Below are 115,343 nucleotides of genomic sequence, written 5' to 3' on the forward strand. Positions count from 1 at the left end.
TGCCCCTTCCCAGGGGGTGTTGGCGGTGCCGGCCCCGGCTCGGGTGTCGTGCTCGCGCATCCACGTTATGCAGACCTGCCGCCCGCGAACTGTCCAGCATTGCGCCGGACCGGACGGTGGCCGGACCTCTGATCAGCGTCTCCGACGAACACCCCCGGACCCGGTGACACCACCCCCCAGGTCATGCCATCGACAGGGGGACACAGCCATGCCGGGCCCAGAGGCCAGCGGCCCCATTGCGGAACCGCAGAAAACATAACGGGGGGCGAGAAGCAAGGCAGCTGAGGACGCGCTGGCCGCGGACCGCCGTGGGCAGGCGACAAGGCCCGCCCACGGGACCGATCGCCGCGCACCTCCCACACCACGCGGCCCGATCCGCCCAGACTGCTCCCGGACCGCGGTGGACCCGCTCAGCCCAGCGGGATCAAGGCCACCACCTGGTAGCCGCGGTCGGTGCGGGTCGCGGTCAGACTGCCCCCGATGGTCTGCACCCGCTCGGTCATGCTCGCCGTGCCCGAACCCGCAGACACCGGCGCCCGCGAGGGCTGCCCGGCGGGCAGGCAATTGTGCACCGCGATCCGCAGGAGGGTCCCGTCAGTGGTGATGGACACGTCGACGAGCTGGCCACGCGCGTGCTTGGTCGCGTTCGTCAGGCACTCCTGGACCACCCGGTAGACGGCTGACTGCCGCATCGGTGACAGCCGCACAGCGTCCGGATCCACGGCGAGTCGTACCGGGGAGCCTGCGCGTCGGCTCTCCTCGGCCAGCGCCGAAAGACCGTCGACGCCGGGGGTGGCAGCCCGGTCACCCCGGTGCACGAGGATGTCGTTGAGCACCAGGTGCGCCCGCCGGGCCGTGTCCGAGAGCTCCTCGAAGTCCTTCTGGTATGCCGACTCCCGCGAGCGGAGCGCCAACACCTCGGCGCGGACGGTCAGCAGGGTCAGCTCCCGGCCGACGAAGTCGTGCACGTCACGGGCCACCGAAAGACGCTCCTGGTGGACCGCCTGGAGCACCGCGGTCTCGGCGCGGCGCGCGTCGATCTCCCGCACGAGGTCCTGGCGGTTGGCGGCGATACCGACCGCACAGGCGAGCACGCCGATGGGGACCACCAGCCCGAGGAAGGCACTGAGGGTGTCTCCCCGGTGGACCGGCCAGCCCGGTGTGTAGAACATGGCGAGTGCGAAGGCGAAGTAGCCGAGAGTGCAGATCAGGCCATCCCGTCGCCCCCGGTAGCGGGCCACCGAGTACAGCGCGAACTGGATGAGCGTCAGCTCGTGCAGCCATCCGATGAAGACGATCGCGGTCAGGTAGGACAGCCAGGGAGCACGGCGCCGCACCAACAGCGTGGCCGCGCCGAGGGCCAGCATCAAAGTGGCTTGGATGCCGGTGAGGGAGTTGTCCGCAGCCGTCAGACCCGGTAGGTCGAGCATCATCAGGGCGAAGCAGCTCAGGCTGGTGAGCACGTCCAGGGCACGCGGGGAGGAGGCCCGGCCGACGGTGTGTCGGCGGCCGTGGGCAACCAGCGAGCGAATCGCCGAGCTAAGACGCGTATCGGGCATACCGTCCATCATGCGTGCTCGGTGCCGCGGACGGGCTCAACCGGTCGTAGCCGGGTCACAAGGCTGCCGAGTCGCCCTCGGCGCCTTGTGAGCCCTGCGGGTCCAACAAGGCGAAACGCCCGGCCGGAAGACCCGACCGGGCGTTTCACCCGAGTTTCTCGCCGCCAGGCCCGGCCGTCCCCGCTCCGTGAGGAGCACCGGTGCCATGGGCGTTTTCGACCCCACGACACCCGGGCCCACCACCGGCGTCGGCCCGGAGCGTGACTCGAACCGGGCGGCACGGCTCAGCCTTGCGGCAGGGCGTCCAGCTGGCTCTGGAGCCGGAGGATGTCCGTCTCCGCCTTGGCCAGACGGGCCCGGATCTTCTCCACCACCTGGTCGGGGGCCTTGGCGAGGAAGGCCTCGTTGCCGAGTTTGCCCTCGGCCTGCTGCTTCTCCTTCTCGGCTGCCCCGAGGTCCTTGGCCAGCCGCTTGCGCTCAGCCGGGACATCGATGGTTCCCGACAGGTCGAGAGCCACGGTCGCCCCGCCCACCGGGAGGCTGGCGGTGGCACTGAAGCCCTCGCCCTCCGGTTGCAGCCTCAGCAGTTGACGGATCGCCCCCTCGTGCGCGGCCAGCGCGGTGCCCGACAGGTCGAGCCGGGCGGGAACCTTCTGGCCAGGCTGGAGCCCCTGGTCCGCTCGGAAGCGACGGACCTCGGTGACCACCTGCTGGAGGTTGGCGATCTCCGCCTCGGCCGCGGCATCCCGGAAGCCGCTGTCCTTGGGCCAATCGGCGATGACCACCGACTCGCGCCCGGTGAGGGTGGTCCACAGCGTCTCGGTGACGAACGGCACCACCGGGTGCAGCAGGCGCAGCATCACGTCGAGCACCTCGCCGAGGACCCGGCCGGAGATCCGGGCGCCCTCCCCACCGGCGAAGAAGACCGTCTTGGAGAGTTCGACGTACCAGTCGAAGACCTCGTCCCAAGCGAAGTGGTAGAGGGAGTCCGAGAGCTTCGAGAACTGGAAGTCCTCGTAGAAGGCGTCGACTTCGGCGACGGTCGTGTTCAGACGGGAGAGGATCCACCGGTCGGTCGCCGACAGTTCCTCGGTCGGGGGAAGTTCACCCTCGACGGTGGCACCGTTCATCAGGGCGAACCGGGTGGCGTTCCAGATCTTGTTGGCGAAGTTCCGGGAGGCCTGCACCCAGTCCTCACCGATCGGAACGTCCACGCCGGGGTTCGCCCCGCGGGCGAGCGTGAAGCGGACCGCGTCGGAGCCGTAGGAATCCATCCAGTCCAGCGGATTGACCGCGTTGCCGAAGGACTTGGACATCTTCTTGCCGAACTGGTCGCGAACCATTCCGTGCAGGGCGATGGTGTGGAACGGCGGCGTGCCGTCCATCGCGTACAGGCCGAACATCATCATCCGGGCGACCCAGAAGAAGAGGATGTCGTAGCCGGTGACCAGAACCGAGTTCGGATAGAACTTCGCGAGGCTCTCGGTCTGCTCCGGCCAACCCAGCGTGGAGAAGGGCCACAGGCCGGAGGAGAACCAGGTGTCCAGGACGTCGGTGTCCTGGTGCCAGCCCTCGCCCGTCGGCGGCTGCTCGTCCGGTCCGACGCAGACCACCTCGCCGTTCGGTCCGTACCAGACCGGGATGCGGTGGCCCCACCACAGCTGACGCGAGATGCACCAGTCATGGAGGTTGTCGACCCAGTCGAAGTACCGCTTCTCCATCTCCTGCGGGTGGATCTTGACCCGGCCGTCTCGGACCGCGTCACCGGCGGCCTGAGCCAGCGGACCGACCTTGACCCACCACTGCATGGAAAGTCGCGGCTCGATGGTGGTCTTGCAGCGCGAGCAGTGCCCCACCGAGTGGGTGTACGGGCGCTTCTCGGCGACGATGCGACCTTCGGCGCGCAGTGCCGCCACGATGGCGCTCCGCGCTTCCAGGCGGTCCAGGCCCTGGAAGGGGCCGTGCACGGTGATGATCGCGTGCTCGTCCATGACGGCGAGGTTGGGAAGGCCGTGGCGCTGGCCGATCTCGAAGTCGTTCGGATCGTGCGCCGGAGTCACCTTCACCGCGCCGGTGCCGAACTCAGGGTCGACGTGCGCGTCGGCGACCACCGGAATGCGACGCCCCGTCAGCGGCAGCTCGATCTCGGTGCCGACCAGGTGCCGGTAGCGCTCGTCCTCGGGATGCACGGCGACCGCCGTGTCGCCGAGCATCGTCTCGGCTCGCGTGGTGGCGACCACGATCGAGGCCTCGCCTTCGCCGTACCGGATCGAGACGAGCTCTCCGTCGTCGTCCTGGTACTCGACCTCAATGTCGGAGATGGCCGTCAGACAGCGCGGGCACCAGTTGATGATGCGTTCGGCGCGGTAGATCAGCTCGTCCTCGTACAGCTTCTTGAAGATGGTCTGGACCGCCTGGGACAGGCCCTCGTCCATGGTGAAACGTTCACGGGACCAGTCCACGCCGTCCCCGAGGCGCTTCATCTGTCCCGAGATCTGACCGCCGGACTCGGCCTTCCACTGCCAGACCCGCTCGACGAACGCCTCCCGCCCGAGGTCGTGGCGGGACTTGCCCTCCTTGGCGAGCTCCCGCTCGACCACGTTCTGGGTGGCGATGCCGGCGTGGTCCATGCCGGGCTGCCACAGCGTCTCGAAGCCCTGCATCCGCTTGCGGCGGGTCAGGGCGTCGATCAGGGTGTGCTCGAAGGCGTGGCCCAGGTGCAGGCTTCCCGTGACGTTCGGCGGGGGGATGACCACGGTGAACGGAGGCTTCTCGCTCTTGGCGTCGGCCTCGAAGTAACCGCGCTCTACCCAGCGCTCGTACAGCTTCCCCTCTACCTCGGCCGGCGCGTACTGGGTCGGCAGTTCGGAGTTGGGGCTGCTGGTCTGCTGCTGAGTGTTATCGGTCACGGGCACAGTTTAGAGGGGGCACGGTGCTGCACCGAAACCGAAAAGCCCGCCGGCCCACCGGAGGGGACGGGGCGGACAGGCCGAAGGGGCACCCCCGGCACGGGGTGCCCCTCGAACGAACCGATGTGGGACGGGAGTCGCTATGCGGACTTCTCGTGGCGCTCGCCCTTGCCCACGATGCGCGGCACCAGGGTCGGGTTGACGTTGGAGCGGACCACATCGGCGGTGATGACCACCCGGGCCACGTCCTTGCGGGACGGGACCTCGTACATCACCGACATCAGGACCTCCTCCATGATGGCGCGCAGTCCACGGGCGCCGGTCTGGCGGAGGATCGCCTGGTCGGCGATGGCTTCCAGCGCCTCGCGCTCGAAGTCCAGCTCCACACCGTCGAGTTCAAACAGACGCTGGTACTGCTTCACCAGCGCGTTACGCGGCTCGACAAGGATCTGGAGCAGGGCCTCACGGTCCAGGTTGTGCACCGAGGTGATCACCGGGAGGCGACCGATGAACTCGGGGATCATCCCGAACTTCACCAGGTCCTCCGGCATGACCTCCTGGAACTGGTCGGTGGCCTCGATCTCACGCTTGGAGCGGATCGTCGCACCGAAGCCGATACCCTTGGCGCCGGCCCGCGACTCGATGATCTTCTCCAGCCCCGCGAACGCGCCGCCCACGATGAACAGCACGTTCGTCGTGTCGATCTGGATGAACTCCTGGTGCGGGTGCTTACGGCCACCCTGCGGCGGTACCGAGGCGGTGGTCCCCTCAAGGATCTTGAGGAGGGCCTGTTGGACTCCCTCGCCCGACACATCACGCGTGATCGACGGGTTCTCGCTCTTGCGCGCGACCTTGTCGATCTCGTCGATGTAGATGATGCCCGTCTCGGCCTTCTTGACGTCGTAGTCGGCCGCCTGGATGAGCTTGAGGAGGATGTTCTCGACGTCCTCGCCGACGTAGCCGGCCTCCGTCAACGCCGTCGCATCGGCGATGGCGAACGGCACGTTCAGCATCCGGGCCAGGGTCTGAGCGAGCAGCGTCTTGCCGGAGCCGGTCGGGCCGAGCAACAGGATGTTGGACTTGGCGAGTTCGATCGCGTCGTCCCGGCCCTGAGCGCCGCCGTTCTCGCCGGCCTGGACCCGCTTGTAGTGGTTGTACACCGCGACGGACAGCGCCTTCTTCGCGGGCTCCTGCCCGACGACGTACCCCTCAAGGAACTCGTAGATCTCGCGCGGCTTGGGCAGTTCCTCCCACCGCACCTCCGAGGTCTCGGCGAGCTCCTCCTCGATGATCTCGTTGCAGAGATCGATGCACTCGTCGCAGATGTAGACACCGGGTCCTGCGATGAGCTTCTTCACCTGCTTCTGGCTCTTCCCGCAGAACGAGCACTTGAGCAGGTCGCCGCCGTCACCGATGCGTGCCACGAGGTGCTTCCCCTTCGCCTGGGAGCAGCTTGGTTCAGCGGCTCCTGGTGCCTCATATCCGACGGTACCTTGCTTGGACCCCTATCCGGGCCCCCCTTGGCGTGGTTCACACACACATGACGCTGATGTGACCCACGCCAAGGGACGCAAGGATCAGGAAATGCTCGACTTGCGGGTCGAGACGATCTGGTCGATCAGGCCGTAGGCCAAAGCGTCCTCTGCGGTGAGGATCTTGTCGCGCTCGATGTCCTCGCTGATCTTCTCGATCGGCGTGGTGGAGTGCTTGGCCAGCATCTCCTCCAGCTGGTCCCGCATGCGCAGGATCTCGTTGGCCGCGATCTCCAGGTCCGAGAGCTGCTCCCGGCCGGTCTGGGAGGACGGCTGGTGGATCAGCACGCGGGCGTGCGGCAGGGCCATCCGCTTACCGGGGGTGCCGGCGGCCAACAGGACGGCGGCAGCGGAGGCGGCCTGGCCCATGCAGACGGTCTGGATGTCGGGCTTGACGAACTGCATGGTGTCGTAGATCGCCGTCAGCGCGGTGAACGAGCCACCGGGGCTGTTGATGTAGATGGAGATGTCGCGGTCCGGGTCCATCGACTCAAGGCACAGCAGCTGTGCCATCACGTCGTTGGCGGAGGCGTCGTCGATCTGCACGCCGAGGAAGATCACGCGCTCCTCGAAGAGCTTCGCGTACGGGTCGTACTCGCGCACGCCCTGCGAAGTGCGCTCGACGAAGCGCGGAACGACATAGCGGTTGTCCACCTGCGGGCCCGTGTAGAGGCCGCTCGCGGAAAGGTTGTTCTGCGTGTGCTGCATGGGGGTGTTCACCATCCTGGTGGCGTTCTGCGGACTGTCAGCGTCAGTGGGGCGGGGCGTGGGGCGCAGATCAGGCGCCGGTGCCGCCGCCGCCCGGAACGCCGGACGCAGCGGAGATGATCTCGTCGATGAGGCCGTAGTCCTTGGCCTCTTCCGCCGTGAACCAACGGTCACGGTCTCCGTCGCGGATGATCGCCTCCACCGTCTGACCGGAGTGGTGAGCGGTGATCTCGGCCATCCGCTGCTTGGTGCGCAGCAGGTACTGGGCCTGGATCTTGATGTCCGAGGCGGTGCCGCCGATGCCGGCGGAGCCCTGGTGCATCAGGATGTCGGTGTTCGGCAGGGCGAAGCGCTTGCCCGAGGCGCCGCCGGTGAGCAGGAACTGGCCCATGGATGCGGCCATTCCCATGCCGATGGTGACGACGTCGTTCGGGATGTACTGCATGGTGTCGTAGATGGCCATGCCGGCCGTCACCGAACCACCGGGGCTGTTGATGTAGAGGTAGATGTCCTTGTCCGGGTCTGCGGCCAGGAGAAGGAGCTGCGCCGTGATCTTGTTGGCGATCTCGTCGTCGACCTGCTGGCCGAGGAAGACGATGCGCTCGCCGAGCAGCCGGTTGTACACATGGTCGCCGAGGCCACCACCGATGGACGGCTCACCCGCGGCGTAAGGCATCAGATTCGTCACGTATCCACCTGCTCGTCTCCGACGGCGCCGAAGGCCGTCTCAGCGTCTTGTCCTGGGGGCGCGGACCGGCCGCAGCGTGGGGTCGTACCATCCCGCTTCCGGATACGTCCGTGCCCTCGTATTCATGGACCCTAACGCGCAGGTCGGACAACGCCATCCCGCTTCCGGAACTGTTCGCTGGGAGCGCAAGGTACCCAAGGGGTCACGGGCGGCTGTCAAGCCCCCGCGCGACTGCGACGAAGGGCCCGGACGCGAGTTGCGTCCGAGCCCTTCACCCGTGTTCAGCGCGAGGCGCAGAGCCCTACTTGGCCTCGGCCTGGTCCTCGTCCGCGACGACCGCCTCGACGGTCTGGGCCGCGTCCTCGTCCTCGTCCTCGTCGGACAGGTCCACCACGACACCGTTGGTGTCGGTCACCTTGGCCGCCTCGACGACCACCGCGAGGGCCTTGCCGCGGGCGACCTCGCCGACGAGCATCGGCACCTGGCCGCCCTCGACGACGGCCTGGGCGAACTGGTCGGGGGACATGCCGGAGGAGGAGGCACGCCGCATGAGGTGCTCGGTGAGCTCCTCCTGGTTGACGTTCAGCTTCTCCGTGTTGACGAGCTCGTCGAGCACGAACTGGGTCTTGATGCCCTTGACCGCCTGCTCCTTGGTCTCGGCGTCGAACTCCTCGACCGTCTTGCCCTGGAGCTCCAGGTACTTCTCCAGCGTCATGCCCATCTGGCCGAGCTGGTGGTGCTCCAGGTTGTGCTTGCGGGTGTTGACCTCGTCCTCAAGCAGCTTCTCGGGGATCGGGACCTCGACCAGCTCCAGGAGCTTCTCCAGCACGCGCTCCTGGGCCTGGGTGGCCTGGTCGTACTGCTTAGTGTTCTCGAGGCGCTTGCGGCTGTCGGCCTTGAGCTCGTCCAGCGTGTCGAACTCGCTCGCCATCTGCGCGAACTCGTCGTCCAGCTCCGGCAGCTCACGAGCGGCGACCTGGGTGACCTTGACGGTGACCTCGGCGTCCTTGCCCTCGGCCGAGCCACCCTTCAGCTGCGAGGTGAAGGTGGCCTCGCCGCCGGCCTCCAGGCCCTTGACGGCCTCGTCGATGCCGTCGAGGAGCTCGCCGGAACCGATGGTGTACGAAACACCCTCGGCGACACCGTCGGGCAGGACCTCTCCGTCGACCTTGGCCTCGAGGTCGATCGTCACGACGTCACCGTCGGTGGCGGCGCGCTCGACCGGGTTGGTGGAGGCGAAGCGGTCGCGGAGCTGCTCCACGGACTTCTCGATGTCCTCGTCGGTGACCTCGATCGGGTCCACCTCGACCTCGATGCCGGAGTAGTCCGGGATCTCGATCGTCGGGCGAATGTCGACCTCGGCGGTGAAGGCCAGCAGCTCGCCGTCCTTCAGCTCGGTGATGTCGACCTCGGGCTGACCCAGCGGGTTGACCTCGGCTTCGTTGACCGCCTCGGTGTAGAACTTCGGGAGGGCGTCGTTCACGGCCTCCTCCAGCACCGCACCGCGGCCGAACCGCTGGTCGATGACGCGGGCCGGGATCTTGCCCTTACGGAAGCCCTTCACCGTGACCTGCTGGTTGATCTTCTTGTACGCCGCGTCGAGGCTGTCCTTGAGCTCCTCGAAGGGCACCTCGACAGTGAGCCGAACCCGAGTCGGGTTCAGGGTCTCCACGGCGCTCTTCACGGTTCGGTCTCCTTGGTGGCTGACTTCTTGGGGTTCTGCTGACACCGCCTGTCCGGCGGGTCCAGCGGATCGGGCCCGGTACATCAGACACACGGGCACGCAGCTTGCATAGTAACCGCAAGCACGAGGCCACCCACAACGCGATCATGTGGAACGGCTGCGTCGGGAACGAAGCAGAACCGTGGTCGGGACAAAGCGATCACGCATGGTCGAACAAGATGGTCGGGGTGGCCGGATTCGAACCGACGACCTTCCGCTCCCAAAGCGGACGCGCTACCAAGCTGCGCCACACCCCGTCAGTGCGAGACGTAGGGTACATGCCCGCGGGGGAATCCGTGCCGGTTGTCCACGACGGCCGGAAGGGGTGTGCAGTCCACCCCAGGAACCCGCTAGGATGCTGCTCGTGCCGCGGTACCCGTGACCTGCGGTGCATCGTGCGGGCGTAGCTCAATGGTAGAGCCCCAGTCTTCCAAACTGGCTACGCGGGTTCGATTCCCGTCGCCCGCTCTGTTCTGAGTTCGGCCCCGTGCCAGCGAGATCTTCGCTGGCACGGGGCCGAAGTCGTTTCTGGAAGAGCCCGGCATCCTCCGCCCCGGGGCCGTCCCACGGATCGGCCGGTTCGTGGGTGCTGCCCGACGACCGTGGCACACGCCCACGCAAGGCTCCGGCCGCCGCGATCGCGGTGCACGGCCCCCGCGCACCAGCCACGCCGGGCCGGCGGCCCAGGTCAGAGTTTGATGTCGCTGATCATGGTGGCTATGGACTGGAGGAAGCTGTTCACTTCCTCGGCCATGGTGCTGGACGCCAGGAAGAAGCCGAAGAGGATCGCCACCACGGCGGGACCGGTCTTGAGGTTGCCGCCGCGGATCAACACCACCAGGATCACCGCCAACAGCACCACCACAGACAGTGAAATGGCCATACTGATCACACCCTCGGTCGTTCCCCTGGCCCGGCCTGGGGCGTACGGCCACGCACACCCCCACAGGGAACATCGTGCCACCAACGAGCCCCTGCTATCCGCCCCGTCACCAATCATCACTGACTGATTCCGGCCAACTCGCGCATTAGCTTGACCTATTGTCGCCCTCCAAGCCCAGGAGGGCCTTCATCCGGGCGTACTTGGCGGCCAGCCGTCGTTCGGTCCCTGCATCCAACAACGCCAGGCGCTCGGGATCCGCGTTGTGCGCGAGGTCAGCCTCCTTGACCAGCAGCGCGCCGGGGGTGCCCAAGATGCGCGCCGCGTACTCCTCCATCGGCTCACCCGGGAGTTTGGTCAAGGCCAACACCATGGCCTTGACCTCCGGGGCGAGTTCGGCGCCGGCCAGCCATCGACGGCTCAGTACCCCGTCCTCGACGGAGTCGTGCAACCAGGCCGCCGCGATCTGCGCATCGCTGCCGCCGCGACTGCGTACCCCGTCGGCGACCGCCCGCAGATGCACGACGTACGGCTGCCCGGACTTGTCCTGTTGCTGCGCGTGGGCAGCGCAGGCGAGCGCCTCTACCGCCGCCAAGCCCAACGATGCCAAGATTCCTCCTCCCGGCTCCCGGGCGGTCCGCCAAAGAGCGCTCAGGGCCCGGTCCTTCGAGCAGCTGCCCGCAGGGCGTCCGCCGCCCGTCGTACGTCGGCCGGCGTGGTGCGCCAGTTGGAGAAAGCCGCCCGCAGAGCGGGTGTGCCCTCGTACACCGTAGGGGTGAAGAAGGCGGCCGACGCAGCCGAGTCCCGGATGGCGGCCAGGCGTTCGGGCGTCGGATGGTGGGAGAGCGTGAAGCAGACGACGTTCAGCCGTACCGGTGCGAGGAGGCGGAAGGCAGGGTCGGAGTCGAGCTGATCGGCGAGGTCACGGGCACCGGCGATGCAGCGCTCGACGATCTCACGATGGCCGGCCCGCCCGTAGGCGGCCAGGGTGAGCCAGGCCGGCAGTGCCCGCAGCCGCCGGGAGTTCTCCGGTGTGAGGTGCACGAGGTCGGGGGCGGCGGCGAGCGGGCCGAGGTAGGCGGCCGAGTTGCGGAACACCCGGGCCTGGAGGTCGGGTCGGCGGGTGAACTGCACGGCGCTGTCATAGGGCACGTTGAGCCACTTGTGCAGGTCGACGCAGACCGAGTCGGCGAGATCGAGCCCACGCGTCAGGTGGGAGTGCGCGGGGGAAAGAGCAGCGAAGGCACCGAAGGCCGCGTCGACGTGCAGCCAGAACTCGTACCGGTCGCGGAGGGCGGCGACGGCCCGCAGGTCGTCGAAGTCGACGGTGTTCACGGTGCCGGCGTTGGCGACCACCACGCACGGGCCGTCCGCGCGGCGCAGGGCGGCTTCCAGAGCGTGCGGGTCCACGGCCTCCCGGCCCGGGAGCGTGGCAACCTCGACCAGGGCCGAGCGGCCGAGCCCGAGGACTGACAGGGCCTTGCCCACAGAAGAGTGCGGAGCCCCGGAGAGGACCAGGACCGAACCCAGGGCCGCGACCCCGTCCTCGGCGGGGCAGACGCCCTGGCGTTCGCCGAGCCATTCACGGGCGATGGCGAGCCCCACCGTGTTCGACATGGTGGCGCCGCTGACCAGAGTGCCGTGGTGGTCCGCCCCGAGCCCGAACAGTTCGCGCAGCCAGCCGACGGTCTCGCGCTCCAGGTCCTGCCCGCCCGGGTCCAGAGCGGAGTTGGAGTTCTGGTCGTAGGCGGCGGTGAGCCAGTCACCCGCCAGTCCGGCGGGGGTGGCCCCGCCGGTGACGAAGCCGAAGTAGCGCGGACCGGGGCCGGCACCCAACCGGGCCTCCCAGCGGTCGGTGAAGGCGGCCAGCGCGTCCTTCAACCCGAAGCCACGCTCGGGTAGCGGCGGCGCCAGGTGGCGCTGCGTGGGCGTGGGCGGGACGACCGGGCGGTCGTCCAGGCCGGACAGAAAGCGAAGGGCGTGCTCGCGGGCGCCGTCCAGGAGTTCGGGAAGACGGGCCAGATCGGCTTCTAGCTGCGGGTCCATGGCCGGAACGCTAGTGCGGGGAAGACTTGTCGGGCCCGGTCCAATCGGGGGCGGGTGGCCCACCTCACGCCGGTGAAGGGCTCAGGAGGAGCGGCGGATCAACAGCAGGGCCCGATCGTCGTTGACGTCCTTGGCCACCTTCTCGATCAGGTGCCAGGCCGCGCCCTCGAAGCCGGTGGCGATGTGGCGCTCCGCCTCGCCGGTGAGGCGGTCCACCCCTTCGCTGATGTCCCGGTCGGCGGTCTCCACGAGCCCGTCCGTGTAGAGCATCAGGACGTCGCCCGGCCCCAGCGAGCCCTTGACCGCGTCGAACTCCGCGCCGTCGTACACGCCCAGGAGCGGGCCGTGACCGACCTTCTCCTCCCAGCGGCCTGCTCCGGCGGACAGCTGAAGGGCGGGCAGGTGGCCGGCGGAGAACAACTCGTAGTCGCCGCTGTCCAGGTCCAGGACCAGGTGGATGGAGGTGGCGAAGCCCTCTTCCCAGTCCTGCCGGAGCAGATAGCCGTTGGCGGCGGGGAGGAACTCGTGGGGTGGCAGCGAGCCGAGCAGTCCGCCGAAGGCCCCGGAGAGCAGCAGGGCCCGCGAGCCCGCGTCCATGCCCTTGCCGGAGACGTCCGTGAGTACCACTTCGAGGGTCCGCCCGGCATGCGTACGGGCGGCCACCACGAAGTCACCGGAGAAGGACTGGCCACCCGCCGGCCGTAGCGCCATCTCCCGGTGCCATCCGCGCGGCAGGGTGGGAAGCTTGCTCTGCACCCTGATGCGTTCGCGCAGGTCGAAGAGCATGGTGCCGCCCCGGCGCCAGGGCACCCCCACCCGGCTGCGGAACTGCGCGATGAGCAGGCCGAAGAATCCGCAGGCGGCCACCACCAGCACGGTTCCTGGAGTGACCCTGGCGGGGCCCTCGGTGTACGGGCCAAGGACGAGGGATTCGACGATCAGGGCGATCGCGGAGGCCGCGTAGAGGCCGAGGAGGCTGGCGGGACGCAACAGCAGTCCGCCGGCGACGATCGGCAGCACCAGGGCCGCCGGCGGGATCCAGACCGGCATGGTGAGGGTCCCACAAGTGAGTGCGGGGATGGCGAGGAGGAGACCGGCGAAGGCGATCCAGTCGGACCCGTCACCGCGGAAGTAGTCGACCCCGGATTTGCGCAGCGCTGTGCGGGCCCGGTGCACAGCCCTGCGCACCCGGGCCGTGAACATCGCTGCTCCTGCACCGGCCATTGATTCGCGACCCTATCCATCCTGGCTGTGTGTCCGCAGTGGTACCCCCCGGAGCTGTGGTGCCGCAAGAGCGGAAGGGGGGTGCATCAGGCGGCACGGGGGAGGTCACGACCTGCTGGGGAGGGGCTGGTGGGGACTGCTGCGGAGGCCGATGGGCGCGCCAGCGCCCGGGGGGCGCGCACGACGCCGGGCTTCACCTCTGTTGGCAGACCGGGCACCAGAAGAGGTTTCGGGCGCCCAACTCGGTGGTGCGGACCTCGCTTTCACAGACGAGGCAGGGCAGTGCGGCCCGTCGGTAGACGTAGACCTCTCCGCCGTGGTCGTCCACCCTTGGCGGCCGGCCCATGGCCTCGGGGGTGTGTTCAGGGCGGACGGTGTCGATCCGGTTGTTGCGCACGCCTTCGCGCATCAGCGTCGCGAGGTCCGCCCACATCGCGTCCCATTCGGAGCGGCTGAGGTCCCGGCCGAGGCGGTAGGGGTCGATGCCGTGCCGGAAGAGGACCTCGGCGCGGTAGACGTTGCCGATCCCGGCCACCACCTTCTGGTCCATCAGGAGGGCGGCGATGGTGGTGCGGGATCGGGAGATGCGCCGCCACGCCCGGTCCGGGTCGTCCTCGGCGCGCAGCGGGTCGGGGCCCAGCCGCAGGTGTATGGCCTGCTTCTCGGCTCCGGTGACCAGGGCGCAGGTAGTGGGCCCCCTCAGGTCGGCGTAGTGCTGCGCTCCTACCAGGCGCAGCCGCACGGTGTCCGTGGCGGGCGGGGCGGGGACCGGACCGAAACCGTACTTGCCGAAGAGACCGAGGTGGACGTGGACCCAGTCGTGCCCGAAGCCGAGGAAGAGGTGCTTGCCGTGGGCCTGGGCGGCGTCCATCACCCGGCCGTCGAGCAGCGCCGCGCTCTCACCGAAGCGGCCCTGGGGGCTGCTGACACGGACCGGGTGTCCTGCGAAACACTCGCCGTGGTCCTGGGCGAGGCGGTGGATGGTGTGGCCTTCGGGCACGAAAGCGCCTCTCCTCGGAAGCGAGAACGGCAGTGCCGCCGGGGGCCCGAGGGTCCCGGCGGCACGGGGCGGGTCTTGCCGTGGGTGCCTACTGTCCCTGCGGGTGGTGAGCCGGGATGGGCGGGAGTTCGCCGGTCCGCTCGTAGGCGGAGAGCATCTCGATGCGGCGTGTGTGACGCTCTTCGTTCGAGTAGGGGGTGTTCAAGAAGGCCTCGATGAAGCTGACGGCCTCTTCCTGAGAGTGCATCCGGCCACCGACGGAGATGACGTTGGCGTTGTTGTGCTCGCGGCCGAGCTTGGCCGTCTCCACGCTCCAGGCCAGTACGGCGCGCACCCCCTTGACCTTGTTGGCCGCGATCTGCTCGCCGTTGCCGGACCCACCGATCACGATGCCGAGGCTGTCGGGGTCGGCGGCGGTCTTCTCCGCGGCGCGCAGGCAGAACGGCGGGTAGTCGTCCACCGCGTCGTAGATGTGGGGCCCGCAGTCGACGGGCTCGTGGCCGTTGCTCTTGAGCCAGTCCACCAGGTGGTTCTTGAGCTCATAACCGGCATGGTCGGATCCGAGGTACACGCGCATGACTTCGAGTGTGGCACGGGTGACACCGGTGCGGTCGCAGGGGGTGTCACCCATGTCACGTCGCGCCGCTCGTGGGGCTCAGTCGCGGCGGCCGACGAACTTCCAGGCGGCGGGGAGGGCACCCATGGCCAGTGCCGCCTTGACGGCGTCGCCTATCAGGAAGGGGATCATGCCCGCGGCGATCGCGGCGGACGCGCTCATCCCGGCGGACAACGCCAGGTAGGGCACGCCCACCGCGTACACGATGAGTGAGCCGACCGCCATGGTGCCCGCGGTGCGCAACACCGAGCGGTCTCCACCGCGCCGGGCCAGGGCGCCGACGACCGTGGCGGCCAGCAGCATGCCCAGGACGTACCCGAAGGAGGAACCACCCGCGCCCGAGGCCCCGTTCGCGAACCAGGGCATGCCGGCCATGCCGACCAGTGTGTACAGGGCGAGCGAGAGGAATCCTCGGCCGGCTCCGAGGGCGGTGCCGACCAGGAGGGCTGCGAAGGTCTGTCCGGTGATGGGCACGGCGAGCCCGTCGACCTTGACGGCGATCTGGGCGGCGAGGCCCATCAGGACCGCCCCACCGGTGACGAGTGCGATGTCACGGGTGCGGCTGGCGGGCAGCAGGTCGGCGAGGACCGCGCCGGGGCGCGCGGGCAGGGAGGCAGTGCTCATCGTGGGCTCCGCGGTGGTGAGGGGCTGGTGACACCGTGACGGTAGCCCTGGATGCATGGCCACTACACCGTCACTCCAGCACAAAGGCCTATCTGCCGCGTTAGTTGGAATTCAACAAAGCAGGCGAGAGGAAGTCGACCGCAGCCCAAGGGGACGTGACACGAATCACTAAGGTAATTGCCAGATCGAGGGCGTTTTGCACGTCGTCGACCCCCTCAGTGAGACTGTTGGGATGCCACAAGCACCTTTGTCTAACCTGCCCGAGGAACCGTTGGGCCACGGCCTGAAGCAGCGCCATCTGACCATGCTCGGCCTCGGCGGCGTGATCGGCGCCGGTCTCTTCGTCGGCTCCGGGGCCGGAATCACCATCGCCGGGCCCGGGATCGTCGTCTCGTACCTCCTCGCGGGCGCCCTCGCCATGCTGGTGATGCGGATGCTCGGCGAGATGTCGGCGGCGATGCCCGCCTCTGGCTCCTTCTCCGTGCACGCGGAACGGGCGATGGGGCGCTGGGCGGGTTTCTCGGCGGGGTGGCTCTACTGGTTCCTGCTGGTGGTGGTGCTCGCCGTGGAGGCGACCGGCGCGGCCACCATCGCGAGTGACTGGGTGCCCGCGGTACCGCAGTGGACCTGGGTGCTGATCTTCATGGTGGTCTTCACGCTCAGCAACCTGGCCGCGGTGCGTAACTTCGGGGAGTTCGAGTTCTGGTTCGCCGCACTGAAGGTCTTCGCGATCGTCACCTTCCTCCTCCTGAGCACCCTCGCGATTCTCGGAGTGCTGCCGGACACCGAGCCCGTGGGCCTGGAGAACCTCACCGGCCAGGGCGGCTTCCTTCCCCACGGATGGTCCGCAGTGGTGTCCGGGGTCCTCGCGGTGGTCTTCGCCTTCGGGGGACTGGAGGTGGTCACGATCGCCGCGGCCGAGTCCGAGGACCCGGCCCGCTCGGTGGCCCGCGCGGTGCGCAGCGCCGTGTGGCGCATCCTGTTCTTCTACCTCGGTTCGATGCTGGTCATCGTCGCCCTGCTGCCGTGGGACTCGCTGACGCCGGGCCAGAGCCCCTACGTCGCGGCGCTCGATTCCATCGGCATTCCAGGGGCGGGCCAGATCATGAACGTGGTCGTGTTCGTCGCCCTGCTCTCGGCCCTGAACGCCAACCTCTACGGCTCTTCCCGCATGATCTTCTCGCTGGCCGAGCGCGAGGAGGCGCCCCGCGGCCTGTTGAAGGTCTCCGGTGGCGGGGTACCGCGTCGGGCGGTGCTGGCCTCGGTCGCCTTCGGCTTCGTCTCGGTGGTGCTCAACCTGCTGTGGCCGGACACGGTGTTCCTCTACATGCTCAACGCGGTGGGCGCGGTACTGCTCTTCGTCTGGGCCCTGATCGCCGTGTCTCAGCTGCGGCTGCGCCGAAGGATCGAACGGGAGGCGCCGGAGCGGTTGACCCTGCGGATGTGGGCCTTACCCCTATCTGACATGGGTCGCCCTCGCGGCGATGGCAGCGGTGTTGGTACTGATGCTCACCGACGACGCGGCGCGCCCACAGGTGCTGTGGTCAGCGGGGGCGACCGCGCTGGTGCTGCTGGTGGCCGCCCAGCGGGAACTTCGTGAGCGCAGGACGGCGAACCGCAGCTGAGAGACCGGGTCAAACGGGCGGGGCGCGCTCGTCCGCTGACGACCCCTCATCTCCCCCCTCGGGTCGGGTCCCCGCGTAGCGCGGGGACCCGACCTTTCGCGTGCCCGCATGGCGTGACGCAGGTGGGTCCCGAACGGAACGGGGGAATAGATGCTGCTAGCGTGCAGTTGCGCAAGTGTTGCAATAAGCAGGCACAGTACGCCGAGGGGACCGGACAGAGCATGGCCATCTACACACTTCCCGAGCTTCCGTACGACTACGCGGCGCTGGAGCCGGTGATCAACCCGCAGATCATCGAGCTGCACCACGACAAGCACCACGCCGCCTACGTCAAGGGCGCGAACGACACCCTGGAACAGCTCGCCGAAGCGCGGGACAGGGAGAACTGGGGCGTGCTGAACGGCCTGGAGAAGAACCTGGCCTTCCACCTCTCCGGCCACATCCTGCACAGCATCTACTGGCACAACATGGCCAGCCCGAAGACCGGCGAGGGCGGCGGCGAGCCGACCGCCGCGGACGGCGTCGGGGACCTCGCGGACGCCATCACCGAGTCCTTCGGCTCCTTCGCCGCCTTCCGCAAGCAGCTGACCACGGCATCCGCCGCCACCCAGGGCTCGGGCTGGGGCGTGTTGGCATACGAGCCGGTCAGCGGCCGGCTCATCGTCGAACAGATCTACGACCACCAGGGCAACGTGGGCCAGGGCTCCGTGCCCATCTTGGTCTTCGACGCCTGGGAGCACGCCTTCTACCTCCAGTACAAGAACCAGAAGGTGGACTTCATCGAGGCGATGTGGAACGTCGTCAACTGGCAGGACGTGGCCAAGCGCTACGCGGACGCCAAGAAGAACACCCCGCTGCTGATCCCCGTCAAGGGCTGAACAGCCCCCGGACCGTCCGCCTCGTGATCGTCTTCTCAACCTTCACCGGCGGACGTGTGTAACGAAGGGCCCCCGCGAGGACGTGACTCGCGGGGGCCCTTCGCCGCGTTCCCCGTTCTCGGAGGCGAAAGCGGACACGCCGTCTCAGTCGAAGATCGGGCCCTGGGTGCGGGTGCGCTTGATCTCGTAGAAGCCCGGAATCGACGCCACCATCAGCGTGCCGTCCCAGAGCCGCGCGGCTTCCTCACCCCTGGGGGCCGGTGTCACCACCGGGCCGAAGAAGGCGATCTGCTCTCCCGCCTCCGAGCCCGGTACGGCGATGACGGGAGTGCCGACCTCCTGCCCCACCTTGTCGATGCCCTCCTGGTGGGAGGCACGCAACACCTCGTCGTACTCGTCGGAGTCGGCGAAGCGGAGCAACTCGGCCGGCAGGCCGACCTCGTCGAGGGCAGCGGCGATCGCCTCGCGGGTGGCGCCCTGCCCCTCGTTGTGGAAGCGGGTCCCCAGAGCCGTGTACAGCTTGCCGGTGATCTCCTCACCGTGCTTCTGCTGGGCGGCCACCACGACGCGTACCGGCGCCCACCCCTTGGGGCCGAGCAACTCCCGGTAGCGCTCGGGCAACTCCTCCAGCTTGTTCTCGTTGAGGACCGCGAGGCTCATGACGTGCCAGCGCACCTCGACCTCGCGCACCTTCTCGACCTCCAGCATCCAGCGGGAGGTCATCCAGGCCCACGGGCACAGCGGGTCGAACCAGAAGTCGACGGGGGTCTTACCGCTCACCTGGGTGTCGGACATGTCACTCCTCATGATCGAACACGTGCGGATTTCCTCATTCGCAACCGACCCCTCGCCGCTTGCATTCCCGCACCGGGGGTCCACCGACGGCATGCGAGGATTCGAGCACTGCAAGCGATTGTGTCGGCGAGTGACGCACGAAGGAGTGCTGCCGTGCCCGGTGAGAACCTGACCCGCGACGAGGCCCGACGCAGGGCCGAGCTGCTGTCCGTGGACAGCTACGAGGTGGAACTCGACCTGCGTTCGGCGGTGGAGGAAGGACCCACGGACGGTGACCCGCGCACCTTCCGCTCCCGGACCACCATCCGGTTCCACTCAAGCTCCCCGGGGGCGGAGACCTTCGCCGACCTCATCGCCCCACGCGTCAACTCGGTGGTCTTCAACGGACGCAAGCTGGACCCGGCACAGGTCTTCGACGGGTCAAGGATCGCCCTGGACGAACTGGCGGCGCAGAACGTCCTCGTCGTGGACGCCCAGTGCGCCTACAGCCGTACCGGCGAGGGCATGCACCGCTTCCTGGACCCCGAGGACGGCGAGGTGTACCTCTACACCCAGTACGAGCCCGCCGACGCACGCAGGGTCTTCGCCAACTTCGAACAGCCCGACCTGAAAGCGCCCTACCGTTTCACCGTGACGGCACCCGAAGGCTGGCGGGTGTGGAGCAACGGAGCCCTGGAGTCCCAGTCCGAGGCGGGATGGGTCTTCGCCGAGACCGCCCCCATCTCGACCTACATCACCGCGGTGGTGGCCGGCCCCTACCACTACGTCACGGACACCTACACCAGGACCTTCGAGGACGGCCACACCCTGGAGATCCCGCTGGGCGCGATGTGCCGCAAGGGGCTCGCCAGGCACTTCGACCCGGAGGAGGTCTTCCAGGTCACCAAGGAAGGCTTCGACTTCTTCCACGAGAACTTCGACTACCCGTACCCGTTCGGGAAGTACGACCAGGCCTTCGTACCCGAGTACAACCTGGGCGCCATGGAGAATCCGGGCATGGTCACCTTCCGGGAGGAGTACATCTTCCGCGGGAAGACCACCCAGGCCTCCTACGAGCGCCGGGCCAACACCATCCTCCACGAGATGGCGCACATGTGGTTCGGCGACCTCGTGACCATGGTGTGGTGGGACGACCTGTGGCTGAAGGAGTCCTTCGCCGATTTCATGGGTTCCTTCTCCCTGGCCGAAGCCACCCGGTTCACCAACAGCTGGGTGACCTTCGCCAACAGCCGCAAGGCCTGGGCCTACCGCGCCGACCAGTGGCCCTCCACCCACCCGATCACCGCGGACATCCGCGACCTGGAGGACGCCAAGCTCAACTTCGACGGCATCACCTACGCCAAGGGCGCGGCGGTGCTCAAGCAGTTGGTGGCGTACGTGGGGCGGGACGCCTTCCTGGAGGGCGCCCGCCGCTACTTCAAGCGCAACGCCTACGGCAACACCCGCCTGGCCGACCTGCTGTCCGTCCTCGCCGAAGTCTCCGGACGCGACATGACCGAGTGGTCCCGGGCCTGGCTGGAGACCGCCGGGGTCAATGCCCTGACCCCACAGGTGACCTGCGACTCCGCGGGGCAGGTCATGGAGCTGGCGGTGCTCCAGGAGGCGCCCCCGAACCTCCCCCACCTGCGGCCCCACCGGGTGGCGGTGGGCCTGTACCGCAGCGATGCGGGAAGTCTGGTCCGCTACGCGCGAGCTGAGGTGGACCTCACCGGGCCGCGCACGGTGGTCAGCGAGCTGACCGGTGCCCAACGGCCCGACCTGGTCCTGGTCAACGACGGGGACCTGACGTACTGCAAGGTCCGTTTCGACGAGGCCTCCATGACCACGCTGCGCGGACAACTCGGGGACCTCACCGATCCGCTGGCACGGGCGTTGTGCTGGTCGGCGCTGTGGAACCTGACCCGGGACGGGCTGATGCCGGCGCGGGACTTCATCTCCCTGGTCCTGGCCTTCGCCGGACGCGAGAGCGACGTAGGTGTCCTCCAGATGCTGCACGGGCAGGCACGTACGGCACTGACCGACTACGCGGCGCCCGACTGGCGCGAGCAGGGCGGTCGGCAGCTGGCGGCCGGAGCACTGCACGAGCTGCGGCTGGCCGCTCCGGGCAGTGAGCACCAGCTCTCCTGGGCGCGGTTCTTCGCCGCGAGCGCCACTACCGAGGCGGATCTGCAGTTGCTGCGCGGCCTCCTGGAGGGAAGCGCCCGGATCGACGGGCTGGAGGTGGACCAGGAGCTGCGCTGGGAGTTCCTGGTCTCACTGGCCGCGCACGGTGCGGCGGACGAGGAGGCCCTAGCGGGCGAACTGGCCCGCGACGACACCGCGTCCGGCAAGCGGCAGCAGGTGCGCGCGCTCACCGCGCGTCCTTCGGCATCGGTGAAGGCCCAGGCCTGGGCTCAGGTCGTGGAGTCCGACGCGCTGTCGAACGCACTGGTGGAAGCGACCATCGCGGGGATGAACCAGTCCTCCCAGCGGGAGTTGCTCGCGCCTTACGCGCACAAGTACTTCGACGCGATCGAGCGCCTGTGGTCCGAGCGGTCCATCCAGATCGGCATCTACGTGGTGCGCGGGCTGTTCCCGGCCCTCCAGGACAGTCAGGCGACTTTGGACGCGACGGACTCCTGGTTGACCGCCCATGCGGACGCGGCCCCGGCGCTGCGCAGGCTGGTCCTGGAGGCCCGTGACGACCTGGCGCGGGCGCTGCGGGCGCAGGCCTGCGATACGGCGGCCGGCTGAGAACACCAGGCGAGGGGGGCGGGGCGGCCGGCGCGTCCCGCCCCCTGGGCCGCGCCCGAGTGTGTGCATGCGGGAAGCTGCGGGCGGTGCAGTGTTGTCGGCATTCGAACGCCCGCACTTTAGTGAAGAGTTGTCCCGGTTTGTCGACGGACGTGTAACAGCGGTTAGAGGCAGGTGCCCCGGCGGGAACCTCCGCGTCATGAACAACTCCCCCACCTTCGGTGGCCAGAGCCCCACCTCGGCCGCCTCCCCCCGCACACTGCACCACCTGCGCGACGTCCCGCGCCAAGTCCTCAGCACGAGCCAACTGCGGGCGCACGGCATCTCCGCGGCGCTGACCTCCGAGCGCTGCCGCCCCGGTGGCCCGTGGCAGCAGGTCCTGCCGGGCGTGTTCCTCCTCCACCCCGGTCCGCCCACCAGCGAGGAACGACTGCACGCGGTGCTGCTCTACGCGGGGCGCCCGAGCGACACCCTGGTTCCGCCGCAGCCGAGTTACCGCGATGCCGTCATCAGCGGGCTGGCAGCACTGACCCTGCACGGGTTGGTCTCGGCTCCGCCGCTTCCGTCCCTGGACCGGATCGACGTGCTGGTTCCACACGCCCGCCGAACGCGTTCCACCGGCTGCGCCCATCTGGTACGCACACATGCGATGCCCGTGCCGCAGGACGTCACCGGCCTTCCGGTGGCTCCGGTGGCCCGCGCGTTGGCGGATGCGGTCGGGCAACTGCCGGACGCCGGCACGGTGCGGCGCCTGCTCACCGAGGCGGTGCGCGGCGGCCACTGCGAAGCCGCGGTCGTGGTGCGGGAACTGACCCAGGCCAGGTTGCTCCACCTCCCGCACGTGGTGGACGCGGTGGACTCGCTGCTGGAGGAGGGGCGGGCGATCGCCGAGGACCGCCTCTACGACCTGGTGCGCACCCACGGCCTGCCGGACCCGTTGTGGAACGTGGACCTGCGCTTGCCCGGTGGCCCGCACCTGGGCGGCGTGGACGCCTTCTGGCCCGACCAGGGGGTGGCGGTGGAGTTGGACACCCGGGGAGGTGACCACGGCGCGGGCGCGACCGGACAGGAGCAGTGGTCGGAGGTCGCCCGCAAGCGCGAGCATCTGGAACGTTCGGGTATCACGGTGGTCCACCTCACCCCGCGCAAACTGCGCGAGGCTCCGGAGCAGCAGGTGGCTGTGCTCGGTACGGCACTGGCCGAAGCCGCGGAACGCGATCCGGCCTCCTACCTCGTGGTCCTGCCGAGGTAGCGGGAGCCTGCGGCGGGGTCCCGGAGTGGTCGCTCAGGGGGGCGTTGACGGACTCGGCGGGTGTGAACCCTCAATATGGAAGCGGTACTTCACCTTCCGGATAGGCGCACGCTCTCGTCCCCCTATCACCCGATAAGCGCTCAGTGACGCATCCTGCGCGGTGGCGGATGTATGCCATGACACCCTCCTGCTCCTCGTCAGCCCTCCCCAAAGAGTGGTCATTTGCGCGAGGCTGACCGGTCATCCGGCACCGAAATCCGGACCCGTTCTTTCACATACAGGGATGCAGATGACCACCGAGTCCCCCAGCTCCATATCCGGGGCGAGGCGTGCGGCGCGTATTGCAGCCGCCGCGGGCCTGGTCGCCGCACTTGCGGCGACCGGATCCGTGCCCGCCTTCGCCGTGGCCAGCGCCGACGATCCCGCGGCTTCGGCCGTCAAGTCCGCCGACAAGAAGCTCGGTTCCTCCGATGCCGAGCTGCTCGCCGAGGCCGAGGCCAAAGGTGACAAGACCGTCACCATGATGGTCGCCACCGCTCCCGGTCAGACCAAGCAGGTCGCCGCCCAGCTCAAGGCCGTCAAGGGCGGATCGGTCGGCGAGACCTACGACAAGCTCGGCTACGTCCGCGCCACCCTGCCCACCGGCAAGGCGAAGGCCGCGATCAAGGCCGCGGCGAAGCTGTCCTCGGTGCACGGGATCGACCTGCGCCACGAGATCCAGCTTGACGACCCGAGCCCGGACGCCGACCGCGACGCGAACACCGCCGGCGTGGCCAAGGCCGCCAAGGGCAAGCACGTCAAGGGCCGTACCTACGCGGCGCCGAACAAGAAGACCCCGGCGAAGAACCCGTACAACCCGTCCTTCGAGACCGGGGCGGTGGACTTCGTCAAGAAGCACCGCAAGGCGGACGGCCGCGGCGTGACGATCGGCATCCTGGACTCGGGTGTCGACCTCGGTCACCCGGCCCTGCAGAAGACCACCACCGGCGAGCGCAAGATCGTCGACTGGGTCACCGCGACCGACCCGATCCTGGACGGCGACGCCACCTGGCGCCCGCAGGTCACCGCGGTCTCCGGCGGCTCCTTCACCGTGGGCGGTCGCACCTGGACAGCCCCGGCGGGCTCGTACCAGTGGAGCCGTTTCTCCGAGGCGATCACCGCCAACGGAGACATGGCCGGCGACGTCAACCGTGACGGTGACACCACCGACCAGTTCGGCATGCTGTATGACCCGGCCGCCGGCACCGTCCGGGTCGACACCGACCAGGACGGCAACTTCACCAACAACGAGCCGATGAAGCCGTACAAGGACGGCTACCAGGTCGGCTACTTCGGCACGGACAACCCGGCGACCGAGGTCGCCGAGCGCATCCCGTTCGTGATCGAGATCCGCAAGGACGTCCCGATGGACCCGTACGGCGGGGACTGGGTCGGCAAGAAGGCGGACTTCGTCAACATCGGCATCATCGAGGGTGTCCACGGCACCCACGTGGCCGGCATCACCGCCGCCAACAGCCTCTTCGGCGGCAAGATGAACGGCGCCGCGCCCGGCGCCAAGCTGGTCTCCTCGCGCGCCTGCACCTGGAGCGGCGGCTGCACCAACGTCGCACTGACCGAGGGCATGATCGACCTCGTCGTCAACCGCGGCGTGGACATCGTCAACATGTCCATCGGTGGCCTCCCGGCGCTGAACGACGGCAACAACGCACGCGCCGAGCTCTACGGCCGCCTCATCGACACCTACGGCGTCCAGCTGGTCATCTCGGCCGGCAACGAGGGCCCGGGTCTCAACACCATCGGTGACCCCGGCCTGGCCGACAAGGTCCTCAGCGTCGGTGCCGCCGTGTCCAAGGCGACCTGGGCCGCCAACTACGGCTCGATCGTCTCCAAGCCGTACGCGATGTTCCCCTTCTCCTCCCGCGGCCCGCGCGAGGACGGCGGCTTCACGCCGACCATCACCGCTCCGGGCGCCGCGATCAACACCGCCCAGACCTGGGTGCCGGGCTCCCCGGTGAAGGAAGCCGGCTACTCGCTGCCCGCCGGCTACGCGATGCTCCAGGGCACCTCGATGTCCTCGCCGCAGGCCGCCGGCTCCGCCGCTCTCCTGCTGTCCGCCGCCAAGCGTGAGGGCATCGACCTCACCCCGGCGAACCTGCGCACCGCTCTGACGAGCACCGCGAAGAAGATCTCCGGCTTCTCGGCTCACGAGCAGGGCGCTGGACTCATCGACATCAACGCCGCCTGGAAGTCCATCCAGCGCGGCGCCACCGCCCACACCTTCGACGTCAAGGCGCCGGTCGACACCGCGATCGACCAGTTCCTCAAGGAGCCGGGCTTCGGCACCGGCATCTACGACCGCGAGGGCGGCCTGAAGGTCGGCCAGAAGAAGACGTACAACGTCACCATCACCCGCACCTCGGGCCCTTCGTACGGTGTGCGTCACGACCTGAGCTGGAAGTACAACGACGGCACCTTCAAGGTCATCGGTGGCTACGACTACGTCACCCTGCCGCTGAACAAGCCGGTCACCGTCAAGGTCCAGGCCAAGCCGCGCAAGGGCGGCGTCCACAGCGCCATCCTGCAGCTGGACGACGAGCGCACCGAGGGCATCGACAAGCAGGTCCTGGCGACCGTCGTCGTGGCCGACCAGCTGGTCAAGCCGGGCTTCAAGGTCTCGCACTCCTCTTCGGTGCACCGCAACCTCACCAAGTCCTACTTCGTGAACGTGCCGCAGGGAGCCAAGTCCCTTGAGGTCGCCCTCAGCGGCCTGAAGGCCGGCAGCCAGACCCGCTTCATCTCGATCCACCCGTACGGCGTGGGCGTCGAGGACAGCTCGACGATCTACTGCTACCCGAACTACGAGAGCCCGAAGAACACCTGCCGTCCCGACCTGCGCTCCTACGCGGACCCGCAGCCGGGCGTCTGGGAGATCGAAGTCGAGTCCCGCCGCACCTCGCCGATGCTGAAGAACCCCTTCAAGCTCGACGTCACCGTGCTGGGCGCCGGCTTCGACCCGGCCGTCAAGGTCCTTCCCGAGGCGAAGATCGGCACCCCGGTTCCGGTCCAGTGGACGGTCAAGAACGACTTCGCGTCCATCGCAGGCGGCAAGCTCAAGGGCGGCCCGCTCGGTTCCGCCAAGGTCGCCAAGCCGACCATCGCCAACGGTGAGACGCACACCACCGAGGTCACCATCGGTGCCGGCGTCGAGCGCCTGGACATCGCCATCGGCAACGTCTCCGACGCCGCCGCCGACCTCGACCTCGACGTCTACAAGGACGGTGTCAAGGTCGGCTCCTCCGCCGACGGTGACTCCGAGGAGGCCGTGAGCCTGGTCAACCCGGCCGCGGGCACCTACACCATCGAGGTCTACGGCTACGCGGTGCCGGCCGGCACCACCACGTACGACTACCGCGACGTGTACTTCGCCGCTTCCCTCGGTGAGGTCAAGGTCGACGAGAGCACCGCGGTGAACCTGGCCAACGGCGGCTCCGCCAACGTCTCGGCCAACGTCCTGGTCAACAGCGAGGCCCCCGAGGGCCGCGGCTTCTTCGGCCAGGTCCAGCTGCTCAACGGTCGCGGCACCGCCGCCGGCATCGGCAGCGTCCAGATCGAGAGCGTCACCCCGTAACCTCCGGCGGTGAAGACAAGGGCGGGTGCTCCTCGGAGCGCCCGCCCTTCGTCCTGTTCGGGGCCCGCTCCCGCCCCGGGGGTGTGCGCGGACGCGTTCGGGGCATCCGATAACCGGATCGACGTGTCCGGTGGTGCCCGCGCCAGCGGACCGCGTCCAGTCCGCGCGGGGCGCGCACCTTCCCCGGAGGTGGCGTGGCCGGCACACCGAGGGATGGTGGCGGCGCCGGCCCACCGGCCGCCGCGGTCCGCCCCTCGGACAATGGATTGGACAACCCGCCAGGGGTCGAACGCATGATGGGGCAGGCGGGCAGGGATGCCCAAGGACTACAGAGGAGTCACCGTGAGGGTCGGAATCGTCGGAGCCACCGGACAGGTCGGCGGAGTCATGCGTCAGATCCTCGCCGAGCGCAAGTTCCCGGTCGATGAGCTGCGGCTGTTCGCCTCGGCCCGCTCCGCCGGCTCGGTCCTGGAGTGGGAGGGTCGCCAGATCACCATCGAGGACGCCGCCACCGCCGACTACACCGGCCTGGACATCGTGCTGTTCTCCGCAGGCGGGGCCACCTCGAAGGCGCTCGCCGAGAAGGTCGCCGGCCAGGGCGCCGTGGTGATCGACAACTCCTCGGCCTGGCGCCGCCACCCCGAGGTCCCGCTGGTGGTCTCCGAAGTCAACCCGCAGGCGGTCCGCAACCGCCCCAAGGGGATCATCGCCAACCCGAACTGCACCACGATGGCCGCCATGCCGGTGCTGCGTCCGCTGCACCAGGAGGCCGGTCTGACCTCGATGGTCGCCACCACCTACCAGGCGGTGTCAGGTTCCGGTCTGGCCGGGGTCGAGGAGCTGCGCACCCAGAGCTGCGCCGTCGTCGAGCGGGCCGACCAGCTGGCCTTCGACGGCGCCGCCGTGGAATTCCCGGCACCGGGCGTCTACCAGCGTCCGATCGCCTTCAACGTGGTCCCGCTGGCGGGCAACATCGTCGAGGACGGTTCCTTCGAAACGGACGAGGAGCAAAAGCTCCGCAACGAATCACGCAAGATCCTCGGCATCCCGGAGCTCAAGGTCTCCGGCACCTGTGTGCGCGTACCGGTCTTCTCCGGCCATTCCCTCCAGGTGAACGCCCGCTTCGAGCGGCCGATCAGCGTCGAGCGCGCCTACGAGCTGCTCGCCGACGCCCCCGGTGTCGAACTCTCCGAGATCCCCACCCCGCTCCAGGCGGCCGGCCAGGACGCTTCCTACGTGGGGCGCATCCGGGTGGACGAGACGGTGGAGCACGGCCTCGCGCTCTTCCTCTCCAACGACAACCTCCGCAAGGGCGCGGCGCTCAACGCGGTCCAGATCGCGGAGCTCGTCGCCGAGGAACTCGCCGGCTGAGCACCGACAACCGACAGGGGGCGGCCACGGTGGCCGCCCCCTGCCCTCACGCCGGCTCCGCTCAGCGGCGGCGCACCTCGTACAGGAAGCAGCCGAACTCGGCGGCCCGCACGTGGACCAGGGCCACCGCGGGATCGGCAAAGGCCTGCCCGCAGGCCTCTCTGAGCATCCGCGCCGGGTACCGGAAGGACTCCGGGGTCCCCGGCGACCGGTCCGGTGACAACGCCAGCACCCGACCGCCGAGGATTCGACCCGCCGCGTCATAGCGGCGCAGCACCCGGACCGCCCCCGGCTCGTCGAAGGCGGATCCTTCTCCTTCCGGTCCACCGCAGTCTTCGGCGTGCAGGAAGACCGGGCCGAGTTCGTCATAGGCTCCGGGATCCACCTCGTGGGCCGCCGCCCAGCGGCGCAGCGGGGCATAGGAGACCAGCGCGATCTGTTCCCCGGGCCTGCTGCGGCGCAGGCAGCAGCGCAGCGGTGCGCCCCCTTCCGGGTCTCGGTACGGCAGGCAGGGCCGACCCGCGTCATCGCGGATGCGTAGCTGGTCGAGGGCCTCGGGCGAGATCGGCAGTGCGATGGGAGTGTCCATGCCCCCCACCTTGCGGGCCCCCGCAGCCGAGAACCGGCGGAATTCGGACCTTGTGCTCTTGGCGAAGGCGGCGTTACTCGCAGGCTTCCGAGGGTTGCCACGTGGAAGGATGGCGGAAACCCCGCATCAAAGGAGATGAACGCGTGCCTGGCACGAACCTGACCCGTGAAGAGGCTCAGCAGCGGGCGAAGCTGCTCAGCGTGGACTCGTACGAGATCGACCTCGACCTGAGCGGAGCGCAGGAGGGCGGCACCTACCGTTCCGTCACCACCGTCCGCTTCGAGTCCGCCGAGGACGGGGCCGAGACCTTCATCGACCTGGTCGCGCCGGCGGTCCACGAGGTGGTGCTGAACGGTCACTCCCTGGACGTGGCCGCCGTCTTCCGGGACTCCCGGATCGCGCTGAAGCACCTCGCGGCCGGGCCCAACGAGCTCAAGGTCGTCGCGGACTGCGCGTACACCAACACCGGTGAGGGTCTGCACCGGTTCGTCGATCCGGTCGACGAGCAGGCCTACCTCTACACCCAGTTCGAGGTGCCGGACGCCCGCCGCGTTTTCGCCTCCTTCGAACAGCCCGACCTGAAGGCCACCTTCCAGTTCACCGTGAAGGCGCCGGAGGGCTGGAGCGTCATCTCCAACTCCCCGACCCCGGAACCGGTGCAGCACGTCTGGACCTTCGAACCCACCCCGCGGATCTCCACCTACATCACCGCGCTGATCGTCGGCCCGTACCACTCGGTGCACAGCTCCTACGAGAAGGACGGGCAGTCGGTTCCGCTGGGCATCTACTGCCGGCCCTCACTCGCCGAGTTCCTGGACTCCGAGGCGATCTTCGACGTGACCCGGCAGGGCTTCGACTGGTTCCAGGAGAAGTTCGACTACGACTACCCGTTCGCCAAGTACGACCAGCTCTTCGTCCCCGAGTTCAACGCGGGCGCCATGGAGAACGCGGGCGCGGTCACCATCCGCGACCAGTACGTCTTCCGCTCGAAGGTGACCGACGCCGCGTACGAGGTCCGCGCCGAGACCATCCTGCACGAGCTCGCCCACATGTGGTTCGGCGACCTCGTCACCATGGAGTGGTGGAACGACCTCTGGTTGAACGAGTCCTTCGCCACGTACACCTCGATCGCCTGCCAGGCACACGCCCCGGGCTCGCAGTGGCCGCACGCCTGGACCACCTTCGCCAACTCCATGAAGACCTGGGCCTACCGGCAGGACCAACTGCCCTCCACCCACCCGATCATGGCCGACATCCGTGACCTCGACGACGTCATGGTCAACTTCGACGGCATCACGTACGCCAAGGGCGCCTCGGTGCTCAAGCAACTGGTCGCGTACGTGGGGACCGAGGAGTTCTTCAAGGGCGTCCAGGCCTATTTCAAGGCGCACGCCTTCGGCAACACCCGGCTCTCCGACCTGCTCGGCGCGCTGGAGCAGACCTCCGGCCGCGACCTCAAGACCTGGTCGCAGGCCTGGTTGCAGACCGCCGGGATCAACGTTCTGCGCCCGGAGGTCAAGACCGACCCGGACGGGGTCATCACCTCCTTCGCCGTCCGCCAGGAGGCACCGGCCCTGCCCGCCGGGGCCAAGGGCGAGCCGGTGCTGCGTCCGCACCGCATCGCGATCGGCCTGTACGACCTGACCGGCGGCAAGCTGACGCGGGTGGACCGTATCGAACTCGACGTGGACGGCGCTCTGACCGCGGTCCCCGAGTTGGTCGGTCGCCGCCGCCCGGACGTCTTCCTGCTCAATGACGACGACCTGTCCTACGCGAAGGTCCGACTGGACGAGCAGTCGCTGGCCAAGGTCACCGCCCACCTCGGCGACTTCGAGGCTTCGCTGCCGCGCGCCCTGTGCTGGGCCTCGGCCTGGGACATGACCCGCGACGGCGAGCTCGCCACCCGCGACTACCTGTCCCTGGTGCTCTCGGGGATCGCCAAGGAGACCGACATCGGTGTGGTGCAGTCCCTGCACCGCCAGGTCAAGCTGGCCATCGACCTGTACGCCGACCCCTCCTGGCGGGAGACCGGTCTGGCCACCTGGACCGAGGCCACCCGCACCCACCTGTCGAACGCGGCCCCCGGCAGCGACCACCAGTTGGCCTGGGCCCGGGCGTTCGCCGCCGCGGCCCGCACGGACGAACAGCTGGACTTCCTCGCGGCCCTGCTCGACGGCAGCCGGGCCATCGAGGGGCTGGCCGTGGACACCGAGCTCCGCTGGGCGTTCCTGGAGCGGCTGGCCGCGACCGGACGCGCCGACGAGCAGGCCATCACAGCCGAGCTGGAACGGGACCGGACCGCGGCCGGTGAGCGCCATGCTGCCACCGCCCGAGCGGCCCGACCCACGGCCGAAGCCAAGGCCTGGGCATGGGCCTCCGTCGTCGAGAGCGGCCAGCTCCCGAACGCCGTGCAGGAAGCGGTGATCGGTGGCTTCGTGCAGACCGACCAGCGCGAACTGTTGGCCCCGTACACCGACAAGTTCTTCGCGACGGTCAAGGGCGTGTGGGAATCGCGCAGCCACGAGATCGCCCAGCAGATCGCGGTCGGCCTCTACCCCGCGCTCCAGGTGTCGCGGGCCACGCTGGACGCCACCGACGCGTGGCTGGACTCCGCCGAGCCGACCGCAGCGCTGCGCCGGCTGGTCTCGGAGTCCCGTTCGGGCATCGAGCGTGCTCTGAAGGCCCAGGCTGCGGACGCTGCCGCCGGCGCCTGATCGCCAGATCCGAGGTCGCCCCCGGCGTGCTCCGCACGCCGGGGGCGACCGCGTTCTGCGGCGTTCTGCGGCGTTCTGCGGCGCGCGGATTCAACGACGCAGCGCGTGCTTGCTCGTTGAAGGGGTTCCAGCGTGAGCCGTGACCACTGGCGAAGAGGGGCTGGGGTGCCTCCTTGCACCGGCGAGTTGTCCACTGACCGTGGCGCCGAAGGCGATCACCATCCCCAGCAGCTGCACCGGGGAGAGCGACTCCCCCAGGGCCGCCCAACCTATGACGGTGGCGGTCAGTGGGGACAGTGGTCCGAGCAGTGTCACGGAGGTCGCCGGGAGGCGACCGATGCCGCGGAACCACAGCCAGTACGCCACGGCCGTGTTGACCAGGGCCAGGTAGGCGTAGCCGGACAGCGCCCGGCCGTCGAGCGCCGGCGGCGCGCCCTCGACGAGGGCGGCGACGGGAGCGATCAGCAGCCCTCCCGCAGTCAGCTGCCAACCGGTCACGGCCAGTGGGCCAACGCCCGGGGGGCGGCCCCAGCGTTTGGTCAGCACGGTGCCGGTGGCCATGGCGGCCGAGGAGGTCACTCCGGCGAGGACCCCGAGGAGGTCGAGGGCGGCTCCGGCCTGGAGGACCACCATGGACACGCCGAGGGCGGCGGCGGTGGCCGCCAGGAGGGTGCGCAGCGTGGCGCGCTCCCCGAGCAGGAGCGCGGCGAGCGCGACGACGAAGAGCGGACCGACCGAACCGATCACCGCGGCCACCCCGCCCGGCAACCGGTAGGCCGAGAGGAACAGCAGCGGGAAGAAGGCCCCGATGTTGAGGGCCCCGAGCACGGCGGACTTCCACCACCACACCCCGCGGGGCAGGGTGCGGGACAGAGCGAGCAGTACCAGCCCGGCGGGCAGCGCCCGCATCACCGCTGTGAACAGCGGCCGATCGGGTGGCAGGAACTCGGTGGCCACGACGTAGGTCGAGCCCCAGGAGATCGGGGCGAGGGCGGTGAGCAGGATGAGGACGGCACGGTTCACGGAAGGCACCCCCGCGGTATGCCGGGCGAAGCACCCGGGCCATGGCGCGCCGCTCGAAGGAGCGACATAACTAGCTAAGCGATAAGTAGCTTACCTCTAAGCCACTTGCTTGCAAGGCACTTCCTTGCTGACGACTGACCGGCCTTCGATACTGGGGCCATGGACGCAGACGCCGTGGACGCGATCACCGCGCAGTGGAACACCGAACGACCCGACCTGGACGTCACCCCGATGGGTATCTTCGGGCGCATCTCCCGGATCGCCCGCGAGATGGGCGACCGGATGGACCAGGCCTACGCCCCCTACGGCATCGCCCGCGGCGAATTCGACGTGCTGGCCACCCTGCGCCGCGCGGGCACCCCCTACACCCTGTCCCCGCGACAGCTCTCCGCCACCGCGATGGTCACCACCGGGGGCATGACCGGACGCCTGGACAAACTCGAACGGGCCGGGCTGCTCCGCCGCTCCCCCGACCCCCACGACCGCCGCGGACTCCAGGTGACCCTCACCGAACGCGGCCTCGCCCTCGTTGACGAAGCCGTCCGCGCCGGACTGGAAACGCAGTTCGAGGCGCTCGCCGAGCTGACCGCCGAACAGCGCGCCAACCTCACCGAACTGCTACGAAGTCTGCACACCAGCCTCTGAGGACCACAAAAGCAAACGGGGGCGCCGCCCACCCGTGTCACACGAGGAGGAGGCGCCCCCGTTCGGGCGCATTCAACAGGCGAGCGTCAGCTCTTGGCCTGCTTACGGGACTTGTCGCCGACCATCACCAGCCCGGCGATCAGCAGGAACAGAACGATCGGCGTGAAGACGTACAGACCGAGCGTCTCGCCGACACTCAGGCCAGGGCCCGGGTCGTCACCGTCGTCGCGCGTCACCGCGAGCGCGGGAGACGTCATGAGCAGCATCATCAGCGTCGTACCGGCCGTGACAGCGCCGGCGCGCAGGGCGTTCTTCTTGTCCACGGTGCCAACCTAGCGAACAGCTAAACCCGGCGCGCGTCCGGGGTGGCCGTACGAGGGGCCGGGGCAGCCCGCTCGCCCGCCCGCAGGGCGCTGAACAGCGCGTGCGCCCTGGGCGAGGCCGCCAAATCCTCCAAGGTCACCGGCCGTCCCGCCCGGTCGGACACCGGAAGCCGCCAGTTGGGGTACTCGTGGGAGGTCCCCGGCAGGTTCTGCGGACGCCGGTCTCCCACCGCATCGGGCAGCCACAGACCGATCAGCCTGGCCGGAGTGGCCAGCAGGTAACGGTGGACGGCCAAGACCGCGGCTTCCTCCCCCGCGTGGACTCCATCGAGCAGTCCGAGGCGGGACAGCAGGATCAGCCACTCCCGGGTGTCAGCGGCATCGGCCACCCGTTCCTGCGCCAACGACCTGGTGAGTAGACCGAGACGGTCGCGCAGTTCCAGGTGCTCACCGCTCAGCCGCGCAGCAGTGGGCGGGAGGTCATGAGTGGTGACGGTCGCCAGGCAGTCCGCCCGCCAGCGGGCCGGGGCGAGCGGACGGCCGTCCCCTGCCCAGTCCCGCTCGAACCACAGCACGGAAGTGCCAAGCACACCTCGACGGGCCAGCACCTCGCGCACCCCAGGCTCCACGGTGCCCAGATCCTCGCCGATCACCACCGCCCCGGCCCGGTGCGCTTCGAGGACCAACACGGCGAGCATGGCCTCGTGGTCGTAACTGACGTAGGTGCCCTCGCAGGGCTCACACCCCGCAGGTACCCACCAGAGCCGGAACAGGCCCATCACATGGTCGATGCGCAGAGCGCCGGCGTGCTTGAACAACCCCCGCAGCAGTGCCCGGTAGGGCGCGTATCCGAGGCTCGCCAGTACATCGGGGCGCCACGGCGGCAGCCCCCAGTCCTGCCCACGGGCGTTGAAGGCGTCCGGCGGGGCGCCCACCGACATCCCGACGGCGAAGGCGGCGCGCTGCGCCCAGGCGTCGGCACCCCCGGGGTGGACCCCGACGGCCAGGTCGTGAACGAGCCCGAGCGGCATCCCTGCCTCGCGGGCCACGCGCTGGGCGCCGGACAGTTGGAGGTCGGTGAGGTAAGCAAGCCAGCAGTGGAAATCGACCCGGTCCCACAAGGAGCGACGCGCCTGGGCGGTCTGCGCGGAACACGGGTCTTCGAGCCCGGCGGGCCAGACGCCGCAATCCGCCCCGTACTCCTCGACCAAGGCGCACCAGGTGGCGTGATCCTCCAGAGCCCGCCCCTGCTCGGCCAGGAACTCACAGTAGGAGGCCCGCTCCCCGGGGCCTGCCGGCACCGCCCACAGCACCTCCAGGGCCTCCCTCTTGAGCGCCCACACCGCGTCGCGGTCGATCAGCGCCCCCTCTTCCAACACCGCGCGACGTAGCGCCCGGACCCGTTGGGACAGCTCCTCCAGAGCCGCCCGCTCCGCGGGCCCGGCGTAGGAGTGCCTCGGCACGTCCTCGATCCGCAGGTGCACCGGGTCGGGGAAGCGGCGGGACGAGGGCCGGTAGGGCGAGGGGTCGGTGGGGTCACCGGGAACGGCCGCGTGGAGCGGGTTGACCTGGAGGAATCCGATCCCGTGGGTACGCCCGGACCAGGCGGCGAGTTCGGACAGGTCTCCCAGGTCGCCCATGCCCCAGGAGCGCTGGGACAGCAGCGAGTACAGCTGCACCAGCAGGCCGGTGACCCGGCCGCAGGGCGCCGGCGCGCGCTCGGGAGCGACGATCAGCGTCGCCCCCAGGGTCTCGCCCCCACGGGGGTGAACCGTCACCCGGTGCACGCCCAGCGGGAGCGGGGGCGGCTCCTGCGGGGTGCGCCACTGCGCCTCCTGCCCGCCCCCTTCTGGTGTGAGGCGGACCAGAGTCCCGGGTGGGAGACCGGTGAGTGCGGGCGGCGGCCCGGCCGCGCCCACCCAGTGCACGACGGTAGCGGGCAGGATCCGCGCCGCGGCGGCCTCCTCGGCCGCGGTGAGCGCGGCCTCCACTTCCTCCTCGGTGGTGGCGGCCACACCCAGGGCCGCGAGCACCGTGACGACCGTGGCATCGGGCACCTGCACGCTCACCCCGGCGGAGGGAGCGTAGGAGGTGGCCACACCGTGCCGGGCGGCGAGCCGGGCCAAGCTCATCTACACCCCTGCCGGTTCCGGGCCGGCCGGCGTGTCGTACGCGGCCCCTTCGCTGGTGAGGGCGGCGGCCCGGGCGAGCGGGGGCTCGCTGGTCAAGGGTTGCGCGTCCGGCAGCGGGGGCTCGCTGGTCAAGGGGTCCGCCGCGGTGTGTTGGCGGGGGATCTGAGGCAAAGCGATCAGCGCCCGGCAAGCGGACGAGGTGCGTTTGCCCTTGATTTCGGCGATATGCGCCATTTTGGTCTGTCTCCTTCGTGGGGATGTGGACATTCGCAGGCCTACCCATCCCTCGGCAATGCACCACCTCCGGGGCTGTCCAATGCCCAAACACCGGCATGTCGCATCCGTTGCACAGCCGCGCGACACGCCGCCCAACCCCCGCTGACCGCCGGCATTTCGGGCACATGGGGCGGGCGCATTGACACCCTCACCGCGGGGTGGTGGGCTCGGGGCGATTCGTACGAGCGGGGGGGGCCACTCAAGCGAGGAGGCTCTGTGCAGCTTCGGGGCAGGAAGCGGGCCATGGCGGTCGCGATGGCCGTCATCGGCGGACTCGCCGTCGGTGGTCCGGTCGGCGCGTCCGCAGCCATCGCGGCGGCGGTCACCGCCCCCGTAACCCAGCCGGATCGGCCGGTCGGCCCGCTCCCGACGGTGTGGCCCCGGCCACAGTCGCTGACGGCCACCGGGCACAACGTCCCGCTCGGCGCCGAGGCGACCCTGGTGGTCCCTGCGGGCGCCGACCCGTACGCGGCGGACGCCCTGCGCTCCGCACTGCGCGCCGCCGGAGTGCGCACCCTGCACCAGCGGACGCCGCTGGAGGCCCTCCCGCCGACCGGTACGGTCATCAGAGCCCAGGGCCCCGACGCACTGACCGCACTGACCCAGCTCGGCGCCACCGCCCCCGGTGACCTTCCGGCCGGTGGCTACCGCATCGCGGTGGGCCGGGCCGGCGGTCGGGACACGGTCGCGCTCGTCGGCACGGACCAGGACGGCTTCTTCCACGCGGTGCAGACACTGCGCCAGTTGCTGCCGGGCGGCGGCCGAGCCGGGACCCCGACCGGCGGGACCCTACCGGCAGTGCAGATCCGCGACTGGCCCACCGCGGCCGTGCGCGGCATCACGGAGGGCTTCTACGGGCAGCCGTGGAGCCGGGAACAGCGCTTGGCCCAAATGGACTTCATGGGGCGAACCAAGCAGAACCGCTACCTGTACGCGCCGGGTGACGACGCCTTCCGCCAGGACCGGTGGCGCGAGGACTACCCGGCTTCCCAGGCCCAGGACTTCCGGGCGTTGACCGAGCGGGCCCGCGCCAACCACGTCACGTTCGCCTGGTCGGTGGCGCCTGCCCAGGCCATGTGCCTGGCCTCGGCGAAGGACGTGGCCGCGCTGCTGCACAAGCTCGACACCATGTGGAGCCTTGGGGTGCGCGCCTTCCAGTTGCAGTTCCAGGACGTCAGTTACACCGAGTGGCACTGTGGGGCTGACCAGGACCGGTTCGGCTCCGGGCCCGAGGCTGCGGCCCGGGCGCACTCCGCGGTGGCCAACGAGGTGGCCGCCGAGCTGGCCCGCCGCCACCCGGACGCGGCACCGCTGTCCGTCATGCCCACGGAGTACTACCAGGAAGGCACGACCCCCTATCGCGCCGCCCTGGCCAAGTTCCTCGCACCGAGCATCGAAGTGGCCTGGACGGGCGTGGGAGTCCTGCCCCGCACCATCACGGGCGGCGAACTGGCCCAGGCGCGATCGGTGTTCGGGCACCCGGTGGCCACCATGGACAACTACCCGGTCAACGACTGGGCACAGGACCGGCTCTTCCTCGGCCCCTACACCGGCCGCGACCCAGCGGTCGCGGGCGGCTCCGCCGCGCTGCTGGCCAATGCGATGGAGCAGCCGGCCATCTCTCGCATCCCGTTGTTCACCGCCGCCGACTTCGCCTGGAACCCCCGCGGCTACCAGCCCCGCGCCTCCTGGGAAGCCGCCATCGACGAACTCGCCGGCGGTGACCGCAGGAGCCGTGACGCGCTGGCGGCACTCGCCCGGAACGCCGCCTCCTCCTCACTCGGAGGTAGCGAGTCCGGATATCTGCGGCCACTGATCGCGGAGTTCTGGCAGGCCCGCTCCAGCGGCAACCGCACTGCCCTCGATCGGGCCGCGGACCGGCTACGGGACTCCTTCGCGGTGATGAGCCAGGCCCCGGACCGGCTGACCGGGCCCGCCGAGGGCACCCTGGCGGAGGAGATCGGCCCGTGGAGCGAGCAGTTGGCCCGCTATGGGCGAGCGGGGATTCACGCAGTGGAGTTGCTGCGCGCCCAGGCCCACGGCGACGGCGCGGGCGCCTGGCGGGGGACTCTGGAACTGCGCGCGGTGCGGGCGAAGATCGATGCAGCTCCGGTGACGCTCGGCAAGGGCGTCCTCGATCCGTTCCTGGCCAAGGCGGCCGAGGAGTCCGACGCCTGGACGGGTGCGAGCCGGAGCACCGGGACGGTGTCCAAGGACGCCGCCTCCTTCACGGTGCAGATGGATAGGCCCCGCCCCGTGGAGGCGGTGACCGTGATGACCGGGCCGGGCCCGGACCGCGGTGCCACCGTGGAGGCACACGTGCCGGGCGAGGGCTGGCGGGCGATCGGCCGGGTCTCCCCCAGCGGATGGACCCAGGCCGCCACCAAGGGCCTACGGGCCGATGCCATACGGCTGGCCTGGGCCGGGCAGGCGCCCGAGGTGCACAAGGTGGTGCCCTGGTTCGAGGACGAGCCGGACGCCCGACTGGAACTGGGCGGCGGTGGCCGCACCGACGCCGAGATCGGCGGCGGCCCCCAGCGGGTGGCCGCCGAAATCTCCGCGGTACGTCCGGGCGATGTCCGCGGCACCTTGACAGCGAAGGCCCCCCGGGGCATCGAGGTCAAGGTGCCCGAGCAGACCACGCTGCCGCGCGGCACCAAGTTGGCGGTTCCGGTGGAGGTCACCGTGCCGACCGGTACGCCGGCCGGCACCTACCAGGTGCCGGTGGCCTTCGCCGGCCAGCAGCGGGTGCTGACCGTACGGGCCTTCCCCCGGACGGGCGGCCCGGACCTGGTACCGGGCTCGACGCCCTCCTCCTCGGCGGACGAGACCCCGGACTTCCCTGCCGCGGCAGCGGCCGACGGGGACCCGGAAACCCGCTGGTCCTCTCCTGCCGAGGACGGCGCTTGGTGGCAGACCCAGCTGGCCGCTCCCGTCCGGCTGGGCCGAGTGGTGCTGCACTGGCAGGAAGCCCACGCTTCCGGCTACCGGATCGAGGTCTCTGCCGACGGCCAGACCTGGCGCACCGCAGCACAGGTCGACGACGGCCCCGGGGGCCGCGAGTCGGTGCGGATGGATGCGCCGGACTCCCGCTACCTGCGGGTTTCCTGTGATCGCCGCGCCGATGCCCGCTACGGGTGCTCGCTGTTCGCCGTGGAGGCCTACGCGGTCGAGCCGGAGCGCACCCCGGAGGAGTCCACGGCGCCCGAGGACTGAGGTGACGCGGACCGCCCGCTGCACCCCTGGGGTGGGGTCGATCCGTGCGGGTCGACCCCACCCCCACGGGCACTGCCCCGGCACCGTCAGGCGGAGACCCCGTCGATGCGCGCCATGGCGTCCGCCGCGCCGTAGGGCTGGAGGTAGGGCATCCAGCGCGGGTCGCGGTGCCCGGTGCCGATGATGCGCCAGGCCAGGCCCGCGGGCGGGGCTGGCTGATGGCGCAGTCGCCAACCGAGGTCCACCAGGTGGCGGTCGGCCTTGACGTGGTTGCACCGCCGACAGGCCGCCACGACGTTGTCCCAGGCGTGCTGACCACCGCGACTGCGCGGGACGACGTGGTCGACGCTGGTCGCGACGCCGCCGCAGTACATGCAACGACCGCCGTCCCGGGCGAAGAGCGCACGGCGGGTGAGCGGAACGGGCCCCCGGTAAGGGACCCGCACGAAGCGTCTGAGCCGCACCACGCTGGGCGCGGGGACGGCTCTGGTGGCACTGTGCAAAAAGGCGCCGGATTCCTCTAGGCAGATTGCCTTGTTCTCCAGGACGAGGACGAGCGCGCGGCGGAGCGGTACGACGCCGAGCGGCTCGTACGACGCGTTGAGGACCAGGACGTGCGGCACGGACATGCCTCCTTGTACGCCGGCGGCGCGTGGCTCGCGCCGGGACGATCTGCTCTCAGTCTCTCCTTATGGCTGGTCGTAGCGCCACCACGTACCAGTAACGGGACGAGGGGATTTTCCCCGCCGGGGGTCACCCGGTGCGGTGGAGCGCCTCCTCCGCGTGATCCCCCGGCCCGCCTTTGCTCTCCCTCGAACAACGCGGCAAACGGAGGCTCGATGCCCGGATACTGTTATGGGCCTGGCCACACCGCTCAGTCCGCGCGGGTGGACGGCTCATATGGAGGTCTCCGTCGTGTCCTGGCCCGCCGACCTGCTGGCTCTGGCCGCCACCACTCCCGAAGCCCCGGCCGCCACCCTTCTGGAGGCCCAGCAGACCGCCAGTGACGCGGCCGGGTACGTCGAGGAGAACTGGTCCAACTGGCTCAACGTGGGCCTGAAGATCCTGCTGATCGTCGTGATCGCGGCGGTGCTCCGGTCGGCGGTGCGCCGGGGCATCACCAAGCTCATATGTCGGATGAACCGCGGGGTCGACGCCGTGGAGGGCACGGTGCTCGGCGGGATGCTGGTGAACGCGGAGCGCCGCAGACAGCGCTCCGAAGCGATCGGCTCGGTGCTCCGGTCCGTCGCGTCCTTCCTGATCATGGGCACGGCTGGGTTGATGGTGCTGGGGGCACTCCAGATCAACCTCGGCCCCCTGCTGGCGAGTGCCGGCGTGGCCGGCGTGGCCATCGGCTTCGGCGCCCGCAACCTGGTGACGGACTTCCTCTCCGGGGTGTTCATGATCCTTGAGGACCAGTACGGGGTCGGCGACAAGGTGGATGCCGGTGTCGCCTCCGGCGAGGTCATCGAGGTGGGGTTGCGCGTGACGAAGCTGCGCGGTGACAACGGCGAGATCTGGTACCTGCGCAACGGCGAGGTCAAGCGCATCGGCAACCTCAGCCAGGGATGGGCCACCGCGAGCCTGGACGTGCAGGTCAAGCCGAGTGAGGACCTCCGCCGAATCCGCCAGTTGATGGCGGAGGTCGGGGGGGCGATGTCCAAGGAGGAGCCGTGGAACGAGCGGCTGTGGGGCCCGGTGGAGGTCCTCGGCCTGTCGGAGGTGTTGCTGGCCTCCATGACGGTCCGCATCTCCGCGAAGACGATGCCCGGACAGCACCTGGCCGTCGAACGTGAGCTCCGCTGGCGAATCAAGGAGGCCTTCGACCGGGCGGACATCTCCATCGTCGGCGGCGCTCCGGCAACCGAGGACGCCGACTCCGCGGTGGACGCCTCGGCGGGCGTCGCGCCGCCTTCGGCCCTGGCCAATCCGATCTCCCCGCAGTCCATCGCCGCGTCTGCGATCCCGGCTTCGGCCACCACGAAGCTCGCGAAGTAGCCCCCGCGGGCAGTCCAGCACCACCCTCTTGCGCCCTCGCGGACAGGTTCAGACCTGTTGCGGGGGCGCAAAGCATTGACGGCCCCGGTCCGAGCACCCTAAGTTCCTGAACAGGAGACAGGAAGGTTTCCTAACAGTCATCCTCGGATGCCTCCCGGCACTACACCAAGGAGCAGCGCATGGCCATCACACCGGGCACCCCCCGCGTGCTGCGGGCCATGAACGACCGCGCCGCGCTGGACCTGCTGCTGGAACACGGGCCGCTCTCTCGCACCAGGATCGGAGCCCTCACCGGGCTGTCAAAGCCCACCGCCTCCCAGCTACTCGCCCGCCTCGAAAGCGCCGGTCTCGTCCTCGCAACCGGCACCACGGGCGGGCGCCCCGGCCCCAACGCCCAGCTCTACGCCCTCAACGCCCGCGCCGCCCACGTGGCCGGACTGGACGTCACCCCGGAGCGGATCCTGGCCGCGGTCGCCGATCTCACGGGCCGAACCGTCGGGAGCTACGAACTACCGGCAGACGCCTGCGCCAACGCCGTGGACCGGGTCGGTCGGGCACTGGACGGCGCCGTCAAGGCCGCCGGCCTCACCCGCTCGGACCTGCATCGACTGGTGATCGCGACCCCTGGCGCCTTCGACCCGCACACCGGGCAACTGCGTTACGCCAGCCACCTGCCCGGCTGGCACGGCGAGACCCTGCTGGCGGACCTCGCGGCGGCCCTGCCGATGCCCGTCGAATACGAGAACGACGTGAACCTCGTGGCGATCGCCGAACAACGCCGCGGGGCCGCCCGCGGTCACGAGGACTTCGTGCTGCTGTGGAACGAGGCGGGCATCGGAGCGGCCCTCGTCCTCGGCGGCCGGTTGCACCGCGGCTGGACCGGTGGCGCCGGGGAGGTCGGCTTCCTGCCCGTGCCCGGTACCGCCCTGGTGCGCGAAGTGACCCGCGCCAACTCCGGTGGCTACCAGGAGCTCGCCGGCGTCCAGGCGGTACCCCGCCTGGCCCGCGAACTGGGCATCGAAACAGCCGTACACCCCACGGACCCGCTCGCCGCCGCCACCACCTTGCTGCAACGCGGCGCCACCGCGCCGGAAGGGCCGTACCGCCGCCTGCTGGAGGTCTTCGCCACCGGCGTCGCGGTGGGCCTCGCCTCCATGGTCGCCGTACTCGACCCGGAGATCGTGGTGTTGTCCGGCGCCACCCTGACCGCGGGCGGTGAACCACTTCGAGAACGGGTCGAGGCCGAACTCGCCGAGCTCGCCGCCTCGCGACCCCGACTGGTGATCGGCGAGGTCCGCGAACGACCCGTGCTGCGCGGGGCGTTGGAAAGCGCCCTGGCAGCCACACGTGACGAGGTCTTCGACACCTCCCGGCACTGAGGCGCACCCGCGCCCCCGCACGTTCACCCGCGTGCCCCGGGACCAAGCCGCCTCTCGCCATGCCCAAGCACCAAAGCGCAAGCAGCACCCAAGCACCAAGGAACCGCACCCACACGCCACCCCTCCCCGCCCAAGGAGCCCACCGTGCCGAGGATCCGCAGACTCGCCGCCCCAGCCCTCGCCCTCGCGATATCGGTGCTCGCCAGCGCCTGTACCGGCCAGAGCTCCGGCGGCGCCCAGGACGACGCCAAGCAGGACGTCACCCTCAACTTCTGGCACGGCTGGAGCGCCCCGGGGGAGGTGAAAGCGATCCAGGAGAACGTGTCCCGCTTCACCAGGGCCCACCCGAACATCAAGGTCAACGTCACCGGGAACATGACCGACGACAAGATCAACCAAGCGCTCCGGGCCGGTGGTCCCAAAGCCCCCGACGTGGTGTCCTCCTTCACCACGGACAGCGTGGGCAAGTTCTGCACCTCGGGCGCCTTCGTCGACCTCAACCCCTTCCTGGCGAAGTCGAAGGTGGACAAGGCGAAGGTCTTCCCCGCCACGCTCTTGGACTACACCCAGTTCAACGGCAACCAGTGCACCCTGCCGCTGCTGAGCGACGCCTACGGGCTCTACTACAACAAGGACGCCTTCAAGGCCGCCGGGATCACCCAACCACCGAAGACCTGGACGGAGTTCTCCGAGGTAGCGCAGAAGCTGACCAAAGCCTCGGCCGACTCCTACGAACGACTCGGCTTCATGCCCAACTTCCACGGCTACGAGACCACCCCGATGCACTACCTGTCGCAGTGGGGGCCGGTGGCGTACTTCGACTCCGCCGGGAAGTCGAACATCGCCAAGGACCCTGCCTTCGCCAAGATGTTCACCTTCCAAAAGGACCTGGTGAACAAGCTCGGCGGCCACTCGAAGCTGGAGAGGTATCGCAACACCTTCGGTGACGAGTGGAGCGCCGAACACCCCTTCCACCAGGGCAAGGTAGCCATGCAGCTGGACGGCGAATGGCGGCTGGCGATGGCGCGGGAGGCGGGCGCGAAGTTCGAGATCGGCACCGCCCCGCTCCCGGTGGCCGACGACCAGGTCGACGACTACGGCAAGGGCTACCTCTCCGGAACCATCATGGGCATCGCGGCCACCAGCCAGAAGCAGAACGCTGCTTGGGAGTTGGTGAGGTACATGACCACCGACACCGAGGCGGTGGTCGCCTTCGCCAACGGCATCCACAACGTCCCCTCCACCCTGGCGGCGCTCAGCTCACCGGAGTTGGAGATCGCCGAAGGGTTCCAGACGTTCATCGACATCGCAAAGCACCCGAAGTCGAACACCACACCCGCCCAGCCCGACGGCGGCCAGTACCAGCTGACCCTCCAGGACTTCGGCTACCGGTACGAGAAGGGCTCAGCCGGTGAACTGGCCGGCGGTCTGGCCGAGACCGCCCGTCAGATCGACACGGACCTCGCGAAGGTGAAGTAGCTCTCGATGAGCACGCCCACCTTGCTCGTGCAGCGCCGCCGGGGGGGGGGGGGGGGGGGGGGGGGGGGGGGGGGGGGGGGGGGGGGGGGGGGGGGGGGGGGGGGTGGGGGGGGGGGGGGGGCGGGGGGTCGGCCCGACACCGCCCGTCATATCGACACGCACCGCGCTATGGTTAATTACCTCTCTTTCACCACGCCCCCGGTGGGGGGGGCCGCGCGGGGGGGGGGCGGCGCGCCGCGCCGCCGCCTTCATGTCACCGTGGCTGATCGGCTTCGGCGTCTTCTTCGCCTACCCGCTGCTGTCCACCCTCTACTTCTCCTTCATGGACTACGACGGCTTCCGGACACCGGCCTTCAACGGGTTGGCCAACTGGTCGTACGTCTTCGAGGACTACCCACTCTTCTGGCCGGCCCTGCGCAACACCCTGTGGCTGGTCACCGTCATGGTGAGCTGCCGGGTGGTCTTCGGGCTGGGCATCGGGCTGCTGATCACCAAGATCAAGACCGGGGCCGGGGTCTTCCGCACCTTCTTCTACCTGCCCTACCTCGCCCCTCCGGTGGCAGCCACCCTCGGCTTCGTCTTCCTGCTGAATCCGGGCACCGGTCCGGTCAACTCGCTCCTGGAAACGGCGGGGCTACCCACACCCGGTTGGTTCACGGACGCCACTTGGTCCAAGCCGGCCCTGACCGTGCTCGCACTGTGGGGCATCGGCGACCTGATGGTCATCTTCATGGCCGCCCTGCTCGACGTGCCGAAGGAGCAGTACGAGGCCGCGCAGTTGGACGGGGCGGGGGCCTTGCAACGCTTCCGGTTCGTGACCCTGCCGAACATCTCGCCGATCGTGCTGTTCGCCGTGGTCACCGGAGTGATCCAGGCCATGCAGTACTACACCCAACCGCTGGTGGCAGGGAAGGTGGCTGCCGGAGTGATCGGAGGCTCCGGGCAACAGTTCGAACCCGGCTATCCGGACAGGTCCACGCTGACCCTGCCCCAGCTCGTCTACAACCTCGGTTTCCAGCGGTTCGACTACGGTTCGGCCTGCGTCATCGCCCTGGTGCTCTTCGCCCTCGCCATGGCGTTCACCGCACTCTTGATGCGTCGCCGCGGTGGACTCCTCCAGGCAGGTGACTAAGACCATGGCGCTGACTCTTCCTCGACACCGGCGCACCGCAGCGCTCCACTGGATAGCCGTCCACACGCTGGGCGTGGCGGCGGCCCTGTTCTTCGTCCTCCCCTTCGTCTTCCTCTTCCTGACCTCACTGATGAGCGACCAACAGGCGCTGACCAGCTCGCTGTGGCCACGCACCTGGGAGTGGGGCAACTACGCGCAGGTCTGGAACGCACCCGGATTCGTCACCTGGTGGCGCAACACCTTGCTGTACGCCGGGCTCGGAACGCTGCTGACCGTGCTGTCCTCGATCCCAGTGGCCTATGCACTCGCCAAATTCCGTTTCCGCGGGCGCAACCTGTCGCTGATGCTCGTCATCGCGATGATGATGCTGCCACCGCAGGTGATCGTGATCCCCATGTACCTCTTCTGGGCGAAGCAGTTGGGCCTCTCGGGCACCCTGTGGCCCCTGATCATCCCGCTGGCCTTCGGAGACGCCTTCTCGATCTTCCTCCTCCGCCAGTTCCTGCTGACCATCCCGAACGAGTACCTGGACTCCGCGAAGGTGGACGGGTGCGGGGAACTGCGCACCCTTGTGCGCGTAGTGCTCCCCATGGCCAAGCCCGGCATCGCGGCCGTGGCGCTGTTCCAGTTCTTCGCGCTCTGGAACGACTACTTCGGACCGCAGATCTACGCCTCCGAGAACCCGGCCGCCTGGACGCTCAGCTACGGCCTCGAATCGTTCAAGGGCGCGCACCACACCAACTGGAACCTGACCATGGCCGCCACCGCCCTGGTCATGGCACCCGTGATCCTGGTCTTCTTCTTCGCTCAGAAGGCGTTCGTCGAGGGTGTCACCCTGACCGGGGTGAAGGGCTGAAGCCAGCGCCCACGCCCCACCGTTCGGCCGACTCACAACGGCCCACCCGGGCGGTCAGCCGCCCGCGCACTCCAACCCGTTTGCCCTCCGCCTGCCCGTGCGGAGCACCCCCGGAGGTAACCCGATGAAACTCGCCGTAGTGGGTGGCGGTTCCACCTACACACCCGAGCTGATCGACGGCTTCGCCCGGTTGCGGGACACCCTGCCGATCAGCGAACTCGTCCTCGTGGACCCGGCAGCCAGCCGCCTGGAACTCGTCGGCGGCCTGGCCCGGCGGATCTTCGCCCGCCAAGGGCACCCCGGGACCATCACGACCACCACGGACCTCGACACGGGCGTCGCCGACGCGGACGCCGTACTCCTCCAACTGCGGGTCGGCGGGCAGGCCGCCCGGCAGCAGGACGAGACCTGGCCCCTGGAGTGCGGCTGCATCGGGCAGGAGACCACCGGTGCCGGAGGCCTGGCCAAGGCGCTGCGCACCGTCCCGGTCGTCCTGGACATCGCCGACCGGGTGCGGCGCAGCAACCCCGACGCCTGGATCATCGACTTCACCAACCCCGTGGGGATCGTCACCCGAGCGCTGCTGCAAGCGGGCCACAGAGCAGTCGGCCTGTGCAACGTGGCCATCGGGTTCCAACGCAGGTTCGCGGCACTGCTCGGCGTGACCCCCACCGAGGTCCACCTGGACCACGTGGGCCTCAACCACCTCAGCTGGGAACTGGGAGTACGCATCGGCGGCCCCGACGGTGCGGACGTACTGCCCCGGCTGCTCACCGAACACGCCCCCGCGATCGCTGCGGACCTGCACCTACCGACACGGCTCCTGGAAGAGCTGGGCGTCGTCCCCTCGTACTACCTGCGCTACTTCTACGCCCACGACGAGGTGGTGGGCGAACTGCGCACCAAACCCTCGCGGGCCGCCGAAGTGGCCGCGATGGAAGCCGAACTGCTGGCCCTGTACGGGGATCTTGACCTGGCGGAGAAGCCGGATCTCCTCGCCCGCCGCGGCGGGGCCTTCTACTCGGAGGCGGCCGTGGACCTGGCGGCCGGACTCCTGGGCAACGGCTCCGGCGCCTCCCCGGTACAGGTGGTGAACACCTACAACCGCGGCACGCTGCCCTTCCTCCCCGACGAGGCCGTGATCGAAGTTCCCGCCGAGATCGACGGCTCGGGGGCCAGGCCGCTGCCGGTGCCGCGGCTCGACCCGCTACACGCGGGCTTGATCGCACACGTCACAGCGTACGAGGAACTGGCTTTGGAGGCGGCCCTGCTCGGCGGCCGGGAGCGAGTCTTCAAGGCGCTGCTCGCGCACCCGTTGGTCGGCCAGTACGACCTCGCACAGTCGCTCACCGACCGGTTGGTCGCCCACAACCGGGAGCACCTGCCATGGGCCTGACCGTTCGGGAGAACAGCCCGGTCACGGTCCTGGCCATCGACGCGGGCAACAGCAAGACCGACGTGGCACTGCTCGGTGGCGACGGACAGGTGCTGGGTGCCGCGCGGGCCGGCGGCTTCCAGCCGCCGCGGATCGGAGTGGCAGCCGCAGTGGACCTCCTGGAGAAGGCGGTCCGCGACGCCGCTGCCGACGCCGGCCTGGGCCGCCTGCCCAAGGCCCGACATCTCTCCGCCTGCCTGGCCAACGTCGATCTGCCGGTGGAGGAGCGCCAGTTGACCGAGGCGCTGGAGGAACGCGGCTGGGCGGAAGCGGTCGACGTACGCAATGACACCTTCGCCCTGCTGAGGGCAGGCGTGGAGGAACCCCGCGGGGTGGCCGTGGTCTGCGGAGCCGGTGTGAACTGTTGCGGAATGCAGCCGGACGGACGCACCGCCCGCTTCCCGGCCCTGGGAAAACTCTCCGGTGACTGGGGCGGCGGCGCCGGACTGGCCGAAGAGGCCCTTTGGTACGCGGCCCGGGCCGAGGACGGGCGGGGAGCGGACACCGAACTGGCCCGGGCGCTGCCTGCACACTTCGCACTGGACTCGGTGTACGCGCTGATCGAGGCGTTTCACCTGGGCCGGATCCCCCCTGGACGACGACACGAGCTCACCCCGGTGCTCTTCGCGGTGAGCGCGGCCGGAGACCCGGTGGCCCACTCCCTGGTGGAGCGGATGGCCGACGAGGTGGTGGCGCTGGCCGTGGTCGCGTTGCGTCGACTGGGCCTGCTCACCGTACCGGCACCGGTGGTGCTCGGCGGCAGCGTGCTGGCGGCCGAACACCCGCAACTCAATGGGCGGGTGGAGCGCCTCCTAGCCGAACAGGCACCACTGGCCCAGCCTTCGGTGGTCACCGCCCCACCGGTGCTCGGGGCCGCGCTGCTGGGCCTGGACGCCCTGAACGCGGACCGCGCCGCACACCGCAGGGTGCGCCGCCACTACGGGGGTTGACGCTGCCCGATCGCGGGCAGGCGCGGGAACCGGAAGGAAGCGTCCCGACGTATAGACGGGCGGGGGCGCCGCATCCCACCGGCGGAACCGGAGATCCGGTCATTGATGCTGCCGTCGGCGATCTCTACGGCCATACTGCTGGCCGGGGACCCGTCCCCCGGTGCGGCGGGCCCGCCCACCGTCCGCGACCGAGGGGGAGGTCAGGTGACCAACGCATCGAGCACGCTGAGCAAGCCGGGCAGCGGGGCCGCCGGCGCCGCGGCGCCGCCCGCGGCGGCCGGTCCACCACGGCGGACCGCCTGGGCGGAGGGCGTGGACCGGCTTCGAGCCGCGGCAACTACCGAACCCGGGCGGCTGCGGATCATCGGCGCGGTCGTCGCCGGCCTGCTGTTGACCTTCGGGGTGGTGACCGCCTACCAGGTCACCGACCGGGCGGCAGCCGCCGAGGACGTGGTGGGCCGCAGCCAACCACTCAGCGCCGACGCCGCGGACATCTACCGCTCCCTGGCGGACGCGGACACGGCGTCCGCTAGCGGCTTCCTCATCGGCGGTCAGGAACCGCGAGAAGTCCGCGAACGCTACGAGCAGGACATCGCCATGGCCTCCCGACTGTTGGTGCGGGCCGCTTCGACCGCTGACGGCTCCAGCGAGTCGGGGCAGGCGATAGCCCGGCTCAACGAACAACTGCCCCGCTACACGGGCCTGATCGAGGCGGCCCGTGCCAACAACCGCCAGGGGCTGCCGCTGGGCGGCGCCTACCTGCGGTACGCGAACGAGCAGATGAGCACCCAGTTGCTGCCTGCCGCCCAACGGCTCTACGAGGCGGAGACCCGCCGGCTCTACCAGGACTACGACGGGGCGAAGGCATGGCCGGTGGCCGCACTCGGTGCGGGACTGGTCGCACTGGCCGTGCTGGTGTGGGTCCAGCGGCGGACGTACCGGCACACCCACCGGGTGTTCAACCCCGGGCTGCTGGCCGCCACCGGCGCTGCGACGGTGGTGCTGCTGTGGCTGGCCGTCGGTCACACGGTGGCCCGAGCCGGGCTCGCCGACTCACACGTCCACGGACAACAGTCGCTGAAGGTGCTCAGCGACGCGCGGATCAGTTCCCTCCAGGCACGGGCGAACGAGAACCTCACCCTGGTGGCGCGGGGCGCCGTACTCGCCCAGGACAACAAGTCGGACAAGTACGACTCGAATTACGCCCAGGCGATGGCGGAGTTGAAGCGCGGTCTGACCGAAGCCGCACGGCTCGCCGACGACCGGGCCGGCAGCGAACCGGTCCAACGGGCGGCGGCCGGGGTGCTCCAGTGGACGGAGCGGCATCGGACGGCCAGGGAAACCGACAACCAGGGCGACTACGAAGGCGCCCTGGAGAAGGTCCTGGGCAGCGCGAACAGCACGGGCCAGAGCTTCGACGAGGTGGACGCCTCGATCCACCAGGCACTGGAGCACGAACAAGCTGAATTCACCCGGGCTGCCGACGGCGGTCGACGGGCACTGGACGGGCTGGCCATCGGCGCCGCCGTGCTGGCGGTCCTGGGCGCGGTGGCCGCACTCCTGGGCATCGGGCGCCGGCTTTCGGAGTACAGGTGAGATGCGGATGCTGACGCGAAGCGCGAGTGCGCCCGGGGCGCGCGGCGAGCAGCTGACGGGGAAGCCGCTCGGTTCTGCGCGCCGGTTGCGTGGTTGGGGCGGGGTCACCGCAATGGCCCTCGCCTGCCTCTTGACGATCGCCGCCGTGCTGCTGCCGCTGGCATCGACGGACGGACACCCCGGCGCGGCACAGCAGCACTCTCGGGCCCAGACCAGCCGGGCCAGCATCCCCCAGATCCGGGCCGACAACTGCTCGGATCCGGAGGCGAGCCTTGCGCCGTCCAGCGCTGACGGAGCGACGATCGACCGGATCAAAGCGGCGGGCAAACTCGTGGCGGGCGTGGACCAGAACAGCTTCCGCTGGGGTTACCGCAACCCGACCACCGGACACCTCGAAGGCTTCGACATCGACCTGGTGCGGGCCATCGCCGCCGACATCCTGGGCGACCCGGACGCGGTGATCTACCGGGCGATCCCCACCAGCCAACGGATACCGGCGCTCAAGGAGGGCCGGGTCGACGTGGTCGTTCGGACGATGACAATCAACTGCGAGCGATTGGCGGATGTGGCCTTCTCCACCGCCTACTTCGAAGCCGGTCAACAAGTCCTGGTGCCCGAGGGTTCCTCGGTCAAGGGGTACGACGCCACCCTCAAAGGCAAGCGGATCTGTACGGCGAACGGTTCCACGGCTCAGGCGGCCCTCAGAGCGAAGTCCTTCGGGGCGGACATCTCCGTCACCGTCCCCAACCAGCTCGACTGCCTGGTCCGACTCCAACTCGGCGAAGTCGACGGGATCGTCACGGACAACGCCCTCGCAGCCGGTCAGGCCGCCCAGGACCCCTCAGTGAAACTGGTGGGCGTGCCGTTCACGAAGGAGTTCTACGGTGTGGCCATGAATCGGGGAGCCACCGATCTGGTGCGCCGGGTCAACAAGGTGCTCGACGGCTACCGCCAGGGCGGTTCCGGCAGCCCGTGGATGACGGCCTACCGTAAGTGGCTGGAAGCCGATCTTCCTGGCGTCCTCGGGCCACCGGCACCCAAGTACCGCGAGGGCTGAAACGGTTGTCACCGGGCAGTCCGCGAGGGGCGGAGCCGGCCGGGACGGGTCGACAGAGCGGAGAGGTGATCGATGGGCGGCACGGGACCTTCCACCGGTTCGACCGACGGGCCGGCACGCCCGGTGATGGATCGGGACGAGGTCGACCGTGCGCTGGCCAGGCTGGGGGCGGAGCACGAGGCGATCGAGACCTCCCTCCTGGAGCTCCTGGACCACGCGGGACGCCGGCTGCTCGAAGGCGCCGAACTGACCGGCGTCACCAGGGAGCGCTGGGCGGCCACCGATGCGGACATCGCCGCCCTGTGGTCCTGTTTCGACGCCTACGCGGCTGCTCTGGAGCGAGCCCGGGCAATCCGGTCACGGCGTCGCTGGCCCACCCGGGAGGACCTGGCCGAGCTGACCGAGCAGTTGCGCGGCCCCAGTGTGACCGTAGCCGGCGGGGCGACCGCTGGAGGGTCGCTGCTGGCGGAACAGTTCACCCTTGAGGCGATGGTCTCCCGGATGAACGTCCTCTACGCGCGCTCGCTGGACATGGTGGTCACGGCCGACGCCGTCTGGTCGACGCTGCCCGCCCGGATCGACCTGCTCGCCGCCGAGCTCCGCCGCACCCGGTCACTTGCTCGTTCGGTGGGGGTACGCCCGGGCGAACACCCGGCGGGCGACCGGCTCGATTCGCTCACGGAGGACCTGACCATGCTCCGGGCCCAGGTGATCAGCGATCCGCTGGCCTTCTGGGCTCCCGCCTCCGGTAGTTCCGCTCCGGGCGGCGGCCGGAGCGACACCAGTCGGTACGACCGGGCGGCGCGCGCCCTGGAAGACGTGCGCCGGGAGATCGAGGCGGTGCTTGCGGTACGGCAGGACGCGGAGGCGCGGTTGATCGGCCTGCGGGACGTGCTCTCGCGAGCCGACCGGACGCTGGCAGAGGCCCGCCTGGCACGCGGTGAGGTACTCGCCAAGATCGCTGCCTCCGAGGTGCCCGCGGTCAGTGGGCCGCCGACAGCGCTCCAAGAACGGCTGGCAGCAGCCGCGGAGTACCGTCGCCGCTCCCAGTGGCACCGGCTCTCGCCGCTCTTGGAGTCCCTGGAGGAACAGGCGGAGAACGAGCTGGAGCGGGCCAGAGCCTCGCTCACGGCGGTGACCGCACCACTGGCGGTCCGCGCCGAACTGCGCGGTCGCCTCGATGCGTACAGGGCGAAGGTGGCCCGGCACGGGATGGCGGAGGATCCGGTGTTGATCGAGCGCTATGACATCGCCCGGCGGATGCTGTGGAGCGCGCCCTGCGACCTGCGGGCCGCCGAACAGGCGGTACTGCGCTACCAACAGGCCACCGCTGAGGTACTGGTGCCCCGGCAGTCCGGCCCCGCGGACCGGGAGCCGCCGCACGACGGGGGACGCCCATGAGTCGCAGAACCGCGGGGCGCGACCCAGGATTCCGCCCGGACGGCGCGCCTCGGCCCTGCGCCCCGTCCCGTGGAGGTTTCGTCGTCTGCCACCCCCGGCCGGTGCCGGGGGCTATCAAGGAAGGGCCCCGATGAGCGGGACGAGCGCCTGCGTGAGCCCCGAATGCGGGGGTGCCTACGAGGACGTCGGCGGCGGAGAGCTGTACTGCGACACCTGCGGTCTGGCGCCGGTGTCGGGTGCGGGCGCCGCACTGTCCTCCCCGGCGACCAGCGTCACCGGTAGCCGGGACGGCGCAGGGGCGGACCGGGGCTCCGGGCGGGGTTCGGCAAGCGGCCCGGCTGGGCAGGGGTCGTCGGACGGCGGCTCCGGATCGGCGCGTTCGACCTCGGCCCGTTCCTCGTCCTCGCGTTCCTCGACTTCCCGGCGATCGGTGTCCGGACGCTTGTCACGGTCCTTGTCCGGCGCCGGTGCGTCCCGCTCGGTGTCGGTGCGCAGCTCGGGATCGGCCGCCAGCGCCTCGACCCGCAACCGTCTGGGCGCCGGTCTGGTCACAGTACCCGAGGTGCCGCGCCCGGACCCCTCGGCAGCGGTGCTCACCAACCCCGAAGTGCCGGAACGCAAGCGGTTCTGCTCCCGTTCGGACTGCGGGGCCCCAGTGGGCCGCCTTCGGGGCGGCCGGCCCGGGCGCACCGAGGGCTACTGCACCAAGTGCGGCCATCCCTACTCCTTCGTGCCCAAGTTGCGGGCCGGGGACGTGGTGCACGGCCAGTACAAGGTGGCCGGCTGCCTCGCGCACGGTGGCCTGGGCTGGGTGTACCTCGCGGTGGACCGTGCGGTCTCGGACCGCTGGGTGGTGCTCAAGGGCCTGCTCGACACCGGGGATCAGGACGCGATGGCGGCGGCGATCTCCGAACGGCGGTTCCTCGCGGAGATCGAGCACTCCAACATCGTGCGGATCTACAACTTCGTCGAACATCTCGACCAGCGCACCGGTTCGCTCGACGGGTACATCGTCATGGAGTACGTGGGCGGCAAATCACTCAAGGAGATAGCCAACGCGCGGCGCACCCTGGACGGACGGCGCGATCCGCTGCCGGTGGAACAGGCCTGCGCCTACGGCATCGAGGCCCTGGAAGCCCTCGGTCACCTGCACAGCCGGAGTCTGCTCTACTGCGATTTCAAGGTCGACAATGCGATCCAGCAGCAGGACCAACTGAAGCTGATCGACATGGGCGCGGTGCGACGGATGGACGACGAGGAGTCGGCGATCTACGGCACGGTCGGCTACCAGGCACCGGAAGTGGCCGAAGCCGGCCCGTCGGTGGCATCCGACCTCTACACAGTGGCGCGCACGCTGGCGGTCCTGACCTTCGATTTCCAGGGGTACACCAATGTCTTCGTCAACAGCTTGCCGGACCCCGAGCACATCGAGGTCTTCCGCCGGTACGAGTCCTTCTACCGACTGTTGGTACGGGCAACCGACCCGGACCCGGCACGTCGCTTCGCCTCGGCGCAGGAGATGGCCGAGCAGCTGACGGGGGTGCTGCGGGAGGTGGTGGCCCTGCAGAGCGGCCGGCCACGGCCGCAGCTGTCCAGCCTGTTCGGCCCCGAACTCAAGGTGGCGGACACCCAGCTGTTCGCCGACCCCGTCAAGGACGTGTCCGTGCTGGGCGCCCGGCCGCCGGCCGGTACCGTGCACCAGGGCTCCCCCGCCGAGCCACCGCGCATGGCCACCGCCCTCGGGGCGACGGGCATCGTGGGGCCGCCGGGCGCGCCACCGCTGGGCGCCACCGAAACACACCGCTCGCTCCCGACCGCAGCGCACGGCGCCGCCGTGTCGGGCCCCGGGGCCGGCACCGCGGGCACCGCGCTGCTCGTCCCTGCGGGAGGGGGCGCCCCCGTGCCGGACGGTGGCGCGGCCCATCTCGCCGCGCTCGACGCGGGCTCGGCGGCGCTCACCCTCCCGGCGCCGCTGGTCGACCCGCAGGATCCCAATGCGGGCTTCCTGGCCGGACTCATGGCTTCCGCTCCGGCCGAGCTGGTGGGTGCGCTCCGGGCGGCGCCCACGGACTCGGTCGAGCTGCGACTGCGCGAATTGCGGGCCCATCTGGAGCGGGGTGAGCCCGACCTGGCCCTGGCGGTCCTCCAGGGCCTGGAAGGGAGCCATCTGGACGACTGGCGGGTGGTGTGGGCCCGCGGTGTGCTGGCACTGGTCACCGACGACCGGGAGAGCGCGGCGCTCTCCTTTGACGCGGTTTACGACGCCTTCCCCGGCGAACCCGCGCCGAAGTTGGCGCTCGCGGTGTGCGCGGAGATCCTCGGGCAGCTGGACAACGCGGCCGAGTACTACCAACTGGTGTGGGTGACCGACCCCGGCTTCGTCAGCGCCGCCTTCGGTCTCGCCAGGGTCCAGCTGGCGACGGGGGACCGGGCCGGCGCGGTGAGTACGCTGGAGTCGGTACCGGAGTCCTCCATCCACTACACGGCGGCCCGCATCGCGGCGGTGCGTGCGCGGTTGCGCGGGCGGCCCGCCGGGCAGGCGCTGGGGCTCGAACTGGCTGCCGCGGCCGGACAGGTCGAGGCGCTTGGCGAGTTCGGCCTGGACACGGTGCGGCGTGAGCGGTTGGTGACCGAGGTTCTGGGCTCCGCGCTGGACTGGGTACTCTCCGGTAGCCGGGGTGCGAGCCCCGCAGCGACCATGCTGCTCGGCAGCCAACTTGACGAGCGCGGGCTGCGTTTCGGACTGGAGCGCTCCTACCGCGTACTGGCCAGGCTGGCGCAGCATGGCCAGGAGAGAATCGAACTGGTGGAGCGGGCCAACCGTTTCCGTCCCCGGACGTGGGTGTGAGTGATGGCGCAGAGGCACCAACTGTCGGCCTGCCCCAGCTGCGAGGAGCCGCTGGAGCAGGGCGACAGGTACTGCGGAGTGTGCGGGTACGACCTCTCGGCCGTGCCGCCGCCACCTGAGAACGCCCCCCTCGTGCCGCCGCCCGTACCCGCGGGCCGGCCCGGCGCGGGACCTCAGGTTCCCGCGCCCTCCCAAGGCCTCGGGACCGCCGGGCACCACGGTGGTCCACGCTCGGGCTACGGAATGCCGGACGAGTACCCGCTGGCCCCGCCGGTGGCCCCGCCGGCGGGCGACGGACCGGTGTGCGCTGCCTGCCGGGGTGGCCGGATCGACGCCGAGGGCTACTGCGAACGCTGCGGGCACGCCCAGCCGCCCGAGCGGGACCACTTCGAGCGGCAACTGGCAGGCGTCGCGGCGGTCAGTGACCGCGGACTGCGCCACCACCGCAACGAGGACTGCTTCGCCGTCCGGGAAACCGCTCTGCCGGACAGCTCACCAGCCACGATCGCGGTCGTCTGCGACGGCGTGTCCTCGGCCAGCCGACCCGACGAGGCATCCGAGGCCGCGGCCGAGGTGGCCGGGGAGGCGCTCCGGGTGGTCCTCGGCAACGGCGGTCACCCCCAGCAGGCCATGCACGACGCGATCATGGCTGCGGCGGAAGCCGTCAACCAGCTCGCCTCCGAACAGGGAGGCGAGGTGGAGCAGGACCCGCACCGCCAGCAGAACGCCCCGGCCTGCACCCTGGTCGGTGCCGTGGTCGCCAGCGGTCTGTTGATCATCGGCTGGGTGGGTGACAGCCGAGCCTACTGGGTCCCGGACGACCGCTCGCTCCCCCCGGCACGGCTGACGCAGGACGACTCCTGGGCGGCCCAGATGGTCGCTACCGGCCTGATGAGCGAAGCCGAGGCCTACGCCGACGTACGGGCCCACGCCATCACCGGTTGGCTCGGTGCCGACGCCTACGAGGTGGAGCCGCACACCGTCGCCTTCAAACCGGACCAACCGGGCGTGGTCGTGGTCTGCACCGACGGTTTGTGGAACTACGCGGAGTCGGCCGAGGAGATGGGGCGCCTGCTCCCCCTCGACGCGGCCCGACGGCCCCTGCACAGCGCGCAACTCCTCGTGGGACACGCCCTGGACGGTGGTGGCCACGACAACGTAACAGTGGCCGTTCTCCCGTTCGCGGTACCGCAGCCGGGGGCAGGATCGGCCTGACCGTCCGCCGGGTCCCCACGACCCGCCTCTGTCCGTGTCCGTACACGTCCGCGATCGTCCGCCTGCGCCCGGATCATCTGCGTATGAGCGGGAGTCCGGCGCTCAGCTCCCAGGAGACCGCTCCATGGCCAATTTCGCCAAGCCCAGCGCTCCGCGCTTCTCGGTCGAGGTGTACCAGAACGAATTCCTTCCGGAGGGCGGCCGAGAGGTCAACGCCATCGTGACGGTCACCTCGACCGGGGGTGGGACCGCAGGCGGCCGGGCGGCCATGGCCGCGGCAGTTCGGCCCGCGGAGCAGGAGATCGGCACGGGCCCGACGCGGAGGTCGGCGGCGGTCGTGCTCATGGTCGACTGCTCGGGCTCGATGGACCACCCGCCGGACAAGCTGCGCGGCGCCCGTGCGGCCACCGCCGCCGCCGTCGACGTCCTGCGTGACGGCACCGAGTTCGCAGTGGTGGACGGCACCCACGTGGCCCGCGAGGTCTACCCCGGTGGCGGCCGGCTGGCGATCGCCGACCAGGAGACCAAATCCCTGGCCAAGCAGGCGCTGCTCCGCCTCAGGGCGGGCGGTGGAACGGCGATCGGAAGCTGGCTGCGGCTGGCCGACCGGCTGCTGGACACCGCCGGATCGAGCATCCGGCACGGCATCCTGCTCACCGACGGCCGCAACGAGCACGAGACCCCCCAGGAGCTGAGGGCCGCGCTCGACGCCTGCGCGGGTCGCTTCACCTGCGACGCCCGCGGAGTGGGCACCGACTGGGAGGTCAAGGAGGTCACGGGCATCGCGACCGCGCTGCTCGGCACCGCCGACATCGTGGCCGACCCCTCGGGGTTGGAGGCGGATTTCCGGCAGATGATCGAAGGGGCGATGGACAAGGCCGTGGCGGACGTCGCGCTGCGCCTGTGGACACCGGTCGGAGCGGAGATCACCTTCGTCAAGCAGGTGGCGCCCTCGATGGTCGACCTCACCGGACGGCGCACCCCGGCCGGTGCCCGCGCCGGCGACTATCCGACCGGCTCGTGGGGGGACGAGTCCCGCGACTACCACCTCAGCCTGCGGGTGCCGGCGGCCGAGGTCGGCCAGGAGATGCTCGCCGCCCGGGTCTCTCTGATCCTCCCCGACCCGGTGGGCGGGGCACCGGTCGTACTGTCCCGGGCACTGGTCCGCGCGGTATGGACGAAGGACGTCGCCGCCTCCACCGCCATCCATGCTCAAGTGGCGCATTACACAGGGCAGGCCGAGCTCGCCGCCGCCGTCCAAGACGGCCTCAAGGCCCGCAAAATGGGAGATTTCGACGGTGCCACGGCCAAGCTGGGGCGAGCCGTGCAGTTGGCGAGTGTGTCCGGCAACGAGGACACTGCGAAACTGCTTGCGAAGGTAGTCGACGTGGTCGATGCCCCGACCGGTACTGTGCGGCTGAAGGCAAAGGTTGCGGACGCGGACGAGATGACCCTCGAAACGCGCTCGACCAAGACCGTCCGCGTCAAGAAGACGTGACCGGGGTACGAGCACAAGCCGGCGCCAGCCGGCAGGCACGACTCGCAGGCGACAAGAACACAGCACAACCGAGCAACACCTGAAGTGGGCGGCCCTAGGGCCGGTCAGAGGAAGGGGGAAGGGCCGACATGCCGACATGCCCTAACGGACACCAGTCGGGAGCTGACGACTGGTGCGAGGTCTGCGGCCATCGCATGGCCGGAACGGGCGCGGCGGCGGGCGCCATGCCCGGCCCCACCCCGCCGCCCGCACACGGCTACGGGTTCCCGCCGGCCGGTGGCGACGCCACCCAGGCCGCCGAGCTCTGCCCGCAGTGCCGAACCCCCCGCGAGGCGATGGCGCCCTTCTGCGAAGAGTGCCGCTACAACTTCCTCACGCGCTCGGCCACCGCCTACAACCCCGCGGCGCCCCCCGGTGGCGGACGCGCCCCGATGCCCGGTGCCGGCTACCCCCAGCAGCCGCAGCCCCCACAGGACGGCTACGACTACCAGGGCTCACGCCCCTCACAGCTCAACCGCCCGGCTGAGCCGCTGGCCCAGGAGCAGCCCTACCAGCAACAGCCCGGCCCCGTCGGCTACCCCCAGCAGGGACGGCACCCCGGCCAGCCGCAGGCCCCACAGCACCACGACGCAGGCGCCGGCACCTTCGGCGACGACTGGATGCTCCCGCCGCCCGGCGGCACCCAGGCGCCCCAGCAGCAGGGCCACCCGGGCCAACAGCACCAGGGCTACCAGCAACACCAGCAGCCACAGCACCAGCACCAGCACCAGCAGCCCGGCCAGTACCAGGGCGGCGGACAGGCGGCCGGCGGCGGACCAGGCTCCTGGTACCTCACCATCGCCCCGGACCGCGACTACTTCATGGCGATGATGCAGCGCAGCGGCCCGGAAGCCGCGGGGCTCAACCTCCCCGCGTACTCGCCGGAGAAGCAGCTCCCCCTGTCCGGCAGCCAGATCACCATCGGCCGTCGCCGCAACTCCACCGGCGCCTCCCCCGACATCGACCTGTCGGTGCCGCCGGAGGACCCCGGTGTCTCGCACCAGCACGCCGTACTCGTCCAGCAGCCCGACGGCAGCTGGGCCGTCGTCGACCAGAACTCGACCAACGGCACGACGATCAACGGGGGCGAGGAGTCCCTCCAGCCCTACACGCCCATCCCGCTCCGCGAAGGAGACCGGGTCCACGTGGGCGCCTGGACGACGATCACCATCCGACGCGGCTGAGACACCGCACGGAAACGGTCCGACGGAAAGGCGGGGGAGGACGCCCTAGGGCTCCTCCCCCAACGACCAGGCGTACGGCCCTTCGGGGTCGTCCAGCCACGCCCACTGGCGCCCCTCCCGCACCGTCACCCCGAACCGCTCCCGCGCCGGCCGCCGCTCGCGACGCCACAGCTCCACCGCCTCCCGCGGCCCGAGCCCTCCCGCGCCGGCCGTCAGCGTCAACAGGAAGTGGAAACGCTCGTTTTCGAGCGCCTCGGTCGGCAAGCCACCTCCGCAACGCACACTGAGCGGCGTGTCGTGCAGCCCGCCGCGCAGCGGAACGAAGTACGCCGACGCGTGCAGGAACCGCCCCTCGGCGAAACCCTCCCCCCGCACCTCCAGGGCGACCAGGCCGGTGGAGAGCGGCGCCAGGATGCGGGCGCCGGGACGGCACTGCGCCACCCAGGCGTGGGGTATCCGCTTCAACGTGCACGTGGCGATGATCCGGTCAAAGGGAGCGCGCGCCGGACAGCCACGGGCCCCGTCGCCGGTGATCACGACCGGGTGGTAGCCGAGCAACGCCAGATGGGCCCGCGCGGACTCGGTGATCTCCGGATCGAGGTCCACGGTGCTCACCCGCCGATCACCGACCCGGTGGCACAGCAGCGCCGCGTTGTAGCCGGTGCCCGCACCGATCTCCAGCACCTCGTCCCCGTCCCGTACCTCCAGCGCGTGCAGCATCGTGGCCATCAAGGAGGGCTGGCTGCTGGAGGACAGCAGCTCACCGTCCCGCAGCCGGGTGGCGAGCGGCGCGTCCTCGTAGACCCCGCGCAGCCAGCGGGCCCGCTGCTGCGGATCGGGGTCCTCACCCCACAGCCGCTCGTAGCCCGCCCCCCGCGGTACGTAGTAGTACGGCACGAAAACGTGGCGCGGCACCGCCTCGAAGGCGGCCCGCCACATCGGATCGGGCAACGCGCCGGCAGCGGCGAGCTCCTGCACCTGGGCGGCGTGCGCAGCTTCCTGCGCGTTCAGCGAGGGCATGCTTCCACTGTGCTGCCGGAGCGAGGCGAAGGCGAACCCCGGGAGCTGACGTGGCCCTGCCAGCAGCGCTGGGCTCGCTCGGGACGACGAGGCCCAGTCCCGTCCCGCGGTACCCGGTGGACAGCCCCAGGACCGGGGTCCTCCGTCCGGGCGTCTGAGACGATGGTCGGGTGAATGAGATTCCGCACGGCACCGTCCAGGAGCAGACCTTCTTCGAACAGGTCGGGGGCGAAGGCACCTTCCGCCGGCTCGTCCACCGCTTCTATCAGGGGGTCGCTGAGGACCCGCTGCTGCGGCCGATGTACCCCGAAGAGGACCTCGGTCCCGCCGAGGAACGGCTGGTGCTGTTCCTCATCCAGTACTGGGGAGGGCCGCGCACCTACAGCGACAACCGCGGGCACCCCCGCCTACGGATGCGCCACGCACCGTTCGCGGTGGACCAGGCCGCCCACGACGCCTGGCTCCGCCACATGCGGGACGCGGTCGACGAACTGGGGCTCCCCACTGAACAGGAACAGCAACTGTGGAAGTACCTCACCTACGCCGCCGCCTCCATGGTGAACACCGCCGGCTGAGGAAGTGACCCCCGAGGGGCGCCCCGGGACCCCGGCTCAGAGCGGACGGACCTGAAGCGCACCCAAGGCGCCGCCCGGTCGCCGCGTGGCCACCGAGCCGTACGGGGTGCGCAGCCGCAGCCAGCCGCCTGCCGCCAGGAGCGCCGGGGCCTGCGGTTGCGGCCCGGCGGCGTCCGGTGCGGGCACGGTGGCCCGCACCGGACGCAGAAAGCCCAGCGCCTGGGCGGCGTGCACGGCCCTCAGCGGCAGCTCGGTCCCTCCCAGCGTGCGGGACCAGATCTCCCGGCCGATACGATCGCGCTCCGCGCGGTTGCGCCGCTCTGCCGGCAGCGCCTCGTCCCGGGCCCGGAACTCGGCGACCGCCGCACCGACCGCGCCACGCATGGCGTCCGAACCCGGCAATCCCGGCAGCTCGCGCCAGCCCCCGCGCGGTGGCAGGACCCCGGCCCACGGCGGGCCGGTGACGGCCCCGGGGATCTGGACGGTGCCGGACGTCTCCTCGACCGCCTCCAGCAGTTCACCCGCCGACACCGTGCGGTCCAAGATCGCCGCTTCGGCCAGCCGGGCAGTACGGATCGCCAGCACCTCGAAGGAGGGTGGACGGCCGAAGACGGCCAGCGCACCCCCGCCGGCCTGCAGCCGTACCGCAGCGGCCCGGTCGTAGTGCACCAACCGCCCCAGGAAGGCGGCGAGGTCCGCCGCCTCCCCGGAATCAGCGAGGAGCACCACGGGCGCGGTCACGGTCATGCGCCGCCGGCCCCCTTCGGAGCCGCACGGGGGCCGTCGGGCAGCCCCTCGTCGTCGAGGTACTTCTCCAGGAAGTGCCGTTCCTCGACGCTGATGCGGCGCGGCCGGCCCTGCGCGAGGTTGTAGGGAACGACGACGGTGGAGGCCTTGACGTACACCTTCTCGGGCTCCTCCGCCGTCGCCTCGTCCTTGACCTCGTAGCCGATCGTGAGGGAAGCGGCGCCTATCCGCGTCACCCACGACTCGATGAGCACCGGCTCGTGCCGGTGGACGAGGGGCAGCTTGTAGTCGATCTCGTGACGGGCCACGACGGATCCACCGGTGAAGGACTCGCTGCCCTCCCCCGGCGCAAGCCGGAACATGAAGTCGATCCGGGCCTCCTCCAGGTAGCGGAGGAAGACCACGTTGTTGACGTGCCCGAAGGCATCCATGTCCGACCAACGCAGGGGGCAACGGTAGATATGACGGGCCATGCTCGATCAGCCCCGGGTGAGCTTCTTGTAGGTGGCGCGGTGCGGACGGGTCGCGTCCGGGCCGAGCCGCTCGATCTTGTTCTTCTCATAGGACTCGAAGTTGCCCTCGAACCAGAACCACTTCGACTCGCCCTCGTACGCCAGGATGTGCGTGGCGACTCGGTCCAGGAACCAGCGGTCGTGGGAGACGACCACGGCGGCGCCGGGGAAGTCGAGGAGCGCGTTCTCCAGGGAGGAGAGCGTCTCGACGTCCAGGTCGTTGGTCGGCTCGTCGAGCAGCAGCAAGTTGCCGCCCTGCTTGAGGGTGAGCGCGAGGTTCAGTCGGTTGCGCTCACCGCCGGAGAGGACTCCGGCCGGCTTCTGCTGGTCCGGGCCCTTGAAGCCGAAGGCGCTGACGTACGCGCGGGAGGGCATCTCCACCTGGCCCACGTTGATGTAGTCCAGCTCGTCGGAGACGACGGCCCACAGCGTCTTCTTGGGGTCGATGTTGGCGCGCGACTGGTCCACGTAGCTGATCTTGACGGTGTCGCCGACCTTGATCTCACCGGAGTCCGGCGTCTCCAGGCCCTGGATCATCTTGAACAGCGTGGTCTTGCCGGCGCCGTTCGGGCCGATGACGCCGACGATGCCGTTGCGCGGCAGGGTGAAGGACAGGTCGTCGATCAGGACCTTGTCACCGAAGGCCTTGGAGAGGTTGGAGACCTCGACCACGATCGAGCCCAGGCGCGGACCCGGCGGGATCTGGATCTCCTCGAAGTCCAACTTACGCATCTTGTCGGCCTCGGCAGCCATCTCCTCGTAGCGAGCGAGACGGGCCTTGGACTTGGCCTGACGGCCCTTGGCGTTGGAGCGGACCCACTCCAGCTCCTCCTTGAGGCGCTTCTGGCGCTTCTCGTCCTTCTTGCCCTCGACCTTCAGGCGCTCGGACTTCTTCTGGAGGTACGTGGAGTAGTTGCCCTCGTAGGGGATGGCACGGCCGCGGTCCAGCTCCAAGATCCACTCGGCCACGTTGTCCAGGAAGTACCGGTCGTGGGTGATCGCCACGACGGTGCCCTTGTACTGCGCCAGGTGCTGCTCCAGCCAGTTCACCGACTCGGCGTCGAGGTGGTTGGTGGGCTCGTCCAGGAGCAGCAGGTCGGGGGCTTCGAGCAGCAGACGACACAGGGCCACTCGGCGCTTCTCGCCACCGGACAGGGTGGTGACCGGCCAGTCGGCGGGCGGGCAACCCAGCGCGTCCATGGCCTGTTCCAGCTGGGCGTCGAGGTCCCAGGCGCCTGCATGGTCCAGGTCCTCCTGGAGCTTGCCCATCTCCTCCATGAGCTCGTCGGTGTAGTTGACCGCCATCTCCTCGGCGATCGCGTTGAACCGGTCGAACTTGCCCTTGATCTCCGCCACACCGTCCTGGACGTTCTCCAGGACGGTCTTGGACTCGTCGAGCTTGGGCTCCTGCATGAGGATGCCCACGCTGTAACCGGGCGAGAGGAAGGCGTCGCCGTTGGAGGGCTGCTCGATACCCGCCATGATCTTCAGAACGGTGGACTTACCGGCACCGTTCGGGCCGACCACACCGATCTTCGCGCCGGGCAGGAAGTTCAAGGTGACGTGATCAAGGATCACCTTGTCGCCGTGCGCCTTGCGCGTCTTGCGCATGGTGTAGATGAACTCAGCCAAGAGAAACCGTCCGGCAGATCGATGGGTGGGCAGATACATCCCATACTGCCGTACGTCGCTCCCCGGGGGGAAACCCGTATGGTCAGCACCCCTGATCCGGGGTACCACGGGCAGCGGGCCCCGCGTACCGCCCGACTTCGGGGTACGCGACGCCCCGGGGCGTCGGCCGCGGTGGCCCGGCAAAGGGTTGGAGACGGGCCGCCGGGGTCGCGGTCACGCGCGCTCGCGCGGGCCGCTGGCCGGGGTCGGCGGACGTGGCTGCGGACCTCAGGAAGGGCCCCAGTGGGCGGGTCGGGAGAGTGCGGCGGGTATCCGGGTGTCCGCGTCGCCGTGGGCCGCGTTGAGCTGGGCCTGGGTGAGGAAGACGCTGTCCGTCAGGTCGGCGCCCCGGAGGTCTGCGGCGCGGAGGTCGGCGCCTATGAGGTCAGCCGCCCGCAGATCGGCCCTCCGCAGGTCTGCACCTATGAGGTAAGCCCCTCGGAGGTTGGCTCCGCGCAGGTCCGCCGCCACGAGGCTCCTGCCCATGAGATCGGCTCCACGATGGTTGCGCGGTCGGCCCGGAGCGGTGGCCCGGATCAGTTCGGCGGTTCGGGAGAACAGCGCACCGGCCTCGGCGCGCAGCGCCCCCACGTCGATCGCGGCGAGCTCCTGCGCACTGCCGAGCGTCATCGACTCGATGCGTTCTCGCAGGTCCCGCACCTTCCCGTGCAGGGGCCGGGCCGGGGCGTGCCGGAGGGCATCGGCGAGATACCACAGCAGTTCGTGCAGCTGGTGCATGACGGGGAACGCCCTGAACATGTCGGCGGCGCTGCCCGGGGCGGTACGCCAGTCCTCACCACCGAAGGTGATCTGCGACACCTTCTGCCCCGCGCCGAAGCAGTCGAACGCGGTGCAGCCGCGGTACCCGTCCTCCCGCAGCCGACTGTGGATCCCGCACCGGAAGTCACTGCGCAGGTTGCCGCAGGGCCTGCCGGCCGGCTTGTCGACGGCGAAGTCAGCCGAGGCGGCGAAGGGCAGGGCTACGCAGCACAGCCCGAAACAACTGCCGCAGTCCGCCATGAGGTCCTGGCCGGCTCCGCCGTCCGTCTGGGCCGCTGGCACCGGGGAGAGCTCCGGCATCCGGTGGGCCACCGCCTCGGCCGAGGGCCTCGAAGAAGGACGGGCTATGGCTGACTGGGCACGATCGGACACCGGCTGGCTCCCCTGGACTCGGCGAGCGCCCTCCCTTCGGCGTGCTCGCATGAGGAGCCATTGTCGCCCCCTGCCCGTAGCCCGAACCGATCAGCCGACCGCCTCGTCCTCCGGGTTCGGCCGGGGACGGAGCAGGAAGACCACCGCGCCGCCGAGGACGACCAGGCCGACAGCGACGAACGCGATGACCGGAGTGGCACTGGAGCTACCGGTATCGGCAAGGTTGTCCGGGGCGGGGGAGGGCGAGGCCACGGTCATCGGATGCAGCCCGCCCGTGTTCTGCGCGAGCTCACCCACGGCATCCTCACCGACCCAGGTGACGGTGAGCGTGGCGGTCACGGTGGCCACGGAGGAGCCCGCCAGGATCTGGGGCAGGGCCCCGCTCGTGGCCTCTTCTCCCTCGCTGGTGAACAGTCGCCCGACCGGCACCTGTGCGGCAGCTTGCGCGGTGAGCCTCGCCGTACCGGCCGGTGTCCCCTCGGGGACATGGACGTACAGCTGTGCGCCGCCGCCCGCCTGGGTCAGCTCGCCGCCGCCCTTGCCCACGATCTTGACTCCGCTCTCGACCGCTTCCGGGTCGAGCGAGAGGGTGACCTCCTGGGCACCCGTGTGCAGGAGGAGCGGACCGGTGCTCGCCCCCGCCCGGGCCGGGGCCGGCAGGCCGGTCAGGGTCAGTGAGGGAGGGGGCTCGGGAAGGTACTTCGCCCGGGCTTGGAGGTGGTCCGCCAGTTTTTCCGCTGCCTTGTCGACCGCCTCGACGTCCGCCCCGTCCACCAGCCGCCAGATGGCAACCTGGGTGCCGGCAGCGGCTGCCTCCTCGCTCAACGGTCCGCTGCCCGCTGCGCGAGCCAGCTCACGCAGGTCGTTCACCTGCGGGTAGGAGTGCCGCAGCACCCATGCGGCCCGCCCCAGGGCCTTTCTCGTCGAGCTCGTTGAGCCGCTTGCGCGCGCCCAGGGGGTCTCGGCGTACCGCACCTCCTGTTGAGCAGGCTGCCGTACCCGGATGCCGTAGGTCTGGAGCGATCCGCCGCCTTCGACGTGCATGTCGTACAAGCCCGCCGGTATTCGAAGGTCGCCGTCGGTGCCGTGCAGGACGGCCTGTCCGAACACCTTCATGCCTTCGGCCGTCGCGCTCGCGCCCTCAGCGCTTCGTGCGGCGTCTGCGGCGGCGCCACCGGCCGGCCCCAGGGCTGCGAGCCCGACCACCGAGAGCACCGCACCCGCGCGGGTGGCGGAGAGGCGCAGGGATTGACAAGCGGAACGCGCAACAGGCGCAGAGAACACAGTTTCCCCTCGACGCGAGGTATGTCCGTGAGTACCCGCGCATCCTAGCCCCCGCCCACTCTCGAACGGTCAGCTGGTCAATACCCCCTGAGGCTCTGTCAGTGCGGCCGGGCCCTTCAGTGCCCGGCGAAAGGCCGAGGTGCCCCGCGTCAGGTCATGCCCCACCGCAAGCGCATCGATATCGGCTGAGATCCATCGCTTGCCCTCGCTCTGGACTTCGTCGCGGATGCGCAACCGACCGAGCACGATCAGCGGCTCCCCGATCGACACGGAACCGGCCACATTGGCCGCCAGACCGCGATGGGCCCAGACGGTGTAGAAGCTGGTGGGACCGGTGAGCCAACTGTTTCGGCGTCGATCCCAGCGCCGCTCGGCCACCGCGAAACGGAACCTTGCGACCGGCCCCGTGACGGCCTCCTTGAAGTCCACTCTCGTCGCCACGTGACCCACCAGCGTCAACAGGCTCTGCACCACCAGGACCATCCCCTCTCCCCCTTGGTGGCCGATATTCATCGGCCGGGGATCCGCGTCTCGGATCCCCTCGAAGAGAGTGACTCCAGCAACCGAACTCTGCTGGCGCCTGTGGATTACTGACGGGCTGTGGACGATCCGGCCACCCGAACGTATTGCTCACGTACCTCCTGGTACCTCAACAGCTCTGCTGCCACCGGTTCCAGCACCCTGGCCCGCCCACAGCCAGCCGCAGCCTCCCGCAGGCACCGCTCGGCTTCCTGCCCGTATCTGCGAGCCGGTCCACGCGCCGCGAGGGAGCAGGCCCACTCGACCAACGGGCCGCCCACGATCCCGGCAGCCATCAGCAGCACCGGCGGAAGCAGGTCGGGCGCCAGGACCCCCACGATCTGCCCGACCAGCCACAGGCCGCCGTACACCTGGAGCAGCGTCATGGAGACCTGCGCGAGGACGGCGGCCGGCCACCAGGCGGGCCGCGGCGGCTTCAGCGGCGGCCGATGGTCGGCACCCGCCGTGGCCGCCAGTTCGTCGAGGGCCTCGGGCAACTGCTCGGCTCCGCGTACCGCGGTCTCCCGAACGGCCTGCGCCCACGGTGTCGGTAGCCCGGCGGCGGCTTCGTCCGCGACGGTACGGACCGCCTGTTCCACACGTTGACGAGCGGTCACCTCCGCTTCCTCCGCGGTCGGCGGCGGATCCCCCAGCCGAGTCAGACGCTGAGGTGCGCGTCGTGCCCCGTACCACCGCCACAGCCGCAGCCAGGGCGTACCACAGGCCTTGCCCGCGTGGCGGCGCCAGGCCCGCTCCGCGGACTGGCCCAGGGCCCGGGCACCGACCGCCTCGGCGAGCCTGTCCTCGAACTCGGCACGGGTGGTCTCGCCGATCTCGGGTCGTCCGTCGGCGACGTACAGCGGGCGCAACCGCACGGCCGCCTGGTCCACGTCGGCCGACAACCGTCGGGTGGCAGCGCCCCGCTCCTGGGTGAACTGCCCGAGCAGCTCGCGCAGTTCCCCCACGCCCTCCCCGGTGAGGGCGGAGAGGGCGAGGACGGTCGCGCCCGGCTCGCCGTGTTCACCCAACGCCATACCGTCCTCGTCGAGGAGCCGACGCAGGTCGTCGAGGACGAGGTCGGCGGCGTCCGGTGGAAGCCGGTCGATCTGGTTCAACACGACGAAGGTGACCTCCGCATGCCCGGCCAGGGGGCGCAGATAGCGTTCGTGGATGACGGCATCCGCGTACTTCTCGGGATCGACGACCCAGATCACCGCGTCGACCAGCGCTAGGACGCGGTCGACGTGTTCGCGGTGCGCGACGACGGCCGAGTCGTGGTCGGGCAGGTCGATGAGGACCAACCCGCGCAGCGTGTCGTCGTTGTGCCCGGTCGGCCCCTGCATGGGCCTGCGGCGCAGCCGCCCCGGGATGGCCAGCCGGTCAAGCAGGCCGGCAGCCCCGTCGGTCCAACTGCACGCCACCGGAGCGGCCGTGGTGGGGCGACGCAGGCCGGTCTCGGAGATGTTCACCCCGGCGAGGGAGTTGAACAGGGTGGACTTGCCGCTTCCGGTGGCCCCGGCGATGGCCACGACCGTGTGCTGCGGCGAGAGTCCGCGACGGGCCGCCGCCTCGTCGAGGACGCGCCCGGCCTCCGCGAGGGTCTTTCCGTCCAGCCGGGTGCGGGAGAGGCCGACCAGTTGACGGAGCGCGTCGAGGCGGTGCCGCAGGGCTCGTGCGTCGGCATTGGGCCCTGACTCCGCACATCGCGGGGCGAAGCCACCGAACTCGTCGAGGCCGTCGAGGCCGGTCCCGCCGCCCGACGACCCGCCGTGGTCGCTCGTCGAGCCCCGGGCGCCTCCGGCCACCGCTCGTGCCAGCGCATCGGTCAGGTCGCTTCCGTCCGACCTGCCGACTGCACCACGTCGGCCCCCCGCCCCGAGGTCCGCCAGCTGGCCCAAACGGTCCATATCGCCCATACGATCCGGGGAGGAGGCGCGGTGCGCGCCCGCGGTTCGGTCGGTGTACACGTCAAGGTCCCTATCATTCAACGCGCGATGGCGATCCGCCGCGCCGCGACCGTCGAAGGGGCGACCGGCCCGCCGGGCCCGCGAGCTCTCCTGGTCGGCGGAGCGGCGCGCGATCAGCCCGTCGTCCCAGCGGTCGTCGGTGTGGTCGGAGACCTCGGTCATCGGATCACCTCTCCTTCTGAAGGACGGACAGTGCGGCGATCAGCTCGGACTGCGGCTCCGGGGTCACTTCGAGGGCGTCCAGGGGAGCGACCCTGCGGTCCCGTTCCGCCCGCAACACCCGGTCGAGGTGGGTACTGAGAAGCTCGCCACCGCGGTCTCGCAGCCGCAGAGCGCTCTGTGCGCCGGCGCGTTGAGCAAGTCGTTCACCGGCGGACCGGGCGCGCCGGCCACCGAGCAGGGCAGCCGCGAGGAGCGCCGCAACCACCTCGGCGTCCGGTGCGTTCGGGAGCTCCAGCGCGCGCAGTTCCTCCTCGGCGAGTTCCTCCAGCTCCCGACACCAGCGCCGCACCGACACGGCAATCCGTTCGCCCGATTCACGGTCCGGCTCCCTGGGTCGGACCGCCTGCGAGGCGGGTTCGTCGCGCCAGGCCTCGCCGATGCGCTCGTCGGCCGCCGCCACGGCGCACTGCAAGAGCGCGCCCAGACTGGCCGCCAGTGCGTCCAGGAGCTCCTCGGCGGTGCTGTCGAGGGGGAAGCCCCGCCAGGTGGTGAGGGCGTCGCCCGCGAGTACCGCACCGTCCTGAAGCCGCGACCGGACCCTGCGGCCCTCGTGCCGGTACGCCTCGTCGACAGCGACCGAAAGCCTCACCGAAGCGGCGTGTTGGGCCGCGACCGCGGAAGCCAGCTCCGGCATGCGGGCCCGCAGGGAGTCCAACACGCCGATCGCGGTTCGGCCGACCGCCTGCTGACGGGCGGCGGGGTCCTGCGCGTGGTGCGCCAACCACGCGTACAACGGGGCCACGGCGGTGGCCGGCAGCAGTCCCCCACCACCGGCCGACTCCGGGAGCTCGGGAACCGTGAAACGCGGTACCTCTCCAAGGCCCGCACGGGTGAGGAGGGCGGCGTACTGGTGGGAGACCTCGCCGATGACCTGATGGGGGACCCGGTCCAGTACCGTCACCAGGCTGACCTTGTACTCCTTGGCCGTGCGCAACAGATGCCAGGGGACGGCGTCGGCGTAGCGGGCAGCCGTGGTGACCATGATCCAGACGTCGGCCGCGCACATCAGTTCAGCGGCGAGCAGGCGGCTCTCGACGACCAAGGAGTCGATGTCCGGCGCGTCGAGCAGGGCGAGCCCGTGGGGCAGGCCGGCGGAGGTCTCGATCCGCAGGTCCCGCCCACCGCCGTCGGGGCGGGCACCGCCGTGCGGGCCGGCTCCGGGCCGAGTGCCGGCGGCGGGCAGCAGCGCGGGGCCGTCCTCCACGTCCTCCTCCCGGTGCGGCAACCACACCCGCATCAGGTCGGGCAGGATCCGCATCCCGGCGAACCAGTGATGGTCGTCGGGGTGACACACCAACACCGGGGTACGGGTCGTGGGCCGCAGCACTCCGGCTTCACTGACACGGCGGCCCACGAGCGAGTTGACGAGCGTCGACTTCCCCGCGCCGGTGGAGCCGCCGACGACCGCGAGGATCGGCGCCTCGGGGGCTTTGAGCCTGGGCATCAGGTAGTCGTCGAGCTGCGCCAGCAGTTCGGCTCTGGTCTGACGGGCACGTGGCGCCCCCGGAAGGGGAAGGGGGAGGCGCACGGAAGCGACCCGATCACGCAGAGCGGAGAGGGCGTCGAGCATCTGAGGCCGTACATCCAAGGTCACCACATGCGAAGAATGCCCAATTCTGAACACATTTTGAAGGATATAAGCGTTCTGCGCGCCGACCTGATGACGGCCGGATGATCACATGAACCGCGACCGGGACCCGAATGGCGCCATCCACGCACCCCGCGAACACAAACACCCACAACCACCCCTGGCCGAATACCGACTGACAATTCAGGACAGAAAGGGCTGATGGGGCGCAGGCATAACGACTGCACAACACCCGGGGCGGCGCGCGCCAAAAGCGGTGCGAGAATCGCACCTGCCTGCGATTATCGGGACCGCTTCACCGAACCTCCACAACGTGGCACGCGAGTGAAGCAACCGGGACAAGGTGGCCGGACCTCTATCCTTGACCCGGCGCGAACCGGAGCCCCACTCCACCGGGGCCCAGGCCGCCGCCATGGCCACATACCGGCCCCCGTAGCTCAGTGGATAGAGCAGGTGCCTTCTAAGCACTTGGCCGCAGGTTCGAGTCCTGCCGGGGGCACTCTCACGCCGCCACCTCGGACCCTCCCCCGAGAGGGCTTCTCCGCAGATCAGAGGAAGGCTAGCGTGGTGGGCGTAGCGCCGCCGTAAGCCGCGGACGCCCGCAGGAGTCCGGCGCCTGCCGCGCGCGGCCTGTCGGCGACGGGAACTCTCAGTGCAGAGCCAGCCAGCCGATCCCGGCGACGGCGACCGACCCCGCGGCGGCCAGTGCGAGGACACGGAAGCGCTGGAGCGTCATGGCGACGAGGCCCGCGGTGATGACGATCGCAGAAACCAGCGTCGGCACCCCGCTACAGTGCTCGATCGCCGCAGCCGAGGGCGACCGAGTCCGCGCTGAACTCCTGATGCTGTACTCCGGCACCCGCTACCTCGACATCGCACTCCTCGACGCCGGCGGCGGCATCGCACTCTACGCAGCATCAGGCACCGCCAGCCCCCTGGCCGAGGGCGCGCCGGAGCTGTACCCATCACCCTCGTTCAGTAAATCCGCGTCAGCGTGGCTCTTCACCATCGCCGCTGGGCACATCGCCGCTGGACACGCCACAGTTGTCCTCGCCCAGCAGGGCACAGGCACCGGCACGGTATACGCCCACACCACCTACCCCTGGCGCATGCGCCTCTACAACCTCGGCCCCGAACCAACCTGACCCCTTGACGCCCTCATCGCTTAGGCGGTGGGGGCGTCTTTGTCGCGTCCGGGGCCAGCGCTTTCCCAGCCACCTGCGGACGGCCATGCGGTCGACGCGCCGGGCGCTACCCGAGCGCGGCGCTGAGGCAGGCGCATCGCTGCTATCGGGCTGCGCGGTGGCGGGGTTTGACGGTGTCGAGGAGCACCCAGAGGCGACGTCCGTCAATGGCCGCGTCGGACCCGCAGCTGACCGTCCCTGCGAGCGCAGCGAGTTGGGTGAGGATCTCCTCACCATCCGGTGCGGGGGCGGGGTGGTGGCTGAGCGCGAGGACCAGCAGTTTGCCGTCCTGGTCCGCGAGGTGAATGCTGACGCGTTTCCCACCGTCGTGGCACACCGTGTTGGTGAGGAGGGTGACTGCGGTGGTGAGGACGTCGGCGTGGGGGCGGTCGTAGCCCCAGGCGCGGACGCTGGTCTCGACGTGGCGGGTGGCTTTCTGTGCGGCCCATTGGTTGGCCGGCAGAGTCCAGTTGGCGGCTCGCCGGTTTCGGACGGTCATGCGCACAGGGCGGCGGACGGCGGGGGTTCCCGCCCGGGCGTGCGTGTCGGGGCGGGGTGGTTCGACGGGCCGTTTGGGTGGGGGTGGTGTTCGTGGCGGGTAGGTCGGGGGGAGCTTCGGTCCCGCGTTGGTGGGCTCCATGGTGGCCTCCGGCGTGTGTGGTCGTGCCGGAGCCTACCCTCGGGGGTTGGGCGGCCACCCTGTTTTGGTGTCCCGGGTGGTCGCTACTCTCTGGCATCCAGCGGGCCCGCCCCTGGCGAGGCCAGCCGGGGCACCCGCCCAGGGGCGCCCCACCACCAGCCCCCCACAAACGACAACGCCCCCTCCCCGCTGGGGAGGGGGCAATCTCGCGCACCCGGGTACGGTTCTGGTGTCGAGTCAGAACGGAGCCAGTATGCACGCTCTACCGCACGACCACACCGGCGCACGCATCCGCCGCCTGCGCCTCGAACGCCACCTCACCCAACGCGCGCTCTCTGAACTGTCCCAGGTGCCCTACGGCACCCTCACCAAGGTAGAGCAGGGCGTCACAACCGCCAGCCCCTACGTCATCGGATGCCTTGCCCGAGCCCTCCGCGTAGACATCGCCACCATCACCGGCCAGCCCTACATCACCGAGCTAAGAGCCGACCAACTAGACGTGCTAATAAGGCCCATCCGGGAGGCCCTGGACGTCTACGACCTCGGAGCCGACCCCGACATCACCCCCCGCCCGCAGCCCCTCCTGACCGCGGACGCTGACGCCCTGCTCGTCGCTGTGCGGGCAGGGGAGATCAAACAAACCGCCCAGCAACTCCCCGCCCTCATCACCGAGGTCACCACCGCCGCCCACACCACACCCACCAGCGGCCTGTGGTGCCTCCTAGCCAGCTGCTACCGGTCCGCCTACGACGTCGCCACGAAACTCGGCTACGGCGACCTCGCCGCGATCGCCCTCGCACGCCTGGAGTGGGCATCCGAACGCGCCTCCTCCGCCGCCTGGGCCGGCATGTACCGCTATTTCAGGGCCCTGGCCTACCTCCGTGAGGGCCAATACCGCACCGGGCAACGCCTGACCAACCTCGGGCTGGCGATCGTGGAACAGGCCGAGGCTGGGCGGGAACGTGACGTTGTCACCGGCCAGCTCCACCTCGGAGCTGCGGTCATGGCCGCGCGTTCCCAAAACGGTCACCTCGCTGAGGGCCACCTCGCTGAGGCTGAACGCATCGCGACCGTCACCGGCGAAGCGGCTGGCGTGCATTATCTGGCGTTCGGTCCGACGAACGTGATCGTTCATCGAGTTTCGGTGCTGGCCGAGCTCGACCAGTACGGCCAAGCGGCAGAGAAGGGTCAGCAGGTCCGCATCCCTCAAGGGTGGCCCGCGTCCAGGCGCTCTCATCATCTAGCGGAGGTAGCCAGGGCGCAGATGTGGACGGGCGATCTGCACGGCTCTTTCAGGAATCTGTTGGCCGCGCGTAAGGCTGCTCCGCAGCAGGCCCGCTATCACCAGACCGTCCGCGAGACGTATGCGGGGCTGGAGGCAGCTCGCCGTCAGCTGCCTGACAGTTTCCTGTCGTATGGCTCCTGGCTGGGTGTCTGACGGGCCGTGAGGCTATGGCCCTGACTATCCGAAATCGCGGATAGTCAGGGCCTTCCTGTGCCGCCACCCTGTTCTCATGGCCCACCAACGGCGGCAGGAGTGATGATGTCGAATGGTTCTGAGCGCACCCCCTGGGACCTCAGCCCGGCTGTAGTCGAGCGGGCCCACGCCGGCTACGGCCTGCCACAGTTCTGCACCCTCTGCGATCACCCCATCCGAGGATCTGCCGAACGGCTCGCGCCCGACTCGGCGAGCGGTGCCCGCCCCGACGCGTGGCGACACCCACAGGACCGCCACGGCCATTGCATCACCGATCCGGACGAGGCGACGCAGTGACCACCGGCAGCCTCGGCTCGTTCAGCCACGGGGAACATCGTCTCCTCCGGCAGCGTGTGCGGGACATCGCCTCCGGACAGGAGGGCATCCTGCGGGCCGTGGTCCACGAAGAGCACGGCGGCAGGCCGGTACGCGTCGCCTACGTCCAGGGCGCGAACGCGCTGGAGTGGACGACCGCCGAGGGCAACATCGAGCCGGTCGGGGCGGCGGAGTGAGCGATCGGGGCAGCAGGTGGGCGACACAGGTCCTGTCGATCCTGATCACCACAGGGATACTCGCGGCCATCCTCCTCAGCGTCACCTAGCGCGCGGCAGGCTACGCCCGCGGATTGACCCACGTTCTGGGGGCGGGAATGACCCATCCGGTAGGCCCGGAGCGTCCGTATGGTCTGGCCATGCGCATGTCGTGCAGGTTACCCACCATCTGAGCAGCCCCGAGTTGGCCGGCTGTAGACACTCACAGCCTGACTAGTCGGTCAGTAGCTGTCGGGTCACACAAGGCCGGAATCTGGGCTTCCGTCAGTGGTCAAAATCAGCGAGACTCCTGACGCCAGCCACCCTCAGGCGGCCACACCCGCACGATACGGAGCCGGCATCTCATGGGCACTCCCGCACTGCTCTGTAGTGGCCTGCTCGGTGGTGCGCGACTAGTCGAGCGGCCTGAACACGCGTGATGCCCAGCTGTGTGAGGCACGGGCCTTACTCCACCGTGCTCGCCGTTGCCCACATCGTCTCAGCCCTCGCAGCGGCCGGTCTGGGGGCTAGAGCCGGGGGACGCGATTGGTCCGCTTCGCGCGAGGTCGGCCTCTCCATCCAGATGGTGGAGTCGCGTCCCCCTGCTGCCCCGAGTCCTACACGAGGACTCGGGGCAGCGCCACGGCCAGGGTATGTTCCTTGCCAAAGTAGCCAGCAGAATAGACCAAGTGCCTTTCCCTGACGGGAACTCTCAGTGCAGAGCCAGCCAGCCGATCCCGGCGACGGCGACCGACCCCGCGGCGGCCAGTGCGAGGACACGGAAGCGCTGGAGCGTCATGGCGACGAGGCCCGCGGTGATCAGGACCGCGATCGTGGCGATCGTTCCTCGCATCAGGCCCTGGCTGTATCCCAGTTCGTTCCAGTGATGGGCCAACCAAGCCAACCACGCCAACCTCATGGGTCCCCCTTCGCAATCTTGATCATGGTAGGTCAGTGACTCGATCCGGCCCTAGTGATCGAGCCAGCAGGGTCTTCCCCCGGGCGACCGGGGGACGCCCGGGCCGTCACCGCCAGGACCCCGACCGAACCTGCCGCCCGCGCACCGCCGAAATGCCGTTCCGCCGCCCGGCACCTTGTGCGCCTGGAGGGACGCGGATGTGCGCGTGGGCAGACGGCGCCCCGATCCTCTTACTCTGGATGGGTGATCGACGACGGTGGTACGAAGTCCTTGACCGACGCGCCGGCGGTGCTGACCGGCACCCCTCCCCCGGCGGCGGCGTGGGAGCCGCCCGTCGACGGCGAGGTCCGAACATGGCTGCTGGACACCAGCCTGGGTGCGGTGGCCGGTTGGCGTGTGGACGGCAGGCTGCTCGGCGCGGGACCCGGCACGGGCCCCTTGGACGAGGGGGAGCGCGCCAAGGCCAGGCGCTTCTTCCGCGCCGAGGACCGACACCGCTACCTCGCCGCTCACCTCGGCCTGCGCGCGCTTCTGGCCGGCTATCTGGGCACTGATCCCGGCCAGGTGCGGTTGATGAGGGAACCGTGTCCGGGGTGCGGCGGCCCGCACGGGCGACCGGCGCTGGCGCCCGGTCAGCTCCGCGGCGGGGCGCCGGCGCCACAGCTCCACTTCTCCCTCTCGCACAGCGGCGATCTGGCCTTGCTGGTGTTCGCGACACGGCCGGTGGGGGCCGACGTGGAAGCGCTGCCCGAGCCCGTGGCCCTCCACGAGGTGTTGGGCAGTCTGCACCCCGCCGAAGCCGCCGAACTGCGGGCCCTGCCCGCCGGGGAGCGCCAGCGGGCCTTCACCCGAGTGTGGACCCGCAAGGAGGCCTACCTGAAGGGCACCGGCGTGGGCCTCGCCGAGGGAGCAGCCGAGCCCTATGTGGGAAGCGGGCCTTACCCGGCTGCGGACCTGCCGGGCTGGTATCTGTCCGACGTGCCGGTGGGGGCCGGCTACGCGGCGGCGTTCGCGGTGCGCGCCGCTTGAACCACCCACCGTGCGGCGGGGAGCCTGCCGCCGCTCGACACGCACGACCAACCCCTGGCGCGGCCGGGACGGGCCACGGGCCGAGCGCCGCGCCACTTGATTGGCCGGTACGGCCAGTCGAGGGACGTCGCCCGTGGCGCGGGCCCTGCACCGCGCCGCCCTGACGGAGCATCGGCGGCATGAGGATCTCCCCCTTCCGGCGTCTTCGGGCGCTGCTTCCGGCCGCCCTCCTGTGCGCCGCCCTCCCCTTGTCCTCCACACCGAAGGCTCTTGCCGCGCCCACCCCTCGCCCGGCCGGCGAACTGCGCCTGGCTCCGGACCGGGAAGCGGTCCAAGACAGTTGGATCGTGGTCCTGCACGAGGGGGCCACCCGCGCGGTTTCCCGGGAAGTGGCGGCCTCGGTCCACGGGGAGGTGGGGTATCGCTACGACGCGGCGCTCAAGGGCTTCTCGGTGCGCACCTCGCGGGCCGAGGCCACGGCGCTGGCCGCGGACCCGAGGGTGGCCTTCGTCGAGCAGGACGCAGTGCTGCGCATCGCCGCGGAGCCAGCCACCCGCCCGGTCGGCGCACCAACACCGGTCCTACTGCCCGAAGGGGCGGATGAAACGGTCCAGCACGGCGCCCCCAGGCACCTCGACCGCATCGATCAGCGAGATCTGCCGCTGTCGGGGACGTACGAGTACGAAGGCGAGGACACCGCGGGACGGGGCGCGGGGGCCGGCGTGACGGTGTACGTCATCGACACTGGAATCCGCACCACGCACCGCGAGTTCTCCGGTCGGGCCGCCTGGGGATGGACCTATCCGGGAGGCGCCGCACAGGACTGCAGTGGGCACGGTACCCATGTGGCCGGGCTGGTCGCCGGGGCAACCTACGGGGTGGCCAAGAAGGCCTCGCTGGTGGCGGTGAAGGCAGCCGACTGCGAGGGGTCCGCCACCGTCTCCACCGTCATCGCCGCCGTGAACTGGGTGAGCGCGAACGCCGTGCGGCCGGCCGTCGCCAACATCAGCATGGGAGGCCCCTACAGCCGTTCCCTCAACGCCGCGGTGGCGGCGACCGTCCGCTACGGCATCCCGACTTCCGTGGCCGCCGGGAACTCGGCCAAGAACGCCTGCGGTTCCTCTCCGGCTTCGGCCCCCGGCGCCCTCACGGTCGGCGCCACCTATGTCGGGTGGTTGCTGCCGAACCAGGTGGACGTCCGCTCCGGCTTCTCCAACACGGGTTCCTGCGTGGACCTGTTCGCTCCCGGTAGCTCGATCGCCTCCGCCTGGTCGGCGGCGGACGGTGCGACCGCCGTGATGTCCGGCACCTCGATGGCCGCCCCTCAAGTGGCCGGAACGCTCGCGCTGCACCTGTCGGCCGATCCACGGACCACCCCTGCGCAGGCCACGAACGCCCTCCTCGTGAACGCCACCACCGGCCGCATCGACCTGCACCTGGGCTTCGGTGCCCCGACCTCCCCCAACCGTCTGCTCTACTCCCGCCTTTCACCCGCGGAGCCGTTCGGGGCGCCTCTTCCCGCCCGTACACCCACTACTAAAAACTGATGGCACATCAATTTCTGTTTGTTTCAGGCGACTTCAAGTCATTGACTTCTCATCACCGCGACGCGTCAATGTCGGCCACCGCACCGGCTCGGCCTCCCCCGCACACCGGGTGGGGGGAGGGTCTCGTCATGACGAAGGAGTCGCGACCCAGTGAGCACGAGAACGTACCGACGAAGAATCCTCGCCGGGGCCGGAGCCCTCACCCTGGCGCTGACGGGTGGCGTGGCGGGACTTGCCGGATCCGCGCAGGCGGCCACCAAGACCACCGCCGTCTTCGTGAACTGCGACGCGCCGGCACCCCAGCCGGACGGCTCGGGTGACCAGAACTTCACGGTCACACTGCCCGACGGGGCAAAGGCCGGCGACCTCGTGGACATCACGATCGACCCCGGAGCCAGCCCGCTGCTACCGCAGTTCGCGGTCACCTCCACCAACACCACCAAGATGACTCTGAAGGTGGGCGGTACCACCCAGACGGTCACCAGCCCGCCCGAGACCGTTGACGTCACCCCGGGCGTGCCTCTCGACCCGGCCGCGTTCACCGGGAAGATCACGGTCCCGGACGGCACCGAGGGAACGACGGTCAACGTCACCATCGACCTGTCCGTGACGGACGCGGTGGTCTTCGGTTCCACCTTCACCACCACCTGCACTCCCGAGCCGCGGCCGAGTGCGCCGGTCGGTTCGATCGCGGTCGAGGACCTGCCCGCGGTGCCCGTCACCACGCGGCTCACGCCGAGCTCAGGCGGCCCGGACACCGTGGTGGCCGCTGAAGGCGCCAACTTCCCACCCGGCGCGGTCACCTGCGCCGCCTCTCTGTCCGGCACCGACACCGGGGACACCGGAACCGGCACGGCGAACGCCGCAGGCGCGGCCAGCTGTGAGATCACCCTGACCAAGAAGGCGGACAACGTCCGGATCGGCTCCACCGACGGCAAACGCTTCACCTGGATCCAGCCCGCCGAGGGCGTCGCCCACCCCGTGGACATCGAGGTGCTGCCGGGGCCACTGGCCCTGGGCCCGACAGCCGGCCTGCCGACCCTCGACTTCGGCGCCGTCACCATCAACGGCAAGGCCCAGTCCGTGACCGGCAGCTTCCACGCGGCCACCGTGCAGGACTTCCGTGGCGGCAGCCTCGGCTGGGACCTGACCGTGACCCGCACACCGTTCCTGAACCAGGCGAGCGGGCACTCGATGGACGGGGCACAGCTGGGCATCCAACCCACCTGCAACGTCACCAACCCGGACAGTCCCAGTGCGTGCACGGCCGGCGCACCGGGCGCCATCACGGACACCCCGATGAAGGTGGCCTCCCAGGCCGCGGGTGGGGACCAGCTCACCGGTGGCGAGTTCGCCGTGGGCGGCGGCGCCATGATCCAACTTCCGCCGTTCATGTTCGCCGACACCTACCAGTCGATCGTGACCTTCTCGATCGCCTGAACCCCCGGGTGGTGCGGGTCCGCCCGCGCCACCCGGCCCCTTCCTTTTCCGGGAGCCTGTGCATGCGTGCTCGTCGCCCTCTGCTCACCCTCCTGCTCACCTGGGCCGTCCTGCTCCTGGCAGGGCCCGGCTGCTGGTCCGCCCGAGCGGCGGACAACGGGACCTGGAGCGTCTACCCCACCCCCCCGAAGGACACTTCCTCGCCGACCAGTCGTGCCTACTTCTTCCACCAGGGGGAGCCGGGAACGACGATCGAGGACCGGGTGACCCTGGCCAACTCCTCGAACCGGCCGCTGACCTTCCAGGTATATGCGACGGACGCGGTCAACACCCCCGTGGGTGGCGCCTTTGCCCTGCTCCCTGTGGAGAGCGAGGCAAAGGACGTGGGGCGCTGGCTCTCCCTGCCGAAGGAGGTCACCCGCGACACCGTCACCGTCCCGCCCCGTTCGCACAAGGACGTCCCCTTCACCCTCAAGGTGCCCGAGGACGCGAGCCCGGGCGATCACGTGGGCGGGATCGTCGCCCTGAACACCGAGGTCGAGGGGATCGAGCAGCAGGGGAAGGTCAAGGTCGGAGTGAAACGCTCGGTGGGCGCCCGGGTCTACGTGCGCGTCCCGGGACCGGTGACCGCAGCCGTAGGAGTGGAACAGGTACGCATCAGACGGGGCGCACCGCTACTGCCGTGGACCCAGGACGCCCGTGCCACCGTGTCGTACACGCTGGTCAACCGCGGGAACGCGGTGGTCAGTCCACGGGTCTCCTTTCGCGCCACGGGGGTCTTCGGTCATGAGGTGCTGCGCCGTGAAGCCCGGGACCTACCACTGGCCCTGCTTCCCGGCCAGCGCGTCAGCCTGACCGAACTCTGGTCGGATGCACCGCAACTGGACCGGGTGACCCTGCACGTCACGGTCAGCGCCGCAGACCACCCGGAAGCCGGGGAGAGCGCGCGGGCCCGCTTCCTCGCCGTTCCGTGGCCGGCAGTCGGCGTGCTGATGGTGCTGCTCGGAGTCGGATGCGGACTGTGGGTCCTGCAACGGCGTCGTGCCGGCACGGTGGAACCCGCCGCTGTGGAAGGGGAGCTGGCCGGGACGGGGTGACGGCTCGGCATGCCTCAAGACGGTTTCGTCCCGGGAAGAGCGGCAGGACCCCCGCCGTTCGACGGCAGGGGTCCAAGGGCCGCACTGGCGGCCGGTCAGCGGTCTCGCGCTGGTCAGTGGTTGCGGGGGAAACCGAGGTCACCGGAACACCACATCACCGGATGCGGAGCCTGCGGGGCCGACAGAGAGTGTCGATATGGCTCGCGTACCACTCGCCGCGCGCATCAGTGACGACAAGGATCACAGCAACAGCATCCAGGCCCAGTTGGAGGAGCAGCGGGCGTGGTCGGCCCGTCAGCGGGCCCGGGATCACCCCGGGCTCGTAGATGCGGAAACGGCTCGCCCGGGCATACGGGGGGACGCGGGCCTCTTGGGCCCTGCTGCCAGGCGATGAAGCTGGGGTCGTACTGCATGTAGCCGTCCCACATCTCCAGATGGATCGCGCTGTGCTCGGTCAAAGCGAGAAGCTCCTCAAACGACGGGACCGTCCAGGTACGTGTCAGTGGCGTCGTCCAGGTAGATCGGGGGCGAGCCGCCGTCCTTGCTCCCAGGGTCCTTGCCAAGCTTGTGCAGGGCCATGGTGTCTTCCTCGTTCGGGGCTGACGATCTCTGTGTGCAGGCTTGTGTCGCGGGCACTCTCGGGCACCGAACTTGCACGAACTTGCGCGTCGGATGGCCCTGTCTGGTCGGAAGCTGCCGGGCGGAGACAGCAGGAACCCCCGGCCGGTGAGGGTTGGCCGGGGGTCCTGTGTTTGGGGTGTCTCAGGCGTCAAGCATTATCGAGACGTCGGGAAACCGAGGTCGACGCCCGTGGGGGTCTCGGAGGGGTCAGGCCAGCGGGTGGTGACCACCTTGCCACGGGTGTAGAAGTGGATCCCGTCGTTGCCGTAGATGTGGTGGTCGCCGAAGAGCGAGTCCTTCCACCCCCCGAAGGAGTGATAGCCGACCGGGACCGGAATCGGAACGTTGACGCCGACCATGCCGGCCTCGATCTCCAGCTGGAAGCGACGGGCGGCGCCACCGTCCCGGGTGAAGATGGCGGTCCCGTTGCCGAACGGCGAGGCGTTGATGAGGGCCACGCCCTCCTCGTAGGTCTCGGCACGCAGCACGCACAGCACCGGGCCGAAGATCTCGTCGCGGTAGGCGTCGGAGTCGGTGGGCACCTTGTCCAGCAGCGACAGGCCGATCCAGTGGCCGTCCTCGAAGCCGTCGACCGTGTAGCCCGTGCCGTCGAGTACGACCTCGCAGCCCTGGGCCGCGGCGCCGTGCACATAGGAGGCGACCTTGTCGCGGTGGGCTGCCGTGATCAGTGGGCCCATCTCGGAGGTCGGGTCGTTGCCGGGCCCGATCTTGATCTTCTCGGCGCGCTCGCGGATCTTCTCGACCAGCGTGTCACCGACGGCACCGACGGCCACCACCGCGGAGATCGCCATGCAACGCTCGCCGGCGGAACCGTAGGCGGCGGACACGGCGGCGTCGGCAGCCGCATCGAGGTCGGCGTCGGGCAACACCAGCATGTGGTTCTTCGCACCACCCAGGGCCTGGACCCGCTTGCCGTTGGCGGAGGCCGTGGTGTGGATGTAGCGGGCGATGGGCGTGGAGCCCACGAAGGAGACGGCGGCGACGTCCGGGTGGGCGAGCAGCGCGTCGACCGCGGCCTTGTCACCGTGGACCACGTTCAGCACGCCATCGGGCAAGCCCGCCTCGGAGGCCAGCTCGGCGAGCTTGTTGGCGGCCGAGGGGTCCTTCTCGCTGGGCTTGAGGACGAAGGTGTTGCCACAGGCGATGGCCAGCGGGAACATCCACATCGGCACCATCGCCGGAAAGTTGAAGGGCGTGATGCCGGCGACCACTCCGAGCGGCTGGCGGATCGCGGAGACGTCCACCCGGTTGGACACCGAAGTGGAGAGCTCCCCCTTGAGCTGGGTGGTGATCCCGCAGGCGAGCTCGACGATCTCCAGTCCGCGGGCCACCTCGCCGAGCGCGTCCGAGTGCACCTTGCCGTGTTCGGCCGTGATCAGCTCGGCGATGGCGTCGCGGTTGGCGTCCAGCAGGGCGCGGTAGGCGAAGAGGACCTTGGTGCGGGCGGCCAGGGAGGACTGCCCCCAGCTGCGGTAGGCCTCACGGGCGGTGCCCACCGCCGCGTCGACCTCCTCGGCCGAGGCGAGCGCGACCTGGGTGGTGACCGCGCCGGTCGCAGGGTCGGTGACCGGGCCGTAGTTGCCCGACGCGCCTTCGACGGTCTTGCCACCGATCCAGTGGTTGACGGTCTTCATTGCTACTCCTTCACAGATGGCGACGTCGCGCTCGGGCTTGACGGTCGTACTCCTGGCGGGCCCGGACCGCCGACGCACGCGTCGCGGTCTCGGCCACAGGAACATCCCACCACGCCTGGGCAGGGGGTGGCCCCGACACAATGTCGGGCGTTTCGGTCTCCACGTAGACACATGTGGGACGCTCCGACGCCCGGGCCTCTGCGAGAGCTTCCCGCAGGTCACCGATGGTGTGGGCACGCAGGACGGTCATGCCGAGGGAGGCGGCGTTGGCGCCGAGGTCAAGCGGCAGCGGCATCCCGTCATAGTCGCCCTGCGGACCGCGGTGGACGTAGCGGGTGGCGAAGCCCTCGGCGCCCACCGCCCCGGACAGTCCGCCGATGGACGCGTAGCCGTGGTTGTCCAGCACCACCACCTTGAGGGGGACGCCCTCCTGTACGGCGGTGACGATCTCCGTGGGGTTCATCAGGTACGAGCCGTCGCCCACCAGCGCCCACACCGGCTTCCGCGGGGCTGCCAGGGCGATGCCGAGGGCAGCCGGGATCTCGTATCCCATGCAGGAGTAGCCGTATTCGACGTGGTACTGGCGAGGGGAACGGGCCCGCCACAGGCGGTGCAGGTCACCGGGGAGCGAACCGGCCGCGTTGACGATCACGTCCTCTTCGGTGACCAGCGCGTCGAGACAGCCGAGGACCTGCGCCTGGGTGGGCCGGGCCGCTTCCTCGGGCGCCCGGTACGCGCGGTCCACCAGCCGCTCCCACTGGTCCTTGGCCTTGCGGTACTCGGCCTCGTAGCCGGGGGCGACCCGGTGGGCGGTGAGTTCCGCGCACAGCGCCTCCAGCACTACCCGCGCATCGGCCACCACGGGTTCGGCGGCCTGCTTGTGTGCGTCACAGGGGTCGAGGTTGATGCCGAGGAAGCGCACTCCGGGGTGTTGGAACAAGGTGGCGGACGCGGTCGTGAAATCGGTCAGCCGGGTTCCCACGGCCACCACCAGGTCGGCGCTGCGGGCAAGGTCGTCGGCGACGGCGGTGCCGGTGTGGCCGACGGCACCCACGTCTGACGGGTGGTCGAAGCGCAGGGAGCCCTTGCCGGCCTGGGTGGAGGCCACCGGGATGCCGGTGGAGTCGGCGAAGGCACGCAGCGCGTCCTCAGCCGCGCTGTGGTGCACCCCGCCGCCGGCGATGATCAGTGGCCGTTGGGCGGCGCGAACGGCGCGGGCTGCGGCACGCAGTTCCTCCGCATCGGGTCGGGGTCGGCGCACCCGCCAGATCCGCTCACGGAGGAACTCACGCGGCCAGTCGTACGCCTCGACCTGGACGTCCTGGGGCAGGGAGAGGGTCACGGCCCCGGTCTGGACGGGGTCGGTGAGCACGCGCATCGCCTGCAGGGCCGCCGGGATGAGGGCCTCGGGGCGGGTGATGCGGTCGAAGTAGCGGGAGACCGGGCGCAAGGTGTCGTTGACGCAGACGTCACCGGCGTAGGGGACCTCCAGTTGTTGGAGCACCGGGTCGGCGGGACGGGTGGCGAAGACGTCGCCGGGGAGCAGCAGGACGGGCAGCCGGTTGATGGTGGCAAGGGCCGCGCCGGTCACGAGGTTGGTGGCGCCGGGGCCGATGGACGTGGTCACCGCGTGGGCGGAGAGCCGACCGCAGTGACGGGCGTAGCCTACGGCGGCGTGCACCATCGCCTGCTCGTTGCGGCCCTGGTGGAAGGGCATGGTGGCGTCGCCGTCGGTGGCGGTGCCGGTTTCCAGCAGCGCCTGGCCGATGCCCGCCACGTTGCCATGGCCGAAGATTCCCCAGGTGGCGGCGATGAGCCGGTGACGGCGGCCGTCCCGCTCGGTGTACTGGCGGGCCAGGAAGGCCACCAGTGCTTGGGCGACGGTGAGCCGGATCGAACCGGAAGGGGTCGGCCGGTCGGTCGCGTTCATGAGCCCTCCCCTTCCGTGCGACCCGACCGGTAGAACGGCAGCCGTGAGTCCAGGGGCTGGGCTGGCCAGGTGTCCCGGATCCAGCCGTGGTCGGGGTGGTCCTGGATCAGCCACTCCCGGTTCGCTCCGGGTCCCGCCATCACATTGAGGTAGTACATGTCGTGCCCCGGGGCGGCGATGGACGGCCCGTGCCAGCCGTTCGGGATCAGCACCGCGTCTCCGGTACGGACCTCCACCAGCAGGTCGGTGCGCCCCTGCGGTGACGGGGTGACCCGCTGGTACCCCAGGCCCTCGGTGGTGCCGTGCGGAGCGATCTCGTAGTAGTAGATCTCTTCCAGTTCGGATTCCTCCCCGGGGCGTTGCTCATCATGTTTGTGCGGCGGGTAAGAGGACCAGTTGCCGCCCGGGGTGAGGACCTCCACGGCGATCAGCCGGTCGCAGGAGAAGGTGTCGGCCGCGGCGAAGTTGTTGACCTGCCGCGAGCAACTGCCGCGCCCCCGGAGCTCGACGGGGACGCCGGAGGCGGGTCCGTAGCGGGCGGGCAGGGTACGGCCGCAGCGGGCGCCTGCCAGCGCGAAGCGGCCACCGGCACTGCTGTTGATGCGGCAACGGGCTCGCCGCGGCAGATAGGCGAAATCGGTGACGGCGGAGAAGACCGAATCCCGACCGGCCAGTTCGAAGGTGGACTCCCGCATGGCGGCGGTGCGGTGATCGACGCCCGCGGGATCGGGGGCGTCGGACTCCTCCGGGCCCGAGGTGACGGAGACGGTGCACGAGCCCGTCAGGGGCAACAGGATCCACTCGGCTTCGCCGCAGTGGTGGACCCAGGGCTCTTCGGGCCCGAGCGTCAGGAGCCGCAGTGCGGTCCGCTCCAGGCCGTGTTCGGCGGTGACGGTCAACGCAGCTTCTCCTCGATCTCTTCCGGGTAGGGCATGGCGGTGGAACAAGCCAGCCGGGAGGCGACGATCGCGCCGGCGGCGTTCGCGTAGCGCAGTGTCCGCTCCAGGTCCCAGCCGGCGAGCAGACCGTGACACAGCGCCCCGCCGAAGGCGTCGCCCGCGCCGAGTCCGTTCAGAACGTCCACGGGCAGCGGCCTGACCTCGGCGGCGCTCCCGTCGCTGTGAAGGGCGAGGACGCCCTCCGGGCCGCGTTTGACGACGGCCAGCTGGGCGCCGCCGGCCAACAGGGCGAGGGCGGCACGGTGGGGGTCTCGCTCGCCGGTGGCGATCTCGCACTCCTCGACGTTCCCCACGGCGACGGTGGCTTTGGCAAGGGCTTCGGCGTAGTGCTTCTCGGGTGGTTCTTGGCCCCACAGAGTGGGGCGCCAGTCCAGGTCGAAGACGGTGAGGGGGCTGCGCCCGCGGGCTTCGAGGGCGGCCAGGGTGGCCGAGCGGGAGGGTTCGGCGGACAGGCCGGTGCCGGTCATCCAGAACACGGCGGCGGAGCGGACCGCGTCGAGGTCGAGCTCCTCGGTGCGGATCTCCAGGTCAGGCGCCTTGGGCTGGCGGTAGAAGTACAGCGGGAAGTCGTCCGGCGGGAAAATCTCGCAGAAGGTCAGGGGGGTGGGGAGGTCGGCCACGGACGTCACCCAGCGGTCGTCCACGCCGAAGGCGCGCAACTGGTCGTGGAGGTAAACGCCGAAGGGGTCCGCGCCAGTGCGGGTGATCACCGCGGTGTGGCGGCCCAAGCGGGCGGCTGCGACGGCGACGTTGGTCGGCGATCCGCCGAGGAACTTCCCGAAGGTCTCGGCCTGCGCCAGCGGCACCCCGGTGGTGAGCGGGTAGAGGTCCACCCCGATCCGCCCCATCGTGATCAGGTCAAAGGGGCCGGTCTTCATCGGCATTCCTTCCGTTGTACTCGCCTGTCCCTAAGCTGGGCGTATGACCTCCTCCGTACCCGCCTGCGCGGCGGAGACCGCATTGACCCGCCTACGGATCGGTTCGGCCCCTGACTCCTGGGGGGTGTGGTTCCCCGAGGATCCCCTCCAAGTCGGCTGGGAGCGCTTCTTGGACGAGGTGTCGGCGGCCGGCTACGACTGGATCGAGCTGGGGCCCTACGGGTACCTGCCGACCGATCCGGTGCGGCTGACCGCCGAGACCACGCGGCGGGGTCTGCGGGTCTCGGCGGGCACGGTCTTCACCGGACTCCATCACGGGCCGGCGGTCTGGGCGGACACCTGGCGGCAGGTGTCGCGGACCGCGGCTCTCGCCGGGGCGGTGGGTGCGTCCCATCTGGTGGTGATCCCGTCCTTCTGGCGCGACGACAAGACGGGGCGGGTGCTGGAGGACCGGAACCTGACGGTGGGACAGTGGGACCAGTTGCTGCGCCAGACCGAACGTCTGGGCCGCCAGGTGCGGGACGAGTACGGGCTGCGGGTGGTGGTCCATCCCCATGCGGACACCCATGTCGACACCCCGGAACACGTGGCGCGGTTCCTGGACGGGACCGACGCTGACGCGGTGTCGCTCTGTTTGGACACCGGTCACTACGCCTACTGCGGGGGTGACAGCGTCGAGCTGATCGAGGCGTTCGGGGAACGGATCGGCTACCTGCACCTGAAGCAGGTCGATCCGCGGGTCCTGGCCGAGGTGAGGTCTGAGGAACTGCCCTTCGGGCCCGCGGTGGCGCGCGGGGTGATGTGTGAACCGCCCTCCGGGGTACCGGCGCTGGAACCGGTGTTGGCCGCCGCCGAGAAACTGGACGCGGACCTCTTCGCGATCGTGGAGCAGGACATGTATCCCTGCCCGCCGGACCGGCCGCTCCCCATCGCCCGTCGCACCCGGTCCTATCTGCGGGCGTGCGGGGCGCGCTGACGGCATCCGCCCGTCTCCGCACGCCATGGGCATTCGCCGTCAGCCGCGGGACACTGGTGCGGCCCGGGAGCCGGGCCCAGGCTGAGGATGGGGTGACCAGGGTGAGTGGGACGTTGGGGGTCGCGGTGATCGGGACAGGCCGGATGGGGGCCGACCACGTCCGGCGGATCGACCGGTACGTCAGCGGGGCGAGAGTCGCCGCCGTCGCCGACCTCGACGGTGACCGGGCCAAGGAACTGTCGGCGGGTCTGCCCGGCTGCACCGCCCATACCGATGTGGCGGCGGCACTCGACGCTCCGGGGGTGCAGGCGGTGGTGGTCGCCTCTCCCGGTCCGGCGCACGAGGAGGCGTTGTACGAGGCATTCGCCCGGGAGCTACCGGTGTTGTGCGAGAAGCCGCTCACCCCGGACGGAGCGGGGGCGTTGCGGGTGATGGAGGCCGAGCAACGGCTGGGGCGACGGCTGGTGCAGGTGGGGTTCATGCGTCGCCACGATGCGGAGTACGAGCAGTTGAAGTCCTGGTTGGACGCGGGGGCGCACGGCCGTCCGCTGTTCCTGCACTGCCGTCACCGCAACGTCTCCTCCCCTTCCTTCTTCACCAGCGAGATGTTGGTGAACGACTCCGTGGTCCATGAGGTGGATGCCGCACGCTGGCTTCTGGGGCAGGAGATCGCCGCCGTGACGGTGATGGCTCCGGCCACCGCGGCGGGGGCGCCTCGGGGTGTACGTGACCCGCAGCTGGTGCTGCTGGAAACGGTGGGGGGAGCGATCGTGGACGTGGAAGTGTTCGTCAACTGCGGTTTCGGCTACCAGGTGCAGTGTGAGGCCGTGTGCGAGACGGGGAGCGCCCGGATCGGTGACGGCTGGTCGATGGTCACCCAGGGCGCGGGCCGCTGGGGCGGGGCGATCGACCAGGACTACACGGTTCGGTTCTCAAATGCCTATGACCGCCAGCTCCAGCGATGGGTGGAGGCGACCCGCGCGGGTCGCACCGAGGGGCCGAGCGCATGGGACGGGTATGCGGCGGCGGCGGTCTGTGAGGCCGGGGTGCGGGCTCAGCGCACGGGTGTGCGCACCACCGTGGAGCTGGTCGAGCGTCCGCCGTTGTACTGCTGACGGGAGGAGGGCCGGTTGGACGTGCCCAACCGACCCCCGGGCCGCTTGTCTGATCTTCAGCAAGTGTCCGCACCGTCACAGCCGTGGGAGCGAGGTCACGGATGTCCGCATTACGCGGCCCTTCGGTCACAGGCCGTCGACAGCCCCTCCCCGGCTGTCTGACCACCTCGTTCTGGAGGCACAGGCTGAGTGATCGTCAGCGTCTCTGCCCCGGCTCCCTCGACAGCCTCCCGGCTGCCGCCGGGGTACGGACCAGGAGGTGGCCCGAATGACCGACCGGAAGCTGTGGTCGTACAAGGAGATCGCCGCTCACATCCGGGTCCAGCCGGACACCGTGCGCTCGTACCGCAAGCACGGTCTGCTCCCCCCTCCGGACCATGTGGAAGCCGGCAAACCCTACTGGTACGCCGACACCATCCGTACCTGGGTTGCCCGCCGCCCGGGAAACCGAGGGCGCCGCTTGGACTGAACCGGGGGGGGGGGGGGGGGGGGGGGGGGGGGGGGGGGGCGCGCGCGGGGGGGGGGGGGCCGCCGCGCGGGGCGGGCGCGCCCGCGCGCCCGGGCCCCCGCCCCCCCGCCGCCCCCCGCGCCCCCCCCGCCCCCCCCCGCCCCCCCCCCCCCCCCCCCCCCCCCCCCCCCCCCCCCCCCCCCCCCCCCCCCCCCCCCCCCCCCGGAGGGGGCCGGCACCAGACGCCCGGCGGGGCCCTCGCGCCCTGCGTGCCGCTCCCCGGGCTGTAAGACTTGGCCTATGCGACAGGCCGCAGCGCTGCATGAAGCCATGGCGCGGCACGCCTGGGGCAGCGCCTTCGAGATCCTCTCGGGATCCGACCGCCGCGAGCCGCTCGGGCCCGAGGACCTTGAGCGACTTGCACTCGCCGCCCATATGACCGGCGAGGACGCCGTCAGCAGCGACGCGTGGACCAGGGCCCACCACGCGTGGCTGAGCCGTGGAGAGGTGCCCCGGGCGGTCCGCTGCGTGTTCTGGCTGTGCATCGCCCTGACTCTCGGAGGGCAACGGGCGCACAGCGCCGGCTGGACGGCCCGGGCCAGGAGGTTGCTGGACGCCGAGGTCCAGACCCAAGGCGAGGAGGGCTACCTCCTGGCGGTGGAAGGACTCCAGCACTTCGCTTCCGGCGAGGCGGCAGCGGCGAGAGCCATCTCGGAACGAGCAGTAGCCCAGGCCTCCCGGCTGGGTGACCCCGACCTGTTGACCTTCTCGCTGGTCACCCTGGGAGAGAGCCTGGTCCGGCTCAACGCGGTACCGCAGGGCGTCCGGCTCCTCGACGAGGCGATGACCGCCGTGACGGCGGGCGAGGTGTCCCCGATCGTCTCGGGGCTCGCCTATTGCGCGGTGATCGCCGTCTGCCGCGAGGTCCATGACCTGCGCCGAGCGGGTGAGTGGACGGACGATCTGACCCGCTGGTGCGACGCCCAACAGGACCTGGTGCCCTACCGGGGGGTGTGCCTCGCCCACCGGGTCGAAATCATCCGGCTGCACGGGAACTGGACGGGGGCCATGGCCGAAGCGCACCGTGCCTGCCGGTGGATGCGCGCGACGCGATCCGCCCAGTCCTCCGATGCGGTCTTCTACCAGCTGGGCGAGCTCCATCGGCTGCGCGGCGAGTACGCCGAGGCGGAGAACGCCTACCGCGAGGCCAGCCGGCGCGGGCACATCACCCAGCCGGGGCTCGCGCTGACCCTGCTGGCACGCGGGGACAGCCGCGGGGCCGAGCAGTGCGTCCGCACCGCGCTGGACGGAACCGTCGACTGGGCCGCACGCTGCCTCCTGCTCCCCGCCGCGGTCGAGATCGCACTGGCCGCGGGCGAAGCGGCGGACGCCGCGGACGCCGCGGCTGAGCTGGCCTCGACGGCGGCAACGGTGGACACCTCCTGGCTGGACGCGTTGAGCTCTCACGCCACGGGAGCGGTACTCCTGGCCCAAGGCGACGCGGCGGGCGCCCGGGCGGCGCTGCGGGAGTCAGTGAAGCTGTTCCTGGAACTCGACGCCCCTTACGAGGCGGCTCGCGCCCGGCTGCTGCTCGGGGTGTCCTTCCGGGCGTCGGGGGAGGAAGTCGCAGCACGGTGGGAGGTGGAGGAAGCCACACGCGTCTTCCGGGAACTCGGCGCGGCAACCGACCTGCTGCGCGCGCAGGAGCTCGCGGTGGGCGCGGCGCCCGCTTCCTCGGGTCGACTCACCGCACGCGAGCTCGAAGTGCTGCGGCACGTCGCGGCGGGCAAGACCAACCGGGCCATCGCCGAGGACCTGTTCTTGAGCGAGAAGACGGTCGCGCGCCACCTGAGCAACATCTTCGCCAAGATCGGGGTCTCCTCGCGCTCCGCGGCGACCGCCTACGCGCATCAAAACGATCTGGTCAACCCGCGGCAACCCGGCTGACCTGGTAGGTCGTAATGGCGCGTCCCGATGGGCAGAACGACCCATGTCCAAGGACGCGTCCTTCTTCCGAAGCGCGGCAAGATCGAGCGGTCTAGCGTTTTCCCCACATGAGGTCCGAGCGGCCGGTGGCCACCGGGCGGCGCACGTGCCGCCGGGTGCTCTGGGCAACGATCCGCGCAGAACCCTCTCTTGGAGGCGGCAGGACATGACGAACAAGGTGTATGACGCCATCATCGTCGGCGCCCGCTGCGCGGGCTCCGCAACGGCAATGCTTCTAGCACGTCGGGGATACCGCGTGCTCCTCGTCGACCGGGACGCCTTCCCGAGCGACACCGTCTCCACTCATCTGATCCACCCGCCGGGCGTGGCAGCCCTGGAGAGGTGGGGGTGCTCTGCGAGGTGACGGCGAGCGGCTGCCCGGCGATCCACACCTACTCCTTCGACTTCGGGGCCTTCACCATCGAGGGTTCCCCAGCTGCTCCCGGCAACCCCGTTTCATACGCTCCGCGCCGCACCGCCTTGGACAAGGTCCTCCTCGATGCGGCGGCGTCGGCCGGGGCAGAGGTTCGCGGGCGCTTCACGGTGCAGGGCCTGGTGGTGGAGGGCGACACCGTGACCGGGATCAGGGGGAGGGGCCGGGAGGGTGACACCAGCGGCGCCGGTGTCACCGAGTACGCCCGTGTCGTCATCGGAGCCGATGGAATCCACTCGCTGGTCGCCAAGGCCACCGGTGCGGACCGGCCTCCAGGACAGTACGGGGACAAACCCAGGATCCAGTGCAGCTACTACGCCTACTGGGCGGGCCTGGAGATGGACGGTCGTTTCGAAACGCACATCCGACCGGACCGGGCCTTCGCGGCCTGGCCCACCAACGAGGACCTCACCGTGGTCATCTGCGGTCTTCCGATGCGCGACTTCGCGGCCAACCGGGCCGATATCGAGGGCGGCTACCTGGAGACCGTCGGGCTGGCACCGCGGTTCGCCGAGCGACTCGGAGCAGCCACGCGCGTCGGACGGCTGGTGGGCATGGCTGTGCCCAACTACTTCCGCAAGCCTTACGGGCCCGGCTGGGCCCTGGTCGGCGACGCGGGGTACTTGAAGGACTTCATCACCGCACAGGGCATCCAGGACGCCTTCCGAGACGCGGAGTTGTGCGTGCGGGCACTGGACGACACCTTCACCGGCCGCCGCACGTACGCCAGGGCCATGGCCGACTACCAGCACGCCAGGGATGAACAAGCGGCCCCGATGTACGCGTTCACGACCCAGCTGGCCACGCTGGAACCTCCGGCTCCACCGGTGGCCGAGGCCCTCGGAGCCGCGGCGGGCAACCCGGCTGCCATGGACTGCTTTGCCCGAGTGGCGGCCGGGGTCAGTTCGCCAGCCGAGTTCTTCTCTTCCGGAGGCGCCGCGGCGCCTCCGGGCGCGATGGCCGAAGCTGAAAGCCGCTGAGGCGCGCCCGCGGTCCCCCGGGGCGGCCAGAGCGTCGGGGCCGGTACTGCACCACCCAGGGGGTGAGGGGCCCGCGCAGTTCGCGCGGGCCCCTCCAGGCGCCGCCCCTCAGACCCCTGCCGGGACCTTGGGTGCCCCGTCCTGGAGCTCCTGTGGCTCGGAGGCTGAGGGGCCTTCGCTCAACCCGAATCGGGCGTGGAGTCGGCGCAGCGGGCCAGGTGCCCACCAGGTGGCAGCACCGGTCAGTTTCATCACCGCGGGTACCAGCAGGCTGCGCACCACCATCGCGTCCATGAGCACGGCGAGGGCGATGCCCAGGCCCAACATCTTGGTGTTGGTCACTCGGGAGGTGCCGATGCCGACCATGACCACGGCGAGGATGACGGCTGCGGCGGTGATCAGCCCGCCGGTCCGAGCCAGTCCGGCCTGCACGGCGCCCTCGTGGTCTGCGGATTTCTCGTACTCCTCCTTGATGCGGGATATGAGGAACACCCCGTAGTCCATGGAGAGGCCGAAGGCGATGCAGAACATCAGCACCGGCAGGGTGGTTTCGATGTCCCCGGTCGCGGTGAACCCGAGCAGTCCTGAGAGGTGCCCCTCTTGGAAGACCCACACCACGGCGCCGAACATCGCCGTCAGACTCAGCGCGTTCAACAGCACCGCCTGCAGGGGGATCAGCACACTTCCCGTCATCAAGAACACCAGGAGCAAGGTGGCCACGGCGATGAGCGCTGCCGCCCGCGGCAGTTGTTCGGCTATCGCGTCCTGCGCGTCGACGAGCACGGCCGCCTGCCCGGCCACCGCCGTCTCGAAGGGCGCTTCGATTTGACGGACCTGACCGACCAGCTCTCGGGCCTGTTCGCCGGCGGCCTCACCCTGTGCCCGCAGTGTGAAGTAGGCGTACTCGCCGGAACGGACCGGGCCGTCAGCCCTCAGCACTCCCGGTAGTTGGGCGATGCGCTCCCGGTAGGTGGTGTACTCCTCAGCCGTGGCGGCGCCCTCTGCCAGGACGAGGATCTCCGCTCCGGGGTTGCTGGGGAACGCGTCCCTGATCTGCTGTTGGACCAGGTGGGAGGGGGCCGTGGCGGGCAACTGACGGTCGTCGACCGTGCCGAAGCGGACGCCGAGGAAGGGCAGCCCCAACAAAAGCAGTCCGGCCGTGGTGGCCACCGCGAACAGCGGGGCCCTACGCATCACCAGGGCGGCCGTCCGTGCCCAGCCTCGTGATTGGTCGGTGCTCGGTTCCTTGTCACGGCGCCATAGCCGGCGCAGGTCGAAGGCGTTGACCCGGTCACCGAGCAGCACCAGGGCCGCTGGCAGCAGGATCAAGGCGGCGCCGGCGGCGAGGAGGACCACCGCGACTCCGGCGTACGCGAAGGAGCGCAGGAAGTACATCGGAAAGAAGAGCATCGCGGAGAGCGCGACCGCGACGGTCAGCGCCGAGAAGAGCACGGTCCGCCCGGCAGTGCGCAAGGTGATGGCCACGGCCTTGGCCGGGTCATGCCCGGCAGCGAGCTCCTCGCGGAAGCGGCGCACGATGAAGAGCGCGTAGTCGATGGCGAGGCCGAGGCCCAGTGCGGTGGTGAGGTTCTGGGCGAAGATGGAGACATCGGTGAGCTCGGTGAGCCCTCGCAACACGGCGTTGGTGCCGAGGATGGCGACGATGCCCACGGCGAGCGGGAGCAACGCGGCTATGGCACTGCCGAACACCAAAACGAGCAGGATGAGGGTGATGGGTAGGGCGATCAGCTCGGCTGTGAGCAGATCCTCTTGGATGGTGGTGGTGATCTCGCGCTGCACGGCGACGCGTCCACCGAAAGAGACCTCCACTGGGCCCTGAGTGCCGCGCAGCCGGGGTGTGATCCGGTCGAGGATCTCGATCCGGGTGGTCTCGTCGCCCTGGACGCGGGCTGCGATCAACGCCTGGCGGCCGTCTTTGGACCGGAGCGCGGGCGAACGCGTCTGCCAGTAGGACCCGACTCCGGTGATCCCCTCCTCGGCGGCGAGCCGGGCGGTGATCCGCTCCGCCTCGGCGGCAACCGCCGGGGCGTCCACTCCCGTCGGGCCGGCATCGAGGAGCAGCAGCAGATTGGGCTGGGAGGCCGGGAACTCGCGCTCCAGGGCTTCGGTGGCGTACGTGGAGCGAGCCTGCGGATCTTCCCATCCTCCGCTGCCCATACGGTCGGCGACCCCGCTCCCGGCGAATACCGCCAGTGCGGTGACGACCAACGCGAGCAGCAGCGAAAGTCTGGGCCGGGCTGTGACGAGCCTGGCCCAGCCACCCCCGGACTGAGCGTTCTTGACTTCGGACATGCCTCGGTGTCCCCTTCACCGTGACCCGTGGGCGCGGGTCATCCATTGCCGCAGTCCATGGCCGAGAGCCATAGACTTGCAAACACGAGAGATCGCTCGCGTTTCACAAGAATGTGAGTGATGACTCGCGTTTGTCAATCACCCTGGGGAAGTAAGGGATCGAAGTGCCGGAGGCCAAGCGCACCGAGACGACCACACCGACCACCTCCGGAGCCGGCCGGGGCGAGGAGCGCGCCAAGCCGCGCAGACGCCAAGCGCGCGGAGAACGCCGGGTCGCGCAGCTCCTGGAAGCCGCCGCGGGCGTCTTCTGTCGCCAGGGCTACGCGGCGGCGAGCACCAACGCCATCGCGCGCGAGGCGGGCGTGTCACCGGGCACGCTCTACCAGTTCTTCCCGAACAAGGAAGCCATCGCAGCCGAGCTCGGCGAGCAACTGCTGCACCGGGCGAACGAGACGCACGGCGAGGCCTTCCTCGCGGAGAACCTCCGGCTCCCGCTCCCCGAAATGCTGGACGCGGTCCTCGACCCGGTCCTCGCCTTCAACTGCGAGAACCCCGCTTTCTGGGCCCTCATGCACGGCTCCGGGATCCCCGGCCACATCGCCGAGGGGCACGAGGAACTACACCGGGGACTGCTGACCCGTGTCGAGGGGATCCTCTCCGCCTTCGCCCCCGACACCCCTGGCGAGGAACTGAACCGGATCGCCAACATGACCCTGGCGATCTTCAAGTCTGGACTGGACCTCGTCCTGGCCTCCGAAGGGCAGGAGCAGGCCGCGTACTCCGCCGAACTGAAGGCCGCGCTGCTGCGCTACCTCACCCCGCTCGCCGAGGGCGAGTGCTCCGGCACGCGAGCGCTCACCACGCCTCACCCCCACTGACCCGCTGGTCGGAGCGGGTCGCTCCGACCACCCGGCGCAACCCGAGCAGCGGAAAGACCAGGACGGAGATCATGGCCGCCCCGACCAGGGCAGCCGCCTCCCCCGGCTGGACCGAGCCGTCCTCCACCCCCAGCGTGGTGATCGCCACGACCAGCGGAAGCGCGGTCGAGCCGAAGAGCACCAGTGCTTCGCGCTCCGGTCGCCGCAGGTCCCGTGGCGCCAGGAACCAGACGGGCAGGCCGCGCACCACCAGGAAGAGCAGGAGGAAGATCGGCAGCAGGGCCAGCGTGCGCCCGCCTTCGAGGAGCGAGTCGAGGTCGAACTCGATGCCGGTGACGACGAAGAAGACCGGCACGAGGAACCCGAAGCCCATCGCCTCGACCTTGGACAGGACGGTGGGCGCGTGCTCCGGGGCGGCTCCGGTGAGCACCAGCCGGGTGATCATTCCGGCCGCGAAGGCACCCAACAGAATGTCCAGGCCGAGCCAGCTCGCCATGGCCAACATTCCGGCGAGCCAGAGGGTCACCAGCCGCACGGCGAACTGTCCGCTGGTGTCCAGGGTCTTTGCGATGACGGTGGCGAACCACGGAGGCCTCGGCCGCATCGCCCACACCACCGCGACGGCGGTCAGCAGGCCGAAGACGATCAGGAACACGGCCGCCTGGCCCGGCGCCCGCCCGCTCAGCAGCAGCGCCATGGCCACGATCGGACCGAACTCGCCCACCGCGCCGAAGGCCATCACGACGTTGCCGAACCGGGTCGGCAACACGCCGGCGTCGCGCAGCACCGGGAGGATCGCGCCGAGGGCGGTGCTGGTCAGGGCGGTCCCCAGATAGACGCCGGCACTGAAGCCGCTGTTCTCGGCCAGGAGGAGACCGAGCCCCAGGCCGAGTGCGAGGGAGATCGACCAGGCCGCCAGGGAACGGTTGAGCGTGTCCCCGCGCACCCGCCCGATCTGCATCTCGTAACCCGCCAAGAAGATCAACATGGCCAGTCCGAGCTGCGACAGGGCGTCGATGACCTGATCGGACTCGGCCCAGCCGAGCACGTCGGGGCCGATCAGGATGCCGAGTGAGATCTCGAAGATCACCAACGGCACCGGGAGCCAGCGACTCACTCCGTAGGCGAGCAGTGGCGCGATCACCGAGGCGAGCATGATCAGGATGAATGTCCCCGCATACGACATAGGGCCCATTTATCCCCGGATCGCCGCCCCGGTACCCGAGGCGCGGCCGAGCAGGACCCGAGACCATCCGCCGGGGATACACTCGCGGAATACCCCCTAGGGGTATAGTGTTGTGACCAGTGGGATGCGGGAGGGCTCCACGCCCAGCCCGCGGCCCGGTACGCCGCCACGCACCGGATCACCCCTGCGCGAAGAACCGCACACCTCGAAGAGGAGAACGACATGACCACCGAGACGGCAACCCACACCACCGTCTACCGGGTCACCGGCATGACCTGCGGCCACTGCGAGGGCGCCGTGACCGCCGAGCTTTCCGAGCTCCCCGGCGTCACCTCCGTCAAGGCCGTCGCCGCCACCGGCGAGGTGACCGTCGTCTCCACGGCCGCACTGTCGCAGGACGCGGTCCGCGCGGCAGTGGACGAGGCCGGCTACGAGCTCGTCGGTCAGGCCTGAGGACCCCCCACCGAAAACAGCGGACCTCCCTCCCCTGCCGGGCCGTGCCGACCAGCTCATACTGGTTCCGTACGGCTCGGCCCTCCCTACTGGAGCCGGACATGAGCAGTACCGTGCACGAGGAACCCATAGCCCCCGCGACGACGGCCGAGGTGGAGCTGAAGATCGGCGGCATGACCTGCGCTTCCTGCGCCGCCCGCATCGAGAAGAAGCTCAACCGCATGGACGGCGTCACGGCGACGGTGAATTACGCCACCGAGAAGGCCCGGGTCTCGTACACCGACGAGGTGGCGGTCGAGGACCTGATCGCCACCGTGGTCAAGACCGGATACACCGCCGAGCAACCGCCCGCCCCGGCTCCCGTGACCGCCGCCCCGGACTCTCCAGCGGGGACCGAAGCGGAGCCGGTCGACGATCCCGAGCTCACGGCGCTGCGCCACCGCCTGCTGGTCTCGGCCCTCCTGGCCGTCCCCGTGGTCCTGATGTCCATGATCCCGGCGCTCCAGTTCGACAACTGGCAGTGGCTCTCCCTGACCCTGGCCGCCCCGGTGGTCGTCTGGGGCGGCCACTCCTTCCACAAGGCGGCCTGGACCAACGCCCGACACGGCGCGGCCACCATGGACACCCTCGTCTCGGTGGGCACGCTGGCCGCCTTCGGCTGGTCCTTGTGGGCCCTGTTCTTCGGTCACGCCGGCTACCCAGGCCTGCGCCACGGCTTCGACTTCTCCGCCTACCGCGACCACGCCAGCTCCGCCATCTACCTGGAGGTCGCCGCGGGAGTGATTACCTTCATCCTGCTGGGGCGCTACCTTGAGGCCCGCTCCAAGCGGAAGGCGGGAGCCGCCCTCCACGCGCTGCTCCAGCTGGGGGCGAAGGACGTCACGGTGCTGCGGGACGGCACCGAGGTGCGGGTGCCGGTGTCCCAACTGGTGGTCGGTGACCGCTTCGTGGTCCGCCCCGGGGAGAAGATCGCCACTGACGGCACCGTGGTGGAGGGCAGTTCCGCCGTGGACGCGGCGCTCCTGACCGGCGAATCGGTACCGGTGGACGTCAGCGTCGGGGACGCCGTGGCCGGCGCCACCGTGAACGCCGGCGGCCTGCTCCTGGTGCAGGCCACCCGGGTGGGAGCCGACACCCAACTGGCCCGCATGGCGAAACTGGTCGAAGACGCCCAGAACGGCAAGGCAGAGGTACAGCGGCTGGCCGACCGGATCTCCGCCGTCTTCGTCCCCGTGGTGTTGTTCTTGGCCGTGGCCACCTGGGCGGCTTGGGCGGTGGTCACCGGCGACCCCACGGCTTCCTTCACGGCAGGCATCGCCGTCCTGATCATCGCCTGCCCGTGCGCCCTGGGCCTGGCCACTCCGACCGCGCTCATGGTCGGCACCGGCCGGGGCGCCCAGCTCGGCATCCTGATCAAGGGCCCGGAGGTCCTGGAATCCACCCGGGAGGTCGACACGGTCGTCCTCGACAAGACCGGAACGGTCACCACCGGCCGGATGGCTCTCCAAGACGTCCATCCGGCCGAGGGCGTCACGGTGCCGGAGCTGCTACGGCGGGCGGGCGCGGTGGAGCACGCCTCGGAACACCCGGTCGCCCAGGCCGTCGCCGCCGGCGCCGGGAGGCAAGTGGGCGAACTGCCGACCACCAGGGGCTTCGAGAACCTTCCGGGCCTCGGTGTCCGGGGCGAGGTCGAGGGCCACGAGGTGCTGGTGGGCCGCCAGCGGCTGACGGCATCACGCGGCCTGGCCGTGCCGCCGGCGCTCGCACGGGCCAAGGAGGCCGCCGAGGCAGCCGGACGCACCGCCGTCGTCGTCGCCTGGGACGGGGCCGTACGCGGGGTGCTGACCGTGTCCGACGCGGTCAAGGAGGGCAGCGCCGAAGCGGTCGCCCGGCTGCGCGGGCTGGGGCTGACGCCGATCCTGCTGACCGGTGACAACCGGGCGGTGGCCGAGACGGTGGCCCGCGAGGTCGGCATCGACGAGGTCATCGCCGAGGTGCTCCCCGAGGACAAGGTGGACGTGGTCAAGCGCCTCCAGGGCGAGGGCCGGACGGTGGCGATGGTCGGCGATGGCGTCAATGACGCGGCTGCGCTGGCCCAGGCCGATCTGGGTCTGGCCATGGGTACCGGTACCGACGCCGCCATCGAGGCCGGCGATCTGACCCTGGTCCGCGGGGACCTGCGGGTGGCGGCCGACGCCATCCGGCTCTCCCGCCGCACCCTGGCGACCATCAAGGGCAATCTGTTCTGGGCCTTCGGCTACAACGTGGCGGCACTGCCGCTGGCCGCCGCAGGACTGCTCAACCCCATGATCGCGGGGGCTGCCATGGCCTTTTCCTCGGTCTTCGTGGTCACCAACAGCCTGCGGCTGCGGACCTTCCGATGAAGCCAGGTACTGTACCTGCGAGTAGCACTTCTGGGTAAGAGACGCAGATCACAGCGCCCCGAACGTAACCGTGTTGGGATCAGGGGTGTCTATGAGGACGGTGCGCCGAGCGTCTTTGGGGGACGCTTCTCGGACGTCTTGGGGGATGTTCGACGGCGCCGGCCGGGACACGGCATGCGGGGAGCTTGAGCGGCCCTCCCGCACGCGCGGGTCCCGGCTAGACGGTACGAGGAGCTCCTGCTCCGCCCCGGCTCCCGGCTCGGATCCCGTGGGGGGAATCCGCACCGGGTAAAGGAAAGCGCCCCGGCTGTCGACCCGTGGGGGGATCGACGGCGGGGCGCTTTTCGATGTTCGCCGGCGGTCGCGCGGTGGTCCGGGTCAGCGACCCTCGACCGGGACGAAGTCGCGCAGGACCTCACCGGTGTAGATCTGGCGCGGGCGACCGATGCGGGAACCGGGCTCCTTGATCATCTCGTGCCACTGGGCGATCCAGCCGGGCAGCCGGCCGAGCGCGAAGAGCACGGTGAACATCTCGGTCGGGAAGCCCATGGCCCGGTAGATCAGGCCCGTGTAGAAGTCCACGTTGGGGTAGAGGTTGCGCTCGACGAAGTAGTCGTCGGCCAGCGCGTGCTCTTCCAGCTTCAGGGCGATGTCGAGCAGTTCGTCGCTCTTGCCGAGCTGGGAGAGGACATCGTGCGCCGCCGCCTTGATGATCTTCGCGCGGGGGTCGAAGCTCTTGTAGACGCGGTGGCCGAAGCCCATCAGACGGACGCCGTCCTCCTTGTTCTTCACCTTGCGGATGAAGGAGTCGACGTCACCGCCGTTGGCGGCGATGCCTTCGAGCATCTCCAGCACCGACTGGTTGGCGCCGCCGTGCAGCGGCCCCCACAGAGCGCTGATGCCGGCGGAGACCGAGGCGAACATGTTGGCCTGCGAGGAGCCGACCAGACGCACCGTTGAGGTGGAGCAGTTCTGCTCGTGGTCGGCGTGCAGGATCAGCAGCTTGTCGAGCGCGGAGACGACCACCGGGTCCAGGTCGTACTCGGCAGCGGGCACCGAGAAGGTCATCCGCAGGAAGTTCTCGACGTAGCCGAGGTCGTTGCGCGGGTAGACCACCGGGTGACCGATGGACTTCTTGTACGCGTAGGCGGCGATCGTCGGGAGCTTGGCCAACAGCCGGATCGTCGACAGGTGACGCTGGTTGTCGTCGAAGGGGTTGTGGCTGTCCTGGTAGAACGTCGACAGCGCGCTGACCACCGAGGACAGCATGGCCATCGGGTGGGCGTCGCGCGGGAAGCCGTCGTAGAAGCGCTTGACGTCCTCGTGCAGCAACGTGTGCTGGGTGATCTCGTTGCGGAAGGTGGCGAGCTCGTCGACGGTCGGCAGCTCGCCGTTGATCAGCAGGTACGCCACCTCGACGAAGGTCGAGCGCTCGGCGAGCTGCTCGATCGGGTAGCCGCGGTATCGCAGGATGCCCTGCTCGCCGTCGAGGTAGGTGATCGCAGATTTGTACGCGGCGGTGTTTCCGTAGCCGCTGTCCAAGGTGACCAGCCCGGTCTGAGCCCGGAGCTTCCCGATGTCGAAGCCCTTGTCACCAACGGTGCTCTCGACCACCGGGTAGGTGTATTCACCGTCCGCGTACCGCAGTACTACAGAGTTGTCGCTCACGTCATCCCTCACCGACGTAGTGCCTCTTCTTCGAGGTGCCCTGACTGTCTCTACCTTCCCCCATCTGGCCCAGGAGAGTGCACTCGGGGTCAGCCATCAGTCCATTGGCGGCACTGAGTGCCGCCAACCTGCACATCCTGCCCCCTCAGCGCCGAAAGCGGAAACCGTGGCCCGCCCCTTAGGTGAAGTTTCCCACCGCAACCCCACCGGACAACCTGGCAGCGACCGCAGTGAACCTCCTGCCTGCAGAAACGGTGCGCACCGCCTGGCCGAGGGCCCGTCGCGACCCCACCAGGACGACGAGCTTGCGTGCCCGGGTCACCGCCGTATAGAGAAGGTTCCGCTGGAGCATCATCCAGGCGCCCGTGGTGACGGGGATCACCACGGCGGGGTACTCGCTGCCCTGCGAGCGGTGGATGGTGACCGCGTAGGCGTGCGCCAGTTCGTCGAGTTCGTCGAAGGCGTAGGGGATGTCCTCGTCCTCGTCGGTGCGCACGGTCAAACGCTGCTCCTCCACGTTGAGATCGGTCACCACGCCCACGGTTCCGTTGAAGACGCCCGCCGCGCCCTTCTCGTAGTTGTTGCGGATCTGGGTGACCTTGTCGCCCACCCGGAAGACGCGCCCGCCGAAGCGCTTCTCCGGCAGGTCCGGCCGGGCCGGAGTGACCGCCTGTTGGAGCAGCCCGTTGAGGTTGCCGGCGCCTGCCGGGCCCCGGTGCATGGGCGCGAGCACTTGCACGTCGCGCCGCGGATCGAGGCCGAACCGGGCAGGGATCCGACGGGACGCCACATCCACGGCCAGCAGTCCCGCGGCCTCGGTGTCCTCCTCGGCGAAGAGGAAGAAGTCCGGCAGCCCCTGGGTGAGCGGAGGTTGGCCCGCGTTGATCCGGTGGGCGTTGGTGACCACGCCGGACTGCTGGGCCTGACGGAAGATGCGGGTCAGGCGCACCGCCGGAACCGGCCCGCCCTGCGCCAGCAGGTCCCGCAGCACCTCGCCGGCGCCGACCGAGGGCAACTGGTCCACATCCCCCACCAGCAGCAGGTGAGCCCCCGGAGCCACTGCCTTGACCAGCTTGTTCGCAAGCAGGAGATCCAGCATGGAAGCTTCGTCCACGACGACCAGGTCGGCGTCCAGCGGACGGTCCCGGTCGTAGGCGGCGTCCCCACCGGGCTTGAGCTCAAGCAGCCGATGGACGGTGGAGGCCTCGGCCCCCGTCAGCTCGGAGAGCCGCTTGGCGGCTCGCCCGGTGGGCGCCGCCAGCACCACCTTGGCCTTCTTCGCCCGCGCCAGTTCCACGATGGAACGGACGGTGAAGGACTTCCCACAGCCCGGGCCGCCAGTGAGGACAGCGACCCGGCTGGTCAGCGCCAGCCGGACGGCGTCCTCCTGTTCGGGTGCGAGCTCCGCGCCCGTACGGGTGGCCAGCCAGGCCAGTGCCCGGTCCCAGGCCACTTCCTTGAAGGCGGGCATCCGGTCGTCCTCGGCCGCGAGCAGGCGCCGCACCTGGGCGGCGAAGGAGAGTTCGGCGCGGTGGAAGGGGACGAGGTACACGGCGGTGACCGGGGCGCCGTCCGGGCCGGGCACGGTCTCGCGAACCACCCCTTCCTCCTCGGTGGCGAGTTCGGCCAGACAGTCGATGACCAGGCCGGTGTCCACCTGGAGCAGCTTGACCCCGTCGGCGATCAGGCGTTCCTGCGGCAGGTAGCAGTGACCTTGGTCGGCCGATTGGGAGAGCGCGTACTGCAGGCCCGCCTTGACCCGCTCGGCACTGTCGTGGGGGATGCCGACCGCCTGCGCGATGCGGTCCGCGGTCAGGAAGCCGATGCCCCAGACGTCGGCGGCCAGCCGGTACGGCTGGTTGCGCACCACCGAGATGGAGGCGTCGCCGTACTTCTTGTAGATGCGCACCGCGATCGAGGTGGAGACGCCGACGCCCTGAAGGAAGATCATGACCTCCTTGATGGCCTTCTGTTCCTCCCAGGCCGCTCCGATCATCCGGGTCCGCTTGGGGCCGAGCCCCGGCACTTCGACCAGACGCCGCGGCTCCGACTCGATGACCTGGAGGGTGTCGGTGCCGAAGTGGTCCACGATCCGCTCGGCGATCCGCGGACCGATCCCCTTGATCAGGCCCGAACCCAGATAGCGGCGGATGCCCTGGATGGTGGCGGGCAGCACGGTGGAGTAGTTGTCGACGTGGAACTGCTTGCCGTACTGCGGATGGGAACCCCAACGGCCTTCCATCCGCAGGGATTCACCCGGCTGCGCGCCGAGCAGGGAGCCCACCACGGTGAGGAGGTCACCCGCGCCGCGACCGGTGTCCACCCGGGCGACGGTGTAACCCGACTCCTCGTTGGCATAGGTGATGCGCTCCAGGACCCCTTCGAGAACTGCCTGACCGGACATGCTCCAGACGCTACCGCCGTGAACTGACACGGCGTTGGGCGAGGGCGGCACCCTGGCGGTAACGAAGGGGTTCTGGCCCGTCGGCCAGAACCCCTTCGCGATCCCCCCCGTTCCGTCAGAACCTCCCAGATCCCCCCAGACCCCTCCCCGGAAGTTCCGACACACCACATACGACCCACGACCCCCGGGGATGGTTGCACGGATAGCGCGTTGTTATTTTTCCGTTACTCAAAGTCCTATGAAAGTGACGCAGACGTAGTGTTTCGGCCATGAGGGGCGAGCCGAGCGAGGCAGAGTCGCTGGGCGCGTTGGGCGAGGAGCGCACCCAGTGGATCCCCGTCACCCGCTCGACACGGCCCAGCCTGCGACCGGGCGACCGTTGTGCCCTGCGGCTACCGCGGCGCCGCGAGGGGCTCGGACTCGGGCGGGAGGACCTCCCCGACCGGGCCGGTCGCCGGTCGGGCCGCGGAGGCGACCACCGGGCGACCTGGGGCTCGGGCCGGGCGACCGAACGAGGTCAGCGCCACGCCAGCAACCAGGAGGACCGCCGCCGTCCAGCGCAACGGGCTGATCGGCTCGCCGAGGGCCAGGGCGGCGGAGGCCATACCGAAGACGGGTACCAACAAGGAGAACGGAGCGACGGAGGAGGCCGGGTAGCGGCGCAGGAGGAATCCCCAGACCCCGAAGCCGAAGACCGTGGAGATCCAGGCCACGTACAAGATGACGCCCAGCCCGCTCCAGTCCAGGGCGCTGAGCGCGTCCAAGTCCCGCTGCGGCCCCTCCAGAAGCAGGGAGAGCGCGAGCAGCGGCAGCACCGGCACGGTGCACACCCAGACCATGAAGTTCAGGGCGTCGGGCGGGGCGGCCTTGCGGGTAAGGACGTTGGAGACGCCCCAGCAGGCCGCTGCGGCCACCACCAGGGCGAAGCCGAGCACGGGGCCACTGGCGCCCTGGTCCACGGCGGCGACTGCGATCCCCCCGAGCGCCACGACCATGCCCAGCACCCGAACCCGACCTGGCCGTTCGCGCAGGAGCAGCGCGGCGAACAGTGCGGTGAAGACGGCCTGGACCTGGAGGACCAGCGAGGACAGGCCGGCGGGCATCCCGGCGTCCATGCCGGTGAAGAGAAGTCCGAACTTGGCCACACCGAGCGCGAGTCCGACCCCGATGATCCACTTCCAGGCGACCTTGGGACGGCCGACGAGGAAGGCTGCGGGGATGGCGGCGGCGACGAACCTCAGAGCGGACAGCAGGAGCGGCGGGAAGTGGTCCAAGCCGATCTGGATGACGACGAAGTTGACCCCCCAGACGGCGGCGACGAGCGTGGCGAGTGCGGTGTGGATGGGACGCATGGCTCCAGGGTCGAGGGAATGACCGTGAAGCACTAGCACAGACATCTTCAGGGTTGGATGAAGCATTGCTTATGCGACCTTGCTGTTGTGACACTACGCTGGCCAGATGCTCGACGTATCCCGGCTCCGCGCCCTGCACGCCGTCGCCGTCCACGGCTCGGTGGGTGCAGCCGCCGCGGCGCTCGGCTTCTCCCCCTCCGCGGTGTCCCAACAGATCGCCAAACTGGAACGTGAGACCCGCACCACCTTGCTGGAAAGGCGTGGGCGTGGGGTGGCGCTCACCGAGGAGGCCCGCCACCTGGCCGAGACCGGTCGGGAGCTGCTGGCGCTCATGGAACGGGCCGAGACCACGCTGGAGGAGCGGCGCGGCAGGCCGGGCGGCCGGCTCACGGTGGCCGCCTTCGCCTCGGCCGCGCGCGGGCTGCTTCCCGGTGTGCTGGCCCAACTGGCCCGCGAGCACCCGGCCCTGGACGTGCGGCTGACGGAGGTCGATCCCCATCTGTCGGTGGACCTGGTCGCCCGAGGCGTGATGGACCTCGCGGTCACCCACGACTGGGACATCGCGCCGCTACCCGCGCCGGAGGGGGTGTCCCACGCGGTCATCGGTGAGGACAGGTGCGACCTGCTGGTGCCGGCCGGGCACCCCTTCGCCACCCGCACCAGCGTGCTGCGCGAGGACCTGGTGGGGCAACGCTGGATCAGCCAGCCACCGGGCCGGGTCTGCCACGACTGGCTGGTTCGGACCTGCCGGGCCGCCGGCCACGAACCCGAGCTGGTGCACATCGCCGAGGAGAACCACACCATGCAGGCCCTGGTTGCCGCCGGGCTGGGCATCGCCGTCCTCCCGAGGCTGGGCCGGGGGACACTGCCCGCGGACGTGGTCGCGGTGGACCTGGCGCCGGCGCCGATGCGACGCCTGTACGCCGTGTGGCGCTCCGGCGCGGCCCGCCGCCCGGCGATCACCGAGGCCGCGCGTGTCCTGCGCGAGCACTGGCCGGATGTCGCACATGCTCCTACCGGCGCGGCAACACCAGGCGGGTAGTGCGTCCGGGGGGATGCCCTCGCGTGTCCGAGAAGCCTGACCAGGACACCGAAGTAGCGTTCCGTGCCATGCTCCCACCCCCCGTATCCGCATCACGCCGGATCCTCCTTTCGGCGGCAGCCCTGGCGGCGGTGACGGCGACGACAGGACCGGCCGGTGCAGCCCCACGGTCCGGCACAGAGGTCCTCGACCGGCGCGAACAGGGCCGGTTGAGGCGGCTGGTGGCAGGGATGAGCCTTGCGGAGAAGGTGGGTCAGCTGTTCGTGACCCAGGTCTACGGGCACAGCGCCACGGCGCCGGACGAGGCGGACGCACAAGAGAACCTGAAGCTGTTCGGGGTGCGGAACGCCGCCGAGCTGATCAGCCGCTACCACCCCGGTGGAATCGTCTATTTCAGCTGGGCGCGCAACACCCGCGACCCACGACAGATCGCCGACCTGTCCCACGGCATCCAGTGTGCGGGGCTCGGCCAGCCCACCCCCTTGCCCCTGTTGATCTCGGTCGACCAGGAGCACGGAACGGTCGCCCGGATCGGTCGGCCCGCGACGCTGCTGCCCGGGGCGATGGCTCTGGGCGCGGCGGGTTCACCGCCCACGGCCCGCGGGGCCGCCCGGATCGCCGGTTCCGAACTGGCCGCGCTCGGCATCCACCAGGACTACGCGCCGGTCGCCGACGTGAACGTCAATCCGGCCAACCCGGTGATCGGCGTACGCTCCTTCGGTGCCGATCCGCAGGCCGTCGCCACTCTGGTGGAGGCACAGGTCAGGGGCTTTTGGGAGAGCGGAGTAGCGGCCACCGCCAAGCATTTTCCCGGCCACGGGGACACCGAGACCGACAGCCACGTGGATCTGCCGGTGATGCTGCACAGCAGGCAGGACTGGGAACGGTTGGACGCCCCGCCGTTCCGGGCGGCCATCGCAGCCGGAGTCGGTTCGGTGATGACGGCGCACATCGTGGTGCCCTCGCTGGACCCCTCGGGCGACCCGGCCACCCTCTCCCACCCCATCGTCACCGGCATCCTGCGCGAACAACTCGGATACCGGGGTGTGGTGACCACCGATTCGCTGGCCATGGCGGGGGTCCGCCAGAAGTACGGGGACGACCAGGTCCCGGTGTTGGCCCTGCTCGCCGGCTGCGACCAGTTGTTGAAGCCGCCGGACCTCAGGCTCGCCCACGACGCGGTGCAACAGGCCGTGCGCAGAGGTGAGCTGACCGAAGAACGGATCGAGGAGTCGGTCCTGCGCATCCTGGCCCTCAAGAGCCGACTGGGCCTGTTCGCCGCCCCGTTGGGTACCGGCGGGCGGGTCGAGGGAGCCGTCGGCTCTCCTGAGCACCTCGCGGCTGCCGAGCGCATCGCCGACGCCACCGTCACCTTGCTGGCCAACCCGGAAGGTCTGCTGCCGCTTTCCACGGCCCGCCACCCCCGACTACTGGTGACCGGCGCGGACCCGGACTCCCCCACGGGTACCACTGGCCCTCCGACCAGCGTGTTGGCCAGCGAGCTCACGAGGCTCGGCTTCGTCACGAGAGCTCTGTCCACCGGTCTGGAGCCCGGGCCCGGGGCGATCGCACAGGCGGTGGCCGCGGCAGGCCGTTGTGACGTGGTGCTGGTGTGCACGTACAACGTGCCCGAGGCGGGCGTGGAGGACCCGCAGCGTTCCCTGGTGGAGTCGCTGCTGGGTACGGGCGTACCGGTGGTGGTGCTCGCGGTCCGCAATCCGTACGACGTCGGACGGCTCCCGAAAGTGGCGGCCTGCCTGGCCTCGTACGGCTGGACGGACGTGGAGCTCGGGGCTGCCGCGCGGGCCCTGGCCGGGGTGGTGACGCCGGCGGGACGGTTGCCGGTCAAGGTGCCGGGGGCCTACCCGCTGGGCCACGGCCTGACGTACTGAAGGTCGGCCCGGGCGGTCGGCCTGAGGGGTCCGCCACCAACCGACGGCGGTAGCGCCCGGCACCAGCGGCGGTGCCGCTTGGAGTCGCGGCGTCCGAAGCACCCGGTGGGGTCGTCCCAGTGCTGGGACGCCCCCCGGGCTCGACCGCGGCGGCCCGTGCCGGGCGCCGGTGGCGGCGGTTACGGATGCATCCGGGGCATCCGCTCCAGGTCCACCTTGTCCAGCCGCTTGTCCGCCTTGGCCAGCGGCTTGGCCTTCGAGGCGTCCGCCTTGACGGCGGTGGGGGCGACACCGGCCCACTTCAGGATCTGGGCGGTGGCGAAGGCCTTCTGCTTCGGCACCAGGCCGGCCACGTTGGCACCGTGGTTGGCGCCGGGAGCGGTCAGCACGAAGCTGTCCTTCGCACCCCTGCCGAGGCGGAAGCGCTCCGCGCCCCACGGGTCGTTCTGCCCGTAGACGAAGAGCATGTGGCGGGCGTTGTGGCGGACCCAGGTGTCCACGTCGCGCATGGCCCACGGCTTGAACTTCATGGGAATGGCGGCCGGGACGAAGTTCCGTGGCGGCTGGTAACCGTAGCGGGAGAGGCCGTCCAGGTGCGGCAGCTTGATGTCGGGGGAACCGAGTTGGGTGCCCGCCTGGTAGTAGTACGGGGTGTACGGCTCCAGACCCTGGTCGGTGTAGAAGGAGAAGCCGGAGATCGCGTCGACGGTGTCCCAGATCTGCTGGTCGGTGGCGGTCTTGGCGACCGGGATCGAGGCGCAGTCGGAGACGAGGCTGTACTGCCAGAAGGCCCAGGTGTAGTCGGAGACGACGGCCTCGTACGCCTTGTCCAGGGAGCCGATGGTCTCGAAGGTGTAGCTGTTGTCGGCCGCGTACTTCGCGTACCGGGCCTCCAGCGGCTCACGACGCACGAGGGCCTCGCGCTGGACGCCGTTGAGCTTGTCGCGGCATTCCTTGGTTCCGACCTTGGTGAAGAAGCGGTCGTAGGCGGAGTCTTCCTTGTTGTTCACGTCGTTGGGCGCGACGTAGGCGACGACGCCGTCCATGTCCTTCGGGTAGAAGCGCTCGTAGTAGGTGGCGGTCATGCCGCCCTTGGAGCCCCCGGTGGACAGCCAGTTCTTCTTGTAGAGCTTCTTCAGCGCTCCGAACAGCCGGTGTTGGTCGCTGGCCGCCTGCCAGATGTCCAGCTTGGACCAGTTGGCTGGGTCGGGCCGGGAAGGCGTGAAGAAACGGTACTCCATTGACAGCTGGTTGCCGTCGATGATGGTGGTCGGCTCACTGCGGCGCGGGTTGGTGTTGACGTGGTAGCCGGAAGTGAAGAAGACCGTGGGCCGGTTGGTGTCCTTGTGCAGCAGCGTGATCCGCTGCTTGAAGGTGCCCCTGCGCGGGTGCCGGTGGTCGATCGGCTGGGTGTAGTTCAGTACGAAGAAGCGGTAGCCGGGGTACGGCTTCTCCTCGATGAGGCTCATCCCCGGTATGGCGAGGATCCGGTCCTTGATGTCCGTGCCGGACGACGGCGGCGTGGCGGTAGCCGCGCCCGCGGTCCCTCCGGCCGCACCTACGGTGCCGATGAGCACCGAAAGCGACACCAGACATCTGAGCGCCTTGCGCATTCACCCTCCCCAGTATTCACAACGGTCGCGGTGAACCTACCGGGGGCAACTGGTGTGCGACCAGACCTCGTTGCGAAATACGGGGCGCCCCCAGGCCGGTTACCGCTGGCGGGCTGAGGTCTGTCCCCCCAATACCCGACAAGCGCGCGACGACAGCTACGGCGCCTCGCCGCGTCGTCGAATCACCCGAACACACCCGGCGCGCCCCTCCGCCTTGCGACACACCGCGCTGACGTCCCAGGCCGGCCCATCGGGTACTGCAGGAAAGCCCTTGGACTCAGCAGAGGATCCAGCCGGAGGACACCGACCCCGTACCGACCTTGCCCTTCACCAACACGCAACGGCTGACGGCGTGCACGGTGACGGGCCCGGCCAGCCGAAAGTACCGCCCGGCGTCCCGGACCGGGACCCCACCGCGCGGCTGGATGCTGACCTCCATGTACTGGCGCCGCCCGGGCCGCCGGGGCAGCGTCACGGCGCAGACGTGGGTGCGGGTCCGATGGACACGGACCTTCCCGGTGGCGAAGGGAAGGGTTTTGACCACCCGACCGGCACACGCCGAGGCAGCCTGTGCCGGAGTGCCGCCGAGGACAGTGCCGGACAGCACCAGCCCCGTCACGAGCACGCCCAGACCCCTGGCCCTCTTCCCGCCCCGCCCACCGAACACGACTACACCCCTCCGATTGACGAACGTTTGACCGTGCGCACGCAGCTACGACGCGTCAGCGGCGGGGGCGGTTGCACCCACCGGCTCCGGGGCACGAGCCGGTACCGCTCAGGCAGCCGCCGGCTCGTCCTCACCGACGAAGGTCCGCCACAGCTCGGCGTACCGTCCACCCCGACCCAGCAGTTCCTCATGGGTGCCGTCCTCGGCGACCCGGCCACCGTCCATGACCACCACCCGATCGGCCCGGGCGGCGGTGGTCAGGCGGTGCGCGACCACCAAGGTGGTGCGCCGGCCGACGAGACGGTCGGTGGCACGGTTGACCTGGGCCTCGGTGGCCAAGTCCAAGGCGGCAGTGGCCTCGTCCAGCAACAGCACGTCCGGATCCACCAACTCGGCCCGGGCCAGGGCCATCAACTGGCGCTGCCCGGCTGAGAGGTTACGGCCGCGCTCGGCCACCTCGTGCAGGTAGCCGCCCTCCAGGGTGGCGATCATCTCGTGTGCGCCGACCGCCCGGGCGGCGGCCTCCACCTCCGCGTCCGAGGCTTCCGGCCGCCCGTAGGCGATGGCATCGCGGACCGTTCCGGGGAAGAGGTACGGCTCCTGGGGGACGACCCCGAGCCGGCGCCGGTACTGTGTCAGGTCCAGCTCCCGCAGGTCCGTGCCGTCCACGGTGACCCGCCCGGCCGTCGGATCGTAGAACCGGGCCACCAGCTTCACCAGGGTGGACTTGCCGGCACCGGTCTCCCCCACGAAGGCCACAGTCTGCCCGGCGGGCACCCGCAAGGAGATGCCGGCCAGCGCCTCCTCGGACCCGCCGCGCTCCTCGGCCGTCCCGTAACGGAATCGGACCTCCTCGAAGGCGATGTCCCCGCGCAGCGCGCCCACCTCGCGCGGCCGGGGCGCCCGCGGGGTGCGGGTCTCCTCCCGCAGCAACTCCTGGATGCGGCCCAGCGAGACGCTGGCCTGCTGGTAGCCGTCGAAGACCTGGGAGAGCTGTTGGACGGGAGCGAAGAACAAGTCGATGTACAGCAGGTAGGCGACCAGCGCACCGGTGGTCAACGTGCCGGCCTCGACCCGGCCCGCTCCGACGATCAGCACCGCCGCGGCGGCCAGCGAAGACAGCAACTGCACGAAGGGGAAGTAGACCGAGATCAGCCACTGGCCGCGGACCCGGGCCTGCCGGTAGCTGTCACTGCGCTCGGCGAACCGCGCAGCGCCGGCGCCCTCGCGACGGAATGCCTGGACGATCCGCAGGCCTGAGACGGACTCCTGAAGGTCGGCGTTGACCACGCTGACCCGGTCCCGTGCCAGCTCGTACGCCCGGACCGACTTGCGGCGGAACACGATCGTCCCCACGATCAGCACCGGCAGTGTCGCGAAGACGATGAGGGCGAGCTCCACGTCGATCACGAGCAGCGCGACGAGGATGCCGAAGAAGGTGAAGACGGAGACGACGGCGGTGACCAGACCGGTCTGCAGGAACGTCGACAGGGCGTCGACGTCGGTGGTCATCCGCGTCATGATCCGCCCGCTCAGCTCCCTCTCGTAGTAGTCGAGGCCCAGCCGCTGGAGCTGCGCGAATATCTTGACGCGCAGGGCGTACAGGATGCGCTCGCCGGTGCGCCCGGTCATCCGCGTCTCGGCGAACTGCGCGGTCCACTGGGTGAGCACCACCAGCAGCGCCAACGCGGAGGCCGCCCAAACCGCGCCGAGCGCCAGTTGTTCGACGCCCTCGTCGATCCCGTGCCGGATCAGCACGGGCAGCAGCAGCCCCGCACCCGCGTCCAGCGCCACCAGGGCAAGGCTGACCAACAGCGGAGCGCCGAAGCCCCGCAGTAGGCGGCGCAGGCCGTAACTCTCCTCCGGGGCGGCGGCGCGCTCTTCGTCGACCGCCGGATCGTCCTTGGTAGACGGCAGCGCCGCAACCTTGGCCAGAAGTTCGGGGGTGGCCGGCATACCCGCGATGGCCGCGGCCATGCTGGCGCCACCGGGCGGCCCCGAGGGCGGCCCGGCCGGGGCGCCGACCTGCTTGCCCGGCACCTGCGCCGGTCCCGCGCCGGTCTGCTCCCGCGGGCCGGCGCCTTCCTGCTCGGTCTCCGAGGTCTCCTCCGCCCGGCGCCACAGCTCCGGGGTGATGCCGTCGACGGCCCGTCGTTTCGCGCTGACCGGCTCGGAGTCGATCTCCGCTTCGAGTTCGATGTCCCGCTCGATGTCCCGTTCGAGGTCGGCGAGCACCGCCTCGTCCCGGATGTCCGGCCCGGCCACCGGGCCCGCCGGGTCCGGGGAGCCGCCGCCCAGAGCGTCCGGGTCCGTCAGCAGTCGCCGGTAGAGCGCTGAGCGGCGCTCCAACTCCTGGTGGGTACCGAGATCGGCGAGCCGGCCGTGGTCGAGTACGGCGATCCGGTCGGCCAGCGCGAGGGTGGAGCGGCGGTGCGCGATGAGCAGCGTGGTCCGGCCGGCCATCACCGAACGCAGCGCGTCGTGGATCTCGTGCTCGACCCGGGCGTCCACCGCGGAGGTCGCGTCGTCCAGGATCAGCAACCGGGGGTCGGTGAGGATCGCGCGGGCGAGGGCGATCCGCTGGCGCTGTCCGCCGGAGAGGGTCAGGCCGTGCTCGCCGACCCGGGTGTCGTAGCCCTGGGGGAGCTGCTCGATGAACCGGTCCGCCTGGGCGGCCCGGGCGGCGGCCACGATCTCCTCCTCCGCTGCCTGTGGGTTCCCGTACGCGATGTTGGCGCGAATGCTGTCGGAGAAGAGGAAGCTGTCCTCGGGCACCAGGCCGATCGCCCGGCGCAGCGAGTCGAAGCTGAGCTCGCGCACGTCGTACCCGCCGACCCGGACGCTGCCGCCGGTGGCGTCGTAGAAACGCGGCAGGAGCAGCGAAAGCGTGGACTTGCCGCTGCCGGAGGCACCGACCACCGCGAGCGTCTCGCCGGGTTCCACGGACAGGCTCAGACGGTCCAGGACTGTGCGCTCGCCGTACCCGAAGGAGACTTCCTCGAATTCGACGGCCGCCGGCGCGTCCGCGGGCAGCACCGTCTGACCGTCCTCGATGGACGGCTGGGTGTCGATCAGCTCCAGGACCCGCTCGACACCGGCCCGGGCCTGTTGCCCGACGGTCAGCACCATGGCGAGCATCCGCACCGGGCCGACGAGCTGCGCCAGATAGGTGGAGAAGGCCACGAAGGTACCGAGGGTGACCTGGCCGCGGGTGGCCATCCAGCCGCCGAGCGCCAACATGGCGACCTGACCGAGGGCGGGAACGGCCTGGAGAGCGGGGGTGTAGCGGGAGTTCAGGGCGATGGTGCGCAGCCGACCGCCGAACAGGCGACGCCCGGCCGCCCTGAGCTTGTCGGTCTCCTGCTCCTCCTGGCCGAAGCCCTTGACCACCCGGACTCCGGTGACCGCGCCGTCCACGACCCCGGCGACGGCCGCGGCCTGCCCCTGCGCGTACCAGGTGGCGGGGAACAGTTTGCGGCGACTGCGCTGGGCGATGAACCACAGGGCGGGGGCCATGGCGAGGGCCACCAGGGTCAGCAGTGGCGAGAGCCAGAGCATGACCGCCAAGGATATCCCGAACAGCAGGAAGTTGCCGATGGTCATCGGCAACATGAAGAGCAGCCCCTGGATCAGCTGGAGGTCACTGGTGGCGCGGCCCACGACCTGTCCGGTGGACAGCTCGTCCTGGCGACGACCGTCGAGGCGGGTGAGGGTCGCGTACATGTCGTTGCGCAGGTCGTGCTGTACGTCGAGGGCGAGCCGCCCGCCGTAGTAACGACGGATGTACGTCATCACGTAGACCACGAGTGCCGCCGCGACCAGCAGGCCGGCCCACAAGGCCATCGGGCGGGACTGGTCACCGATCACATCGTCGATGATCACCTTGGTGACCAGCGGCACCAGCGCCATGACGGCCATGCCGCCGAGCGAGGACCCGAGCGCCAGCAGCACGTTGAGTCGATACCGCCAGGTGTACGCGGCGAGTCTCCGCGCCCATCCCCGCCCCGCTCCGGCCGTCTCCGCCGTCGCCACAGATGCCTCCCGGTTTCCAATCACTGCCGCCAAGCCCCAACACCCGGCGGTGCGGATTTCATCCCATCGCACCGAAGTGGACGTCGCACCCCGCAGCGGGTCCGTCACCGAGGGGAGAGCCCGGCCCCCTCGGGCCGGACCTGGGGAAGAGCAAGGGGGTGAGCTGGGAGTGGGCCGGGCCGAGGGCGGGCCGACCGTCCGCGCCTATGCGTGGGTGGGGGCGAACATCTTCAGGGCGGCGGGGAGGACCACCACCGAGGGACCGGGGGCGGCCAGTGCGGCGGCGAGGTCCTCGCGCAGCGTCGCCGCGGTGGTGGTGCGGGCGGGGACGCCGAAGGACTCGGCGAGGGCCACGAAGTCCGGGCGGGTCAGTTCGGTGGCGGTGGTGGCGCCGTAGGTGTCACGGAGGTACTCGCGCAGGATGCCGTAGCCGCCGTCGTCGACGATCAGCCAGGTGACGTCCAGGTCGTACTGCCGCGCCGTGGCGAGTTCGGCGATGGAGTACATCGCGCCGCCGTCCCCGGACACCGCCAGGACGGGCGTGCCCGGCTCGGCGACGGCCGCGCCGAGCGCGGCGGGGAAGGCGTATCCGAGGCCGCCGGCGCCCTGGGCGGAGTGCATCGTGTTCGGATGCTTGGCGTCGAAGGCGGACCAGGCCCAGTAGGACAGGATCGTCATGTCCCAGAAGGACGGGGAGCGGTCCGGCAGGGCGGCCCGGACCGCGGCGAGGACCTCCTGCTCCTCGGTGAGGTCCTGGCCGGCCAGGCGGGCGCGGATCTCACCGAGCAGCAGCGCGACCCGCTCGGGGGCGTTCGGGTCGGGGCGCTCACGCACGGTCTCAAGCAGGGCCGTCAGGGCCGTGCGGGCGTCCGCATGGATGCCCAGGGCGGCGTGGTTGGACTCCAGTTTCCCCAGATCGGCCTCGATCTGGACGACCCGGCCCCCGGGCAGCAGGGTGTGGTAGTTCGACGACAGTTCGCCCAGCCCCGAGCCGACCACCAGCAGCACGTCGGCGTCCTGGAGGAAGTCCGTCATGTGGCGGTCCTCCAGCCAGGACTGGAGGGACAGCGGATGGGTCCAGGGGAACGCGCCCTTTCCGCCGAAGGTGGTGACCACCGGCGCGTTGATCCGCTCGGCGAGCAGGCGCAGCTTGCCTGCGGCGTCGGAGCGGATCACACCGCCTCCGGCGAGGATCACTGGTCTGGCTGCGTTCTCCAGCCAGTGCGCCGCCAGAGCGGTCAGCTCGGGGCGGGGCACCAGCTCGTGCGGACTCGCGTCCACCGCCGTGACCTCGGGGATCTGCGTCTCGGCGCGCAGCACGTCCTCGGGCACCTCCACCCATACCGGGCCGTGCGGCACGGTCAGGGCGGACTCCCAGGCGGCGGCGAGCGCCGAGGGGATCTGGGACTGGGTCCGCGCGAGGTGCACGGACTTCACGACCTCGCGGAAGGATGCCTGCTGGTCACGCAGCTCGTGGAGGTAGCCGTGCCGGCCGCCGCCGAGGCCCGCGCTGGGCACCTGCGAGGAGATCGCCACCACCGGCGCGGAGGCAGCCGCCGCCTCCTGGAGCGCGGCCAGCGAG

At 70.1% G+C, this 115,343-nt stretch carries 87 protein-coding genes, 3 tRNA genes and 1 pseudogene (1 of these 91 running past the window's edge); 45 read left to right on the top strand and 46 right to left on the bottom strand.

The window, feature by feature from the left end; translation table 11 throughout:
- Positions 1-410: 410 nt before the first annotated feature.
- From ACFYMC_RS05615 to ACFYMC_RS05645, 7 genes are all read right to left on the bottom strand, one after another.
- The gene (locus ACFYMC_RS05615) at positions 411-1,559 is read right to left on the bottom strand and encodes a sensor histidine kinase (RefSeq protein WP_388519286.1); all 1,149 of its coding nucleotides are present in this window, start codon (positions 1,557-1,559) and stop codon (positions 411-413) included.
- Between the two features lie 284 nt (positions 1,560-1,843).
- Positions 1,844-4,468 carry a valine--tRNA ligase gene (locus tag ACFYMC_RS05620; protein ID WP_388519289.1) on the bottom strand — a complete coding sequence of 875 codons (2,625 nt, stop codon included), beginning with the start codon at positions 4,466-4,468 and terminating at the stop codon, positions 1,844-1,846.
- A gap of 140 nt (positions 4,469-4,608) precedes the next feature.
- A complete protein-coding gene (gene clpX / locus ACFYMC_RS05625) occupies positions 4,609-5,892 on the bottom strand; it encodes an ATP-dependent Clp protease ATP-binding subunit ClpX (protein WP_388519291.1) in 1,284 nt (427 codons plus the stop codon).
- A gap of 153 nt (positions 5,893-6,045) precedes the next feature.
- Positions 6,046-6,708 carry an ATP-dependent Clp protease proteolytic subunit gene (locus ACFYMC_RS05630; protein WP_388519294.1) on the bottom strand — a complete coding sequence of 221 codons (663 nt, stop codon included), beginning with the start codon at positions 6,706-6,708 and terminating at the stop codon, positions 6,046-6,048.
- Positions 6,709-6,778: 70 nt separating this feature from the next.
- A complete protein-coding gene (locus ACFYMC_RS05635; RefSeq protein WP_388519780.1) occupies positions 6,779-7,384 on the bottom strand; it encodes an ATP-dependent Clp protease proteolytic subunit in 606 nt (201 codons plus the stop codon).
- A gap of 313 nt (positions 7,385-7,697) precedes the next feature.
- Entirely contained in the window at positions 7,698-9,080 is a 1,383-nt protein-coding gene (gene tig / locus ACFYMC_RS05640; protein ID WP_388519297.1) for a trigger factor, read from the bottom strand.
- Positions 9,081-9,299: 219 nt separating this feature from the next.
- A tRNA-Pro gene (locus ACFYMC_RS05645) sits at positions 9,300-9,376 on the bottom strand.
- Between the two features lie 140 nt (positions 9,377-9,516).
- On the opposite strand from ACFYMC_RS05645, the gene ACFYMC_RS05650 reads away from it, so the two are divergent.
- Positions 9,517-9,587: transfer RNA gene (locus ACFYMC_RS05650), tRNA-Gly, on the top strand.
- A 220-nt stretch (positions 9,588-9,807) separates the two neighbouring features.
- Here ACFYMC_RS05650 and ACFYMC_RS05655 read toward each other — a convergent pair.
- From ACFYMC_RS05655 to ACFYMC_RS05685, 7 genes are all read right to left on the bottom strand, one after another.
- A complete protein-coding gene (locus ACFYMC_RS05655; RefSeq protein ID WP_388519300.1) occupies positions 9,808-10,002 on the bottom strand; it encodes a hypothetical protein in 195 nt (64 codons plus the stop codon).
- Between the two features lie 145 nt (positions 10,003-10,147).
- A complete protein-coding gene (locus ACFYMC_RS05660) occupies positions 10,148-10,600 on the bottom strand; it encodes an HD domain-containing protein (RefSeq protein WP_388519783.1) in 453 nt (150 codons plus the stop codon).
- A gap of 50 nt (positions 10,601-10,650) precedes the next feature.
- Positions 10,651-12,045 carry a pyridoxal phosphate-dependent decarboxylase family protein gene (locus ACFYMC_RS05665; RefSeq protein WP_388519303.1) on the bottom strand — a complete coding sequence of 465 codons (1,395 nt, stop codon included), beginning with the start codon at positions 12,043-12,045 and terminating at the stop codon, positions 10,651-10,653.
- Between the two features lie 81 nt (positions 12,046-12,126).
- Positions 12,127-13,248 (bottom strand): PP2C family protein-serine/threonine phosphatase, encoded by a 1,122-nt coding sequence (locus tag ACFYMC_RS05670; protein ID WP_388519306.1) that lies wholly within the window; start codon positions 13,246-13,248, stop codon positions 12,127-12,129.
- A gap of 214 nt (positions 13,249-13,462) precedes the next feature.
- Positions 13,463-14,269, bottom strand: a complete 807-nt coding sequence (locus ACFYMC_RS05675; RefSeq protein ID WP_388519308.1) for an Fpg/Nei family DNA glycosylase — start codon at positions 14,267-14,269, stop codon at positions 13,463-13,465.
- 88 nt (positions 14,270-14,357) lie between these two features.
- Positions 14,358-14,846: a ribose-5-phosphate isomerase gene (locus ACFYMC_RS05680; RefSeq protein ID WP_388519311.1), complete on the bottom strand. Its 489-nt coding sequence runs from the start codon at positions 14,844-14,846 to the stop codon at positions 14,358-14,360.
- Between the two features lie 78 nt (positions 14,847-14,924).
- Positions 14,925-15,509 (bottom strand): biotin transporter BioY, encoded by a 585-nt coding sequence (locus tag ACFYMC_RS05685; protein WP_388519313.1) that lies wholly within the window; start codon positions 15,507-15,509, stop codon positions 14,925-14,927.
- A 232-nt stretch (positions 15,510-15,741) separates the two neighbouring features.
- On the opposite strand from ACFYMC_RS05685, the pseudogene ACFYMC_RS05690 reads away from it, so the two are divergent.
- Together ACFYMC_RS05690 and ACFYMC_RS05695 are read left to right on the top strand one after the other, a co-directional pair.
- A pseudogene (locus ACFYMC_RS05690) lies at positions 15,742-17,134 on the top strand (amino acid permease).
- A gap of 221 nt (positions 17,135-17,355) precedes the next feature.
- The gene (locus tag ACFYMC_RS05695) at positions 17,356-18,012 is read left to right on the top strand and encodes a superoxide dismutase (RefSeq protein ID WP_388519786.1); all 657 of its coding nucleotides are present in this window, start codon (positions 17,356-17,358) and stop codon (positions 18,010-18,012) included.
- Between the two features lie 144 nt (positions 18,013-18,156).
- On the opposite strand, the gene ACFYMC_RS05700 is transcribed toward ACFYMC_RS05695, so the two are convergent.
- Positions 18,157-18,807, bottom strand: coding sequence for a DsbA family protein (locus ACFYMC_RS05700; RefSeq protein WP_388519316.1), 651 nt, complete (start codon positions 18,805-18,807; stop codon positions 18,157-18,159).
- Between the two features lie 153 nt (positions 18,808-18,960).
- Here ACFYMC_RS05700 and pepN (ACFYMC_RS05705) point away from each other — a divergent pair, with 153 nt between their 5' ends.
- The 4 genes from pepN (ACFYMC_RS05705) to ACFYMC_RS05720 all read left to right on the top strand — a co-directional run bounded on the left by pepN (ACFYMC_RS05705) (position 18,961) and on the right by ACFYMC_RS05720 (position 27,791).
- Positions 18,961-21,540, top strand: a complete 2,580-nt coding sequence (pepN, locus tag ACFYMC_RS05705) for an aminopeptidase N (protein WP_388519319.1) — start codon at positions 18,961-18,963, stop codon at positions 21,538-21,540.
- Between the two features lie 199 nt (positions 21,541-21,739).
- Positions 21,740-22,792 carry a hypothetical protein gene (locus ACFYMC_RS05710; RefSeq protein ID WP_388519321.1) on the top strand — a complete coding sequence of 351 codons (1,053 nt, stop codon included), beginning with the start codon at positions 21,740-21,742 and terminating at the stop codon, positions 22,790-22,792.
- Positions 22,793-23,081: 289 nt separating this feature from the next.
- Positions 23,082-26,420, top strand: coding sequence for a S8 family serine peptidase (locus ACFYMC_RS05715; RefSeq protein WP_388519324.1), 3,339 nt, complete (start codon positions 23,082-23,084; stop codon positions 26,418-26,420).
- A gap of 342 nt (positions 26,421-26,762) precedes the next feature.
- Positions 26,763-27,791, top strand: a complete 1,029-nt coding sequence (locus tag ACFYMC_RS05720; protein WP_388519326.1) for an aspartate-semialdehyde dehydrogenase — start codon at positions 26,763-26,765, stop codon at positions 27,789-27,791.
- 61 nt (positions 27,792-27,852) lie between these two features.
- Here ACFYMC_RS05720 and ACFYMC_RS05725 read toward each other — a convergent pair whose 3' ends face one another.
- Entirely contained in the window at positions 27,853-28,380 is a 528-nt protein-coding gene (locus ACFYMC_RS05725) for a DUF1203 domain-containing protein (protein ID WP_388519329.1), read from the bottom strand.
- Between the two features lie 143 nt (positions 28,381-28,523).
- On the opposite strand from ACFYMC_RS05725, the gene pepN (ACFYMC_RS05730) reads away from it, so the two are divergent.
- Positions 28,524-31,094, top strand: a complete 2,571-nt coding sequence (gene pepN / locus ACFYMC_RS05730) for an aminopeptidase N (protein WP_388519331.1) — start codon at positions 28,524-28,526, stop codon at positions 31,092-31,094.
- 90 nt (positions 31,095-31,184) lie between these two features.
- Here the strand turns inward: pepN (ACFYMC_RS05730) and ACFYMC_RS05735 are convergent, their stop codons facing one another.
- Entirely contained in the window at positions 31,185-32,117 is a 933-nt protein-coding gene (locus ACFYMC_RS05735) for an EamA family transporter (RefSeq protein ID WP_388519333.1), read from the bottom strand.
- Between the two features lie 159 nt (positions 32,118-32,276).
- Here ACFYMC_RS05735 and ACFYMC_RS05740 point away from each other — a divergent pair, with 159 nt between their 5' ends.
- Positions 32,277-32,762, top strand: a complete 486-nt coding sequence (locus tag ACFYMC_RS05740; protein ID WP_388519336.1) for a MarR family winged helix-turn-helix transcriptional regulator — start codon at positions 32,277-32,279, stop codon at positions 32,760-32,762.
- Positions 32,763-32,848: 86 nt separating this feature from the next.
- Here ACFYMC_RS05740 and ACFYMC_RS05745 read toward each other — a convergent pair whose 3' ends face one another.
- The 3 genes from ACFYMC_RS05745 to ACFYMC_RS05755 are packed head-to-tail and all read right to left on the bottom strand — an operon-like array spanning position 32,849 to position 35,451.
- Complete coding sequence (locus ACFYMC_RS05745; protein ID WP_388519339.1) at positions 32,849-33,085, bottom strand: hypothetical protein; 237 nt, start codon at positions 33,083-33,085, stop codon at positions 32,849-32,851.
- 20 nt (positions 33,086-33,105) lie between these two features.
- A complete protein-coding gene (gene malQ, locus ACFYMC_RS05750) occupies positions 33,106-35,217 on the bottom strand; it encodes a 4-alpha-glucanotransferase (RefSeq protein ID WP_388519342.1) in 2,112 nt (703 codons plus the stop codon).
- A complete protein-coding gene (locus tag ACFYMC_RS05755) occupies positions 35,218-35,451 on the bottom strand; it encodes a hypothetical protein (RefSeq protein WP_388519345.1) in 234 nt (77 codons plus the stop codon). It abuts the gene before it with no gap.
- 285 nt (positions 35,452-35,736) lie between these two features.
- Here ACFYMC_RS05755 and ACFYMC_RS05760 point away from each other — a divergent pair, with 285 nt between their 5' ends.
- The gene (locus tag ACFYMC_RS05760) at positions 35,737-38,709 is read left to right on the top strand and encodes a beta-N-acetylglucosaminidase domain-containing protein (RefSeq protein WP_388519348.1); all 2,973 of its coding nucleotides are present in this window, start codon (positions 35,737-35,739) and stop codon (positions 38,707-38,709) included.
- A gap of 86 nt (positions 38,710-38,795) precedes the next feature.
- Here ACFYMC_RS05760 and ACFYMC_RS05765 read toward each other — a convergent pair whose 3' ends face one another.
- Positions 38,796-39,332, bottom strand: coding sequence for an HNH endonuclease (locus tag ACFYMC_RS05765; RefSeq protein ID WP_388519789.1), 537 nt, complete (start codon positions 39,330-39,332; stop codon positions 38,796-38,798).
- 277 nt (positions 39,333-39,609) lie between these two features.
- On the opposite strand from ACFYMC_RS05765, the gene ACFYMC_RS05770 reads away from it, so the two are divergent.
- From ACFYMC_RS05770 to ACFYMC_RS05835, 14 genes are all read left to right on the top strand, one after another.
- Complete coding sequence (locus ACFYMC_RS05770) at positions 39,610-40,707, top strand: mechanosensitive ion channel family protein (RefSeq protein WP_388519351.1); 1,098 nt, start codon at positions 39,610-39,612, stop codon at positions 40,705-40,707.
- Between the two features lie 179 nt (positions 40,708-40,886).
- The gene (locus tag ACFYMC_RS05775; protein WP_388519353.1) at positions 40,887-42,086 is read left to right on the top strand and encodes an ROK family transcriptional regulator; all 1,200 of its coding nucleotides are present in this window, start codon (positions 40,887-40,889) and stop codon (positions 42,084-42,086) included.
- 144 nt (positions 42,087-42,230) lie between these two features.
- Complete coding sequence (locus tag ACFYMC_RS05780) at positions 42,231-43,565, top strand: ABC transporter substrate-binding protein (RefSeq protein ID WP_388519356.1); 1,335 nt, start codon at positions 42,231-42,233, stop codon at positions 43,563-43,565.
- Positions 43,566-43,815: 250 nt separating this feature from the next.
- Complete coding sequence (locus ACFYMC_RS05785; protein WP_388519359.1) at positions 43,816-44,697, top strand: carbohydrate ABC transporter permease; 882 nt, start codon at positions 43,816-43,818, stop codon at positions 44,695-44,697.
- A gap of 4 nt (positions 44,698-44,701) precedes the next feature.
- A complete protein-coding gene (locus ACFYMC_RS05790) occupies positions 44,702-45,553 on the top strand; it encodes a carbohydrate ABC transporter permease (protein WP_388519362.1) in 852 nt (283 codons plus the stop codon).
- A 124-nt stretch (positions 45,554-45,677) separates the two neighbouring features.
- On the top strand, positions 45,678-46,949 hold the full coding sequence (locus ACFYMC_RS05795) for a 6-phospho-beta-glucosidase (protein ID WP_388519365.1): 1,272 nt from the start codon (positions 45,678-45,680) through the stop codon (positions 46,947-46,949).
- Positions 46,940-47,938, top strand: coding sequence for an N-acetylglucosamine kinase (locus ACFYMC_RS05800; RefSeq protein ID WP_388519367.1), 999 nt, complete (start codon positions 46,940-46,942; stop codon positions 47,936-47,938). The genes ACFYMC_RS05795 and ACFYMC_RS05800 overlap by 10 nt, the downstream gene beginning before the upstream one ends.
- Positions 47,939-48,043: 105 nt before the next feature.
- Positions 48,044-49,534, top strand: coding sequence for a hypothetical protein (locus ACFYMC_RS05805; RefSeq protein WP_388519370.1), 1,491 nt, complete (start codon positions 48,044-48,046; stop codon positions 49,532-49,534).
- 7 nt (positions 49,535-49,541) lie between these two features.
- Positions 49,542-50,591 (top strand): glutamate ABC transporter substrate-binding protein, encoded by a 1,050-nt coding sequence (locus tag ACFYMC_RS05810; protein ID WP_388519373.1) that lies wholly within the window; start codon positions 49,542-49,544, stop codon positions 50,589-50,591.
- 126 nt (positions 50,592-50,717) lie between these two features.
- On the top strand, positions 50,718-51,992 hold the full coding sequence (locus ACFYMC_RS05815) for a hypothetical protein (protein ID WP_388519792.1): 1,275 nt from the start codon (positions 50,718-50,720) through the stop codon (positions 51,990-51,992).
- A gap of 130 nt (positions 51,993-52,122) precedes the next feature.
- Complete coding sequence (locus ACFYMC_RS05820) at positions 52,123-54,840, top strand: tetratricopeptide repeat protein (RefSeq protein ID WP_388519377.1); 2,718 nt, start codon at positions 52,123-52,125, stop codon at positions 54,838-54,840.
- A 3-nt stretch (positions 54,841-54,843) separates the two neighbouring features.
- Positions 54,844-56,055 (top strand): PP2C family protein-serine/threonine phosphatase, encoded by a 1,212-nt coding sequence (locus ACFYMC_RS05825; protein WP_388519380.1) that lies wholly within the window; start codon positions 54,844-54,846, stop codon positions 56,053-56,055.
- Between the two features lie 124 nt (positions 56,056-56,179).
- Positions 56,180-57,553 (top strand): hypothetical protein, encoded by a 1,374-nt coding sequence (locus ACFYMC_RS05830; protein ID WP_388519383.1) that lies wholly within the window; start codon positions 56,180-56,182, stop codon positions 57,551-57,553.
- 128 nt (positions 57,554-57,681) lie between these two features.
- The gene (locus tag ACFYMC_RS05835) at positions 57,682-58,776 is read left to right on the top strand and encodes an FHA domain-containing protein (protein ID WP_388519385.1); all 1,095 of its coding nucleotides are present in this window, start codon (positions 57,682-57,684) and stop codon (positions 58,774-58,776) included.
- 45 nt (positions 58,777-58,821) lie between these two features.
- Here the strand turns inward: ACFYMC_RS05835 and ACFYMC_RS05840 are convergent, their stop codons facing one another.
- Positions 58,822-59,796 (bottom strand): methyltransferase domain-containing protein, encoded by a 975-nt coding sequence (locus ACFYMC_RS05840; RefSeq protein ID WP_388519388.1) that lies wholly within the window; start codon positions 59,794-59,796, stop codon positions 58,822-58,824.
- A 170-nt stretch (positions 59,797-59,966) separates the two neighbouring features.
- On the opposite strand from ACFYMC_RS05840, the gene ACFYMC_RS05845 reads away from it, so the two are divergent.
- Complete coding sequence (locus ACFYMC_RS05845) at positions 59,967-60,371, top strand: globin (protein WP_388519391.1); 405 nt, start codon at positions 59,967-59,969, stop codon at positions 60,369-60,371.
- Between the two features lie 36 nt (positions 60,372-60,407).
- On the opposite strand, the gene ACFYMC_RS05850 is transcribed toward ACFYMC_RS05845, so the two are convergent.
- From ACFYMC_RS05850 to ACFYMC_RS05885, 8 genes are all read right to left on the bottom strand, one after another.
- The gene (locus ACFYMC_RS05850) at positions 60,408-61,118 is read right to left on the bottom strand and encodes a hypothetical protein (RefSeq protein WP_388519393.1); all 711 of its coding nucleotides are present in this window, start codon (positions 61,116-61,118) and stop codon (positions 60,408-60,410) included.
- Positions 61,115-61,591: an acyl-CoA thioesterase gene (locus ACFYMC_RS05855; protein WP_388519396.1), complete on the bottom strand. Its 477-nt coding sequence runs from the start codon at positions 61,589-61,591 to the stop codon at positions 61,115-61,117. Before ACFYMC_RS05855 ends, ACFYMC_RS05850 begins: the two co-directional genes overlap by 4 nt.
- A 6-nt stretch (positions 61,592-61,597) precedes the next feature.
- Positions 61,598-63,262, bottom strand: coding sequence for an energy-dependent translational throttle protein EttA (gene ettA, locus ACFYMC_RS05860; RefSeq protein ID WP_388519398.1), 1,665 nt, complete (start codon positions 63,260-63,262; stop codon positions 61,598-61,600).
- 267 nt (positions 63,263-63,529) lie between these two features.
- The gene (locus tag ACFYMC_RS05865; RefSeq protein WP_388519795.1) at positions 63,530-64,381 is read right to left on the bottom strand and encodes a pentapeptide repeat-containing protein; all 852 of its coding nucleotides are present in this window, start codon (positions 64,379-64,381) and stop codon (positions 63,530-63,532) included.
- A 162-nt stretch (positions 64,382-64,543) separates the two neighbouring features.
- The gene (locus ACFYMC_RS05870) at positions 64,544-65,737 is read right to left on the bottom strand and encodes an LAETG motif-containing sortase-dependent surface protein (RefSeq protein ID WP_388519401.1); all 1,194 of its coding nucleotides are present in this window, start codon (positions 65,735-65,737) and stop codon (positions 64,544-64,546) included.
- Between the two features lie 69 nt (positions 65,738-65,806).
- Entirely contained in the window at positions 65,807-66,250 is a 444-nt protein-coding gene (locus ACFYMC_RS05875) for a single-stranded DNA-binding protein (RefSeq protein ID WP_388519404.1), read from the bottom strand.
- Between the two features lie 74 nt (positions 66,251-66,324).
- Entirely contained in the window at positions 66,325-68,385 is a 2,061-nt protein-coding gene (locus ACFYMC_RS05880) for a GTPase (RefSeq protein WP_388519407.1), read from the bottom strand.
- 4 nt (positions 68,386-68,389) lie between these two features.
- Entirely contained in the window at positions 68,390-70,033 is a 1,644-nt protein-coding gene (locus tag ACFYMC_RS05885; protein ID WP_388519798.1) for an ATP-binding protein, read from the bottom strand.
- Positions 70,034-70,459: 426 nt separating this feature from the next.
- On the opposite strand from ACFYMC_RS05885, the gene ACFYMC_RS05890 reads away from it, so the two are divergent.
- Positions 70,460-70,532, top strand: a tRNA-Arg gene (locus ACFYMC_RS05890).
- Between the two features lie 150 nt (positions 70,533-70,682).
- Here ACFYMC_RS05890 and ACFYMC_RS05895 read toward each other — a convergent pair.
- Positions 70,683-70,817: a hypothetical protein gene (locus ACFYMC_RS05895; RefSeq protein ID WP_388519409.1), complete on the bottom strand. Its 135-nt coding sequence runs from the start codon at positions 70,815-70,817 to the stop codon at positions 70,683-70,685.
- Between ACFYMC_RS05895 and ACFYMC_RS05900 the strand changes: the two genes are divergently transcribed.
- On the top strand, positions 70,789-71,178 hold the full coding sequence (locus ACFYMC_RS05900) for a hypothetical protein (RefSeq protein WP_388519412.1): 390 nt from the start codon (positions 70,789-70,791) through the stop codon (positions 71,176-71,178). The two genes, ACFYMC_RS05895 and ACFYMC_RS05900, sit on opposite strands and share 29 nt — an antisense overlap.
- Before the next feature lie 142 nt (positions 71,179-71,320).
- On the opposite strand, the gene ACFYMC_RS05905 is transcribed toward ACFYMC_RS05900, so the two are convergent.
- Positions 71,321-71,716: a hypothetical protein gene (locus ACFYMC_RS05905; protein WP_388519414.1), complete on the bottom strand. Its 396-nt coding sequence runs from the start codon at positions 71,714-71,716 to the stop codon at positions 71,321-71,323.
- Positions 71,717-72,110: 394 nt separating this feature from the next.
- Here ACFYMC_RS05905 and ACFYMC_RS05910 point away from each other — a divergent pair, with 394 nt between their 5' ends.
- The 3 genes from ACFYMC_RS05910 to ACFYMC_RS05920 all read left to right on the top strand — a co-directional run bounded on the left by ACFYMC_RS05910 (position 72,111) and on the right by ACFYMC_RS05920 (position 73,846).
- Positions 72,111-73,295 carry a helix-turn-helix domain-containing protein gene (locus ACFYMC_RS05910; protein ID WP_388519416.1) on the top strand — a complete coding sequence of 395 codons (1,185 nt, stop codon included), beginning with the start codon at positions 72,111-72,113 and terminating at the stop codon, positions 73,293-73,295.
- A 105-nt stretch (positions 73,296-73,400) separates the two neighbouring features.
- Positions 73,401-73,631: a hypothetical protein gene (locus ACFYMC_RS05915; RefSeq protein WP_388519418.1), complete on the top strand. Its 231-nt coding sequence runs from the start codon at positions 73,401-73,403 to the stop codon at positions 73,629-73,631.
- The gene (locus ACFYMC_RS05920) at positions 73,628-73,846 is read left to right on the top strand and encodes a hypothetical protein (RefSeq protein WP_388519421.1); all 219 of its coding nucleotides are present in this window, start codon (positions 73,628-73,630) and stop codon (positions 73,844-73,846) included. Before ACFYMC_RS05915 ends, ACFYMC_RS05920 begins: the two co-directional genes overlap by 4 nt.
- Before the next feature lie 730 nt (positions 73,847-74,576).
- On the opposite strand, the gene ACFYMC_RS05925 is transcribed toward ACFYMC_RS05920, so the two are convergent.
- Entirely contained in the window at positions 74,577-74,783 is a 207-nt protein-coding gene (locus tag ACFYMC_RS05925; RefSeq protein ID WP_388519424.1) for a hypothetical protein, read from the bottom strand.
- A 243-nt stretch (positions 74,784-75,026) separates the two neighbouring features.
- On the opposite strand from ACFYMC_RS05925, the gene ACFYMC_RS05930 reads away from it, so the two are divergent.
- The 4 genes from ACFYMC_RS05930 (at position 75,027) to ACFYMC_RS05945 (ending at position 79,896) form a co-directional block, all read left to right on the top strand.
- The gene (locus tag ACFYMC_RS05930) at positions 75,027-75,812 is read left to right on the top strand and encodes a 4'-phosphopantetheinyl transferase family protein (RefSeq protein WP_388519427.1); all 786 of its coding nucleotides are present in this window, start codon (positions 75,027-75,029) and stop codon (positions 75,810-75,812) included.
- A gap of 179 nt (positions 75,813-75,991) precedes the next feature.
- The gene (locus ACFYMC_RS05935; RefSeq protein ID WP_388519429.1) at positions 75,992-77,359 is read left to right on the top strand and encodes a S8 family peptidase; all 1,368 of its coding nucleotides are present in this window, start codon (positions 75,992-75,994) and stop codon (positions 77,357-77,359) included.
- 150 nt (positions 77,360-77,509) lie between these two features.
- Positions 77,510-78,799, top strand: coding sequence for a WxL domain-containing protein (locus ACFYMC_RS05940; protein ID WP_388519432.1), 1,290 nt, complete (start codon positions 77,510-77,512; stop codon positions 78,797-78,799).
- 62 nt (positions 78,800-78,861) lie between these two features.
- Positions 78,862-79,896, top strand: coding sequence for a WxL protein peptidoglycan domain-containing protein (locus ACFYMC_RS05945; protein ID WP_388519435.1), 1,035 nt, complete (start codon positions 78,862-78,864; stop codon positions 79,894-79,896).
- A gap of 776 nt (positions 79,897-80,672) precedes the next feature.
- On the opposite strand, the gene mmsA is transcribed toward ACFYMC_RS05945, so the two are convergent.
- The 4 genes from mmsA to iolC are packed head-to-tail and all read right to left on the bottom strand — an operon-like array spanning position 80,673 to position 85,939.
- A complete protein-coding gene (mmsA, locus tag ACFYMC_RS05950; protein WP_388519438.1) occupies positions 80,673-82,172 on the bottom strand; it encodes a CoA-acylating methylmalonate-semialdehyde dehydrogenase in 1,500 nt (499 codons plus the stop codon).
- Between the two features lie 10 nt (positions 82,173-82,182).
- Positions 82,183-84,102: a 3D-(3,5/4)-trihydroxycyclohexane-1,2-dione acylhydrolase (decyclizing) gene (iolD, locus tag ACFYMC_RS05955; RefSeq protein WP_388519439.1), complete on the bottom strand. Its 1,920-nt coding sequence runs from the start codon at positions 84,100-84,102 to the stop codon at positions 82,183-82,185.
- A complete protein-coding gene (iolB, locus tag ACFYMC_RS05960; RefSeq protein ID WP_388519442.1) occupies positions 84,099-85,049 on the bottom strand; it encodes a 5-deoxy-glucuronate isomerase in 951 nt (316 codons plus the stop codon). The genes iolD and iolB overlap by 4 nt, the downstream gene beginning before the upstream one ends.
- Positions 84,998-85,939, bottom strand: coding sequence for a 5-dehydro-2-deoxygluconokinase (iolC, locus tag ACFYMC_RS05965; RefSeq protein WP_388519800.1), 942 nt, complete (start codon positions 85,937-85,939; stop codon positions 84,998-85,000). Before iolC ends, iolB begins: the two co-directional genes overlap by 52 nt.
- Before the next feature lie 43 nt (positions 85,940-85,982).
- Between iolC and ACFYMC_RS05970 the strand changes: the two genes are divergently transcribed.
- From ACFYMC_RS05970 to ACFYMC_RS05995, 6 genes are all read left to right on the top strand, one after another.
- Entirely contained in the window at positions 85,983-86,915 is a 933-nt protein-coding gene (locus ACFYMC_RS05970; RefSeq protein WP_388519445.1) for a sugar phosphate isomerase/epimerase family protein, read from the top strand.
- Positions 86,916-87,016: 101 nt separating this feature from the next.
- The gene (locus tag ACFYMC_RS05975) at positions 87,017-88,030 is read left to right on the top strand and encodes a Gfo/Idh/MocA family protein (protein WP_388519448.1); all 1,014 of its coding nucleotides are present in this window, start codon (positions 87,017-87,019) and stop codon (positions 88,028-88,030) included.
- Between the two features lie 268 nt (positions 88,031-88,298).
- Complete coding sequence (locus ACFYMC_RS05980; RefSeq protein ID WP_388519450.1) at positions 88,299-88,499, top strand: helix-turn-helix transcriptional regulator; 201 nt, start codon at positions 88,299-88,301, stop codon at positions 88,497-88,499.
- A 279-nt stretch (positions 88,500-88,778) separates the two neighbouring features.
- On the top strand, positions 88,779-90,425 hold the full coding sequence (locus ACFYMC_RS05985; protein ID WP_388519453.1) for a LuxR C-terminal-related transcriptional regulator: 1,647 nt from the start codon (positions 88,779-88,781) through the stop codon (positions 90,423-90,425).
- A 205-nt stretch (positions 90,426-90,630) separates the two neighbouring features.
- Positions 90,631-90,828, top strand: coding sequence for an FAD-dependent oxidoreductase (locus tag ACFYMC_RS05990; protein ID WP_388519456.1), 198 nt, complete (start codon positions 90,631-90,633; stop codon positions 90,826-90,828).
- On the top strand, positions 90,813-91,877 hold the full coding sequence (locus tag ACFYMC_RS05995) for an NAD(P)/FAD-dependent oxidoreductase (protein ID WP_388519459.1): 1,065 nt from the start codon (positions 90,813-90,815) through the stop codon (positions 91,875-91,877). Before ACFYMC_RS05990 ends, ACFYMC_RS05995 begins: the two co-directional genes overlap by 16 nt.
- A 108-nt stretch (positions 91,878-91,985) precedes the next feature.
- Here the strand turns inward: ACFYMC_RS05995 and ACFYMC_RS06000 are convergent, their stop codons facing one another.
- The gene (locus ACFYMC_RS06000; protein ID WP_388519461.1) at positions 91,986-94,190 is read right to left on the bottom strand and encodes an MMPL family transporter; all 2,205 of its coding nucleotides are present in this window, start codon (positions 94,188-94,190) and stop codon (positions 91,986-91,988) included.
- Positions 94,191-94,354: 164 nt separating this feature from the next.
- Between ACFYMC_RS06000 and ACFYMC_RS06005 the strand changes: the two genes are divergently transcribed.
- Positions 94,355-95,068 (top strand): TetR/AcrR family transcriptional regulator, encoded by a 714-nt coding sequence (locus ACFYMC_RS06005; RefSeq protein WP_388519464.1) that lies wholly within the window; start codon positions 94,355-94,357, stop codon positions 95,066-95,068.
- Here the strand turns inward: ACFYMC_RS06005 and ACFYMC_RS06010 are convergent.
- A complete protein-coding gene (locus tag ACFYMC_RS06010) occupies positions 95,046-96,254 on the bottom strand; it encodes a cation:proton antiporter (protein ID WP_388519467.1) in 1,209 nt (402 codons plus the stop codon). The two genes, ACFYMC_RS06005 and ACFYMC_RS06010, sit on opposite strands and share 23 nt — an antisense overlap.
- A gap of 222 nt (positions 96,255-96,476) precedes the next feature.
- On the opposite strand from ACFYMC_RS06010, the gene ACFYMC_RS06015 reads away from it, so the two are divergent.
- The gene (locus tag ACFYMC_RS06015; RefSeq protein WP_388519469.1) at positions 96,477-96,707 is read left to right on the top strand and encodes a heavy-metal-associated domain-containing protein; all 231 of its coding nucleotides are present in this window, start codon (positions 96,477-96,479) and stop codon (positions 96,705-96,707) included.
- A 101-nt stretch (positions 96,708-96,808) separates the two neighbouring features.
- Positions 96,809-99,091 (top strand): heavy metal translocating P-type ATPase, encoded by a 2,283-nt coding sequence (locus ACFYMC_RS06020; protein ID WP_388519472.1) that lies wholly within the window; start codon positions 96,809-96,811, stop codon positions 99,089-99,091.
- A gap of 378 nt (positions 99,092-99,469) precedes the next feature.
- On the opposite strand, the gene ACFYMC_RS06025 is transcribed toward ACFYMC_RS06020, so the two are convergent.
- The 3 genes from ACFYMC_RS06025 to ACFYMC_RS06035 all read right to left on the bottom strand — a co-directional run bounded on the left by ACFYMC_RS06025 (position 99,470) and on the right by ACFYMC_RS06035 (position 104,515).
- Positions 99,470-100,759, bottom strand: a complete 1,290-nt coding sequence (locus tag ACFYMC_RS06025; RefSeq protein WP_388519474.1) for a citrate synthase — start codon at positions 100,757-100,759, stop codon at positions 99,470-99,472.
- 178 nt (positions 100,760-100,937) lie between these two features.
- Entirely contained in the window at positions 100,938-103,163 is a 2,226-nt protein-coding gene (locus tag ACFYMC_RS06030; protein WP_388519477.1) for an ATP-dependent RecD-like DNA helicase, read from the bottom strand.
- A gap of 392 nt (positions 103,164-103,555) precedes the next feature.
- On the bottom strand, positions 103,556-104,515 hold the full coding sequence (locus ACFYMC_RS06035) for an EamA family transporter (RefSeq protein ID WP_388519480.1): 960 nt from the start codon (positions 104,513-104,515) through the stop codon (positions 103,556-103,558).
- A 106-nt stretch (positions 104,516-104,621) separates the two neighbouring features.
- Between ACFYMC_RS06035 and ACFYMC_RS06040 the strand changes: the two genes are divergently transcribed.
- The gene (locus ACFYMC_RS06040) at positions 104,622-105,557 is read left to right on the top strand and encodes a LysR substrate-binding domain-containing protein (RefSeq protein WP_388519483.1); all 936 of its coding nucleotides are present in this window, start codon (positions 104,622-104,624) and stop codon (positions 105,555-105,557) included.
- 68 nt (positions 105,558-105,625) lie between these two features.
- Positions 105,626-107,449, top strand: coding sequence for a glycoside hydrolase family 3 protein (locus ACFYMC_RS06045; RefSeq protein WP_388519803.1), 1,824 nt, complete (start codon positions 105,626-105,628; stop codon positions 107,447-107,449).
- 179 nt (positions 107,450-107,628) lie between these two features.
- On the opposite strand, the gene ACFYMC_RS06050 is transcribed toward ACFYMC_RS06045, so the two are convergent.
- The 4 genes from ACFYMC_RS06050 to ACFYMC_RS06065 form a co-directional block, all read right to left on the bottom strand.
- Positions 107,629-109,062, bottom strand: coding sequence for an aminopeptidase (locus ACFYMC_RS06050; protein ID WP_388519485.1), 1,434 nt, complete (start codon positions 109,060-109,062; stop codon positions 107,629-107,631).
- A 277-nt stretch (positions 109,063-109,339) separates the two neighbouring features.
- Positions 109,340-109,687 carry a hypothetical protein gene (locus ACFYMC_RS06055; RefSeq protein WP_388519488.1) on the bottom strand — a complete coding sequence of 116 codons (348 nt, stop codon included), beginning with the start codon at positions 109,685-109,687 and terminating at the stop codon, positions 109,340-109,342.
- 150 nt (positions 109,688-109,837) lie between these two features.
- Entirely contained in the window at positions 109,838-113,761 is a 3,924-nt protein-coding gene (locus ACFYMC_RS06060) for an ABC transporter ATP-binding protein (protein WP_388519491.1), read from the bottom strand.
- Between the two features lie 204 nt (positions 113,762-113,965).
- Positions 113,966-115,343 carry the 3' portion of a thiamine pyrophosphate-binding protein gene (locus ACFYMC_RS06065; RefSeq protein ID WP_388519494.1) on the bottom strand. Its footprint extends 305 nt past the window's final position, so 1,378 of the gene's 1,683 nt are visible here — the last part of the coding sequence; its start codon lies off the right edge, out of view; it ends in the stop codon at positions 113,966-113,968.

The organism is Streptomyces sp. NPDC006879 (assembly GCF_042869595.1).
GTDB lineage: Bacteria > Actinomycetota > Actinomycetes > Streptomycetales > Streptomycetaceae > Streptomyces.

Excerpts from the sequence above, each read along its gene's own strand:
- ACFYMC_RS05615 (WP_388519286.1), bottom strand. The coding sequence starts at position 1,559 with ATGCCCGATACGCGTCTTAGCTCGGCGATTCGCTCGCTGGTTGCCCAC.
- ACFYMC_RS05630 (WP_388519294.1), bottom strand. The coding sequence starts at position 6,708 with ATGCAGCACACGCAGAACAACCTTTCCGCGAGCGGCCTCTACACGGGC.
- ACFYMC_RS05635 (WP_388519780.1), bottom strand. The coding sequence starts at position 7,384 with ATGCCTTACGCCGCGGGTGAGCCGTCCATCGGTGGTGGCCTCGGCGAC.
- ACFYMC_RS05655 (WP_388519300.1), bottom strand. The coding sequence starts at position 10,002 with ATGGCCATTTCACTGTCTGTGGTGGTGCTGTTGGCGGTGATCCTGGTG.
- ACFYMC_RS05665 (WP_388519303.1), bottom strand. The coding sequence starts at position 12,045 with ATGGACCCGCAGCTAGAAGCCGATCTGGCCCGTCTTCCCGAACTCCTG.
- ACFYMC_RS05670 (WP_388519306.1), bottom strand. The coding sequence starts at position 13,248 with ATGTTCACGGCCCGGGTGCGCAGGGCTGTGCACCGGGCCCGCACAGCG.
- ACFYMC_RS05680 (WP_388519311.1), bottom strand. The coding sequence starts at position 14,846 with ATGCGCGTGTACCTCGGATCCGACCATGCCGGTTATGAGCTCAAGAAC.
- ACFYMC_RS05685 (WP_388519313.1), bottom strand. The coding sequence starts at position 15,509 with ATGAGCACTGCCTCCCTGCCCGCGCGCCCCGGCGCGGTCCTCGCCGAC.
- ACFYMC_RS05695 (WP_388519786.1), top strand. The coding sequence starts at position 17,356 with ATGGCCATCTACACACTTCCCGAGCTTCCGTACGACTACGCGGCGCTG.
- ACFYMC_RS05700 (WP_388519316.1), bottom strand. The coding sequence starts at position 18,807 with ATGTCCGACACCCAGGTGAGCGGTAAGACCCCCGTCGACTTCTGGTTC.
- ACFYMC_RS05710 (WP_388519321.1), top strand. The coding sequence starts at position 21,740 with ATGAACAACTCCCCCACCTTCGGTGGCCAGAGCCCCACCTCGGCCGCC.
- ACFYMC_RS05715 (WP_388519324.1), top strand. The coding sequence starts at position 23,082 with ATGACCACCGAGTCCCCCAGCTCCATATCCGGGGCGAGGCGTGCGGCG.
- ACFYMC_RS05725 (WP_388519329.1), bottom strand. The coding sequence starts at position 28,380 with ATGGACACTCCCATCGCACTGCCGATCTCGCCCGAGGCCCTCGACCAG.
- ACFYMC_RS05740 (WP_388519336.1), top strand. The coding sequence starts at position 32,277 with ATGGACGCAGACGCCGTGGACGCGATCACCGCGCAGTGGAACACCGAA.
- malQ (WP_388519342.1), bottom strand. The coding sequence starts at position 35,217 with ATGAGCTTGGCCCGGCTCGCCGCCCGGCACGGTGTGGCCACCTCCTAC.
- ACFYMC_RS05755 (WP_388519345.1), bottom strand. The coding sequence starts at position 35,451 with ATGGCGCATATCGCCGAAATCAAGGGCAAACGCACCTCGTCCGCTTGC.
- ACFYMC_RS05760 (WP_388519348.1), top strand. The coding sequence starts at position 35,737 with ATGGCGGTCGCGATGGCCGTCATCGGCGGACTCGCCGTCGGTGGTCCG.
- ACFYMC_RS05770 (WP_388519351.1), top strand. The coding sequence starts at position 39,610 with ATGGAGGTCTCCGTCGTGTCCTGGCCCGCCGACCTGCTGGCTCTGGCC.
- ACFYMC_RS05775 (WP_388519353.1), top strand. The coding sequence starts at position 40,887 with ATGGCCATCACACCGGGCACCCCCCGCGTGCTGCGGGCCATGAACGAC.
- ACFYMC_RS05785 (WP_388519359.1), top strand. The coding sequence starts at position 43,816 with ATGTCACCGTGGCTGATCGGCTTCGGCGTCTTCTTCGCCTACCCGCTG.
- ACFYMC_RS05790 (WP_388519362.1), top strand. The coding sequence starts at position 44,702 with ATGGCGCTGACTCTTCCTCGACACCGGCGCACCGCAGCGCTCCACTGG.
- ACFYMC_RS05795 (WP_388519365.1), top strand. The coding sequence starts at position 45,678 with ATGAAACTCGCCGTAGTGGGTGGCGGTTCCACCTACACACCCGAGCTG.
- ACFYMC_RS05800 (WP_388519367.1), top strand. The coding sequence starts at position 46,940 with ATGGGCCTGACCGTTCGGGAGAACAGCCCGGTCACGGTCCTGGCCATC.
- ACFYMC_RS05805 (WP_388519370.1), top strand. The coding sequence starts at position 48,044 with ATGCTGCCGTCGGCGATCTCTACGGCCATACTGCTGGCCGGGGACCCG.
- ACFYMC_RS05810 (WP_388519373.1), top strand. The coding sequence starts at position 49,542 with ATGCTGACGCGAAGCGCGAGTGCGCCCGGGGCGCGCGGCGAGCAGCTG.
- ACFYMC_RS05815 (WP_388519792.1), top strand. The coding sequence starts at position 50,718 with ATGGATCGGGACGAGGTCGACCGTGCGCTGGCCAGGCTGGGGGCGGAG.
- ACFYMC_RS05820 (WP_388519377.1), top strand. The coding sequence starts at position 52,123 with ATGAGCGGGACGAGCGCCTGCGTGAGCCCCGAATGCGGGGGTGCCTAC.
- ACFYMC_RS05825 (WP_388519380.1), top strand. The coding sequence starts at position 54,844 with ATGGCGCAGAGGCACCAACTGTCGGCCTGCCCCAGCTGCGAGGAGCCG.
- ACFYMC_RS05830 (WP_388519383.1), top strand. The coding sequence starts at position 56,180 with ATGGCCAATTTCGCCAAGCCCAGCGCTCCGCGCTTCTCGGTCGAGGTG.
- ACFYMC_RS05835 (WP_388519385.1), top strand. The coding sequence starts at position 57,682 with ATGCCGACATGCCCTAACGGACACCAGTCGGGAGCTGACGACTGGTGC.
- ACFYMC_RS05840 (WP_388519388.1), bottom strand. The coding sequence starts at position 59,796 with ATGCCCTCGCTGAACGCGCAGGAAGCTGCGCACGCCGCCCAGGTGCAG.
- ACFYMC_RS05850 (WP_388519393.1), bottom strand. The coding sequence starts at position 61,118 with ATGACCGTGACCGCGCCCGTGGTGCTCCTCGCTGATTCCGGGGAGGCG.
- ACFYMC_RS05855 (WP_388519396.1), bottom strand. The coding sequence starts at position 61,591 with ATGGCCCGTCATATCTACCGTTGCCCCCTGCGTTGGTCGGACATGGAT.
- ACFYMC_RS05865 (WP_388519795.1), bottom strand. The coding sequence starts at position 64,381 with ATGCCGGAGCTCTCCCCGGTGCCAGCGGCCCAGACGGACGGCGGAGCC.
- ACFYMC_RS05875 (WP_388519404.1), bottom strand. The coding sequence starts at position 66,250 with ATGAATATCGGCCACCAAGGGGGAGAGGGGATGGTCCTGGTGGTGCAG.
- ACFYMC_RS05880 (WP_388519407.1), bottom strand. The coding sequence starts at position 68,385 with ATGACCGAGGTCTCCGACCACACCGACGACCGCTGGGACGACGGGCTG.
- ACFYMC_RS05900 (WP_388519412.1), top strand. The coding sequence starts at position 70,789 with ATGACGATCGCAGAAACCAGCGTCGGCACCCCGCTACAGTGCTCGATC.
- ACFYMC_RS05905 (WP_388519414.1), bottom strand. The coding sequence starts at position 71,716 with ATGACCGTCCGAAACCGGCGAGCCGCCAACTGGACTCTGCCGGCCAAC.
- ACFYMC_RS05910 (WP_388519416.1), top strand. The coding sequence starts at position 72,111 with ATGCACGCTCTACCGCACGACCACACCGGCGCACGCATCCGCCGCCTG.
- ACFYMC_RS05915 (WP_388519418.1), top strand. The coding sequence starts at position 73,401 with ATGTCGAATGGTTCTGAGCGCACCCCCTGGGACCTCAGCCCGGCTGTA.
- ACFYMC_RS05925 (WP_388519424.1), bottom strand. The coding sequence starts at position 74,783 with ATGAGGTTGGCGTGGTTGGCTTGGTTGGCCCATCACTGGAACGAACTG.
- ACFYMC_RS05935 (WP_388519429.1), top strand. The coding sequence starts at position 75,992 with ATGAGGATCTCCCCCTTCCGGCGTCTTCGGGCGCTGCTTCCGGCCGCC.
- ACFYMC_RS05945 (WP_388519435.1), top strand. The coding sequence starts at position 78,862 with ATGCGTGCTCGTCGCCCTCTGCTCACCCTCCTGCTCACCTGGGCCGTC.
- mmsA (WP_388519438.1), bottom strand. The coding sequence starts at position 82,172 with ATGAAGACCGTCAACCACTGGATCGGTGGCAAGACCGTCGAAGGCGCG.
- iolD (WP_388519439.1), bottom strand. The coding sequence starts at position 84,102 with ATGAACGCGACCGACCGGCCGACCCCTTCCGGTTCGATCCGGCTCACC.
- iolC (WP_388519800.1), bottom strand. The coding sequence starts at position 85,939 with ATGAAGACCGGCCCCTTTGACCTGATCACGATGGGGCGGATCGGGGTG.
- ACFYMC_RS05970 (WP_388519445.1), top strand. The coding sequence starts at position 85,983 with ATGACCTCCTCCGTACCCGCCTGCGCGGCGGAGACCGCATTGACCCGC.
- ACFYMC_RS05980 (WP_388519450.1), top strand. The coding sequence starts at position 88,299 with ATGACCGACCGGAAGCTGTGGTCGTACAAGGAGATCGCCGCTCACATC.
- ACFYMC_RS05985 (WP_388519453.1), top strand. The coding sequence starts at position 88,779 with ATGCGACAGGCCGCAGCGCTGCATGAAGCCATGGCGCGGCACGCCTGG.
- ACFYMC_RS05990 (WP_388519456.1), top strand. The coding sequence starts at position 90,631 with ATGACGAACAAGGTGTATGACGCCATCATCGTCGGCGCCCGCTGCGCG.
- ACFYMC_RS06000 (WP_388519461.1), bottom strand. The coding sequence starts at position 94,190 with ATGTCCGAAGTCAAGAACGCTCAGTCCGGGGGTGGCTGGGCCAGGCTC.
- ACFYMC_RS06010 (WP_388519467.1), bottom strand. The coding sequence starts at position 96,254 with ATGTCGTATGCGGGGACATTCATCCTGATCATGCTCGCCTCGGTGATC.
- ACFYMC_RS06015 (WP_388519469.1), top strand. The coding sequence starts at position 96,477 with ATGACCACCGAGACGGCAACCCACACCACCGTCTACCGGGTCACCGGC.
- ACFYMC_RS06020 (WP_388519472.1), top strand. The coding sequence starts at position 96,809 with ATGAGCAGTACCGTGCACGAGGAACCCATAGCCCCCGCGACGACGGCC.
- ACFYMC_RS06030 (WP_388519477.1), bottom strand. The coding sequence starts at position 103,163 with ATGTCCGGTCAGGCAGTTCTCGAAGGGGTCCTGGAGCGCATCACCTAT.
- ACFYMC_RS06035 (WP_388519480.1), bottom strand. The coding sequence starts at position 104,515 with ATGCGTCCCATCCACACCGCACTCGCCACGCTCGTCGCCGCCGTCTGG.
- ACFYMC_RS06040 (WP_388519483.1), top strand. The coding sequence starts at position 104,622 with ATGCTCGACGTATCCCGGCTCCGCGCCCTGCACGCCGTCGCCGTCCAC.
- ACFYMC_RS06045 (WP_388519803.1), top strand. The coding sequence starts at position 105,626 with ATGCTCCCACCCCCCGTATCCGCATCACGCCGGATCCTCCTTTCGGCG.
- ACFYMC_RS06050 (WP_388519485.1), bottom strand. The coding sequence starts at position 109,062 with ATGCGCAAGGCGCTCAGATGTCTGGTGTCGCTTTCGGTGCTCATCGGC.